Below are 111139 nucleotides of genomic sequence, written 5' to 3'. Positions count from 1 at the left end.
CTGTCACAACACAACTCACTATCAAATGGCAAATTGGCTTTTACGCAACAGGTGACTCACTCAAAGATACATTTTCAATGTATCTACAAGATAACGGAAATCAGTGATTTTTAAAAATTTATAGTCTACCGCAAAAAAATAAAGAAGTCGTCTATCAAGTGAAAGCGAACCTTCCAAAAATTGAATAGTTGACAAAAGCTTGGTGGAGAACGCAAATACCAGATTTAAAAAAGCCAAACAGAAAAGAGCCCGGCGGAATACCGGGCTCTGCTATAAAAAAGGTAATTTTGTTTATCCATCCAATGATTTTGGAATCAATCCATTTTTTGTACTTCGTTTAAAGCATGGATATTTTCGCTGCTTATTTTTGCTGAAGTTTATCCGATAGCATCTTCATATAAAAACCACCTACAACACTACGTGCCTTAAAATTCTCACGTATCCCTGTATTCGCGTCGTAAAAATCATTTAGTGGAACACGAGATTCTGTTTGGATCGCATGGTTGTAAACCGGATGCACCAAAGCTTCGAATTCATCCCGTGTTGGTGCAAATGTAGCAGTCCACAAAATCCAGTCGTTTTTGGTATATGCTTTTCGGCTATCCAATGGAATTCCAAATCTACTTTGCTTGGTGAGGTAATACTTGATCTCCGTGTTATAGACTTTCTGTGGAAACAGATTTAGTCCCAGCACCTTGTCCCAAATCAGATTATATTTTTGGCTCCAGGTATTTTTATCGTCAAATGTCAGCGCGTAATGGTCTCCGGCATCTGCCATTTCCATCCATTTTGGCACCATCTCCTCTGCAATGGCACGATATTTCTTCGCCGTCTCAGTTTCGCCGATTGCTTCAGCCATTTGCGCATAACAGGCGATTCCCACAATAGCCTTTACCGATAAGTTTACGTTACGGGCGAGATGGCCTGCAAAATCATCTGTACATAATTGCGTTTTAGGGTCGAAACCATCTTTACAAGATAGTCTACCCAAGTGGTGAGCGTCTTCCAGTGCTTGCGTGCATAGCTTGCATCCCCTGTACTTTTGAAATCGCAGCGGTCAAAATAATCATATTTCCAGACTCTTCGACCGGCATTGGCTCACCATAAGTCTGTCCATTGGCCAATGGATATGTACCTAGATCATGTGCTGCCCAAGGGTGAGGATATTTGCCACTTTCACTAAAGTAAAAGATACCCGTCAACATGCCCTTCAACAATTCCGGATTATAGATCAGGTATAAAGGTGCCGATGGATAAGTGACATCGACCGTATTAATAAAACCACCACTGTTGTTCTCTTTGGACAACCAGAGCAATTCGTCCTGTGGACTTTTCACCAAGGTGTGCGCAGCAATACTCTGACGATAGGCCAGCGTTGTTAAATGGGCATATTCCTTTCCGCCAGATTTTAACGCATCTGTGTAAACCTGTTTATCAAAAGCAACACATCTGTCCATTACTGAGCGATATTCATTGGCTGCTAAGGTAAGCTGATTTTCAATCGTTTCCTGACCAGAATTATTCCACCAAGGCCGCAGATCTTTTTGAAATATTGGATAGCATAAATCTCATCATAACCAAGTTCAACAAAACGTTCAACTTCTTTATTGCCCACCGTCCCAAAAGGAATGATTGTATTCAAAGATAATGCTGTTCCCTTTGTACTTGTTGACTTTGTATTCCCTTTTCTAAAGTCATCCACAGCTGTTGCCATTGGACTTACAAACTGCTTCGACTGATCTTTTTGGGTGCGGCAACATAAAAATAGCCCCAGTCAATACGCATATCATCGGCTCCTTTTTGCAATATAGGTTGTTCGACTGTTCCTGTTTTCAAAATAGCTAATTTGTCAGTCTCATATTTTTTAGCAACGACCTCCTGTGATGGTTTATAAACCGCAATGTTGGATGCCGCACTTAAAAAGACTTTTACAGCATGTTGTTTTCCATCATTTGCTTTTACCTGATAAGTAATATAAGATACAGGACGAGCCAATAGATTAAGATCATCCATCAACAGCGGCGATGTAAATGTGAGCTTCAGATCGACTTTGCCTGCCTGGAAATTATATATGGTACGCGTGGCTGTTATCTCCACATCTTTCTGTACGGCAGTTTGTATTTTAGGTCCCCCTCTTTAAGCCTATCTACTAGTCCAAAGTCAAGAAAACGGCCTCCGGCAGTATTGCGCAGATGAATAGCGATCTGATTTTGACCCGCCTTTAGGTCCGACTTATTTATCGGCAAATACTGAAAGCTGTTTGTCCACCCCGCCTTTTCATAAACCTTTTTCCCATTTAAAAACACCACGACATTATCATCATGGTTTAATTTTAAGAAGAGTTCGTTGATGCCTTGCGGGTCGGTCACATTAAAGGCACGACGTACCCAGATATCATCCGATTTCCACAAAGTCTTGACATGTTTTTGATCGTCTCCCAGAGGAGCAGCACCTGATTTCCAGCCACTGGCTTTATAAGAAGAGGACTGCCAATCTCCTTCGGGTTTAGACTCGGTATATTGTACAGTAAAAGACTGATCTTCCGCAGTGGGAAGAATCGTTTTATAATTGGGTTCCTCCTTACCAAGAAAACGATAAATATTGCCGTCGACATTAATCAGTCCCAAGAGCGAATGATCTGCTTCGGTCCAATGTTTGGTGGTTGATGCATTCAACTGATCCGTCATTGACCAGATACTAAAGTTTGGATTGTGGGTAATCAATGGGTAAGCTGGAGCTTTTCTTTGTTGCGCCTGTGCATCAAAAAAGCTCGATATACAAGCTAACAAGCAACAAATACTCACTTTTCCGAGTTTGTTCATCTTAAAAATAGGTTTTTTAAAAGGTTTAATCATATATTTTGATAAAATTAGCGATCTAGCTGTTTTCAGGCATAAAAAGAATCATTAAAAATGCCTAAAGAAAAATATAAGCTTCACAACAAATAACGTTGGAATAACTGACATTCAGCAGCCTCTTCGTATCATTTTATATGCAATTTATATCATATTGCAGCAAGTCCCCACAGATTACCGGATAAAAAAGATAATCGAAAAAGATTAGAACATCCGATAACTGGGTTCAACAAAAAACATTATTATCTTTGGCTATCCGATCAAGATCAGATTGGTCAGGCTGATAGATTGGAATCAATTTTACCTTGGAGAATATGAGAAGATTTTACATTTTTTTCTTTACAATTATACTGTGTTTTTGTTCAACAATCGTTGGGCTTTATGCACAGGAGAACGATTCAATCAATAAAAAGAACTTGGTTTAAGCACCTTATTAAATGATATCCGACAACAACAGATCAACGATTCACTCGAACGTCAGAAACTACAGCATGAAATCGCCAGTCTCAAAAGTCAGAATAGTCCCAAGAAAGAAAATCTAAAACAGCAGCTCAATAATTTTGACGAAGAAAACAATCTGCGCAAGCAACAGTTAAAAATCAAAGTTGACTCGATCAAAAAAACACCAAGCGTTATGCTGTCGCACCATTTAATGACACCCTCTTTTATATCTATAACAAATTAGGTTCATCCCTAGCCAAAGATCGCGCCTACAATGTGGTCAGCAGAATTGAGAATCTCTATGAAGATGATTTTGTAAAAGTAGATTCCTTCAAAATTGAAAACAACGAAATCAGCGCCGATATTGTTTACAAAGATCTGATCATTACTTCCATCACAGAACTTGATGCCCTACTGGAAGGGAAAAGCAAAGAAGAGATTGCCACACAATACCTCAAGCTTATCCAACAGGCCATCAGTAAGGAAAGAGCGGACAATAGCATTACCAAAGTGCTGATCCGTACAGGACTTGTCCTCCTTATCCTTGTGGTCTTTTCGATTTTGGTGTATTTTATCAATAGACTAAAAAGATATGGCACGAATCGTCTATTGGCCGAACGTACAGAGCGGATCAAAGATGTTAAGATCAAAAATTACGTGTTCCTTACCTCCGTTCAGAAAACCCGTATTTTCATTAACACAATCAATATTGCGCGTTGGGGACTGATTGTATTGATCGCTTTCATCATGCTTCCCATTGTTTTCAGCGTCTTTCCGTTTACGCAAAGCTGGGCCTCCAATCTGATCGGACTTTTTACCAAACCCCTGAAAAAAGCGGTATTCGCCATTTGGGATTATATTCCAAATCTGATCACTGTTTTTGTCATTCTATTTGTCATGCGTTATGCGGTAAGGTTTGTAAAATATATTTTTAATGAGATTGATAAAGGTAAATTAGAGGTCAATGGCTTTCACCGGGAGTTTGCTATGCCTACATTTACCATTGTCCGGTTTCTATTACAGGCCTTTACATTGGTACTTGTATTCCCTTATCTTCCGGGCGCCAATTCAGACATCTTCAAAGGGATATCTGTTTTTATCGGAGTACTATTTTCTTTGGGATCATCCTCAGCTATTTCCAATATTATTGCGGGTCTTGTCATTACCTATATGCGCCCTTTCCGTATCGGTGACCGGATCACAATTGCGGATAAGACAGGTGTTGTCATTGAAAAATCACCCTTGGTAACCCGGCTAAGGACAATTAAAAATGAGGAAATCACCATTCCAAATTCATCCATCCTATCGGGCAATACGGTTAACTATTCTACTTTTTCAGAAGAAGGAATATGTTTTCAGGTTGAACTCACAGTGGGCTATGAAGAACCTTGGCAACGTATACACGAATTGCTCTTAAATATTCCCACACGTATAGCACGTGTCAATCAACTTCCGGCACCATTTGTATTACAAAAAAACTAGACGATTTTTATGTCCTCTACGAGCTGAATGTTTATATTTCCAAATCTGGGGAAATTGAGCTGGCCAAATCCGAGATTTATCAACATATTCTCAATGACTTCCTAGCAGCAGGTATTGAAATGAATGGCCCACATCTATTTGCAAAATTGGATCATGTACCACAATACCAGCCTAAAAACACAGATAAATAATATTAAGGTCTGTGATCTATTTCTGGATCACTTTTATTGGCATGTAGCATCATTTTGGCGAGATTTCCCAACTGTACCAGTGCAAAACGTAGTTCATCCGTCCAGGGTAGTCCCAAGCAGAGACGCATACAATTTTGAAATTGATTTTGCAGGGTGAACATTCTCCCGGAGCAATACTCATTTTCTTTTTTAATCCGTAGTTGTAAAGCTTTGTCGTGTCTATGTTTTTGGCAACTCGACCCAAAGTGCTAACCCTCCTTGGGGTCTACTGATCCGCGTCCCTTCCGGAAAAGATTCCGCGATCACATTGGCAAACCGTTGATAGTTTTCCTGCAATGTTTTCCGAAGATCATAGAGATGATGATCATATCTTCCGGTCATTAAGAAATTACCCACTGCCTCGTGAATTAATGTTGTGGACGACAAGGCATGGATTAATTTCAAGCGGAGAATCTGATCCTTGTATTTCCCCGCAGCGACCCAGCCCACCCGGTAACCGGGGCCAATGTTTTTGATACCGAGCCACACCATAACACATTGCCCTCTTCGTCAAAGGTTTTACAACATTTGGGTCGTTCACTCCCAAAATAGATATCGCCATAAGTATCATCCTCAATCAGTGGAACAGCGTGCTTAGCAAGTAACCTGACCACTTCCATTTTATTTTTATCGGGCATACAATAGCCTAATGGGGTATTGAAATTGGGCACAAGTAGACAAACATTGATCTCGGGCAGTAAGCGTTCAAGCGAACGGATATCAATCCCCGACATTGGATCGCAGGTCAATTCGATAACCTTTAATCCCAAACTCAGAACCAATTGCAAAATACCGGGGTAGCAGGGACTCTCCAATGCAATGGTATCTCCCGGCTTGGTCAATGCCATCAGACAGAGCGACAAAGCATGCATACAACCATTCGTTGTGATGACATCATCCGCTGTCAATCGACCATCCCAGCCCAGGAACGGGCCGCTACCATCCTACGCAATTTCAGATTCCCCTGTAAAGGTTCATATTCAGCGCCGCCGGCATCTAATTCCCGGGTGGCAAGTACGATTTCCTTTTTTAATTTAGCCAAAGGCAGTAAATCTCCTGAGGGAACACCGATGGAAAACAAGGTTAGGTCTTTACGACCCATATTCGCGTAGACGCTACTGATCAGCTCATTGGGCTCAACACTATCCGCTATAAGCTGTATTTGACCTGTTTCCGGAAGTTGTAACTTATGTTGATTCAATGCGTTAACAAAATATCCCGACTGCGGTATCGAATAAATTAGTGATTGCGCCTCCAACGCGAGGAATACCCGCTTAGCTGTATTCATACTGATACCATGTTCTTTACTCAACACGCGCACCGATGGTAACCGTTCATTGGGTCTGAGAACACCATTTTTTATTTTACTCGCTATATTTTGAGCCAAAACACTGTATAGAAAGTCTTTTCCCATCTTGTAAATATAACTGTATCCATCAATTAAACAAAAACTGTAACTGTACTCAATCTTGACTATTCGCGAGATTTGTATCAAAATTTAGATAATCTAACAATGAGCATCAATACAGAAACAACGGAATCATCAAATGGCTGGCTAAACGGTTTACTTGGCGTCATTATATTTAGTGGATCATTGCCTGCAACACGGATAGCAGTCCTAGATTTAGATCCATTCTTTGTGACCGTAGCCCGCGCTACTATCGCAGGTATACTCGCCCTTATCGTATTATTGATCAACAAGGAAAAATTCCTCAAAAACACAGTTTTTATCCCTTGGTATTGTGGCGTTGGGCGTAGTTATTGGTTTTCCCTTATTGAGTGCCTTGGCCCTACGTTATGTGACTTCCGCGCATTCCATTGTCTTTGTAGGTATACTTCCCGTATCAACTGCAGTTTTTGGTATCATTCGTGGTGGCGAGCGTCCCCGTCCGGTGTTCTGGATATTTTCGATATTAGGCAGTCTTTTGGTTGTCGGGTACGCCCTCAAGCAAGGTATATCTTCCGCTCCTGCTGGTGATATACTCATGCTATTATCTGTTATTCTTTGTGGACTGGGCTACGCCGAAGGGGGCAAGCTTTCAAAGACATTGGGAGGCTGGCAAGTAATTTCCTGGGCACTGGTATTTTCATTACCAATAGCTCTGCCCTTGACTTATATTTTTCTTCCAACCACTGTAGCCCATGTAAGCATCGGAGCCTGGATAAGTCTTGTTTACGTTTCCCTCTTTAGCATGTTTATCGGTTTTATCTTTTGGTATAAAGGATTAGCCCAAGGTGGAATCGCCTCTATTGGACAGCTACAGCTCCTTCAACCCTTCTTTGGTCTAATCTTAGCTGCTAGCCTACTTCACGAAGAAGTGAATATCGGGATGTTATTCGTTACCATTGGTGTCATACTCTGCGTGGGTGGCGCTAAAAAATTTGCCAAATAAAAAGACATGAAGCGCAACAGACCTTGTCAGCTGACAATTATAAAACCAACACATACATCAGTTCAGCTGCGACAGTACCATCAGGCCATTCAACCTCACGGGAATGCGTATAGGTAAAATTAAAGGCTTGATTTGCTGCCTTTGACGATTCATTCCCCGCGCGATGCGATACGGTGATCTGTGCACATCCTTTTTCGCGGGCCCATGCAATACGTGCCTGATAAAATAATTTTGACAGTCCTTTTCCGCGATGAGGTTCGCGAACAAAAGAAGCAATCAGAATAGCATTTGAGGCATCATCACGGTCCACGACCACGCCCGTTAATCCAATGATATCCTCTTGATCATATAGTCCAAACATCGCACAATTTTGATTCTCAAGTAGTGCCACCCAATCCCGCTGGCTGTAAGCCCCTCTCGTTGATAATTACTTCCAAATACCCCGGGATCTGTATGTAACGCTTCTAGCCTAACCTTCTTGTAATCTTCCCATTGTGCTGGAGCCAAGCGCTGCAATACGTAATTTTCTTTCTTCATTTCTTCTTTTACTATCACCAAAGGTAAATATAACCAACAATCTCGATTAAACCCACGAAAATTGTCACTGGACTATCCGCTTTATTGAATTTGGACCATTTATTCCCATCACTTTAGCTCTATTTTTGATATGATCAAAAAAATACCCATTGTATGTACGTACCCAAACATTTTCAATTTGAAGAATATACGGAACAGATCACATTTATGAAACAATATAGTTTTGCAACGATTGTATCCATAAAAGACAATATCCCTATAGCAACACAACTTCCCTTTCAGATCAAGGAACATGCAGATAAGCTCTTTTAAGTTCGCATTTTGCTGTTGCAAATGAGCAAGCCAACTATATCGTAGAAAACACTTCATTGGTTATTTTTTCAGAACCACATGCCTACATATCCCCTATGCATTATGACAAAGAGGAAAGCGTCCCAACCTGGGACTATATCGCTGTACATGCCTACGGAACAGCACGGATTATAAATAATGAGGACGAAAAAACAGAAGTGCTTGAACAGATGATCAAGACATGACAGTGCTTATTTAAACCAATGGCGAGGACTTTCGGATCGTTTTAAAAGGGCATGATGCGCGGCATCGTCGCCTTCGAATTGGAAGTTACGGATCTACGGGGACAAAAAAGATCAGTCAGAACAAAACAGCTATCGAAAGGGAACGTATTGCGACATATTTAGAAAAAGGAGGCAATCCGATCGAAAAGAGCATCGCTAAATCTATCAGAAACTTACAGTCTTAATTTATTACACACGGTCACATGGACAAAAATTCAATAAATATAAAAATCCTCAAAGTGAAAATGACTAATATTGATCTATTGCAAAGTATAAGTCAGCAGACCTTCATCGAGGCATTTTCCGAAACCAATACAGCAGAAAATATGAGGAAATACATGGCGAAAAAATTCTCGAATGAAACATTATTGGCTGAATTGAGCAATCGAGGGTCGGAGTTTTATTTTGCACAACTCGGTAATAGGGTCATTGGCTACCTCAAAATAAACAGTGAACAGGCGCAAACAGAACTACAAGATGAGCATGCACTGGAAATAGAACGTATCTATGTATTACAAGAATTTCATAGAAAAAAGTAGGGCAGCTTCTTTATGAAAAAGCATTGGATATCGCAAAATTAAAAACGTAGACTTTATCTGGTTGGGTGTATGGGAGAAAAATCCCCGTGCGATTAGTTTCTATAACAAAAATGGTTTTGTCGCTTTTGATAAACATATTTTTAGATTAGGAGACGATGAGCAAACTGATATTTTGATAAAAAAAAGTGTCATTAACAATTAATTTCAAACTATGAATGCGACTATCAGTGACAATATAAAAACGATACTCCAGCGTATCGAAAAGGCTTGCCAGCGTAACGGCCGGGATCCGCAAGAAGTAACATTATTGCTCGCAACAAAAACTGTAACATCGGATCGTATTAAAATTGCGTTAAAAACCGGACAGACTTTGATTGCCGAAAACAAAGTGCAGGAACTAAAGGAGAAATACGAAGACCTGAAGGAAATTCCACATCGCAATCATTTTATTGGACACTTACAGACCAATAAAATCAAAGAAATCCTGAAATATAATGTCTCCTGTGTGCACTCTGTAGACCGCTTCGATTTAGCTCAAAAGCTCCATCAGCGACTCACAGCCGAAAATAAAACCATTGATATACTCATCCAGGTCAATACATCTTACGAAGAAAGTAAATATGGTGCTGACCCAGATCAGGTCATTGACCTCGTCAGGCAGATCGCCCCTCTGAACAGCTTACACATAAAAGGATTGATGACGATCGGCCTCCTGAGTGCCGAAGCTGATCAAGTCCGTAAGTGTTTCCAGTTGCTCAAACAGATTCAACAACAAATCATTATGCTCGATATTCCGAATGTATCGATGCAAGAATTATCCATGGGAATGAGTGGGGATCTGGAAATAGCGATTGCCGAAGGCGCAACTATTGTACGCGTAGGTACAGCGATATTCGGACAGCGAAATACCCCGATAGTTATTATTGGAACGAGAATTTGATTTAAAAATAGCGCTTATGAAAGTACATTTTATACAGCATGAAGATTTTGAAGCTCCGGGAGCCTATTTGCAATGGGCATTAGCACGACACCATAAAACGAGTTTCTCCAAGGTATATCAATATGAAGCGCTACCACAAGACGGCACGATGATAGACTTTTTAGTTATTATGGGTGGTCCTCAAAGTCCGGATTCGTCTCAACAGGAATATCCCTATTATGATGCACGGGCTGAAATCGCATTAATCAGGCAATGTATACATGCTGGAAAAGCCGTTGTTGGGGTCTGTCTAGGATCACAATTGATCGGTGAAGCCCTAGGGGCAACATACGAACCGAGTCCGGAGAAAGAAATAGGTGTCTTTGGTATCCAACTTACCCAAGACGGTTTGGCAGATCCGAAAGTTGGGCATTTTGGCGAATTTCTACCTGTCGGTCACTGGCATAATGATATGCCGGGACTCAGTCTAGCCAGTCAAGTTCTTGCGGTCAGTGCAGGTTGTCCACGACAGATCGTAAGGTACACCGACCTGGTTTATGGCTTTCAGTGCCATATGGAACTCAATGCGGAAGTTGTCGAATTGCTGATTCAGGCAGAGACAGATCTTTTACACAAAAGCAAACTACATAAATTTGTGCAGACTCCAGATCAAATCCGCAGTTACGACTACACCGAGATGAACAATAAGCTATTTCAGTTTCTCGATCAGCTGGAAATTGCCTATCAACATACAAAAACAATTTTTAGAACGGATCGAAGCAATCCAAATCCGGTTCCTCAGCCATAGATAGCAATCCAACATTACAGTGCATGTACAACGGATTTGAAAATGACCGACGGCAAATCATCTGTAGTAGATTTAGCAGATTTTAGGAACGAGGTATGAAACCATCATGATTTATTCAAACCGAGAGAACCGAACGATTGAGCTCACGAATACCTTAAAGTACTAATTTAATGAGTAAACGAGTTCATGAATACCATATAAAACATACGCTCGATGAATAAATCTGATAGCTTCATCACAACAAAAAAATTTATATAGACGAAAAAAACTGTAGATTTAGTTATCAAACAAAACGTCGATGGATTTTACACTTAAGCATTTTTTAGATCAGCCACGCTATTAATCTTCGGTCTACTGTTATTTTCATGTTCGGTCAAAAAGAACGATGAAAATCTCATTTGGTATGAAAACCAAGTGATAGAACAGGCTGTGCCCGAACAGGATTCAGTTTACAGAATACAGGTTGGTATGATGGCTTCTTCTTTTTGGTTGGATAACAAAGGCAACGAGCGGAAAGATCAGTTATCTCTTTTACAAGAGAGTCTGAAGCAACGGAATCCCCTTACTATAGGCGTTGAAAAAGGAACCAATAAAATCATTCGTGTTACTAAATAGCAATAAACGATTAGCACTCCGTAACGCTAACACGAATGATTTCAACAGTCTTTAATATAAAAACCCGTCTGATCCCAGTTTAAATTATAAATTTTGTCCTCCCTATCAAAAGGGAATCAGGCTATTTTTTCCATTAAGTAAATCTGAGGTGTCTCTTGCAGCTTCTCCTCAACCATTCGCCCAAATGCGAGGATATAAGGTTGCTGGTTATGTGCATCTAGTCCGGCTTGGCTTTCCCAGATTTCATAAAATATAAACTGATTCTCATCTTCAGCCCGCTGATGCAGATCATACTGTATACAAGCAGCTTCCTTTCGGCTCTCTTCGACCATATGCTGCAATGTATGCATAACCTCGTTTCGAAATCCTGGATTTGCTTTTAAAATAGCTGTTATATAGATCTTCATGATAACTGAGTTTCAAAATAAAACACCTCTTCCAAATATGCCTTATATTCCTTTTCGTAATTATCCACACGCTCCTGCGTTGCACCTTTCTCCATATCATGGAAATGAAAACTTCCAATACTTTCCAGTCCTGCAAACTGATTCATCTTATGAAAGCCAAACAGAACACCTTCATCAACAGAATGTTGGTCAAAAACTCACCTTCCATCGTAAATGCCGTATCCGGCGCATTCCAACTTGAGGTTACAAAATACTTTTTCCCATGCATCAATCCACCGGTACCGTAATTGATTGCCGGATTCTTACGTGAACGACCATCACTCCGATAGATGCCATTATTGTGTCCAGCTGTAAACACTTCATCTATATAAAGCTTGAGGCGATTAGGCACCTGAAACCACCATACAGGGAAGTGATAAACAATGATATCCGCCCATTTAAAATTTTCAGCTTCGACCATCGCGTCAAATTCATCATTTACATTGGTCACACGGATTTCAAATCCATTTTTAACTAAGGTTTGCGCTGTCCAATTTGTAATTGTGGTATTAAAAGAACCACCTGAGTGTGCGAACTCCTGTCCGCCATTGATAATAAATATATTCATCTCTATTATTTTTATTATTGATAATACAAATTTCTATCATTTTTATAGATCATACAAATAATTTAAATTGTACATTTGTATCATTAAAATAATAGATATGAAATGGAACTTAGAATGGCTTCGTACTTTTAAGGCGATTTATGAGACCGGCACACTGTCAGCAGCCGCACAGGAATTGTTTATTTCGCAACCTGGCGTGAGTCTACATCTTAACTCTTTGGAAGCCTTTACGGGGCACAAACTATTCGATCGGTCAGCACGTCGGATGGTACCGACAGAGAAAGGAAAAATTTTATATAATTACATTATTGATCCGCTTAAAAAGCTAGAAATAGGTGAGCAACATTTTCACAATCGAGCTCTCGATGAACGTATTACCATTAGCATCGGTATGTGTTTTGAAACCTTTCAATACACACTTGAGGAACATATTGCCCAACTTCCCTTCAACCTCATTATTAAATTCGGCGAGTATCCACAGATGCAACAGGATCTGGACAATGGCCTACTCGATTTAATTATTACACCGCAAAAAGGCAATCAGCAGAATTTAGTCTATCAGCCCTTTTCAAAAGAGCGTATCGTGCTGATCGCAGGTTGCCAAACAGATACAACCGAGTTGGAAGCTTTATTGCAGGACAATAAGATTAAGGAAGCTTCGCAGCTCTTAAAAAACAGCTCTGGTACAGCACCGCAGCGGATATGGATCACCTCAGGAATTTCTGGTCAACACATTTTGGCGAACATCCTGATTTCAGCCCCAATTACATTGTACCCAATATCAGTTCCATTATACGTTGTCTCAGCAATAACAAAGGCTTTTCTATTGTTCCTGATTTTTTGTGCAGAAGCTATTGCTTCCGGCAAAATAAAACTGGTCTGGGAAGGTCAATCTCCAGTCGAAAATACACTTTATTTTGGTACACGCAAGAAAACAATGTACCAAGAGGAAATCAGCAAATTGGAAACATTGCTGCAGGAAAATGGTAGATTTCCTTATTGATTCAGCATCTTACTTAAGAATTCGGGGTCACGCCAATATAGGCGGCCACTTGCTTTTGCGGAAGACAGGCTATCAAGCTAGGATAACGTATGCAAAATCGTTCATAACGCTCCTTTGCAGTCAAACGGAGATTTTCCATGGCACGGCTCTGGTAATATACCAAGGCGTTTTCCGCCAACACCCTGAAATAAATATTCAATTTTGGGATCTCCCTATACAATCTATTGAGATCCGTTTTTGCGATCATGGCAATTTCAGAATCAAATACAGCATCAACGGCAAGATACCCCGGCTTACCCGTGACTAGGCTATACATATCCCCTATCCACCAACCTTCGGGTGCAAACTGCTGAATATATTGATACCCATTTTCATCCACACAATAACTGCGCAGACAACCCGAAACGACAAATAGTGCATAACGGCTCACATCCCCTTCCAACAATAAAAACTGTTTTTTCTTGACCTTTTTATTTTGACAAAGGAAAAGAAAAGGTCCATTTCCTCCTTAGTAAGATCAATCTGTTTCAGGATGTTTTCCGTTAATATATGTTGGTCCATGCGACAATACTCATTGATATTTAACAAATATAGTTTATCCCTAACCCCGAACCAAAGTTTCTATCAATTGTTTATTGTCTGCAGAAAGTCAGCGACAGCGACCTTCTGCAAATTTAAATTCAGTTAAATATTGACCGATGGTCGTCCTGATGCTATGGTATGCGCTTCCTTCATCGCTTCGGAATAGGTCGGATGGGCGTAAGAAATCCTGGCCATACTATCCGCCGTAATTTCATATTCCAGCCCTACGACTGCCTGCGCAATAAGATCTGCAGCCCTTGCTCCCAGCACATGCACACCCAACAGTTCACCATAGACCGGATCCGCCAAAACTTTCACAAAGCCCTGCGTGTCCATTCCCGCACGTGCACGGGCATTGGCAGAAAATGGAAAGCTCCCAACAGTATATTTCATTCCCTTCGCCTTGAGTTCCTCTTCGCTGAAACCGACAGATGCGACTTCAGGCCAGGTATAAACAACAGCGGGTATTCGATCATAATGTATATGCGGTTTTTGACCATTGATCTGTTCGACAACAAATAGTGCTTCCTCCTCCGCTTTATGGGCCAACATCGCCCCACCGATCACATCTCCGATAGCATAAATATTAGAGGCAGCGGTCTGCAACTGATTATTGACCACAATTGTTCCCCTGGCATCCAACTGAACATCCGTATTTTCCAGCCCCAATCCTTCGGTATAAGCTTTGCGACCTACAGCCACCAACACATAGTCAGCCGTTAATTCCTGCTCCTGCCCAGAACGATCTTTGAACGAGACCTGCGCGCTATCACCCAAATTTTCTGCTTTATAGACAGCCTTTTGAAGCAGTATGCGAATACCTTCCTTTGACAGGATTTTTTGAGCCCATCCCCAAGTTCATGATCCATATTTGCAAGAAGATGATCCGCATATTCGATGATCGTAACTTCAACGCCCAATCGATTGAATATCGAGGCCATTTCCACGCCAATCACACCACCACCAATTATAACCATGTTTTTGGCTGCGCCTTTAGGGATAAAGCCTCCGTTGACGTGATAATTCTTTCCTTATCAATCACTACCCCAGGAATAGTAGCCGGTTTCGACCCTGTGGCGATAATGATCTTATTGCCCTGAATAAGTTCGGTCACATTGTCTTTCTTTACAATGCTTAATGTCGAATTATCCACAAAGGAGGCTGTACCCTGAATCACCGTTATCTTATTTTTACGCATAAGAAAATTAAGCCCCTGTGTATTCTGTAGTACCACCTGATCCTTACGCGCATACAGCCGTCTAAAGTCTACAGACAAGCCATCCGTCGTAATTCCATGTGCCTCAAAATGATGTACAGCATCATGATAATGATGGGTGCTGTCCAAAATAGCCTTTGTCGGAATACAACCAACATTGGTACATGTTCCACCTAATGTATTGTATTTTTCGACCAATACCGTTTTATACCCCAATTGGGCAGCACGAATAGCCGCAACATATCCGCCGGGCCCAGAGCCAATAATGACCAGATCATATTGTTCCATATCTCAAATTATTTTTGTACCTAATTCCTATTTATCACGCTAACACCTGCCTTTTGAGCTACCTATATTTGTTATTAATTAATAATACCACTTGGTATATAAATAATCAAAAAAAAAGCCTACAAACGCCCAATTAAAACAATTAAAAATTTAAAAACGAATAACATGATGCAAATATATAAAATAAAATACCATTAAGTATATTTTATTATTAACCAAAAAAGAAAAGCATGACCACTATATAAGCGAATTGGCGGCTCCGATACCTCTCCATAGTCAATTGGAATTTATGGCAAAAAATGCCGCTGATATTTTATAACTTCACAAGGAATAAGCAATAAAAACATCATTTGTCGATGAAAGAACATCAATATAAAGCGACTGTTGAATGGACAGGCAATTTAGGAAGTGGTACAGATCATTATAAAAACTATGAACGAAGCCACCAGATCAGCATAAAGGACAAAGTGATTATCCAGGGCTCTTCTGATCCTGCATTTCGTGGAGATCCCAACAAGCACAATCCCGAAGATCTTTTACTTGCGTCCTTATCCTCCTGCCACATGCTATGGTATCTTCATTTCTGTTCGGTCAACAATATTATCGTGGAATCTTATATTGACCATGCCACAGGAACAATGATGGAGGAAGAAAGTGGCAAGGGCTTTTTAAAGAGGTCATACTTAGCCCCTCAATCCGTGTACAGCGACCTGAAATGATCGCCAAAGCAATAGCGCTCCACAAAAAGCCAATGAATATTGTTTTATTGCAAATTCAGTGAATTTTCCAGTCCTCCATCAGCCCCATGTAAGTGCTGAAGGATGATTTTACCTGTTCCCTAAGCGTTCCTGTAATTCTCTTCTGAAAGTAATCCCAACGGGGAGACTCATATTATTGATCTGCACCATACCATGTTCATATTTGCTGACCTTGTTGATGGAGGCAATATACGATTTATGGATGCGGACAAATTTGGACGCAGGTACCTGGGTTAAGATCTGTTGGGTGGTACTGGCAGTCAGGTAAGTCTGCGCCGGTGTCACGATTTTTACGTAATTACCAAAACTTTGGATAAAATCGATCTGAGAAAGCTTCACCTCAATCAATCGACCATCCATACGGATACTTATTGTTTTTGGCTCCTCCTCCTGTGGTATTGTACTCTGGTTAAAAGATAGAAAGCGCTGTACAGCTTTAATAAAACGGGGAAAAGATATTGGTTTCAACAAATAGTCCACCACCCCATAGTCGTAGCTTTCCAATGCGTACTCCGAATAGGCTGTTGTCAAAATCGTTTTGGGTGGATTGTCCAACATTTTCAAGAATTCCATTCCGGTAATTTCGGGCATATCGATATCCAGAAAGATCAGATCAACCCGGTTATTGCGCAGATATTCCAGTGCTTCAAAGGCATTATAGCATTGAGCGACCAATTCCAGATCAGCGCTTCTTTCAATATAATTTACCAATACATAATGTGCAGCTGGTTCATCGTCAACCACAATACAGCGATTTTTCTCCATGGCTAAAGATTTATAACTAAAGACACCTCAAACTCCTCTTTACTTGCATTTGTATTTAACTGATAGCGATTGGGATAGAGCAATTTTAATCGCGCTATCGTATTTTCCAAACCTATTTTTGCCGAAAATACATTCCGTTTTTTCACGGGAACTGAATTTCGTACATGCAAATATAAGTTCCCTTTTTCAATCCTGATCGAAATTGCTACGTAACAATCTTCTATACTACAGGTACCATGTTTAAAGGCATTCTCTACAAATGTGATCAATAGCATTGGTGCGATTTGGTACTTAACACCTTCTTCACGCTGATAATCAAAGTCAATCTTGGTTCGATAGCCCAACCGTTCACGTTCCAATTCGATATAACTCGAAATAAAATCAATCTCATCATCCATTGAAACAAATTCCTTGTCGCTACTTTCCATCTGATAACGCAGCAGTTGTGACACTTTAATAATCAATTCAGAGGTACGTTCCGGAAATTTAAGGCTGATGCCATAAATGGTATTTAAGGTATTGAACAAAAAATGGGGTTCAGCTGTTTTTTCAAATTAGACAATTGTGTCTGATTGGAGAGTAATTCCCGTCGCGTTTTCAATCGTTGAAAACGATAGAATTCAATAAATTGGATACTTCCCAAAATACAGATCAACGAGCCCAATAATACACCGACCTGATAATGGAATGTTTTCTGTGCGAGACTTTTATACAAAAAACAGTTTTTATAAATAAAGTTTTCCGTTATTTCTTTTAGCACTAAAGCAAACACCAGCAATATTGCGATCGACGATAGCGCATACAATGTGGCTTTATTCTTTTTAAGTAGAAGAGGCAGCAGAAAAAAACGGTTCACCTGCGCATGGATATATAAGATCAAAAAATAGATCACCCCATCAAGAAGCCTTTCCAGCTCAAAATCAGAATCCAGTCATTCAGCGTAAAGAGGATAAACGAGAAAACCAGTAACATGGTTTCCTGTATGATCTTATTTTCCAGAACCTTTCTCATACTCCCTTATTTTGTTAAAAATCTGTTACAAAGTAAAAGTATTAAGTTTACAACCACCGAAAAATAAATGACGAATTACATTGGTCACTTTTAAACGCCATAGATCATTTTAAACGGACTATACAACAAGGTCCAGCCTTATCTTCGTTTCCATAAAATGATATATAACCTATGCTGAAATTGAATTTAGTGTTGTCATTGGCTGTATCACTTGCGACCTCAACCTCATTTGCACAAAAGCTTACCATCCGTGATGCCGTAGACCAGGGTCTTGCAAATTATGGAATTATTAAGGCAAAGGCGTATTATGTCCAGTCAGCACTACAGACCAACGAACAGGTAAAACGCGACTTCTGGCCTAATTTGACCGTTGTAGCGCAACAAGATTATGGAACTATCAATGGACAGAATGGCCCATTGTATGGATTTGGTGGACTCGGTGTTGCTTCTTCGGGTGCGGCGCTTCCGGAGCAAAATTGGAATTCCGCTTTTGGAGCGCTTTATCTTGCCAACATCAATTGGGATATCTACACCTTTGGCCGCAGAAAAGAGCGCATCGAATTGAGTAAAGCGGACAGCAAACGATTGGAAATTGATCTTCAACAAGAACAATTCCAACATAAGATCAAGATTGCCGCAGCCTATCTGAATCTTCTGGCGAGCCAGCGTCTTCAAAAAATCAACAGAAAAACCTTGACCGCGCTCTGGTATTCTTTAACATTGCGGCTACCAAAGCCAAGAACGGGATTTTACCCGGTGTCGATTCAACCTTGGCCTCGGCAGAAGTATCCCGTGCGAAGATCAGTTTGAATCAGGCCGGAGAGAATGTGAAGGAGCAAAACAACAAATTAACGGTACTGATGGGGATCAACGCAACAGATCTTCAGATTGACACTGCGCTGGTAACAAAAACACCCACCCAGCTACTGACCACCGACCCGACGTTGGTGGACAACAACCCTGTGCTTCAATATTACAAAAGCCGGATTGAAGTTGGTGAACAACAACTGCGACTGTCAAACAAGGAATACCTGCCCACCTTATCGGCCTTCGGTGTTTTCCAGGCAAGAGGTTCTGGCTTCAAAAGCGATTACACGACAGACCTCCATGCCTTTACAAGAAACTACTGGGATGGTATCCGCCCCAACCGACAAAACTATCTTTTGGGCTTGGGAATCAATTGGAATATAACCACGATCGCCCGAATCAACAAAAAAATCAGCGCACAACGGTATACCAACGATGCTTTACGGGAGGAATATCAAACCACCGCAGCACAATTTGTTGCACAGCTGGATGCCGCCGACGTTAAGATCAGATTAGCACAACAGAGCGATATCGAAGCCCCTCGACAGGTATCAGCGGCCCAACAGGCCTACAATCAAAAGATGGCTATGTACAAAAACGGTCTGGCAACACTTGTGGATGTCACCCAAACCTATATACACTTAATCGAGCCGAAACAGATCGCGAAATCGTCCATATCAACCTGTGGCAATCACTTTTGCTGAAAGCAGCAGCAGCGGGGATTTCGATATTTTCAACAAAGAACTATAAATAACACCGCATGAATTTAATACGTTTTGCCTTACGTAAGCCGATCTCCATCCTTGTGTTGGTCATGGGCCTTATTGTATTTGGAATAGGCGCAGTACGCACGATCAAGGTTGACATTTTACCCAAAATGAACCTTCCTGTTATTTATATTGCGCACCCCTTTGGAGGTTATTCTCCAGATCAGATGGAGTCTTATTTTGCTAAAAACTACGTCAATATCCTGCTTTTTGCCAACGGAGTCAAATCCATTGAGACCAAAAATATCCAGGGGCTGACCTTAATGAAAATCTCCTACTACGAAGACACCAACATGGCTCAGGCTGCAGCCGAATTGAGTGCATTGGCCAATCGTATCCAGGCCTCCTTTCCCCGGGATCACAACCACCCTTTATTATCCGGTTTGACGCGTCTTCACTTCCAGTAGGGCAGCTGGTACTCAGCAGTGATAAACGCTCCAACAACGAACTACAGGATCTAGCCAACGTCTATGTACGAGCTTCTTTTACCTCCATACCGGGATTACTTTCCCCGCCACCATTTGGAGGTAGTCCGCGTACAATCGAAGTCAATGTTGATCCCGATCTGATGCGCAGTCACAACATGACCCCTGATCAGGTCGTCGAGGCTTTAAAACTCAACAATCAGACTGCGCCTGCCGGAAATGTCCGTATAAAAGATAAAAACTACATTACACCCACCAACAACACCATTCGTAATGTGAAGGATTTTGAGAAAATCCCACTCTTTAAAGGTGGTGTACAAAATCTCTATCTGGGTGATATTGCTACGGTGAAAGATGGTGCCGATGTCACGGCAGGTTATGCACTCGTCAATGGCAAACGATCAGTCTACGTCAGCATTGCCAAAGCCGGTGATGCCTCCACTTGGGAGGTCGTACAAAATCTGAAGGCCGCACTTCCAAAAATACAGAACACCCTGCCCGAGGATGTCAAATTATCCTATGAGTTTGACCAATCCGTCTATGTCATCAACTCCGTCAAAAGTTTGATTACCGAAGGCGCTATTGGAGCAATACTCACCGGCCTGATGGTCTTATTATTTTTGGGCGACCGTAGAGCAGCTTTAATTGTTATCCTAACAATCCCAATCTCTGTAATTTCGGGCGTACTCTTCCTGAAACTATTTGGACAGACGATCAATCTCATGTCACTGAGTGGATTGGCACTGGCAATCGGCATCCTCGTTGACGAGAGTACGGTTACGATAGAGAATATACACCAGCATCTGGATATGGGCAAACCCAAAGCACTGGCAATCTGGGATGCCTGTAAGGAAATTGCCCTGCCAAAGCTGTTGATTTTATTGTGTATCCTTGCTGTATTTGCGCCAGCATTTACAATGACAGGTATTCCGGGATCCCTATTCTTACCCTTAGCCCTGTCCATTGGATTCTCCATGATCATCTCCTTCCTGCTTTCACAGACTTTTGTACCGGTCATGGCCAACTGGCTTATGAAAGATCATCACAAGACCGGTCCACATAAAATAAATCCAAAAGGACTGAATGCAGATGAAGTAAAATTTGCCGAAACGGGTCTATCCGTCGAATCCGAACAAGATACCCTGAATCAAAAGAAACTTCTTGTCGAACGGGAAGATTTTAACAACGATGGAAAGATCAGCCTGTTTGAACGCTTCAGAAATCGGTTTATGAAAATGATCGACAGACTGTTCAAACAGAAGAAAATTATCACCGTCGTCTACCTAGTTGGTGCCATAAGCTTGGTACTCGTTTTACTCAATACGATTGGACAGGACGTATTTCCAAAGGTCAATTCAAGTCAATTTCAGATGCGTCTGCGTGCGGTTGAAGGAACCCGTATCGAACGTACCGAAGAGAAAGCCAAACGCGCGTTGGCCGACTTGAAAAACTTGTTGGAAAAGAACATATAGGCATCTCCTCTGTATACATTGGCCAGCACCCTGGACAGTTCTCTGTATCGCCGATCTACCTATTTATGGCCGGGCCTCATGAGGCAGTTTTTCAAATCGCACTTAAAGATTACGAGCACGATATGGACAGCTTCCGCGATGAATACAGAAAGCGACTCAAGGCCGCTCTTCCAGATGTTCAAGTTTCCTTTGAACCCATCGAACTCACCGATAAAGTCCTGAGCCAAGGTTCACCAACACCGATCGAGGTACGAATTGCTGGCAAGAACAAAAAGAATAATGAGAAATATGCAGGTAAATTAATCGAAGAACTGAAAGCTATTCCCTATTTCAGGGATGTACAGCTGGCACAATCCATCAAATACCCGTCCTATGACATCAATATTGACCGGGTGCGTGCCGCTCAGCTAGGTATTGACCTTGCAGAAGTAACCCGATCACTGATCGCGGCAACATCGTCCTCTCGTTATACGGAGAAAAACACCTGGATTGATGAAAAAGCGGGACTATCCTACAATGTCCAAGTACAGGTTCCCATTGATAAAATGAAAGACGAGAAAGAGATTGGAGAAATACCATTGTTAAAAAATTCGTCAAGGCCAATACTGAGCGACATTGCAACCATTACGCCATCTTATACTTATGGCGAGAATGACAACTTAGGTGCTATGCCCTACATTTCCGTCACGGCCAATATCGACCATACGGATCTGAAAACAGCCTCCAATGATGTACAACGTAGTATTAAAGCTTTGGGCGAACTTCCACGCGGTCTTTCGGTGGAGCAAATCGGATTGGGAAAAGTATTAAATGAAACCATGGACAGCCTACAGGCAGGTCTGGCTGTAGCAATCATTGTGATATTTCTGATGCTTTCGGCCAACTTTCAGTCGTTCAAAGTATCCATGGTTGTTCTCACCACCGTGCCAGCAGTTGTCCTTGGATCCTTACTGATGCTCTTAATGACCGGTTCAACACTCAACATGCAATCCTATATGGGTATTATTATGTCTGTGGGTGTATCCATCGCCAATGCCGTGCTATTGATCACCAATGCAGAGCATATCCGCAAGCACAATCAAAATGCATTGGCAGCAGCACGGGAAGCAGCCTCACTGCGTCTACGTCCTATTATTATGACCAGTTTGGCCATGATTGTCGGGATGTTACCGATGGCTATCGGTCATGGTGAAGGCGGTGAACAGGTATCCCCATTGGGACGTGCCGTTATCGGAGGCTTACTCTTCTCCACCTTTGCAGTACTGGTGATTTTACCTTTAATATTTGCTTGGGCACAAGAGAAAAGTAGCACCCAATCGATCTCCTTAGATCCCGAAGACGAAGAAAGTAAACATTATATCGCAGCATTAAAACCTTTATCATGAAACACAATCTCCTAAAAATATTATCCGCAGTAGGCCTACTCGCCTACTTAACCGGATGTCAGTCCGCTGCCGAGGAAAACAGTACAAAAGTAGCAGCAGTAACGGCAAGTCCAGCAATGGAAACATTTGCGCCGTCCAAACAGAAACTAACTAACAAAATGCAGATACCGGGCGAGATCAGTGGATTTCAGCAGGTGGAAATTTATGCCAAAGTGAGCAGCTACGTACGGGCATTAAAAGTTGATATTGGCAGTCGGGTTCAGGCCGGACAGCTGTTAGCTGTACTTGAGGCCCCAGAATTGAGTTCACAATTGTCAGCTGCAAAATCAAGGTTAAAGTCGCAGGAAGCGATTTACATGGCCACCAAAAGTACCTACGATAGACTGTTCGAAACCAGTAAAGTCGAAGGTACTGTAGCCCGACTGGATCTTGAGGTCGCCGAAGCGAAAAGAATGCTGATTTTGCCCAATTTCAGGCGGCAAAATCAGCCTATGCGGAGGTACAGAATCTATTGAACTACCTCGAAATACGTGCACCATTTGATGGTGTTATCGCGACACGTAATGTCAATCAGGGTGCCTATGTCGGACCAGCGGGCAGAGGTTCGGAGATGCCCATCATGACCATCCAGCAACAGAGCAAGCTCCGTTTGGCTGTTGCCGTACCCGAACAATATGCCGGCTTCCTGGCAGCAGATCAACCGCTGCAGTTTACCGTAAAGTCCTTACCGGGCCAACAGTTTTCAGGTAAGATCGCACGCAAGTCAGGGGCGCTGGATAGCAGATTCAGATCTGAACGAGTTGAAATCGACATTACCAATACCAACAACAAACTCCTCCCGGGTATGGTCGCTGAGGTCGAGTTGCCCCTGACTTCTCAGGATAGCACCTTTGTTGTTCCCAAAGCCGCAGTTTTTACCTCAGGTGAAGGAAGTTTTGTCATCGCCGTTGTGGACAACAAAACAAGTCGTGTTCCGGTACAAAAAGGACGTAGCATTGACGGACAGGTAGAAATCTTTGGCAACCTTAATCCGACCATGCGGCTCGTGAGTAAAGCCGATGAAGAAATCGCGGATGGCACCACCGTTAAATAAAAACAAGAAAGCTGTCCTAAGAATAAAAACGTAGCCCATGCGCATTGATCGTTGAAAAGAGATGCTCGGGAATACGAATAGATTAAAAGCCAATAGGCTGTCCAAAATATCGGACAGCCTATTGGCTTTTATTATTTTCACACGACTATATGCCCATAAATTTAAAGGCGTTGGCAGATTTAAATAGTCCATTTGAGATGCCATTAATTGCTACACCCTGTTTTAAATCCAGTTTCATTGCAGGGGCGCCCTTTTTCAAATCAAATTTAGTAAGATCCACCCATAAAGTTCCCGGAGTCAACACATTCTCAAAATAATAAACTTTATTCTTTTGATCTGCGACTGACCGCCATCGGGTAGAGGAAATATTAGGTTCAGTTTCCGAGCTGATACCAAATGGAACAGAGCAATTACGAATGACACTAAATACACTCGCGACAGCAGTTCGTGTATCCTCCGTTTGTGGGATGGCATTGATATAATACGAAGCACGCACAAAACGATCTGCAGCCCGATTGGTACCCGGAAGCATAATTGTCCCCGGGATTCCCTGCCAGTATCTGTTTAAAGCCAGCTGTTCCTCAAATACGGGTGAATTTGTCATCACCGTATATGCTGCATTATGGTGAATAACCAATTTTCCGTTGATGTATTCAAAGATGGCATTGTCACCCGTTGCATCCGAAAGGGATAGATGTATTGTTGTAAACTTTTCGGTTCCCGGAATATAGTCACTCACAATTACAAAGGGCTCGTCCTGCAAAACCTTCACCGCCTCAGCTACCGTCGCAAAATTGTCAAGTACATATTGTGCCCATGCCGAGATTGCTACCCCTTTTTGTTCCGGCGGGATCAAATTTAGGATAAGTAGACTCGACCAGCCAAAGGACATTGGCGACCAGTCCCTTTTCATTCAGTCCATCCACGGTCGCAATATCCCATGCGCTAGCAATCACACTACCGTATTGTGATGTCCAGGTCAGCGATTGCGGCCCCACTTCACCACTTCTTTGCATACCCCGCGGAAATACCCAAATGTTAGCAGCAATGTCATCCTTCCAGTCCATGCTACGCGCTGTAATAACCGTTTGACCGGGTCCTTTGTAAACCACCCTGGTGCAGGCATTCGTCTCTCCATGCAGGAGGACTACAATTAAGATAATTGAAAAAGATACTTCATAAAATAGCTGTTTGACATATTAACAAATACTTAATGATTTTGTTTAGACAAAACTATTAAACAAAAAAACACCATTAAAAGCAACTTCCCCAGACAGTTTAACATCTCATCCGCTGAAAGATCCTGTTTTCTAGTCTCAGATCATTTTTTTGTAGTCTGTTTTTTTAGTTTTTAACCTTATTTTTGCTATTTTCAAAATATGTCGCTACAACGACAGTGAATCATTTGACTAAAAATCAATAGCTAAAGGACATGTTGAAGATCATTACATCAGGGATGAAACTTGGACTTATCTTATTTTTGATCCAAAGTATATTGATTTGTATCGATGGGCTGCGTGACAAAAAGACCAAAGCGGCTATCGGTATTGTTCTCGGTAATAAAATCAACCCCGACGGTAGCCCCTCGGAGAGACTACAGGAACGATTAAATAAAAGTATCCAGCTATACAGGGCAGACCGGATTCAGATGATCCTTGTCAGCGGAGGCTTTGGAAAGGAAGGTTTTGGGAAGGCGACAAAATGAAAGACTATCTGGTGCTGAACCATATTCCATCGCAGAAAATTATTGTGGACAACTATGGTAATGATACCGAAAAAACAGTGGTCAACAGCATCCGTATCATGGACAGTCTACACTATAAAAGTGCCATTTCCATCTCCCAATATTTCCATCAGACACGAACAAAAGCGCTCTTTCGAAAAAAAGGGATTTGTCAATATCGAAAGTGCAAGTCCTATCTATTTTGAATGGCGTGATGGCTATTCCATCTTCCGGGAGTTTGTTGCCTACTACAAAGAGGCCTTATAACGCTTATAAAAAGGAGCTGTGTAAATCCATTTATTGTACCTTATATTTGAGCGCATCTCCCCGCTGATAACCATCCACGAGTCATTCAATCAAAAAGAAGTTTGTTTTATCGTCAAAGCAAATTATATTTACGACACACTAAACCAATCAAATGAAAGAGAAATTTATTGACAGAAAAGACCAACAGGCAAATAAAATATTTGAAAGACGAACATTAGCAAACGACTATCGGACCATTCTCCCACTGTTAAAACCCGGTTTAGCCATCCTCGATGTAGGCTGTGGCACAGGAACACTGACAAATGAAGCCGCATCACTAATCGCGGACGGCACAGTGATCGGTTTGGACAACACCCAATCTTTTATTGATATAGGGAATCAACAGTACGGTGACAGCGCCAATCTTAGTCTGGTCTGTGATAATATTTTCAGTTATGAGCCACCACATCAGTTTGATCTGATTATGACGGCAAGAACAGTGCAATGGCTAAGTGATATTCCTGCGGCCTTACAACGGTTCAAATCCTGGTTGAAACCCGGAGGACAGCTTTCGATCCTGGATTATAACCATACCGCAATTGAATGGAACCCAGCACCACCGTCCAGTATGTTGGAGTTTTATCATACATTTCTGAAATGGCGTGCCGATGCAGGTATGAACAACCGTGTCGCAGATGAAATCGCCACTTTACTCCAACAACAGGGATTTACAGCCATTGAGACGATCAACGCCGATCTGACCTATACCAGGGGCGACGATCATTTTCAGACCAATCTTGGAATCTGGATCAAAGTTGCCCAGTCGCAACAAATGGTAATAGAAGGATATATTACAGATGAACTGCGTTTAAAAGCCATTGAAGATTACAGCAACTGGATCGAAACAGAAGCCCTATCAATGACACTCAAAATGAACGACGTAAGAGCTAAAATTTAATAAATTCAATATGATCCCTATACACACAGCATTCTTTTCTATTTTCCTGTTACTCTCCGCGTTTGACCTGTTTGCACAATCGAAAGATACGACAATCAGTGTTGGTCAGCATAGTTTACATTTTAATATTATAGCTGGAAAAGGAATTCCTATCATTTTTGAATCAGGAGGCGGAAACGATGCTTCTGTATGGCAGAAACTATTGGCTCCACTATCAGCTAGATTAGGTGCACCATTAATCACCTACGATCGGGCGGGTTTCGGAAAAAGTGGCATAGATACCGCAAATGTCAATCTATCGACTGAAGTCGCTGATCTAAAAGGGCGCTGAATAAATTGGGTTATAACGAACAATATTTCTTTGTTGCACATTCCTTTGGTGGTAATTATACGCTGAAATTTGCCCATGAAAACAAGGGGCAGGTACTAGGTGCGGTGATGATAGATATTGTCTCGCCTTATTTTATGACAATGGAGCGTGGAAAATCATTAAAGATAGAATATGCCGACCGACTTCAAGAGATCAAAAAGAGAGCTTAGGATTCTATCATTTGACGATGAATTATGAGAATTCAACAGCTATTTTGCATGAAGTAGCGCCACATGCGACCATTCCAATGACAATTATCGGCTCAGGCATTACCGCTTTTGAAGAACCCGATAGAAGTAAATGTGTTGCCGCATTAAAAAAGTTTGCAGACGAAAAGGACAACAGAAAGTATGTCCTGGAGCCGAACGCACAACATCACATCTTTTACGATAATCCGGCTTTAGTGATCGAAGAAATCCAGTCATTATACAAAAAAACAACCTCAACAGAATAATTTGATCTGTTTGGAAATAAATTTATTTGTAGCTTAGTATTATTGTCAATGTCCAATCAATACAATATTTTATGAACAATCAAGCGCAGAATGTTATCGATTCACCCAGCAACAATACCGTTTTCATGGTATGGAATTTTCAGGAAAATAAAGAGCTGAAACCGGTCTTTGAACGGATCTGTGCCCTGGTCGTCAATCTGAATAATTCGGCTCAGGTACGTTCGACTGGTATAAAAGCGAGTATTGTCATGGGGATCAGTTATCATGCCTGGAAAAAATTGGCACTACAGGAGCCATTACCTAAAGAATTGGTTCCTTTTGAGCCCATCGTAGGTCAAAAACATGTCGCTGTTGCTACCCCGGGTGATCTCCATTTTCATATTCGCGCTGAAGAGCAAAGCTATTGTATTGACATGGCAGCCGAAATTTCCGATGTACTGGCAGCAGTTGCTGACTGCAAGGAAGAAATCCACGGCTTTCGTTATTGGGATGGAAGAAGCATTCTAGGTTTTGTCGACGGCACCGAAAACCCGACAGGTGAAGACCGTGCTTTCTTTGGTATTATTGGAGATGAAGATCAAGCCTATCAAGGTGGCAGCTATCTTTTTGTTCAAAAATACATTCACGACATGAACAGCTGGCGGGCCTTACCGGTATCCGAACAGGAAAAAGTTATTGGGCGAAGTAAAACCAATGATATTGAAATGTCGGATGACGTAAAACCGGCCAATTCGCATTCGGCCTTAGCCAATGTAGGCGATGATCTCAAAATCGTTAGGGACAATATGCCTTTTGGTAATATCGCCAATAATCAAATGGGCACCTATTTTATTGCTTATGCCAGTAGATTTAGCACCGTGATACAAATGCTAAAACGAATGTTTATAGGTGAACCAGATGGTAATTATGACCGTATTCTGGACTTTAGTGCAGCTCAGAGTGGCACATTATATTTCTGCCCTTCTATTGATATGCTGAAAGATTTTGCCGGATAGAGCAATCTTTAGGGCTTAAAGACAATCATTACCACTCAATATATTACGACTATGCAAATCGACGTTATCCAAGTAAACGATAGAAATATCGCTGAAGTAAAAGACACTGCTATCCTCATCAACAATCTCGATGATGGTTTACAGATCATGGTAGACTGTGGCGCACAGGAAGCATACAAAGCAATCTTATACCAAGAAAATATTTCGGCTGATTTTTTTGAACTTAAAACGAAGTTGGCGGGGAAATTCTTCAAAAATATACGCAGTACGATTTTGACGTTGCTATTGTTGGTGACTTTTCCATCTATAATAGCAAAAGTCTGAATGATTTTATCTACGAAAGTAATAAAGGCCGTAAGATCAACTTTGTTGCTACGCGAGATGAAGCCATTACTAGACTATCAAAGGGTTAACGGTACAGCTCGATCCATTCAAGGCGGCCTGTCAACCTCCTTTCATAAAAAAATAAGCGGCTAATAAAATAACCGCTTATTTTTTATTCCTGCTGCAACCAATCCTCGTAGGACATTACCCCCAGTTCTGGCCTCCCCTCGCCTTCCAATAGGGCAATAAATTCCAATTGATTTCCATCTGGATCGTTAAAATAAATTGCCAATGCCGGCATCCAGGCAAATACCATTGGTTTTTCTACACCATCTTTCAAAAAATTGTAAGGCTGCAAATCCCTTTCTTTGAGATAGTCTACTGCGTAATTCAAGATATCTTCTTTACTGGCTCTAAAAGCAAAATGCCGCGGTTGAAAATTTGCTTCCTCCTGCCAGAGTCCCAGCATATATTCCTTACCTGTACCGACCCACAAAAAGACGATAGGTCGATTGGGATCACGATGTGCAATCCGCAAACCAAGCACCTTCGTATAAAAATTGACAGACTCCTCCAGATTACGTACCTGGATATGCGTTTCATATAATCCTGTTATCTTCATTGTTTCAATAGTTAAATGTGATCCGGTTTCCATACATCATTCCAAACTTTTGTTGGCATGAACCGATGTATTTATTCCTCTATGACAATTTAAGTTAAATTCCGATCTCCCAATTGGCAAAATCAGAAATAAGACAGAAAAATGATTATTTGAAGTCCAACTTTTGATTTAATAGAAAAACAACCTTATCTTGTGTAGAAGACACATTAGCCATGTACAACACATTAGAATTAAAAAAATACACAGCCGAAGATTTCGCTCTTTTTAGAGAACTTACCAAAGACGATGAAATCATGAAATATATTTCAGGCAAGGGATTGACAGCTGAGCAGGCCGAGAAAAAATTCGCTTCAATTCTCGAAATCAATACAGATCCATTATTGGGCTATTTTATGGTGATAGATTCCGATAGCCAATTATTTTTGGCGACTGCAAATTGGTCAACTATAGAAAAGATCCAACCGTCTTTGAGATCGGTTATTTGCTTAAAAGGGAGTTTTGGCGTAAAGGTCTCGGCACCAAAATCTGTGAATCTCTGCTGGCCATGGCCAAAAGCATCGACGCCAATAAGGATGTGATCGGCATCATTGATCCAGATAATGCGGCCTCCAGACAATTACTGACAAAGTTTGGTTTTCAAAGCTACTTTGTTGGTATAGAAGATGAGGTTGCTACAGAAAAGCTTATTTTAAAACGCACATAACCTATTTTATCCAACCGAAAGAATAAGGTCAATTGCACATGACAATCCCCCTATGAAGTTTAGTATCAAGATCAATCCAAATACACACGACAGCCTACAAGACACTTTATCTTTCTTTGGTGTAGATTGCAATCGCCCTTACTACATCTCATCCGGCAATCCCCTTTTCGAATACCCCAGAAATTCCTTCCGTATTGATTTTTACGCCATTTGCATTTGCACGGCCGGAACGATTACAGTAGAAATTGATAATCAAGAATATACACTAGCACAGCATAGCTTACTTGTTTCAGCACCTTCCACCGTCATCAAATTTACAGCGGTCAGCAAGGATTTCAGAATGAAACTACTTTTCTTTGACAAGTTGTTTCTACTTAAAAACATTGCCAACCCATTTTTTATAGAAAAACTGGGACTATTCAACAATGCAACATTCGCAATTATACCCGAGGCAGAAAAACTCGCCGGAAAATTATTAAGGCTCCTCGAATATTTAAGCGAGGTAACCCTCAGGGCGACACGTTTTACCCCGACATTATTCGCACCATTATATTTAACCTGCTGCTAGAAATAGCCGATGTGCTCGCCGTGGAGGACCAACATGCAGTTGAAACAATTCAGGAGGCCAATAGCCTCTACTTTAAGTTTACGGACCTGGTACAGCAACACTGCAGCCAATCCAAAGATGTGAAATATTACGCCGATCGGTTATTTATTTCAAACAAATACCTGATTAGTATTGTTAAGAAGGCATCTGGAAAGACGCCACATGAAATCATAGACGAAAATTTGCTCAAAGAAGCGTATGCCCTACTCGGAAATCCTGAGAAGACCATTTCCGACATCGCCTACGCCATAGGCTTCAATTCGATCTCTGCATTTGGACGTTTTTTCAAAAAGTACTCCATGTTATCGCCTTCTGAATATCGAAAAGACAAAATATGTAAAAAAGGAAATTCGGTAGAACAATAGCGAATTTGAGGGCATAAATGATCTAAGGAGTATGGCTAACTTTACTCAAGAATTAAAAACAATAAGAATCATGAAAGAAATCACCTCAAAATTCGACAAAGTATTAAATGCATCTGCTGAATATGGAAATGTAAATCATGAACCGGATTCAAGCACAGAACAACAACGTAACACGCCTAAAAAGGCAATGCCTTTTTCAGATCAGATAGGAAATTACCAACGCAATAAAGGTATACCGAACAAATCCTACAAAGACAGCAAAATCTATATTGTCGGTAGCGGGATTGCGGGGATGTCTGCAGCATACTATTTCATCCGTGATGGACATGTCCCTGCGGAAAATATCACCTTCCTGGAGCAGTTACATATCGAAGGCGGATCCCTGGATGGTGCCGGCAATGCCAAGGATGGTTATGTCATCCGTGGTGGACGTGAAATGGACATGACTTATGAAAATCTATGGGATATGTTTCAGGATATTCCAGCATTGGAAATGCCAGCTCCCTACAGTGTACTTGACGAATATAGATTGATCAACGACAACGATTCCAACTATTCAAAAGCAAGACTTATCCATAATCTTGGTGAAATCAAAGATTTTAGCAAATTTGGGTTGGCCAAAAAGATCAACTTGCAATTATCAAACTCCTGCTAAAAAAAAGAAGAATTGGATGACCTGACAATTGAAGATTATTTCAGCGAATCTTTCCTGAGCAGTAATTTCTGGACCTTTTGGCGGACCATGTTTGCTTTTGAAAACTGGCATAGCTTATTGGAATTGAAACTGTACATGCATCGCTTCCTTCATGCAATTGATGGATTAAACGACCTTTCTTCCCTTGTATTTCCTAAATACAATCAATACGATACCTTTGTCACCCCATTACGCAAGGTGTTACAAGATAAAGGTGTTAAGATCCAGTTTAATGTACTGGTCAAAGATCTTGACATACAAAACAACACCGAAGGAAAAACCGTTGCGGGTATCATTACCGAACAAGATGGTCAGGAAGTACGTATCCCACTAGGTCCAAATGACTTTGTCATTGTCACGACCGGTTCAATGACAGAAGACACCTTCTATGGTGATAATACCAAAGCACCGATCATCGGTATAGACAACAGTACCAGTGGACAGAGTGCCGGCTGGAAACTCTGGAAAAATTTGGCTGCTAAATCAGCTATTTTTGGTAAACCCGAAAAATTCTGCAGCAACATTGAAAAGTCAGCCTGGGAATCTGCTACCCTGACCTGTAAACCCTCGGCTTTGATTGAAAAATTAAAGGGCTATTCGGTCAATGATCCCTATTCAGGAAAAACAGTCACCGGCGGTATTATTACAATTACAGACTCCAACTGGTTGATGAGCTTTACCTGTAACAGACAGCCACACTTCCTGGCCAGCCCGACGATGTCCTTGTACTTTGGGTTTATGCCCTATTTATGGACAAACAAGGAAATTATATTAAAAAGACTATGCCTGAATGTACCGGAGATGAAATTTTGGCCGAACTATGTCATCATCTGGGAATCATTGATCAATTGGATGATGTCATCAAAAATACCATCGTTCGCACGACATTTATGCCCTATATCACATCGATGTTTATGCCTCGTGCTAAAGGCGATCGCCCAAGAGTCGTTCCAAATGGCTGTAAAAATCTAGGTCTCGTTGGACAGTTCGTCGAAACCAACAACGATGTCGTATTTACCATGGAAAGCTCAGTCAGAACTGCACGTATAGCTGTGTACGAGCTCTTGAATCTCAACAAGCAAGTGCCTGATATCAATCCTTTACAATATGATATCCGTCATTTGTTGAAAGCCGCACGGACACTCAATGATGATAAGCCGTTCATCGGCGAAGGACTATTGCGTAAAATCCTGAAAGGATCTTATTTTGAACATATTCTTCCCGGAGGAGATGAAGAAAATGAAGATCATGAATCATTTTTGGCCGAGCAGTTCGGTAAATTCAGAGATTGGTTAAAAGGAATTAAGGGTTAATTCTAATCCACACGCCAAATCGCCTATGTCTTTAGAAAAGACATAGGCGATTTTATTCTCAATCCGCAGACACGCTAATTCGCATAGACTGCATTTAGCCAGCCAAAAACAGATTTGTTTTGGGCACTTGGTCCCATGGGCTTAGGCAGTTTAAGGACAGCAAGCAGCGCGTCAAATGCATCCGCAATCAATAGATCATCACGATTGCTAAATAAAGTGATAACAAGGTCTTTCTGTTGATCTAAATAAACAATATTATGGAAGCCCGTTGATTCTCCCGAATGGAAGAACAGCCTATTTCCCTCCAAAGGATAGATAAACCAGCCTAAATTGTAGGAAACACCATCTTTTACCGGAAGGCGCTCTGTTTCCAGAAAATCCTGTATAACAGCTTCGGGAAAACGCTTATGAAGCAAATAATTGGCCCATTGATGGTACTCCAAAGCCGATAGATAAACTCCGCCATCACCTTGAGTCGCACTGGTCACACTCTGATCAGCAAACACAAAGGTATCCCCTTAGGATGATAACCGAAAGCCCGATTGGGGATATTTGAATCAACAGTATAGACGATTCCATCGCGGATACCATTCGGCAGAAACAAATGCTTTTTACGAATGCTGCAAAAGGCTCCTTTGCCACCTTTTCCACAATCAAAGCCAACAGGCAATAGCCCGTATTACTGTACCTGAATTGACTCCCCGATGGAAAATAAACAGCATCAGTCTGCCGGATATAATCCAGCACATCCTTATCCGAAACCTGTGCTGTTCGATCACTTGGTATCAATGCCTCATAATCCATTATTCCCGAACGGTGTTGGAGTAATTGAGCGACGGTAATACCCTGCAAAGCCAAGGGCAAATCGTCAAAAAAGAGTCCCAATTGATCCGTTGGTTTTAGCTTGCCCTGAGCAAATAAACTGCAAATAGCTTGCGCTGTCACCTGCTTACTGACGGAGGCCATCCGAAAATGGGTCTTTTCTGTGATCTTTTGTTTCGTTTTCAGATCCGCTATTCCGACTGCATAGTGGTAACGGATCTGTCCATGCTGACTAATCGCAACAGCTATCCCAGGTTCATCTCCCTTAGGATAATAGCTGGAAAGCGTTTTATCTAATAAAGATTTCTCCATATTTTGTCCCGTCGCATAGCTGGTTACACACATAAAAAAATAAAACGAGTTTTAGGTACATGATACTATAGTGCTGCATTGCTTTTATTTTTGTGTATTAATACAATTTAAGATCTGTATAGGTGGTACCAATAGGTATTATTCTATCAGCTATCCAGATCTGGGCTCGATCAAACTTTGTCATTTTGCCTTTTGCAACAATAAACGCCCTGTGGCAACGCACAAAATCAGACTTTGGCAGCAATTCGCTGAGCTCACTGATGGTGATCCTTGAGCTAATCAGTTTATCCGACAGATGTATTTGCGTATAGTTACCGGAAGCTTCGATATAGTGTATATCTTCAAATTCGATCTTTACATGTTCATAGCCATCTTTTACAAAAAAATAGCCCTTGTTGGTCTCAGCCTTTGCAGATCTCAGATGGTACAATTCATGTGCTTTGTTGCAGGCCTTTAGAAATCGAGCCATGGAAAAAGGCTTTAACAGATAATCAATTGCGTCAAGTTCAAAGCTCTGCAAAGCATGTTCGGAATAAGCGGTTGTAAAAATAATCATGGGAACCGTACTCAGGCTTTTCAGAAACTCGATACCTGAAATATCAGGCATCTTAATATCCAGAAAAATCAGATCAACATGTTGCCGCTGTAAATAACTGATTGCCATAAATGCATCTGTGAATGTTTCTCTCAATTCAATAAAGGGAACCTTTGACGTGTGATGGCTAATGACCTCCAAGGCCAACGGCTCATCATCTATCGCTATGGCTATCATACAAATTATTGGTTTAAAATCTTGTCAAGCTGCTCGTAAAGCTGCTGTCCATGACTCGATCGAAGCGCTTTTTCAACGACCAATTTTCCTGTTTTATCAAATATAAAATATTGTGGGTAATATTCCGCTTCGTCCTTGGCATTTCGTAGCAGCTCCTTCCAAAAGGGATCTATCTGTTCCCTATTTTTACCTAGTCAATATGTAAGGTCAAGTGGACAAAAAAATTCCTGTGCATTTTCACGAATGATCAGCTCATGCCTGTCCTTATACAACAGCAATAGGCGTTTCCGTACATTGTCAAACCCCACACCACTTTTTAACTTTTCAGGATCATTGTCATTTTTGAGATTGATACTGTTACTGACATCAAAGAATAGCACATTGCCCCTGACCTGTAAGGAAATTTTGATATACGAGGGTTTCTGTAAACTAATACCATGTTTGAACGCATTCTCAACAAAAGGAATAAGCAACATCGGGGTAATTTGGTAATTTTCAAACTGCTCTTCAATCAACGTTTCGATCTTAATATCGGCAGATTGTGAGGTCCGAAGAGTTTGCAAGGCGATATAATTATTCAGGTATTCGACCTCTCGGATCAGCGAAATCTTATCCTGTGTATTCTCATGAAGCATAAACCGCATCATGTCCCCAGCCGCTGGATGCCCTCCCCTGTTCTTTCGGCTTTTTCCTGCAAAGCGGTACCATACAATGTATTTAATGCATTAAACAAGAAATGTGGATTGATCTGTGACTTTAAGAAGTTGAGATTAGCATCCGATTTACCCAGTTCGGTACGTAGTGAGGTCAACTCAGAATTTTGTAAAACACGTTTTCTATACAAAAACCATGAAAGTGGAATACTGACCAATAACTGTGTAGGTAGATGAAACAACGCTACGATAAAAATTACTTCGGAAGTCCGGTTAAAGAAGAACAACGCCAAAATACATAAGGGTAACATGAGGACCAAACTAATGACAAAGATGTGCCAAAAATAGCTACTAAATTTCTTTTGTTGCCTGTACAGTTCAGGCAATAGGTAATAAAGCGAATAAATCACAATACCGACCGCAGAGAGCACCACCATGGTCCAGAGGATTGCAAACTGAAAATTTGATCTGGATGTAATCCATAAAAATAATCCTACAAACCAAAATCCTATCCCGAAAGCCAGATCCATCTTCATCTGTCTTTGGACAGCTGTATTTCCGTCCATATTTTTGAGCAGATAAGCAATAAAATACTTGCCACAGGTATAAACCGAAATAAGGATAACCATTAATGCCGTCTTATTAAATGCATCAAAAAATAGACGATTATATCCCTGTTGAATTGTCTTATAGGCCAACAACTCATAGGTATGACTGTATGTCTTAGCAATACCTAGAACTAGGCTAACGACAGCTATCAGCAGAACGATCAGGAGTAATTTAATGCTTCGCGTTTCCTATCAATAAGTGCGGGGATCAGTATAAAATTCAGCGCCAAAAAACTTAGATAGACCGCTAAAATATAAAGGAACTTGGGCACAAAAAGTTAAAGAAATAGGAATAGCTTATGCCTACGGTATTGAATTGTTCATGGATACCACCATCATTCCTTTGATTGGTGTCTGATACAAGGTTATAGCTGAATATAATAAAAAGCAGCGTTGCTAACCAGAATTCTACTTTTCGAAAATCTTTTAGTTTCATAATGTAATCAATTATTCATTTGTGTTTGCATTTAATGGTATTCATGAATGCTTCACATTTTGTTGTTAAATGGTCAAATGGAATATCCAGTTTTTCTTCGCATTGTTTTTGCCTTTTCAACATGGATATTTCATCTACGATTGGTTTTGATGATACAATACTAATAGAAATGAAAAGTTAAATAGAAAAAATGTGACGAATGCCCTAAAAAATGGGATGGGTAATTATTCTAGGAATTTCTTAAGTTCCCGATTGAGGCTTCTGACCGAAATACCGAGATAGGCAGCCATATCCTCTTTCTTGATCGCAATATCCTGCTGGGATTGGATTTCCAATAAACGATGTAAACTATGTTCCAGACTGTATAACTGCTGGTAAGATGCCCGGCTCGAGGTATGCACAATACGTTGTGCCATCACATCCAGCAACATATTGCTCCATGTGATATCTCTTTCCAATAGCTCCCTAAAATACGTTTTGGAAAATGCATAGACCGTCACATCGGTCATGGCCTGTATACTACACAGACTGGGAATATGACGAATGCTTTCGATCTCCCCAACGATTTCCCCGACCGAAAGAAATTCAACGATATACTCCTTGTCATTGGCCTCGGTAAAATAACACTTGGCTATCCCTTCACTGATAACCATAACCTTGGTGGATGCTGTTCCCTGATCATATAAGTTTTGCCCCTTGGTATACTTTCTGACCACAATATCTTCCTGACGCTGCTGCTGAGCGTAAAGTGTTATCGTACGATCCAAAAATGATTGATTTGTTCTTAACATAATGATCCGGGACAAATGTCCTTTTAATAATGATTTCCTTTTGAGAAATTAGCTTCATAAAATTACAAAAGTAGATTTAAAAACAGCATGATTTATTCAAGACGACTCTTCGATGTGAGTGGGTTAGATGAACTCTTGAATACTATGCCGCCGAAGGCAGCGTGAACCGAGCGCAGCGAGCTCACGAATACCTTAAAATACCAACTTAATGAGTAAACGAGCTCATGAAGACCATTGAAAATAAATGATGAACAACTAATGATACAAATGAAAAATAAGATAACAACCATCGCTTTTGATGCCGACGATACCCTCTGGGCCAATGAATCCTATTTTCAGGAAGCAGAAAGACAATTTTGCCTGCTTTTAGAAAACTACCTTCCACAACATACCGTCTCGCAGGAGCTCTTCGCTACCGAGATGAAGAATCTGCACTTATACGGCTATGGGATCAAAGGCTTTATGTTGTGTATGATTGAGACCGCCAATCGAATCTCGGAAAACAGGCTGCCCGTTGAGATCATTAATCAAATTATAGCGATCGGACATGAACTCTTGCAGAAGCCCATTGAATTGCTTCCCGGTGTGACTGAAACGCTGACCCAGCTAAAGGGCAATTACAGACTGGTCGTTGCAACCAAGGGTGATCTCTTGGATCAGGAACGGAAGTTAAAAAATTCGGGACTGGAAGACTATTTTCACCATATCGAAATCATGAGCGATAAAAGAGAAAAAGACTATCGTAAGTTACTCAAGCATCTGGATTGCGCACCTGATCGCTTTATGATGCTGGGCAATTCACTCAAATCCGATATCCTTCCGGTACTCGAGCTCGGCGGGTTTGGTGTTCATATTCCCTATCATGTGACCTGGACACATGAACAGCATGAGGTTAATTTAGAACACGAACGCTTTATTGCCATTCAACGAGTCGATGAGATCCTGACACATCTGGGCTAAAGGCATTTGAACAGCGTAAGCTAGCACATTGTCTACAAAACACTAGCTTATGCTGTTTGACGCTTAATAGGTCATCTGCTCGTCCATTTCATATTTCATACCCGGATAACCGAGTATACGTCGCATCAATGCCATCTGACCGCAGAGATAATCCTGCCGTCCAATGCACATCCCTATAAAATTGAGTTTGTTCTCCTCGACAAAAGGAACGTTCATATCAATTTTGAAAATCTCCGCCAATTGCGCATCGTCTACTTCCAACAGACGATAGACTTTTGGGAAATGGCATAGAAACTATCTTTCAATTCTTTTAAACTTGGGTAGTTAAATTGTTCATCCAATGTTTTACCCATAAAAATAAGTCGTGGTAGGGATCTTCCTCCTGAAGGCCCAAAATGTATGCAATCCCATAACGTACATTGACAAAATTACCGGCCATCCACACCATGTGGTTGGTCTGCCCGTTGATACGTTGACGTGCGTGCTCCTCCGTGATACCATCCAAAACATTGATAAAACTTTGACTGTGCATCCGATACGCAGGAATAATGACTTCTAATTTTGCTGATTTTGGTTTATCCATTGCTCATTGATCTATAGGTGCCAGGCACCTGGTTATTCATCAAAGTTAGCTGATTTAGCGCATGCTACTCTTGTCGTATGGCAAGAATATAAAAAGTTATGGCTTTCTGCTGTCATTGCATATCAGGGCGAATTTGTGTAGGTTTGAAGGACAAATTCTAAATTTCTTCAAATTTCAACGCTTATCTTAGCATCATGAAGATACTGATCATCGAAGACGAGGAAGAACTGGCCAAAGGTATAGCAACATACCTCTGTGAGCAACAGTATTTATGTGAGTTTGCCAACTCCCTGCATGATGCTTTGGATAAAATCCAGTTGTTTCAGTACGATTGCATCCTACTCGATATCGGTCTGCCCGATGGTAATGGTTTGCGTTTATTAGAAGAACTGAAGAAAGATAACAAGCAGGATGGTGTCATTATTATCTCGGCAAAAATGCCGTAGATGATAAGATTGCCGGACTTCAACTTGGCGCAGACGATTATCTTACCAAGCCATTTCACCTTTCGGAGCTTGCTGCACGAATTTACTCCTTAATGCGCCGGAAACAATTTAACAATTCAAACGTTGTCAGCGTCAACGAAATTCAGATTGATCTGTTAGCGAAAACAGTACTTGCAAACAATAATCCTGTGATCCTGACCAAGAAAGAATTTGATCTGCTGATGTTTTTTATTGGAAACAAAAACCGGGTTATCTCTAAAAGTACATTGGCCGAACACCTGTCAGGAGATATTGCCGATATGCTAGATAATCACGATTTTGTTTATGCCCATGTCAAAAACCTCAAAAAAAAGTTGCAGGATGCCGGAGCCTATCCGTATATAAAAACGGTATATGGTACAGGATATAAATGGGAACATCAAAGCGATATCAGCACATGAAGCCACTACTCAAGAAAATAACCAATCCCTTCCTACTCTATGTGTTGATTGTACTTGGCGTTAGCGTCCCAGTTTATTATGTTGTTATTGATGGTATCTGGAAAAGCGAGCTTGACGAACACAATAAAATTATTGTTGAAAAGACGGCCTTCGAGCTCAACGGCCTACAGCTTTCTGACGACAAATTACAACACAGCATAGCGATATGGAATAGCATACAGCCAAGTACAGATATCCGCAAACTAGGGACAAACGATTCAGGCAAAGACAGTATTTACACCATAGAAAAACAAAAATCGTATGTTGCGCATGAAAATATAGATCGTTTTCGATGCCTCTCGACAGTGGTTCAAATCAATGGCAGCCCCTATCGCTTTACTGTCGAAACCAATATTGAAGAGTCCATAGAGACGATTGCCGCTATCGCTGCCACTACACTCTTTTTCTTTATTATGCTTGTTTTGGGGATACTGATCCTTTCAAGAAGGATATCAACAAAAGTCTGGGCACCTTTCCGGGATACTGTCGAAAAATTAAAATCATTTAATCTCAACAGTCAACATCAAATTACCTTTCAACAGACCGATACCATTGAATTTCATGAGCTGAATCAATCTTTGGAAAAACTGCTCAAAAAAATGTAGCCGTCTACCGTTCACAAAAAGAATTTACGGAAAACGCCTCCCATGAACTGCAGACCCCCTGGCTATCCTCAAAAATAAACTTGATATCCTACTCCAATCACCCAACCTAAGTACAGAACAATACTTACAAATTGAAGATATGCACAGGGCACTCAGCCGGAGTACACGTATTAATCGAAACCTCCTATTGCTGGCAAAAATTGACAACAGTCAATTTGACCATTCAGAGACATTGCGGCTGGACAGCTTGTTATTACAGTCCATTTCGACCATGCAGGAGCATTTTGAACAAAAACAGCTTACCGTTGAAGAAAATATCCAACCAGATGTGCTGTTTACAGGCAACAGCAGTCTGACCGAAATTCTGATCAATAATTTATTGTTGAATGCCATTCGTTATAGTGCATCAAACAATATGATCGCCATCCAACTGACCGAAACCTATTTAGAAATCGACAATCCGGGAGAAGTCGCCCTCGACCCCAACACCCTATTCAAACGCTTTTCCAAGCTTTCAAAAAATAATCTGGGCAGCGGACTGGGACTAGCAATTGTGCTGGAAATCGCGCGATATCAGGGATGGACAGTCCAATATCGTTTTGAAAACAAAAACACATTTTTTCGGTCCAATTCTAAAAATTCCAAATATATTCTAAATCTTCGCAGCTTTACTTCGTACTATTTAAGAAGAAAGCTATGAAATCCACTACGCGCACAAGACCGCATCTTTGTTCATTTCTCTTCATGTTACTGTGTTTGGCGGGGTCCATGCCGACGACAGCACAGGTAAGCACAGCCACAATTTCGGGCATCGTCAAAAGTCAAACGACCAACAGTCCTCTGCCTTATGTCAATCTTGTCCTCAAACATACTACAGACAGCAGCTTCGTGACCGGAACAGTGAGTGATGATGCTGGACGATACAAACTTAGCAGTGTCGCCAGTGGCCATTATACACTGGAAGTTTCCTATACAGGATTCAAAACCGTCAAACAGTCCATTTTTGTTGGGACACTGTCTCCTTTCCTCGAACTGCCCACAATCGTTTTATCAGAGAGCGCTACCCAATTGCAAACCGTCGAGGTAAATGCAACGCGGAGTGGAATTAGCCAGCAATTGGACAAAAAAACCTATACTGTCGCTGACAACATCAGTCAAAGCGGTGGCTCAGCATTGCAACAGATGCAAGCGCTACCGGGAGTCACTGTTCAGGACGGCAAAGTGCTGTTACGGGGAAATGAAAAAGTAGCGATTTTGATTGACGGTAGGCAGACAGCCATGACTGGCTTTGGCAGTCAGACCGGACTCGACAATTTACCCTCCTCAGCGATCGAAAAAATTGAAATTATCAATAATCCCTCAGCAAAATACGACGCCAATGGGAATGCCGGAATTATCAATATCATTTTGAAGAAAAACAAACAGCTGGGATTCAATGGCAAGGTCGGTTTTACCACCGGACTGGGATCCCTCTGGGAGAGAAAGGAAAACCTGCCGACTATCCGGCCCCAATATACCCTGACCCCAAAATCAACCCCACTCTTTCCCTGAATTATCGAAAAGATAAAGTCAACATCTTTGTCCAGGCAGACAACCTCTATACACATACATTAAACAAAAATGAATACGTAACACGTACCTACGATGATGGCACCCTGATCAAATCGCAGTTGAAACGCAACAGAAACACCAATTTTCTGACCACAAAAGCTGGAGTAGACTGGAATATGGATGCTCAAAACAGCTTAACCATCTCAGGCATGTATGGGAGTGAAAAAATTATAGATCGTGGTGATCAACCATTCTTTAATGGCGATTTATCCCAGCGCAACCGCCTTTGGCAGTTTTTGGAAGACGAGCTAAAGACGACAGCAATGGCGACAGCCTCTTTTCAGCATAAATTTAAAGAAGCGGACATCTGCTCAATGCAGGTTTCAACTATACATTCCATCGCGAAGACGAAAAGTATTTCTACGATAATTATCTCCCGAATAGTACAGGGAAAGATGCGTTCAAACTACTGTCTGATGAACAAGTATATGATTTCAACCTCGATTACATCAAACCTCTTAAATATGGACGGATAGAGACCGGAATCAAGCTACGTGACAGAAAAATACCCACCAATATGCAGTTTATTCCCGGCACAAATTCCGTATTGATAGCAATGCAGGTGGTTGGGCCACTTATAAAGAGTTGATTCCTGCCTGGTACGGAAACTACATCTATGAAAATGAGAAATGGGAAGCTGAATTAGGTATACGACTGGAATATGTACGTATCCAATATGATGTCAATCCCAACCATCCCACCTACAAAAGTGACGGATACAATTACACACAGCCCTTTCCAAATGTACGCTTAGCATATAAACTGGATGACAACAATAAACTGTCCATCTTCTATAACCGTCGGGTAGACAGACCCAATGAGGTCGATATCCGTATATTCCCAAAGTATGATGATGCCGAAATTATCAAGGTCGGAAATCCAGCCTTACGGCCCCAGTTTACCAATTCCATCGAACTCGGATACAAACGCAACTGGACGAAAGGCTACCTCTACACAGCACTTTTCCACCGCTTTGCCGACGGAACAATCAGTAGAATCTCCACAACGAGTCCTGGTAGCAATTGGATTTATGCCGTATTCCAAAATGCCGGTCGTAGCTACAATACGGGTATGGAAGCAATCTGGAACCAAAAGGTCAGTGATAGCTATTCTTTTAATATCAATGGTAATCTCTACCGTAATCAGATCAATGCCTTTTCAGTTGAAAATCGATATCCCCAACCCAGTCTATTTTCAGCAGAGAGACAGACCCTGATTTCCGGTAACTTAAAATGGAACAATACCTTTCACCTCAAATCAGGTTGGGATGCTCAATTTACAGCGATCTACCTTGCTCCGGACCTGATCCCACAAGGCAAATTGTTTGCACGGTTTTCCATCGATGCCGGAGTCAAAAAAGTATACAGCACAACAAAGGAGAAATATTCCTGAATGCCACAGACCTTCTCAATACGATGGTCAACAAACGTGAAATCCAGGGAATGGGCTTCCGCTATACCAGTGCCGACTATTATGAAACTCAGGTGATCCGCATCGGTTACAATTACAAATTTTAAGATTGATTAAAAACACTTTACATATGATCAAACCTGTCTTATTGTTGCTTGTGACAGCACTCTTCCCATTTAGCAGTGCTATCACGCAGATATTACAACAGCCCAAAACGGTAATTACCGAAGAACAGGGAAGTACCTTGGCATTAGTCAAAGATCCCCTTCGCTTAAATACGGTCACCGATCTTAATCAGCCGTCCCAGCGCTGGAAAAATGATTCAAACGCGAATTTATGGCCGATACAGGGCGATACGATCACCCATATGTTCAAAAATGCATCAAAGATGTCTACGAATTCGCCCTATAAACTCCGGTATACCAATTTTATTGTACCAACGGTGTTCATCGGGTTTGGTGTAGCCAGTTTAAGCAGCGATGCCCTTAAAAAGCTAAATTCGTCCACCAAAGACGAAATTGCCGAACATCGATTAAGCCACATGAAATTGGATAATTATAGTCAATATGTTCCGGCACTTATGGTTTACGGGCTCAATGCATTTGGTGTGAAAGGTAAACACAATTTTAGAGACAGAACAGTGATTTACCTCACCTCACAATTGATTTCCGGAGCGATGGTGATTCCGCTGAAACACCTGGTAAAAGAAGTTCGTCCAGACAGTTCCGATGCCCTATCTTTTCCCTCGGGACATACGGCGACGGCATTTTCTTCCGCCCAATTTATGTATCACGAATACCGGGACAGTAACTTTTGGCTAAGTATTTCGGGGTATCCCTTTGCTATATTCACAGGTATTTACCGTACGATCAACAACCGTCACTGGGTAGGCGACGTCGTTGCTGGAGCTGGCTTCGGCATATTATCGACCGAACTCGCCTATTGGCTCCATCCCAAAATCAATCAGCTGCTGTTCAAAGATAAACCGAATACCTCATCCATGGTCATGCCCTTCTATCAGAACCGGCAATTTGGGTTAAGCTATGCACGGCAGTTTTAAAGAATTCCACCCGAGGCAACAAAAGAATAGTCTTCAAATAACGAAACCAAGGTAAATTTGATAACTTTGTCCTGTACCGTCCATACGCTTTGGTCGAAGTCAATATTGAGGTTGAAGTATTAACGAATAATCTTTCGCTGTTGTATGAAGATTCTTTTAGTCGAAGATGATGTCCGTGTCGCGGGACTAATAAAACGCGGGCTGGATGAAAACGAATTTCAGACCGACATTGCCTATGATGGTATTTCAGGAAAGAAAATGGCCCTGCAGCACGATTTCGACCTGATTATTACCGATATCGTATTACCCAAGATGGACGGGCTTGATCTCTGTAAGGAAATCCGCCATATCAAACCCGACCTGCCCATCATCATGCTTACCGCACTCGGTACCACAGATGACAAAATAGAAGGTTTTGATGCTGGGGCGGACGATTATCTGGTCAAACCTTTCGAAATGCGGGAGCTATTGGCGCGGATACGGGTGCTGCTCAAACGCTATCAGAAACAGGACAGCACTACAGGAACCATCCTGCGCTATGCGGATCTGGAAATGAATCTGCATACCAAAAATGTCAGACGCAACAATATCGATATCAGTCTGACACCCAAAGAATTCAAACTACTCCACTACCTGCTGCTGCACCCGAACGTGTATTGTCAAGAATGGAGATTGCCGAAAAAGTCTGGGAAACCCATTTCGATACCGGCACGAATTTTATTGATGTCTATATCAATTACCTCCGAAAAAAAAGTAGACAAGGATTTTGATAAAAATATATCCACACCAAATCTGGGATGGGCTTTATTTTAAAACAGGACTAATGCAGATCAGAACGCGAATCACCATACTTTTTACAGTCGTCACAGCGACCATCCTGATGGTATTTGCCTGCACGGTTTATTATTCGGCCGTAGAGAATCGGGAGAATGAATTTTATGCCCTCCTCAAAAAAGAAGCCTACACCAAAGCAAATCTGTTTTTAAATGCACAGGTAGACAGAAAAACACTGCAAGATATCTACCACAACAACCGAAAAATTCTCAACGAGGTTGAAGTAGCCATCTATGACACCCGTTTTAAGCTATTGTACCATGATGCCGTAGACATTGATTTTGTCAAGGAGACGCCGGCTATGTTGCGGGATGTTGTCAAAAAAAGGAAATTGGCTTTTATCAGGACAAATGGCAGGTGATCGGCATTACCTATGCATACAACAATGCGAATTTCATCATCACTGCTGCCGCTTATGATCAGTATGGTTACAATAAACTTCAAAATCTGTTATCGACCATCATTATTGTTTTTATTTTTGCGGTCTTTTTAAGCTATGCCGCCGGAATATTTTTCTCAAAAAAGTATTCCGTCCGATTCAGGCCATGACGCAAAAAGTCAAAAACATATCGGCCAATAGCTTGGATGCAAGACTTCAGAGCACAGGTAATAAAGATGAACTATCCGAACTGGCAAACACCTTTAACGATATGCTGAACCGTCTTGAAAACTCCTTTGATGGCCAAAAGCACTTTGTCTCCAATATTTCCCACGAACTGCGCACACCTTTGGCAGCAATGATTACCGAACTCGAAATTTCCACGAATAAAGACCGAAGCACCGCTGAATACAAGGTTATCATTGACAACACGCTAAACGACGCCCAGAAACTAAAAAAACTGTTTAATAGTCTACTGGATTTTGCCAAGGCGAGTTACGATAGTTCAGAGATTTCCTTCAAAGCACTACGTGTCGATGAAATCCTGCTTGACGCCTGCCAGCAGGTTTTGCAGGCCAATCCCGATTATAAACTCGACATTTTCATTGATCCCGCTCTGGAAGACGAGCAGATGATTTCGACTGTCGGCAATGGATACCTCCTCCAGGTCGCTTTTGTAAATTTAATTGAAAACGCCTGTAAGTTTTCCGATAACCAAAAATGTTCCATAGCGATTAAATCCAGTGGAACGTCTATACAACTAGAATTTAAAGATGACGGCATAGGCATCGAGCCTCAGGATCTTGAACGCATATTTACCCCTTTCTATCGCGGCAACAACAAAGCCTACAGTGAAGGGAATGGCATCGGTCTCTCACTGACCAAAAAGATTATTCTACTGCATCAAGGCGAAATTCTTGTCCGCTCAACGAAAGGCATCGGTAGTGTATTCCAGATCAATCTACCCCATCCATCAGCACTCTAATAAAATTCTAATATTTTTCTAAAGCCTCTCTAACTGCCTTCCAGCAGAGGCATAGATAGCTTTGCACCATAATTTTTAGAAACAGAAACGCCGGTCATCAACCGCCCATTCGTTGAACAGTTCTTGAATGAGTAGAAGATGGCTTTTAGAAACTAAAAACAATGGTTAACCGCGCTATCAAAATTCCTATCCATCCCCTTAGATTCATGGGCTGGATCGCTGCCCTCACGATCATGCAAGCATGCACTCAACGCTCCGCTGTATCTTCGGACGAATCCTCGGCCCTGCATTTCGCAGGTGACACCCTGACGATCAACGCACATGCGCCACTGCTGTCCAAGATCAAGTGTACCGCCGTCGTCCAGCAACCGCATCAGTTGACATTCAGCACCGCCGCTATGGTCAAAATCATCCCCAATAGTTATGTTGAAATCCCCATGCCCTTTGCGGGGCGGGTTGTCAGATCCTACGTGAGCCTGGGGCAGAAAGTAGCGGTCAATACAGCCTTATTTTCAATCAGTTCTTCGGATTATTTCGATGCACAACGAACATACCTTGAGGCCAAACAAACCTATGCCCTGGCAGCAAATGTTTTAAAACGTCAAAAGATCTGCTTAGCCACGGTGTCGGTACACAAAAAGAACTTGAAGAAGCGGAAACCAATTTTGCCATTAGCAACACGACGCTCAATAATGCGACAGCAGCTTTAAAAATATATGACAACAACCCGGCGCAGGTCGTGCTTGGTCAGCCCCTGCTCGTCCGTTCACCCATCCATGGTGAAATCCTCAGCAATACCATTGTCCTTGGCCAATACAATAAAGAAGACGCTCCAGCTTTACTCCGGATTGCCGAACTGTCGAAAGTATGGGTTTCGGCCTATATCAAAGAAAAGACCTCGGTGCCATAGATCAGATCCGCAGTGTCGAAGTGCGCATTGACAACCAGCCCACAAAAAGACTGCAAGGAAAGATTGTCCATATCAATCAGTTTGTCGACGAAGCAAATCGCAATATCGAAGTGCTAGTTGAATGCGACAATAAAGATCGGCTGCTCAAACCCGGTATGTATGTCAATACGCAATTTGAACAGCTAGCTGCTGCCAGTATATTTATTCCTGCGAAAGCTGTACTCCAATTTAATGATAAAAGCTTTGTCTGGGTACAGCTAGCACCGCACACATTTATGAGGCGATATGTACAGACCGGTGTCACCGAAAATGAGCAGATTCAGATTATACAGGGTCTGTCCAACGGTGAACAGATCATCGGTGAGGGCGCATTTTATCTACTAGCAAGCAACTAAATCTTTATCCAAAAATCGTATTACAATGAAACAACTTGTTAGCCAGATCATCGCCAAGAGATGGGTTATTGCAGCTGCTTTTCTCCTTATTGCATTTTTCGGTTATTACGCTTGGAAACAGCTTTCGGTTGAGGCTTATCCCGATATCGCAGACGTGTCCTCACAAATCGTCACTCAGGTGCCGGGCCTGGCCGCCGAGGAAATGGAGCAACAGATAACAATTCCCATTGAACAGACCATCAACGGATTACCCGGAATGGAAGTCATGCGTAGCAAAACCACCTTTGGACTATCCATGGTCACCATCGTGTTTAAAGACGGTGTTGACGACTACTGGGCCAGGGCCCGTATACAGGAACGCCTGGCAGATCTCAGTCTCCCCTACGGGGCAGTACCCGGATTAGATCCACTTACCTCGCCGACAGGAGAAATCTTTCGTTATATTCTCGAAAGCAATACCCAGGATCTACGGAAATTGACCGAACTCCAAAACTTTGTCATTATCCCTAAAATCAAACAGGTGGCGGGAGTAGCCGATGTAACCAATTTTGGGGCATCACGACGCAGTTTCAGGTCGAACTGGACCCTAAAAACTTGATCAATATGAAGTTTCTCTAGGCGAAGTAACCGCAAAGATCGAAGCCAACAATGCCAATGCAGGAGGAAGCATGATGAACCGTGGCGACCAATCCTATGTGATCCGAGGTATCGGCCTTGTCAAATCGCTGGACGACCTCGGCAATATCGTTGTCAAATCGGTCAATGGAAACCGTATCTACATCCGGGATCTTGGACAGGTAAAGCTTGGCAACCTCGCGCGTAAAGGCGCTTTGGGCTACAGTGACAAACGTGGAGTAGACTATTCAGATAATATTGAAGGCATTGTATTGCTATTAAAGCATGAGAATCCCTCCAAGGTATTGGCCGGTGTAAATGCGGCGGTCGAGGAACTTAACAGTAAAATCCTTCCGAAAGATGTCAAAATACACGTGGTCCTGGATCGCACGAGCCTGGTCGACAACACCCTGCATACCGTATCCAAAACACTGCTCGAAGGTATGGTACTCGTCATTCTTATACTGATCCTTTTTCTGGGGAGCTGGCGTGGTGCTCTATTGGTTGCCATCACCATTCCACTCTCGTTGTTGATCGCCTTTATATTGATGCATTTTACAGATATACCTGCTAATCTATTATCGCTAGGGGCGATAGATTTCGGAATTATCGTGGATGGTGCCATTGTTATGCTCGAAACCATTCTGAAAAAAAGGGAAGAAAAACCCGATGCTCCATTGGTCGAGCAGACCTTAACAACGAAAATTGCTGAAGTGGCCAAACCAATTTTCTTTGCCACCATCATTATTATCACAGCCTATCTTCCTCTTTTCGCTTTCGAACGGGTAGAAAAGAAACTGTTTACACCGATGGCCTATACCGTTGGTTATGCGCTATTGGGGGCTCTAGCGGTATCCTTGCTGTTGATTCCCGGACTGGCTTACCTCATCTACCGCAAACCACAAAAAGTTTATCACAATAGATGGCTGGAAAAATTAACGGCGCTTTACCATCAGCGGATCAAAAAAATAATGCTGCGTCCCAGACGAGTGTTTGTTCCCCTCGGCCTTGTTCTTTTAGCGACAGGACTACTGACAGCATCCGTGGGTAAAGATTTTTTGCCTACACTTGACGAAGGTTCGATCTGGTTACAGGTCTCCCTCCCTCCGGGTATTACCGTAGAGAAATCCAAAGAAATGAGCGACAGTCTGCGTGCGCGTACCTTGAAGTACGAAGAGATCTCCTATGTCATGGTACAAGCCGGACGCAATGATGATGGTACCGACGCCTGGACCCCTTCACACTTCGAAGTCAGTGTGGGTTTGAAGCCATACAAAACATGGAAATGGGGAAAACCAAAGCAGATCTCGTCAATGAACTGGCCGCAGAATATGCCCAAATGCCGGGCTATAATGTAGCTTTCTCACAACCGATGATCGATGGTGTCATGGACAAAATCGCGGGAGCACATAGCGAACTCGTGGTCAAACTTTTTGGGGATGATCTGAAAGAAACCCGGCGTGTTGCCGAAGACCTCATGACCACACTTAAAGGAGTGGAAGGCGCTGTTGACCTGGCCATTGACCAGGAGCCACCACTCCCACAGTTGCAGATCATCGTTGACCGGGACAAAATTGCACAATATGGATTGAATATTTCGGATGTCACCGACCTGATTCAAATTGCAGTTGGCGGCAAAGCTGTATCTCAGGTCTATCAGGGGATTAAAGTATACGATATCACCTGTCAGTATGCTGAGAACGAGCGAAACTCGCCGGAAAAGATCGGCAATCTGATGTTGTATCCCGATAATGGCACACGTATCCCCTTGTCGCAAGTCGCCACGGTCAAACTCAATACCGGAGAAAGTACCATTTCACGCGAACGCAATAGCCGCCAGCTGACCGTCAGATTGAATGTACGGGGCAAGATTTAGGTACTTTCCTGACCAAAGCCCAGCAGGCAATCGACCAGAAGCTGAAATACGATCCACAGAAAATCAGACTGCAATGGGGTGGTCAATTTGAAAATCAGCATCGCGCCTACAGCCGACTGGCGGTCATCGTCCCCTGACACTGGCGATTATATTTATCCTGCTGTATAGCACCTTCGGTTCTTTTGGACAGGCCGGCTTACTTATCGGTATTGTACCGCTGGCACTCTTTGGTGGAATGCTTGCGCTCAATATACGGGGTATGACCCTAAATGTATCTTCGGCAGTGGGTTTTATCGCTCTTTTGGTGTTGCCATACAAAATGGTGTATTGATGCTTTCCCAGTTCAATGTGCTACGAAAAAATGGAATGGCCTTAGAAAAAGCTGTCATTGAAGGCGCTTTCAGTCGATTCCGCCCTGTACTGATGACCGCGACGGTGGCTATACTTGGCCTACTTCCAGCATCATTGGCGACAGGTATCGGATCAGATGTTCAACGGCCTCTGGCCACCGTGATCGTCTATGGTTTACTCTTTTCTACCCTGCTGACACTGTTTATGCTTCCACCCTTGTATTATCTGATGGAAAGAAGAAGGAAACACAGCAGTGGGTCCGGACCATCAACCGATCACATACAAGCGGAGACAAATTCCTAAAATCAAAACCACATTCTGTTTAAAGCAATACAGCTGCTTTAAACAGAATGATCAAGATAAAATTTCGATGAAAACACAGATCAGACTTCTTCTTTCCTTTATGCTGCTCATTGGAAATGCTGCTGCACAAACAATAGACTCAACTTTTACTCATAAAAATTTGGACTACAGCAGCTTTATTGCCCAGGTTGGAAAGAACAACCTCGGTTACGCCGCTGAAAAGTTCAACCTTTCAATCGCCGAGGCGAATATCATCAGTGCCGGTATCTTCCCCGATCCCGAATTCACCGTAGGGCTCTTTGACAATAGCGAAAGAAGCAAACAACTCGGGCGAGGTTATACCGCCGGATTGAGCTGGACGGTAGAATTGGGGGCAAAACGGCAGACACGTCGCCAGGTTGCAAAGGATGAGGCCGAAACCACCCGTCTCCTATTCGAAGACTATTTCCGAAATCTACGTGCCGATGCCACCCTTGCTTTTTATCAGTAAGGTGCAACCAGCAATTGGCAGCAACCTATCGCAGTTCCTATCAACAACTCGCTCAGCTCGCCAGCTCAGACAGTATACGTTATCAACTAGGCGCTATTCCACAAATTGACTACCGCCAGTCAAAATTGGAAGCCGCCCATATGCGCAATACGCTTTCGGCAGCCGAAGCCACAGCCAATTCCTCCCTAGCGGGATTATCACTGCTTATGGGGGATAAGAGCCCCATTCTTTGGCTACCACAAGGATCTGATGTTTCTTTTGATCGCAACTTTTCATTAAGTACATTGCTATCAACCGCAGTACGAGAGCGTGCTGATCTTAAGGCTGCGCTACAAAACAAACAGCTCTCCCATAGTCTGCTCCAGCTGGCAAAGGCAAACCGTGTGTTAGATCTCGGTATTTCCATCGGCTTTACCTACAATGGTGAGGCCAGAAATGAAACCGCACCGACACCACAGTTTAATGCCATCAATGCCGGCCTAGCCATACCACTAAAATTTTCCAATTTTAATAAAGGCGAGCTGAAATCTGCTCAGTTCAAAATTGAGCAAGACGAATTGATCTATCAAGATGCAGCATTACGCATCCAGACTGAGGTGAATCAAGCTTATATGCAATATAAAGCCACTCAAAAACAGGTACTGCAATTTAATAATACAATGCTGCTCGAAGCAAAAGCAATCCTGGAAGGAAAGATCTACAGTTACAATCGGGGCGAAACCGCCCTGCTGGAAGTGATCAACGCACAACGCTCCTACAATGACACCCAACTTGCTTACAATGAAGCGCGCTACAATTATGCGGTCGCATTGGTGGAATTACAACGTGCCGCAGCCATTTGGGATATTGATCAATTGTGACACCGTTATACCGGTGAAATCTGATTCTTTTTAAGCTTCTTATACATGCTTTTCAAGGAAGGGGAAATCAGTATCAGCAGCAAGATGCTGATACTGATTATGGACATCAATTCATAGTAGTCCATGCCATACCGGACGAAAGACTGTATATTAACCCGCTCGCTGATGAGCTTCAATCCCGCGGCATGCTCCTTGTACTGCAATCCATGTTGCAGTACCCTGTGAGATTCCCGCTGAATATAGTCTTCAAATATCAGATTGCCTGATTGCAGCTGATCTCGAAAAACCTCCCGGTGCTGGGCATGTTCAAATAATTTAAAGAAATTCTGCAGACCGATACTACTGGTATAGCCCAGGTAACGGACGGCCAAACAAGCTGCCGCCGCTGAAGCTCCCAGATGAGGGCGTACACTGGCAATCACAAATAAGATTGTTGGCACCATGATCAGACCGACACCCAGCCCATGCAATACCAACGGCAACCAGAAGTGATCTTCATTGCCCTCACTTTCAAATGAAAAAACATATATTGATGAAAGGTCAGCAGGCAACAGTAGCCAACAATCCAGATCCATTTCACTGTGCACCGTTTTAATAACCAGTAGAAGGATAACATAACACCACATACAATCCCGAGGATATTAAACCATTGAATATAGGACAGGTGAATGGGATCCAGGCGGATGACCTGTAGAAAATACTGATTGGAAATCGCCAGCGAAAACCGTTCGATATACATCATATACAGGACCAAGATTCCGAACAGGAACTTTCTATTTCCAAAGATGGACAGCTCAATATAAACACGTTTGATTGCTTTCTGCCTCATGATAAACAGCCCCAACAATAAAATTCCACCGAGCAATACGATCAGCATAGAACTGTCCGAAAACCAATAAAGTTCCTGCCCATAGACCATCAAATAACCGAAGCTTATCACAGTCAAGCTGTAAAGGACAAAACTGGCCCAGTCCAGGGAAAATAAAGGGTACGGTCGATTATGCCGGATGGGTTTCATTGTGACGATGATCAGTAGTAGCCCTGGTACAAAAGATAAGGCAGCATACAGGTAAAGTTCATCAAAGTTAAATGAATCTATAAATTCCGCTGTCACAAACGTATTGAAAGGCGAGCTACAGAGCAGCATACCAAAAATATGGCATAACTTCCCTCCTTGGCCCTTTCCGTTTTCAGTCGGGAAAATATCATGGATATGGAGAGATTGACAGCCGATGCGAACAGCATGCCCTGAAAAAGCGTAAGCCATATATCCAACTGATCTCGTTAATGCGATACATCAGGTAACAAATGAGCAGCTGTAAGAGATTGAAAATGATGTAGTACTGTTTGACCGGGAAATACTGAAAAAAGCGACGTTCCAGGACATAGAATCCGACAAATCCCGCATAGAAAAGAATAATGAGGAATTGAACATCACTGGGCTGTGCACCGTAGAACCCCGCGGTGACATTGACATTGGCACCGGGCAGAAAAAACAAGACCATGCTTGGCATCAATCCGCTGAATAAAATCAGCTTAATCAGCCATTCAGGTACCCAGTCTTTGAAGATCTCTTTCACTGTTATTGATTTTTTGAGACCGAAACATTGACATTCATTCCTGAGAGTAATTTTGCAGTTCCCTTATCCCTATCCAGTTCGATACGAACTGGAACCCGCTGTACGATCTTCACAAAATTACCAGTCGCATTGTCCGGTGGAAGCAATGAAAAAGAAGATCCTGTTGCTGGCGAAATAGAAATTATCTTTCCATAGAATGTTTCATCCGGGTAGGCATCCGCAACAACCTCTACACGCCCACCAAGGTTGAGATAACGCAATTGCGTTTCCTTAAAGTTGGCTGTCACCCAAGTTGGTGTCTCTGCATTGACAATAAATCCCAACACCTCGCCCGGATTTACCATCTGTCCTTTTTCAATGCTACGTTTCCCTACCCGACCATCATAGGGAGCCCGGATTACGGTATATCCTACATCAAGATGCTTTCGGTTTGCTGCAGCTGACAACCGTGCTTTCTCCGCATTGATCACCCCTTTTTTACATCAACATCATTCACCCGATCCCGCGATGCCTCCAACTTATGCTGTAATGCGGCAAGTTCACTTTTGTACACCTCCAGTGTGGCTTTTATATCTTCCAGTTGCTGCGCCGTAGCAGATTTTTCATCAAACAGAAACTTATAGCGATCGTATTCCAGTTGCTGCTTCGTCATCCGCGCTTCGGCAGCAGCAATGGATTTTTCCAACGATTCATGTTCGGCCTGCAATATTTCCTTTTGGCTGCCCAGCACACTGATTTCCGCATTTTCTTTGTTTATCGAAGCCGAAGCTTGCTCAGCTTCATATTTGTATTCCCGATTGTCGATCAGTAGTAAGGTATCGCCGCGCTTGACCGATTGATGATCTTTAAAGTGAACCGAAACAATGTAACCACCCACACGGGAAATAATGGGATTAATATACTGGGTCACTTGTGCATCATTGGTATAGGTATACCGGATGCGCAGCCAGAGTATCCTTCCGCCCCATAATAAAAGTGCCAACAAAGCAATCCCAGCCAACCAATTGGTGATTCTGGTCAATTGTACATCGGTCATTGACCGGCCTGATTTAGGTTTCATTAGATAGTACCCTTCAAAAATTCAATAAAATAATAATGTTTCTGTATCGCGATCCGGGCGGATTCCAGATCAAAATTTGTCTTGAGGCATTGCATATCTGCATCCAATAGATCCGTAATCAGCGCCGAAGACTTGAAATACCTATTTTTTATAATACGGGCATTTTCTTTGGCCAGCGTTAGATTTTTTTGGCAGACAGCCTGTTGTTCCAGTGCTAGATTATAATCCAGATAAGCCTGCAACAGTTCATTTTCCACCACTTCCTCCTCATGATGGTGTTTGACCTCCTCTCGCTTTAGTGCGACTTGAGCTCCCGGACAATATTTTTATTGAGGTACAATGCGGATATTGGGATGTTCAATTTAAGTCCTACTATATTTAAATTGTACCAGCTCCCATTATATGGATATAGAAATACCTGTGGATTCGCAAAAGTAAATGTATTGGTCAGGCCTAGTGCGGGTAGGTAGTTTGACTTCGCCTGTTTGATACTTAGTTTTTTCAACGCAACTTCCTGTTCGGATTTCAGCAGTACAAAAGCTTGTTGTTTGGCAACAGCAACGATTTCCGCATAGTTCAGCGGATGACTTTCCATCGTGGCACACATCGGGATAATTTCTTGTCGTATATCGGCGATCAGCTGCAATTTTTGGTTGATGATCTTGATATCATTAGCGATCTGTATCAAAAGCAGTTCACGCTTGGACAATTCGAGGGAAATCCTTAAGACATCACTATGCAGCACAACACCGGCTGTATAACGGTGTTCGATCTCTTTCAATTGTGTCCGCTGATCGTTGATATCCTGCTCGATCAGTAATTTGTTGCGATAGGCTAAATCTAGATCCAGAAACAAGTTACAGATCTCCAGCTTGATCTGTGCCGTGGAACTTTTCCAATCAATGTTGGCCAGTTCCATTTCGAGCTTTTTGATTCGATTTTCATAAGATCCCGATGGCCGTTGTAGAGGTTCAGGTAGAAATCGAGTCCGGTATCATACAGGTAATGAATAACATCATGTTGTGATGGTTTGGCAAATATACCTTGATCGTAGACCGGCATATTGCTCGCATAACTGGCAGAAGCCCTGACACCGATTTTCGGCAGCAATTCCATCCGTTGCTGCCGCAGGGCTATTCCTTTTTCCTGTAATTGCAAATGCGACTGTTCGATATACTTACTGTTTTGCAACGACTTACTGATCAGATCAGCGAGTGAGGTGCGTAGCGAGTCCTGGGCCTGCGTTTCTAAAACCGAGCATACAAGTACCACGATGGTGCCCATTGCTTTTGCCCAATACGGCGAAAAAAAGTTCAATGTCTTTCTGTTATTTTTTTGCGTTGCAAACTTAGACACTAATTGGAAAATGAATTTCTTCACAAACGCCAATATGTTATGTAAAAAAGACATTTTTGATCAATTTCAAATAAAAGATCGAAATCTGCCAAAAATAGAGGCAAGAAAGAAAACAATAAGATCGCTTTGCTTATTATACCTATATACTATTCACAGTAGCTATCGCGCTTATATCTTTTACATGCCAAATTGATTATGATTGATTATGAAAAAAGCTATCTTATTACTTCCATTACTTCTGATACAAATGAGCCAGGCACAAGAATTTCCATCCGCAGTGGATTCTGATCCCAGCAAACTGGGATGGATGACGGGATTTCCGCCACCACAGGATCGAATTATTTCAGCATTGGACGGTACATTTTTTAAGTTTCCGGCATTGCGTTACAGTGTTTGCCATATGCGTGAATTCTTTCCGTCGAAAGTCGTCCCTTCCGACCCCATCAACCGTTATTCTTTTTCCACTGCTGAGGATTCCGCCATTGATGCTTTGAGTTTTCAACCTCTTGGAGATGAAAAGTCTATCAGTTGGGCGGAATCTCTTTAAAAAATTATACTGATGGTATCCTTATTCTTCATAAAGGGCGTATTATCTACGAAAAATATTTTGGTGCATTGACCCAGAATGGCAGGCATGCTGCTATGTCCGTCAGCAAAACATTAACCGGCACGCTAGCTGCTCAACTGATTGCTGAAGGCGTTTTGGATGAAAACAAATACTGCCGGGATTACATTCCCGAACTTGCACATTCCGCCTTTGGCGATGCAACAATACGTCAGGTACTGGACATGACAACAGGCCTGGAGTTCAGTGAGGACTATGCTGACCCCAAAGCAGAAATATGGGCCTTCTCCAGAGCAGGAGATCCCTTCCACTTCCAACGAAGTCCTGATGAACCGGCAAACTACTTTGATTACTTAAAGACGGTTAAGAAAAAGGTCAACATGGTGACGCATTCGGCTATAAAACAGTCAATACAGACGTTATGGGCTGGATAATTTCTCGGGTATTAAACAAGCCCTTGTCACAAGTCCTTTCCGAAAAATTTGGCAGCCCTTGGGAACCAATTTTGATGCCTACTATCTGATTGATGGTGCTGGAATATGCTTTGCGGGCGGAGGACTCACGACCAACCTCCGCGACATGGCCATGTTTGGTGAGATGGTGCGCAATAAGGGTTATTTTAACGGAAAACAGATCCTCGCGAAGGAAGTAATTGAATCCATCCGCTCTGGCGGAAGCCAGGCTGCTTTCGCAAAAGCCGGTTATACCAATCTAAAGCAGTGGAGTTATAAAAACATGTGGTGGGTAAGCCATAATGCCGATGGAGCCTTCTGTGCACGTGGCGTCCATGGACAGACCGTCTATATCGATCCCAAAGCAGAAATGGTTATCGTCCGATTTGCCTCTCATCCCCTGGCATCTAATTCAGCCAACGATGGATACTCCCTACCCGCTTATCAGGCGGTGGCCGACTACCTATTAAAAAAATGAAACCACTAATAATCAATACATTATAGTTAATCAACTTATTTTTCAGTTTTAAAACTGAAAAATAAGTTGATTAACTGAAAAATAAGTTATAGCTTTATAACTATGGAAGAATTAACAAAAAAGAAGAAGAAGTTATGCATGCTGTATGGAAATTAAAGCAGGCTTTTGTCAAAGATATTATTGAATATATGGATCCGACACAAACAACGCCTTATAATACCATATCATCCATTGTACGGATTTTAGAGAAAAAAAGGGTATGTGGGTTTCAATTCCTATGGAAAGACTTACCAATATTATCCGCTGATCTCCAAGATGCAATACCGAAAGTTTTTCTTTTCGCGTGTCATGAACAAGTATTTTGATGATTCTGTCGAAAATCTGGTATCATTCATTGTCAAGGAACAAAAAATCAGCGAAACAGACATCGAGAAAATCAAGGAAATTATCAATAAAAGTAAAGAAGATGAATAACCTATTTTCCTATAGCATAGAGGCCAATATCAGTTTACTTATTTTAGTCTCGCTCTTTGTCCTGGCTTTTCGGCAGCTTTCATTTTTTCGTTGGAACCGGCTTTTGCTTATTGCGTTGGTGAGCTTTTGTGCGCTGGTTCCTCTTCTTAAATTTAAGACCGATTATGTCAAATTAATCGATTCCAAAACAAATTCAAATCAGGAAATACAGTCGCAAGAGCAGTTGGGTTATTCCAATGTCCCTTTTTGATCGAACCCGAAGAACAGCTCAATCTATGGGACCGAATGGAGTTTAAAAAAATACTCGCCTATGCTTACTTATTGATCGCCATCTTCTTTCTGACACGATTAGTTTATCGCAGCTTAAAGCTCGTATGCTGTTTAAAGAAGATGGATTTTCAGGAGCATCAGGGAATTAAAGTAATCCCGCCGTTTAATCGCTTCAATAATTGTTCGATCTTTCATTATATCGTTATGGATAAAAGCGCACTTGAAAGTCCCGAAGGCAAGCTCATCTTTGCCCACGAGGCACAGCATATTTTAAAAGGACATGCCTGGGACAAATTATACATCGAGCTGATGTGCTGCATCTTCTGGATAAACCCCGCCATTTATTGGGTTCGGAAAGAACTGCATCGCCTACATGAATTTCAGGTCGATATAGCGGTGGCTGAATACTATGGAAAGACCAATTATGCGAGCTTCCTGCTGAATATGACACAACAAAATCAACAATTAGATTATATGCAAAGTAGAATTTTAAAAAACCAAAATGAACTGGTAGAACGCATCGACAGGTTGATGCGAAATCTATCACCACGCACGAAAGGTTATCAGTATCTGCTGTTTGTTCCTTGTATATTCGTGTTAATTGTCTCTTTTTCTTTTATTGATCCTCCGAAAGAAAAGATCTCCACTACTAGCGCTGTCAAAAATAGCGCAAAGACCATTGTTCTGGATCCGGGACATGGTGGCAAAGATAGTGGTGCCACCAACAGCAGGGGCCTCAAAGAGAAAGATCTCACTTTACAGGCTTGTAAGATGATTCAAAATGAACTTGAAAAAGAAGGTTTTCAGGTTGTATTGACCCATTCGAAAGACGAATTTATGATGCTTAAAGACCGTGCGGCCTTTACTGGTGACGCATTAATTTCAATTCATTTTGACATTGATCCTTCAAACGCCAAGCAGCCAATCGGCCTACGGTATCCAAAAGCTGTTGAACTACCCAAGATACAGGATCAAAGCCGAGAACTTGCGTTCCGTCTCACACAAAATTTAAAAATCAAGGATTAAGCACGCAGAAACCGGTTGAAAGCCATAATCATGCGATCTTACGGGGAGCAAAAATACCAGCGCTCATTGTTAGCTTAGGGAATATGAATACCTTTTCCAACACATTGGATCCACAATTTATCAGCGCTTTTACCCAAGCCCTAAAAAGGTCTCTGTCGGAATAGTTTTCCGTAAAATTATCAGATCAATTCTTTTTACAAAGAAGCCAAACAATAGAAGATTCCCTATAGGGAATCTTCTATTGCGTTCCAGAGTTCAATGCGCTTTTGAAGCGCCTCTTTACTGACTATTTTCATTTCTTCCCACTTCTCATCATCCTCTTTGGCCAGATCGCTGATCATCTGCATTGCCAAAGGGCCATGCTCATCACCGTCCAAATCAATATGACGTTGGAAATAGTAGATAAAATTATCTAAGCTCGATTCAGGAAGTTGGTTTTCAGCTCCTGCAAAATGGAGGTAAACATACCCGGGATAAGATCCTCACGACCAAATGTGAAAGCGGCAGCAATTTTATGTACCTCCCCTCTTCGATCAATTCGAAAGTAAAATTCAGAAAATCTTTGATCCTTTTATCCAAGGTTGTCAATGCAATGGCATCAAAAATACTTTTGGATTTCTTGGCGTTCACGATAAACTTGTTAACCAGGTGCAGGTCTGCCCCATTTCACTCATTGCGTCCAGATACATTTCAAAATGGCTCAAACGGCGACCATCAATATATTCGTCGGATTCTTCCGCTAATACAATTTCGTTAATCAGATAGCGTGTCGAAGGATGCTCACTTGCAAACCAAGGCAAAGTTGTACAGGTCAATTTAATCTGCAAAGCTTTTAATAAAGACATAAAATCCCATACAGCGTACACATGCCCTTCGGTAAAAGAACGTAGATTCTTGATCGTTTTGATTTTAGGATACAAGGAGTGTTGCAATAATACCTCGCGTTCGGCAGCAATGTATTCGTTAATTTCCGCAATTCTATTCATGCCGCAAAAGTATTGTCTTATCTCTGTTTTTTAAAGTATTTTCGACGAGATTACAGTAACATGATAAATTATCGGGCAAGCTATCCACTTCATAACCAAACCACAGCCAAAAACCCAAACTCACTTTTGCCGGCCTTAGTCTTCTTATCCACACCCAATTACCAAAAAAACAAAAATATTTTTAATATTAAAAATAATCTACTATATTTGTAGAGTATTCAGAATTGCATGATGCAATACCAACCGAGTGTAGACACCGCGGTGGTAAATTAATACGGGTTTCGACCAAAATAAACGTTATACAACGGTTATTTTCCCCAACAAGATCTGGATACAGTTTATGGTTTAATCCTTTAAATTTTTAAATTGTATGGCTACAACAACAAATCTTTACCAACACTTACTGGAAAAATTCAGCTACTATTCCACAGACGAACTAATACAGCTCAATAACGATACAATCTTGGGACAGGGTTGGGGCTCGGCCAAAGCGACCTTTCGGACAGCGCTGCTCAGTACTTTCTCCAAAAGAGGACTGGATCTATCCAACATCATTTCCAAGGAAGACGGTTTTACCTCAGTGAAGCATGTCCCTGTACGTTTGGAACACAATGTATTGATTCCATTGCAATCTTAAGACAGCAGTCATAGCACTTTCAGCGTAAAAGCACCGACTACCGTCTTGTCTTTTCTGTTTTTCATATTTACATGTAATTGTGAATAACACATGTTTATGCAATGAGATTTTTAAGACAAAAGGATCCCCGGCCTGCAAAAATTGCAGACTAGGGATCCTTTTATTTTTTTTTGTATGATAGGCGACCCAGTTATGATCTATACATACCTGAAGTTGTTGTGATTTGGGTGAATAAATCTGATAATTCAGTATTTTACCATCTTTCCATTCCATGTCTATGGTATGATTTCCTTTGATGCGCATTCCCCTGACCTGACCTTCTTTTTCCAGGCTTCAGGGATTGCTGGCAGGAGATACACACTGTCCTTATGCGACTGCACCAGCATCTCAGCGATACCAGCTGCTCCACCAAAATTACCATCAATCTGGAAAGGTGGCCCGGCAGTTAACAAATTTGCATAAACACCGCCCCCAGCGCCATAATTGATATGTGTATCGACACGTGGTGTCATCAGCTGCCGAAATAATTTATAGGCACGCTCGCCTTCATGCAATCTGGTCCAAAACAGTAGTTTATGGGCAATGGCCCAGCTCGGCCCATCATCTCCTCGTACATTCAGACTCTTTTTAGCGGCTAGCTGCCAGTCTGGATGTTCGTCATAACGGATCAGATAGCCTGGATACAAACCATACAAATGCGAGATATGCCGATGCTGCGGATCAACTTCTTCATAATCTTCGATCCATTCCATGATACGGCCATCTTTGGCTAGCTGCACTGCCGGTGCTAAGCGTTTCAATTGCGCTGAAACATTCGTTAAAAAAGGATCCGATTGTTTGCCTAATAATGCTGCCGCATGGATGACATTTTCAAATAATTCGCGTACGATCTGATTATCTATCGTTGGTCCCATCGTGACGTTTGCCTGGTGGCCATTAGGAAGCTTAAAGGAATTTTCGGGAGATACCGATGGCGAAGTCAACAACCAACCTTTACCGGGGTATTCAGTCAGGGCGCTGGCGTAAAACTGTGCCGCGCCATAGAGTATTGGGTATATCCGTCGCAGATAGTCCATATCTTCGCTATAAAGGTAATGTTCCCACAGATTATTGCACAGCCAGCCCGAGCCTGCATTGGCAATGCCCCAAGAAGCGGATTCCCCGGCTCGGTATAGCCCCACACGTTGGTGATCACATGAGCCACCCAGCCCGGTGCGTTATAGTACGCTTTCGCGGTCTTTGCTCCTGGCGCCATAAGGCCTTCCACAAGACTCACCAACGGTTCATTGAGTTCACCCAAATTGGCCGCTCCCAGGTGCCAATGGTTCATTTGCACATTGATATCCAGGTGATAATCCCCATTCCAGGGTGTCTGAATCTGATTTGCCCATAGCCCTTGTAAATTCGGTGGCAGCAGACCTAAACGCGTACTGCTAATACTAAGGTAGCGACCATACTGATAAAATAAGGCTGCCAGCCCCGGATCCTGATCCGGTTCTTTACCGAAAGCCAGCAAACGTTGGTCGGTCGGTAAATTATCTTTCGAGCGGCCAAGACTGAGCGACAAACGGTTGAACTTTGTTGAATAGTTTTGTAGATGTTCGGCATATAGCTTGGCATAGGATTTTTTAAAGCCTTTGTTAAAGTTTCGGTTGTTGTACGCTCAAAATCCTTGCCTTTAAAATCGGTATCTGTCGCCACATAAATCAGTACTTCGTCAGCCTGTTGAATGACAATAGATTGCCCTTGTACAAGCTGTTTTCCACCTTTAACTTGCGCCCGGACACGTGTTTTAAACTGCATACCTTTACCGTCCACACCATTATCCAATTGTCCCATCAAAATGAGCTCGCCATCTTTGGTCGTAGCAGTCGCCCTTTCGGGACGGTCGATCTTGATTGCTAGGTTTATCTGCCCTTTTTGCTACTCTGTAGACGAATAATACCCACATCGTCTGCAAAGCTTGTCCAATATTCCCGGTTATATTTTACGCCTTTGAGCTCATAGCTCGTTTTTACCAGAGCCTTTTCAATATCCAGCTCGCGGCGATAGTTTTGTACCGCAGCAAGAGCTGTTTTTCCATCAAATGCAAGCGTCAAATTGCCAAGAACTTGATAACAGCCCCATTGCTTACCACCCGATCCCGGGCCTTTGCAGATGAAATGTTGGTCAATCAATCCCTGAGCGAGGTCATTTTTCCCGTTTTTGATCAGGTTTCGAATGCTATCCAAGTACCTACTGGCTTCATAATTATTGGCATCCTGAGGGCTTCCCGACCATAGTGTAATATCGTTGAGTACAATATGTTCATTTATTAAGCCACCGTCGGGCATCATACCGATCTTTCCGTTACCTAGGGGCAAGGTCTCCTCCCATTGCTTTGCCGGCTGCTGATACCAGAGTTTGCTCCCCTGCTCCTGCCCAAATAACTTGCCCGAAAAAAAAGAAAACCATTAGCGTGTAAAGTAACTTACCTTTCCGAAGGTTTATTTTTGATGATCTATTCATGTCCCCTTAGTTTTTTGTCCAGTCATCTGTCCGAAAAGGAGATCCGGCGATCCCAGCATCATTATACAAAGTCAGGTCCGGGTTATCGGCCCAGCCGTAACGCACTGCCACCGGCGACAGCACTTCTTTGGCAGATACGATCAGCTTATTTCCCACCTGTTTGACCTCAGCGGGGTAAAAGACCTGATCTGCGCCAGCAATGGTAAAACTACCTTTCAGTTTATCCGCATCTTTCAACACCAGTTTTTTGCCCATGGGGTTAAAGCTGAGCTGCATCTCTGTTCCCTTTGTGATCCAATGTTCGAGAACAGGCCCCGAATAAGGGATCTTCTTTCCATAAAGCTGCGCTGTTGCAATCCAGCCTAGCCTTCTACCGACATCCTGTTTATTTTTTGGATGAATATCCACTACATCACCGATATCAGCAATAACAGCCATACCTGTGTAAGGCAGTTTGAGCGTTTGCCGCTGCGCCTCTCGTAATCTCGCCCAGGAAGAAGATTGCGGTGCCGACTTCTTCTCCTTATAATTTGCCAATTGCACAAAATAAAAAGGCATCTTTTCGTTGTTCCACTGTTGGCGCCAGCCCTGAATCAGCGCTGGCAACAGTTGCTCGTAAGGTGCATCTTTTGAATCAGCATTACTTTCTCCCTGATACCAAATAGCTCCTTTTATTTTAAGATCCACAAAAGGTTTAACCATAGCATTGTAGAGTACAGTCGGTCTATTGGGGCCCTCCATCGCGTTAGGCTTTGCGGGCAGCTTAGTCAGATCATAACCTACTTTGCATTTCCAGTCTCCAACGAGAGAAATCTGCTCCCCATTCGGTCCTTCCAGTCGTGGCTGTTCTGTACCGCCATATATTCCTCCGTCTCCAGCGCCATCAAATACCCGAACGGCAATATGCAACAGGCCACCATTGTTTGCCGCTGCAGGCACAGTATATTTCCGAATCTGGTTGTAACCGACAGTTTCGCCCACCTTTGTGCCATTGACATAGGTGATATCATTATCGTCTATCGCTCCCAAAATCAACTTGAGGGGTTTACCCTGCCAATGTGCCGGCAGCGCAACGTCTTTGCCAAAATAAACGACACCGTCCATACCCGGAAACAGGTTTTGGTCAAAAAAGCTGGGAATTGTAATCGTAGACCAGGTACTTTTATCCAATTGTGGCGCAAACCACTCGCCCTGCGTTGCTGTCTTCACCTGATCCTGCTGTTCGGCGACGCGATTCCATTCTGCCAAATCCTTCGCATAGACTTCCTGTGCATCTGGGCGTTGGATTTTTCGATGGCCGCCGTATAGATTGAAAACGGTGTAAGTGCCTCTCGGCTCATCCAGGCTTCAATAATTGTTCCGCCCCAGGAAGAATGGATCAAACCGATGGGGATTCCTGTTTTCTCGTAGATCTCACGTGCAAAAAAAGGCCGTCGCCGAAAACTCTGGAATACTTTGTGGCGTTACAGGATTCCATCCACCAGACTCAACCTTAACTGCTGTACTAGGTTGATTGGCCGTTGCTTTTGGAATCTGCAAAATGCGAATATTGGGGAAGTTGGCTGCTTTGATTTCCTGCCCGAAGTTATTGATCTTACCCCAACCCGCCAGGGGCATTTCCATATTTGATTGCCCCGAACAGAACCAGACTTCACCGATCAAAATATTATTTAGGATCAATTGATCCCCATCATTGATTGTAATTTGGTAGGGTCCACCGTATTTCGGTGTCTCCAAGAAGACTTGCCATCTCCCCTGTTGATCGACTTCTACCTGATAGTTTTTGTTATTCCAGCTGCTGTTTACGCTAAGTTCCTTGCCTACTGCGGTACTGGTTCCCCAGATCTTGACCTTTTCTTTCTGCTGCAGTACCATATTATCGCCAATAAAGGCAGGCAGCTGTACTTTGGCCTGTAGGGTAGAAAATCCACTGGCAACGCTGAGTAGCAGGGCCAGAAGAGTCCTCTTATACTGTTTAGGTTTTATCATGATTTTTGAGTTTATTGCTCAATTGGGTTTATAAATTTGGCGCATCCGAAGTCCAGACTGTTGGAATCGGAGCTTCGGATGTGCCACAGTTATTTTTTTAAAGTGCCGAGATCTTCAGCAAAACGCTGGTACGGTTGCTATTCAGATCAGGATTCACGCCGACTTTCATCAGGTAATCGCCCGAATAGGTTTGTCCCTGGCCTAAGCTCGACTTGGTTCCCGGATACAAGTTGATCTCCTCCACCCGGTATTGTTTTTGGGCATCTAGTCCTTTTAAACGCACTGGATCCGTTGAACCTATGCCATAACGGTTATTGACCAGATAGTTGAAGATGACAGCTTCTGTTTTTTTGCTATTCACATAACTCAGGGCGGCAAAGTCACCTTCACGCGGATCGGCCAAACGATACTGATCCCCATGCCAGATTGTTGCTTTAAGCGCCTCGTAATTCTTTACCGCCTGCTGGGAGAATAACAGATCCTGCTCATTCAGGTGACTCACCACAATATCAAAACCCAGTTTGCCCATCATGGCTACATCCGTACGGAATTTGAGGGACTGTTTTCCCCAGTCTGTCACATGGTTTGAGGTACTAATTGCCGGAAAAAAGTACGAATATTCGTACTGCATAAAAATACGTTCCAGGGGATCTGTATTATCCGAAGGCCAGAATTCGGTAAAGTACCGAAGCGCTGCATAGTCCACGCGGCCACCGCCACCCGAACATAACATCATCGGCACCTTTGGATACTTCGCACGAATACGTTCCAACACCTTATAAAGGCCTTCGACATACGAAATATAAAAGGCGCCCTGATCTTTCAGAAATGCGGAATGCGCATTGTATATCACCGCATTACAGTCCCATTTGATGTATGCCAATGCCGGATTTTTGGTAAACAGATCGTCCAAGATATGAAAAACAAAATCCTGCACCTTGGGATTTGTCAGATCCAGGATTAGCTGATTGCGGAAGTAATGTTCTTCCCGCTGCGGCTGTTTAACGACCCAATCCGGATGTTGCTCGTAGAGTTCGGATTTGGGGCTGACCATTTCGGGTTCTACCCAGATACCAAATTTAACACCTTGTTTAGTCGCTTCTTCCACAAGCGTCGCAATACCATTGGGCAATTTTGTGCGGTTAGGTTGCCAATCTCCCAAGCTCGAGTGATCACTATTACGCGGATATTTATTTCCAAACCAGCCATCATCCAATAAAAAAGGTCTACTCCTAGTTTCTTGGTATCCTGAAGCAGTCCTTTCAATTTTTGCTCATTAAAATCAAAGTAGGTCGCCTCCCAATTATTAAGTAAAGTCAGGCGTTCGCCATTTCCATCCAACAACTGATATTTACGAGCCCAGTTGTGCAAGTTCCGGGAAGCCTCTCCTTTTCCCTTCGTCGATAAGGTATAAATCAATTTGGGCGTTGTAAACTCTTGGTTGCTGGCCAGTTTCACATTGGAAGCATAATTATTTATTCCGGCGATAATACGTAAGTTATTGAGGTAGTCGACTTCAAAATCCACCTTAAAATTTCCGCTATACCCAAGGCTTGCCATCAGGACGGTTCCTTCATCTTCGGATGCCGCCTTGCCCAATGACACCATAAAGGAAGGCGGTTGGAATAAGTTTGCGCGTGTTCCGAGTTTACTGTCCAACACTTTGATGCCGTGCGTCAATGGGGTCTCCTCCACCTGCATTTCTTTTGCCCAGTCGCCATGATACTGCCGCAACCAATACGCTTTTGAGCGCAGGGTCAGGTTGGCCGAAGCAAACTTTTCGAGGGTAACAACTTTTTTTTCTTTATTCTGGATAGTTGCCCACTGCTCAATGATATTTTCATTCGAAAATGATTTGTAGTGTAACACGACGTAAATATCATATACTGGATCTTTCAGCGTGATATCAAGCTGTTTAACATTGGCATCCAGGTCTTTCACCGCATGCTTTTCATAGCGCAAGTCCAGGGAGCGATTACCATCGGCATGGACAAGACTAATGGCAGGTTCCAGTAGATTTTTTGAACCTGAAGGGTATAAGCCGCATTGGATAGGCCACTATAGTCTGTCAATTGTCTATAACCGCTTGCAATGGTCGCATACTCTTTTGAATCACTCAATTTTTCACCGTAATAGAGCATTTTCAGTGTTTTCGTGGAATCGTACTCCAATACAAGTGCATTTGATCTGGTTTCAATGGGAATCTGTTTGGACTGCGCCTGCACATCCAGATGGACAAGCCCTTGAGTCATCAAGAGCCCGAGTACAACATGTTTAAAATGATGGGTTGGCATATATAAATAGATTTAGGATTTGTTAACGAACTTGACTATTTTGTTTGCTTTCAGTTGAATCTTGTAAAGGTATTTGCCATTGACTTGCTCTTGCAATGCAAGACCTTCTAATCTGGAAGGACTTAATACCTGAATTGTTTGATCCTTCGGCGAAGAAAGGACGAGCTGCGTAATACTTCTGTTATTCCATTCCATCTTATCTAGCTGTACATTGCCCCGGGCTTTGAGTCCTTTGACTGTCCCGGCAGACCAACGATCGGGCAAGGCAGGAAGTAATTCCAGAACATCAGTTTGCGATTGTAGCAACATTTCACTCAGGGCAGCCACATAACCGAGGTTGCCATCAATCTGAAAGGGTGGATGCGCACAGAGCAAGTTGGCATACACTCCGCCTCCATTGTTATAATCGATGCCCTCTCCGCCGACGAGGTTAATGAAATTCGTTAAAATCTTATAGGCATGATTTCCATCCTGTAATCTCGCCCAGAAGGCAACCTTCCAGGCCATGGACCAACCGGTAGATTCGTCGCCACGTGCGGTCAGGGTGACTCGTGCAGCCTTGGCAAGTTCCGGTGTTTTCAAAACCGAGAATTGATTGCCGGGATATAGGCCAAACAAATGCGATACATGGCGATGTTTGTCCTGTGGATCATCACGATCGGTTTCCCATTCCTGCAACTGCCCCCATTGACCAATCTTGGGTTTGAGCAATGCATCGCGAAGTGCCGTAATATGTTTACGATAGTCAGCGTCAATATTTAAAACTGTGCTTGCCTGGATGTAGTTGTTAAAGAGATCGTAAATAATCTGATGGTCATAGCTCACGGCATCCTCCGTGGGGCCATGTTCTGGCGACCAACCCTGTGGTGCCACCACAGTTCCGTCCGGTCTTCGTACCAGACGATCATCCCAAAATTCACTTACTTCTTTTAAAATTGGATATGCAAACTCGCGTAGATACTTCCCATCCTTATTAAAGGCATAATGTTCCCACAGGGCCTGCGCATACCAAGCACTTCCAGGGGAGTTCCAAAGAAAACTCTCGCCACCGAAGATATTATTTTCGGTCTTTACGGTCCAGCCCCGTACGCCCGGAAATTCCTTTTGTGTATTTACTTTCTTTACCTCGCGCATGCTATTGATATAATCGAGGTAAGGCCAGGCCGATTCACTCAGATTGGCCACTTCGGCAGGCCAATAGTTCATCTGCACATTGATATTGGAATGGTAGTCCGAGCGCCATGGCGGATTGTTGCTGTTGTTCCAGAGTCCCTGTAAATTTGCTGGCAGGCCACCTTTTCGGGAGGAGCTGATTAAAAGATAGCGTCCATACTGGTAGAGCAAGGCTTCTAGCGCCGGGATCGGCTGTTTTTTATACGCTTCCAACAACATTTTTGTTGTCTGTTTGCCATCCAACTGACTATGGTCAAGATCCAGATCCACCCGGTTGAACAGTGCCGTATAATCTGCGACGTGCCTTGCCAATAGTTTATCTACGTCATATTTTCTCGCTTGGTTCAGATAACGTTCATTGGCGTGTACTGGATTTTCAGCCGACTTCCATTTTGTTGCCCGCGTATTGGCATAATCTGTTGCCGCACTCAGCAGCAGAACGATTCTATCAGCAGATTTTACCGTAAGGACAGCCTGTCCTTTTTCATCTTTTGTTTCGGAAAGTGAACCACCGACCACCTGTACCTTCACCTGGGCAGCATACTGCATGCCATTGGCTAGCTTACCCTGAAATCGCAAATGGCCATCTTCCACTTGTACGGTCTGCCCATGTGTATCCTGAAGAGCAATTACGGCATTCAGTTTCCCTTTTCTACTGTTTGTATAGTCAAATACCATGACCTGATCCGGCTGACTGGCAAAATACCGTCGATTGATCTGCTGTCCATCCTGCTGATAGGCGGTTTCATGCAGCCCCTTATCCAAATTCAATTTCCGGCTATAAGCTGTAAAAGACTTGTTAACATCGGAATCAAAGCGAACAAAAAGATCACCGAAAGCCTGATAAGCGCCCGTTTCCTGTTCATCACCAGTCCATAGGCTATTTTCATTAAATTGAATATGTTCTTGATTTACTCCAGCAAAGATCATGGCGCCAATTCGTCCATTTCCGATGGGGTAAGCTTCGGTCATCCAGTCCGTAGCGGGCTTATTATCCCAGAGGTAATAGCGTTGTGCATAGGTTGTGGCTGAGCAAAGGGTCAAGCATGTAAAGATGAGGTATTTAATTTTTCTGTGCATTAACATAGCGACTTATACAATTTATTGAGCGATGCCCAATGGTGAAAAAACAAAATAGATGACAATCATCAATAGAATGAGAAAGGTGCCGACCCCGTACCTCCCCTTCCAATAACTACCTTTGTCCTGACCTGAAAACTCAAATTGATAGACCGATAGGTAGTTTGGCTGGCTCAATTTACTTCCACTCCAGATGACCAGCGCAACAGCGATAAATAGTAATGCGAATAGGTGCAGATAGTGTAGTTCTGTCTTCCATACAAACACCAGCAGAAAATAACTAAACATATACAGGAACAAGCCAATTTGTGCCATCCTTGGTGTCACACGGCGGGAGAGAATCCCCAAGATCATAATGGTGAAGATCGGCATATTGAACAGCCCCGATACCGTTTGTAAGTACGTATAAAAACCATCGTGAGCAAAGAGAATAAAAGGTGCAATAAACATGGCCGAGATAGAGATGATCAATTCAAACAGTTTCCCTTTTCTGACCAGTTCTTTTTCATTAAGGTCTCTTTTCTTATATTCCAAATAAGGCTTGTAGATATTAAAAATAAATAAGCTACCACAGCTCTGAAGGCCGGCAGTATAGGTAGTCATTGCAGCACCAAAGACCAATGCCAAGGAAAAGCCAATCAGCACATCCGGAAAGATCAGTACAATAAGTTTTGGAAAAACGGAAGCTGTAGGCTGTACATGCGGTAATAAGTGTACCGCCAGGAGACCAGGCAAATTGATCAATAGTGGCATCAGGAGTTTTCCACCGGCAGCCAAAGTCATTCCCTTCTGTGCTTCTTTTAAATTTTTAGCGCTTAATGCCTGTTGCGCAATATAAGGTTCCATTCCCCAGTAATAGAAATTGATCAGCAACATCCCTGTAAACAAGGTGGAGAAAGGCACTGCATCCTGTTTTGATCCCACCGCATTGAGGTGATCTCTTTTATCGTGAAACAGTTGCAATACACCAGCCCAGATATCACCATTACCCAGCTGCCAAAACGCGAAAATCGGAATGAGCACAGCAAGTATAAACAAACAGAGCCCGAGTCCCATGTCGGACAAAGAAATCAGCTTCAATCCCCCAATATGCTGTATAAACTACCGATGATACCCAATGCCCAAACCAATAGCCAGATACTCTGCCAATAACTGATATGCAGCAGTCCTGGCACATCAAACATTGTGGTCAGACTTAGCGCGCCACCGTATAATACCGGCGGCAATAAGTTAACAATATACCCGATCAAGATCAGAATAGAGACCAATATTTTGGTTTTGGAGTCAAACCGCAATGCTAAAAAGTCCGGTACTGTACGAAAGCCATGTTTGAAATAGATGGGCAGCAAAAATTCCGAAACCAAGAGCATGGCGACCACAGAGCTTACCCCCAACCGATCACCGAAAGATTATTGATATAAACCGATTCATTTTCACCTATAAACTGATTGGCGCTCAGGTTGGTCAATAGCAAAGCCGAACCGACCATCCAAAAACTGTTGCTCTTTCCGGCAAGAAAGAAACCGTTTAATGTATTGGAATAATTGGTCTTAAACTTCCATAAGGATCCCAAAGCAACCAGACCAGTAAAAAGACAAAAACTAAAAACTATCATCGTAAAACCTTTCCTATTTTATACGGAGTTGCGGTCTACCAATGTTGTTGGTACAACTTCCCTGATCAATGTTCTTTCCAGCACAAACCTGGCCGCCTCCGATCCGATCCGAGCAAAACTTGTCGAAAAGGTGGTAATACCGCCACTAATAATCTCTTTGATGACATCATCATTATGAGAAAGAATACCTAGATCCTGCCCCAAAGTCCAATCTTTTTGCAAAACTTCTTTCAGCATTTGGTACAGCTCTGGATTATGAATGGTAAAATAGAGCTTTCCTTTTTTAGGTCGCCTACATGATATTGCTTTTCGATCCGACCTTTTACTTTATACTCTTTTAGAAAGCGTAAGAAAGCATCTTTGATTTCATTGGGTTCGGCTGTATTTTCCCGAAAATAGAAGATCACTTCTTTATATTTTTGATCTTTGGGTAAAGTTCTTGAAATACAGCATAGGTTGCCTCCTCAAATTCCTGTGACACATAGGAATAGTCTTCGCCAAGGTCCACCAAGCGATCAATAATCAATAATTTGGAAGCCGGGATGGAACGTAGCAGCAATTCAGATTCTTTATTTTCAATTGGAGCGACAATATATACGGTATATCGTCCCTGGATACGATTGAAAATATCTTCAAAAGTCTCCATGTTGTTGTGATGGAAAAAGAGATCCACTGTTACCTCCTCCGGAAGATTGGCCCGCAATTCATTCACCAATGTATCTTGAAAGGTATCGTACGCATATAACAGTACCGCAACTTTTTGTTTCATCTGCGTATTGTTGCTCACCACAAAATATCCCTTTCTGTTTTTGATTCCACGACACCATGGGCAATCAGATCCCGATAAGCCTTGGCAAATGTTTCGCGTGCATAGCCTAGGTATTGGATCAAGTTATTGACAGAAGGTAAGCTGGAATGTACCTCCAGCTCATTAGCGTCAATGGCGTCCAATACCCCTTGTACAATACATTCATGTTTTGACAGAGTATTCAATGCTTCCAAGCGTTTGATCCGATCGATCAATACTTTAAAATGTTCTTCTTTGCTTATCTTCATACGTTGTGATTAAAGCAGGGCAATTTTAAATAATTTTGCTCCTGCTTGCTCAAAGGCAATGGATTTTTCAGCGCTAAGCTCTTGATTTGTTTTATCAAACAAGTCCACCGCCTTATATTTTTTGTTTGGCGTTAGGCCAATCTGTTTAAAATCTATGTTTATTGCTGCCGGGGTGGTATTGTAATTAAATACCGCCACATACAGATCTGTTCCTATCTTTTTGTAATAATAGGTATTTGCAGCTTTTCCTTCTACAAATCCTGCCGGACGGAAGCTCTTACCATCAGCTATAATCTTTAAAATTTCGGGATCCTGCAGATATTGATTCATCTTAGGTTGCCAGTTTTCCTTTTTCGACAAGTCATCGCCAAGGATAATGGTCCCCGTTACAACGCCTGAAAGCAATCTTGCTTTATTGACTTCAGGACTTTCATCGTGAAAGACCAGGTGGTCTGCATCAATAAAATCATAGAGATGGGTCTGCCACCAACCGTAGCTGACACTGTTTAAGGTATACTGTGTTTGGTCGATCGTCTTCCAGGCATCGCAGGCAATTCTGCGCATATGTGCAAATTGTGCTGTCGCCAAGGAAGGAGAAATCGCTGCATAGATCAACATCTTACCCTGCAAAACATCGACCAAATGCTTCATTCCTACAGCGTATGCCTGCATACCCGTCTGAATTTTATTATCATAGAAACCCGTGGATTCGATTGCGGCATGAGAAAGAAAGTCGATCTTGATCATTCTAAACCCACAGTCGACCAATTTCCCCAAGATCACATCCATGCGGGCCTGTGTACCAGGATGTGTTGGATCCAAAGCCCGCCCCCGTCTAAATTATGGTAGCCTTTTTGTGTTTTGGTCCAAAGTTGGCCAAAGGTAAATTGGCTTCCCTCTGCCTTGCGGTCCGGTCCACTTCCATGGCCCCAGTCCGTAAAAGGAGCCCAATAAACACCGGGTTTAAGACCCAAAGAATCACAATAGCGAACAAACTGCTTCAATTGTGTATAGTCGCCCGACATTCCGCCTGGTGTCATATTATCCCAAAAGGAGTCCAGATCAATAAAAGCTTCGCCACCTGCATTACGGAAATAAGGTATATCCTTCGCAAAATATTCGGCTGTGGCCGTGGCATTCTGAAAATTGATTTTATCTTGTATCACACCCCAGCTATTCCAACCCACAGGGGTCGCACCTTGCCATTTTTTTACATAGGGCGGTGACAACTTACGGTGGATTTTAGCATAGTTTTCCAATCCCATACGCCAGTCATTTACATAAGACACCGCATATTTCGGCGAACGGATCACATTGCCGCTCACAAAACCATGGCCCATTGAATCCCGTGTAATAGCCACATCGGTAAATCCCGCTTTGGCAGCAATCAAGTTATACTGTCCATTGTCGCCTTTGATATCAATCCCCGATTTCCAGACCGATTGATCCAACGAACCGATCAATACGCCATGGCTACGCTCTCTGTCGTAAACCACAGCAACTTCTGCACTCACTTTATTGTTCGAAGAAATCGCCTTATTTTCATAGGAGATAAAGGTATCATTGTCAAAAGGAACAGCGACCTGATAAAGTGATTTCCCAAGCGATGATATGGTCGCATTGGACCATATCGGAACCAATTCATTACTTGACAGGTTTTTTCCTTTGACTTCCAGTTCAAGGATAACCATATCACTGTTGTCATAGAAATAAAAATGCTGTAACAACGTTATTCCAGTAGTAGTCTTGGAAGAAACGGTATAACGTGTACCCTTTCCCAAATTATCCTGAATTACCGTCTCAGTCACTTTACGGCCATCCTTCAGTTTGTCTGTACTAATTTTTTGTCCATTGGCAAGTGTTAGATAAGCACTGGCATCTTTTAAATAAGTGACTTGATCTTTGCTTAGCGAATATGTTCCGGTCTGCTTGTTGTAGGCCAAGGTTATCCCCCTTTTTTACCTTAAAGGACTGGGCCGTTAACATTACCGTACTGAGCATAAAACATAGCGCGAAAATAGCTATCTTCATTCTGTTTGATATTATTGTAAATTGATCTGAAACGCGTTAATCTTCATGTAATGGTCCGGTTGAAAATTGACCAGCATCCCCATATTTAAGGTGACTTTTTCCTTGATTTCAAAATAGACCCCATCGGATTTTACGTCTGCATGGGCCATTGCCTGTTGAATTTGCTCAAGATCTGGAATTCCACTATTTGCTTTGCTTACGACCAGTTTTGCTGGCGGTTGATCATAATTTGTCCAGGATAAGTTACAAAAAAACGATATTTACCAGGAAATAAGGTTACTTTTTGCTCAATTTTACCATTTACGATCGCTGGAGCGCCCCATCCGGCTTCAATGTTAACCACACCCCATCATCCGAACCAAAGCCACCATAACCATTGTGGTTTTTCATGCTCGTATTGGTTATCCAATGATCCAGATTTCCCCAACGGTTGCCATCGAAAGCCGTCGCTGTAAACGGAGTTTTGTAATTCTTCAGACACCAAATACTGATGTCGCCTTTTTTATCGGTAGTTTGTTGCGCTGCACCATAAAGGTATCAATCGCATTGCTATCAGGCCGAAATACAGTCTGGTAAGCAATCTCCTGATTCGGCAGATAGTCCAAGAGATTAATTTTCTCATTCAGCTCTTTCGTCCGCACCACGGTATCCGTAGTTGTATTGTTTTGATTCTTATAAGTCATGCGAACGGCATAGAATCCCACACTCGGTGTCACATCCTGTAAGGCAAGTTGAAATTGTTGATCAGCCATAAAATTCTGATCCAATATTGTCCGCTGGAAAAGTCCTTCACGATAACGATCGCCATAAACATTTCCAACAAGAAAGGTCGGCACCGAAAATCTTCCTTGGCTATCTACTGTACGGATTTCGAAATTCATGGGCCCTTCCGGTAGATTTTCAATCACATAATGTACGGTATCGATAGCATCAGTCAATTTTACCGGAAACTTCATGGAATCCTGTCTACTGTTCCAATACACGCGCAGCTCGGAAACTCCGGCGTTCACCCGAAAGATGCCATCTACTTGTACACGATATTTTCCCGAACGTATTTTGATGGAATCCAGCTTCGCAGGATATACTATTTCCTGTCCATCGGTGAATTTGGTAAATTCATCCATCTTAGAACATGCGCCGAATAAACAAACGCCGAACAAGGCCAGTATGCATAGATATGTTCTCATCTTCATTTTCTTTTTAATAGTTAATAAACACCCCATACTTGTACTTGGGCAATCTGGATAAAGTAACTACCACGCCAGTTGCGCAGATTGCGGATCCGTAGATATTTGTATTTTGGTGCATCTTCGGGCATATCAAAAGACCAACCTGCGATGCCATATACTTCATCTGCGTTGGTATTTGTTCCAGCTGGAGTACCCGAAGGTTTTCGCACGGTACAGGTTGCCAGTTTAGACCAAGATTCCCAGGAGCCATCCAGATTTGGAATGTTACTTCCCCAGACTTCAAATTCACGCATGTTACCCTTATCGTAAAAACCATTTTCCCGACGTGGGAAAATCACGACACGGCTTAATTTTGCTTCCTTACCGATAGAAAAAGTCAGGGATTGCGGAGCACCGGCACTTTCAACTGTATATAAGGCTGGCCATCGGGAGGGATTCATGTTGCCGTCCCACATCATTTCCGAAGTCGTCCCGTACATATACTGCGCATCCCCGGTAAGTGTAATGCTGCAAACTGCTGTCTCGGAAAAAGATTTTCTTCCAGAGGTGTCAGCGAGGTATACAACGTATCCGATTTATTTAACCATCGGTCACGCACATAAAAGGCAAATTTCATTTCACGGGATTTCAGTCCGCGGATATTATATAAGATCAGGGAATCCTGGCTATAATAGTTGTCCAAAGGCAAATATTCCCCATTATTCAGGAGTCAACCATAGGGACAATAACGACATCACCTTTTTCCTGATTGATTGAACTTATCCGGACGCCGCCAAATGTCGGCGCAATTTTCATTTGCCCGAATACGAGATCAAAAATCGGTGTTTTAGGTTCTACTGTAACGTCCACAGCATCTGAAGCCACTTCGGCCTTATTGACGGCGTAAAGCTTTACAATATGTTTTTGTGTATCCGGAAAACCGTCGATTAAGATCTCATTTTTATAGGTTGATGATTTTACAATCCGTGTCTGTCCATTGGCCATGACATATTCGGCCTTTACATACAATACATTTTGACTGGACGGTAAACTGTAATGTATCGTTGCCTGTCCGTAGCCGTTGGTAACAGAAGTATTTTGCACAATACCTGGTTTCGTTTGGTCATCTTCAAGCAGCGTCCATCCCTTTTCCTCTTTACAACCAGCCAATAGATAAAAAAGACCGATCAGGACATAGCAATAGTTTAAATATTTTAGATTTTTCATAATTTTTCTATTTAATAAGGGATTACCAACCTGGGTTTTGTACTAAGTTGGGATTGACCAAAAGGTTGTTTTCCTTATCGGCCAGAAGTAATCTCTCGGTGCCACAAAACGTTGTTGAAAAAGGTCTGCTCTTTATAGAAAAGTTCGGGATGATCTTTATCCTGGTTTCTATCCCAGCCGGTAATGTTTTTATTCAGTTCCTGTGCCGCCAGCTTCCAGCGTTTCAGATCCCAAAAACGTGATCCCTCAAAGCTCATTTCAATATTCCGTTCACGTTGGATAATGCTGCGCAAGCCTTGCTTGCTTGTCGGTTTAGCAGGATTTAACGCATACTTTGACCAGGATTCTTGGATACCCTCCAACCCAGCCCTTTTCCGAATTTTATCGAGGTATAAAAAGACATCGGCTGTTGGTCCCTCGCTTTCGTTCAAGGCTTCGGCATACATCAAGTACAGATCCGCCAGGCGCATCATCGGCCAAGGATATTCTTCAATGTGTGAACTATTGCCATCTTTGAAAGCAAATTTCCAATTCACTAATTTTTTGGGATAGTATGTCGTCACAGGAATAGAGAGTCCGCTACCAAATAATCCCAGGCGCAACTGTGTGGTCCAGGTATTTTCATCACTACGGCTTGGACTATTTTCCATAAACCAGATCCCCGTCAAAACCAACATTGGCGTAAAACCTATTTTCGCGATCAAAATGTACACGTGCAGTCTGATAATTCTGAATATTATTGAACCGCTCTGCATAGTTACCCGAACGAAGCTGATTCTTATTACTAAAATCCAGGGTTTTATCTTCGTCCATTGGCACGCCATTTCGGGTATAGAATTGGTCAACAATCTTTAAGGAAGGTGCTAAGGTACCATGTACACTGTTATTACCTGCATTATTGGGATCAATATGTGCCATGGATGAATACTGCATCTGCCAGGCCCGTGAAGTCGGATTTGCCCAGATAATTTCCTTGTTCCATTTTTCAGTCACAGCATTGCGAACGCTCATTTGAATCATTGTCGTATCGGAGAGCGGAAATACAGTACCAGGAAATTGGTATAGACCCATTCCCAGGTTCTCGCATGCGGTAATCGCTTCCTTTGCAGCACGGGCGGCCTTCTGCCATTTTTCCAACTGAAAGCTCTGATTGAAGAACAGTGTCCCATCGACATTTTTAAAGGTCGCATAATCCGTATTACCGTTGAACAACGGACTCGCGGCATATAATAATACTTTTGCTTTAATCCCTAAGGCAATAGGCTTTGGTAATACGGCCCAAATCCGTAACCGGAGACTGGACCGTATTGGGTAGTTTAGGAATTGCCTCGTCAAGAACCTTGACTATATAATCGACAACCTCATCAATAGGCTGGCGTTTAACTTTTGCATCCTCGATAGAAGTATTTACAGATAAGTTGACATCCATTGTAGGAATAGGTCCGTAATGCCGCATCAACATAAAGTGATAGTATGCTTTTAAGAACATCACCTCTCCTTCCCAAGTGGTACGCTCGTCCTGTGTCATATCACGTACTTTTTCGGGATTACGAATATTTTCCAGAAAAATATTACAATCGCGAATGGCATTATACATATAACCATCCCAATAGTTCACGTAAGGATTGGTGACATTCTGATTTCCACGGGCAATATTCCAGTTTGTTCCATCAATACTGAGGGTTGGGTAGTCCAGCCAGAATTCATCCCCTGCAAGGTAAGCTGGATTTCTGGTCGGATCACCATCCGGCGGCAGGTATGAATAACAGGTAGCCAAGTACTTTATTGCTTCGCTACGCATCGTAAATGCATTATCTATTGTCGCCACATTATCCGGCACGACATCCAAATAGTTGCAGGATTGAAAAAACAATAAACCTGACGCAACCAGTAATTTAATTAATCTTAGATTTTTCATGATAAACTGCCTTTTAAAATCCTACGTTAATACCTACGTTATACACAGCCTGCACAGGATAGCCTAATCCTTCACCACCCATTTCAGGATCCCACATCTTAAATTTGCTCCATACGGCAAGGTTGAGTGCATTGACATAAAAACGGACATTGGACATCTTAAACTTGTTGAGAAACTGATTTGGGAGATTGTAGCCCAATTCAACAGATTTCAATCGTAAGAATGCGCCATTACGCATCCACCAGGTTGAAAACTGATTATTATTGTTGTTAAAACCATCCGTCAAGCGTGGCCACAGGGCCCTAACGTCCTGGTTATCTTCGGACCAATAGCTGTTTGCCACTTCCTGCAACAAACCGTTTTGATAAGGTCCGTTGATCGCAAAAGGTGTAATATTTCCCGGATCAATAAAGAATGATGAACGGGCAGATCCCTGTAGGAATGCACTGACATCAAAGCCTTTGAAACCCACAGAAAAACCCATACCATAAATAATTTGGGGATCTGTCGGATAACCGATCGGCACTTTGTCTAAATCCGTGATTTTACCATCGCCATTGATATCCCTGTATTTGATATCACCACCCATGGTTTTAAAGGCGCCACCAAAATTCTGTAGCGGCGAGTTTTCCGCTTCGATATCATCGACAAACAGACGTTCAGCAATCAGACCATACGATTGTTTGATCGGATGTCCCAGCCGAGAGAGGTAGGATAAATTTGCCGGATAGTCAGGCTCTTCGTTAACCAGTAATTTGTTGGTTGCATAGGTCATATTCGCCCGCAACTGAGTCCACCAGGTATTTTGAAAGGACTTATTGTAATCCAGGGCCAAGTCAAATCCTCGGCTCTGCGCCTTTCCGATATTAGCCTGGATATCAGACTGAAAACCAGTTGTAGAAGGAATATTTGAACGCACCATTAGGATATTGCTGCGGGTAGAGTTGTAATAATCAAACACCACACCCAAGCCATTTTTTAGATTCAGGTCAAATCCAGCATCGAAGGTTTTTGCCCGTTCCCAGGTAATATCACGATTTTCATACCGCGATATGGAATAACCAGGCCGTGTGTAATCCCAGTTATTTCCCAAGAGAAACCTCGGCCACCGTTATTCGGATTCACTTGCGATAGATAGAAGAAACGATCACGATCTTCGCCAATCTGATCGTTACCCACCAGACCATAGGTTGCCCTCAATTTTAAGCGGGAAACGACAGGGGTCATAAATTCAAACATTTTTTCCTCATTTAGGTTCCACCCTACACCAAAAGAGGGGAAGAAACCAAAACGATGATCTTTAGAGAAACGTTCGGAACCGTTGTAGCCAAAGTTAAACTCAAAAAGGTAGCGGTTTTTGAACGCATAGGTTGCGCGACCTGAAACCCCGAGGTTGCGAGCAGGCAAAGAAGCCTGCAAGTCGCCACCATTAGCGGTCTGATAATTACGGATAATACCGATCAACATCCCTGTGATATCATGGTCCTCAGCGATGGTGCGGTTGTAATTGACAGCAAACTCACCGTACGTCGTGGTATTTAGGATTTTATTTCCCTGGTTGTAATCCAGGTATTCCGTACCCTCATTTTCGTTGAGCAGACTTAAAACCGTATTGCTGGTACCTGGGATTCGGACCAGATTGTAATAAAATGGCTTAAAGCTCCGCGTGACAGAAAAATAAGAATAGCGTTGTGTATAGGCCATTAAGCGAGCGGATAGACCTTTGGTAATAAAATCGAAATTCTGTTTCAGTTCCAATTGCACATTGACTGTGGAGCTATTATATTCCTGAAAACCATTGACCATATTGGCGTAGGGATTGTTATATAGCGTTTTGGTGGTTGGGATAAAGTTATTTCCGAAAAGCGGATGCGTCGCAAATGGAGAATAGGAAGATGGATAAATTGCCGGAAACATTACCGGGTTGGACCAAATTGCTTCACGAAATACGCGCTGTCCACCATTGATCAGATTTCCCCATTTATCATAGCCCCTATTGGTCCTGTATAGTCATCAAATTGGGCCGAAGTACGGATAATTCCAATAGTCGTTGGGGTAACATTTAAGGTAATATTAGAACGTAAGGAGTAGTTTTTCAGGTTGATATTATTATCAAAGCTATTACTATTTTCGGATCGCAGAATTCCCTTATCGTTATTAAAGGTACCTGCGACATAATATTGAGCAAGGTTTCCCCACCGGTGACATTGAAGTTAAAGCGCTGGTTGTTGGTATAGTCCTTTATCAGTTGGTCGATCCAGTTATTATTGGGATAGAGCAACGGATCGTCCCCGTTCAGTATGATCAATTTTGTTTTGGCTATAAGGCAGGGTTCCTTTTGGATCCCTGGTCAATACCGCTTCATTAGCCATCTTCATATAGGTAATGTTATCGGCGAATTTAAAATTACGCGTGTTGGTTGAGATGGAGTTCTCAAAACGTGCATTGAATTTTGCCTTACCGACAATACCGCTTTTGGTATTGACCAAAACAACCCCATTTGCACCTCTAGCACCATATAACGAAGAGGCTGCTGCATCTTTCAATACGGAAAAACCAGCGATATCATCAGGCTGTAAGCGGGCAAGTGCCGTGGTATTGGATTCCATTCCGTCGATCAAAATCAAAGGGTCCTTTTTCCCTGCGCCAAAAGAACCGACGCCGCGAATAAAGAAGGAAGCGTTGTCATTACCTGGTTCCCCACTTCGCTGGTAAGCAATTAGTCCAGCTACCCGACCCGCCAGCATGGAGGTCAGATTGATGTTGGTCCCTTAATTTCTTTCGGGTTGATCGAGGTAATGGAGGCCACCATGCTCGTTTTTTTTTCTGCGTACCGTAGGCTACGACAGTCACTTCATCCAGATTGGAACTTGATGAGGATAAGTAAATGGTCATACGGTTGGTACTCGTGACCTGAACAGTTTTGCGGTCGAATCCGACCGAAGTCAGGACAAGATGATCGTTGATGTGTGCATCTTTAATCAGAAATTGTCCCTGTGCATCCGTTGATACAACTGCATTCTTTCCCATAAAGGCAATTGTAACATTGGAAATTGGTAAATGTCCGACGCTATCCAATACAACTCCTCTCAATTCAAACGATTGGTTCTGTGCGTGCGCAAAACCAGCCATTAGCATAAAAAGGAAGACAAGACTACATCGCTGCCATTTACAGATTCGGTAATACATGTGGTAGATCATAAATTGGTCTTCTTATAGATTGGTTATTATACAGTAGTATGGCGAGTATTAATCTATACTATTCTATACTACTATACAATAGTAAAAACATTTTCCGACATCCGCAAATATTTTTTAATAATAGCTTCTGTTTGTACGATATACGGCACCAGAGGGCAACTCCAAAAGGTGGGATTTGTTATATAAATAAAGCGGTATATACCGTAAAGAGTGAGGTTATATACCGCTAGGGAATCTATTTAGAAAATTTTACACAAAAAAAAAGGTAGGCCTAGCCTACCCTTTTGTCAATGAGTGGTGATATTTTAAGGTATGATTGAGCGAATGTGCAGTCTGTCGGGCATCGTCCTGATAAGACGACAGATCCCCACAATTTCGAATGTCTGCCACATCCACTTTCTTTCTTACTTTGCTGATGACCTGATTTAGTTCGGATTTCCAGTTGCCCGGATCACCAAAATCGTCCATCCAATTTTTATTGATAAACCTTTTGTAGTTCAAAAGCAAAATATACAATTCCTCACCACTACCGGCGCGATTGATTGACGTGCGCCAGTTCTCTAATTTGTCTTTAAAACTCATAACCAGCAATATACAAAAAAATATTGCTTATCCAAATACTTGCCCTTATCGCGTCTCAGACCTAACACAAATATGACCGTACTTCCATAAAACCGTCCGCTTTGATGTCACATTATCTGTCAACTCTTAATTAGTCCTTTTGGGATATGTCATATATATCGGAATAAAAATTATCATGTATACTCAATTCAGGATTTATTCATGAATCGGTATAACAGGAACCAACCTACCCCCTCGTATGCATTTTCTTTACTTTTTGTTTACCGTTTTGATCCTATTTCTTTGCTATTATACCAAAGAAATAGCAAAGCAGAGGCAAGCCAGGCCCCTAGAAAGAACGAAGAAACGGCCTAGAATAAGTAATAAATAACCAAAGAATCACCAATAAATAAGCAAAGAAATAGCAATAAATAAGCAGAGAATAAGCAAAGAAAAGAGGCAATCTTTTTAGAAGGGCTAGTTTTTCCGTTTTTAGCAACGGTACAACTTTGATAAAAGGTCAATGATTCACAAAAAGAGAATCGGTATAAAATTAACAGAAAATAAAATCACCATTAAACCTTAAACAACTTTCTTTTGTCTTATCAATAAATAACAAAAATACGATTATTTTCTTTTAAGTTTACACAGAAGATTTATTTTATGATCAAGGCTACTTTAAAAATTCTCGCGCTAACACTGTCTATAACAGCTGTCACTATTCCCAATGTAAGCTTGGGCTATCCAATCGTTAAGGATCAGCCAAACCACTTCTTTTTACTCCCACAGGAACTGGGGGTGGCTATATCAAAATCGGCAATCAGATCCTCTATAGAGGCCAAGAGGTGAAGGATGCCAATGCTTCTACTTTCAAATATCTCAAGGATGGTTATGCTAAAGATGCTTGGAAAGTTTATTTTCGTGGCAACATAATCAAGGATGCGTCGGCTTCTTCATTTCAAGTATTAACAGGTGGCTATACTAAAGATGCCTGGAAAGTATACTTCCGAGGGGAACCCATGCCATATGCCTCGGCTTCATCGTTTCAGATATTAGGTGATCATTACAGCAAAGATTCATGGAAAGTCTTTTACAGCGGTCAGGTAATCTCCAATGCATCAGCTTCTTCTTTCAAATTGTTAGGCAATGGCTATTCCAAGGATTCATGGAAAGTATATTTTCGAGGTGAGTTATTGCAAGAGGCGTCGGCTTCCTCGTTTCAGATACTAGGTGATCATTATACCAAAGATTCCTGGAAAGTCTTTTACAGAGGACAAGTAATCAAAGATGCATCAGCCAGTACCTTCACACTCGTAGGAGATGGTTATTACAGGGATTCCTGGAAAGTCTTTTACAGCGGACAGGTAATCCCCAATGCATCAGCCTCCACTTTCAAGGTCTTAGGGATGGGTATTCCAGAGATTCATGGAAGGCATTTTATTTCGAAAGAAATAGCGGAAGCAAATGCTTCCAGTTTTGAAAATTTGGGGCAAGGTTATGCTAAAGACCGATGGAACAGCTACTACAAAGGTCAGAAGAATGGCCAACAAGGCGGGGCCGCAGTAAAGATACTTGGTGGCGGTTATGCCAAGGATAACTGGGAAGTGTTTTATAAAAGTGAAAAACTGCAGGAGCGACAGCCTCTTCATTTGAATATATTACTGATGGTTATGCCAAAGACCGCTGGGAAGTTTATTATCAGGGGATCAAAATAACCGATGCCACTGCCAGTTCCTTTACCGTTCTTGGTGGCGGTTATGCTAAAGATCGCTGGGAAGTTTTCTACCGTGGTCAGAAAGTGGAAGACGCGACAGCTTCTTCATTTGAGTACCTTGAAAAAGGCTATGCCAAAGATAGGTGGAACCAATACTACCGCGGTGAAAAAGTAAAGTAATCCGGAGCCAACAGACTCCTAAAAAACACCCTCATTTCTTTCTATTTAAAAAGAAATGAGGGCAAACCGGGTCCTTCCGACACGAACCCTTACGGATTGATGACCAAGCTATTTCCCAGTCCCGTCATAAATCCCGGACCGATATTTTGTGCTTTCAGTAAATCCCGATGCTGGGCGTCCAATTTTGGAGCACCAGCATCTGCTGTTGCAGCAAAAGGATAATTACCGACAAAAGCACCCAACACCGGACTGGTACTGGTCGGCTCATAGATTCCATCAGCTGTCAACGTATATTTTGGATTTTGACGTGTAAAACCAGCTGGAAGCTGTTGGCTCGTCGGCACATCAAATACAATATTTCCCTGGTAGGTAAAATTAATGGGTTGATCTGTAAAGGTCAGCATGGTTGAACTTGCAGCTTGCGACACCACATTATTGGCGATATGTCCATCTGTTGGAGGCAAGGTGCGACTGTTCCCCCTTTTCCCGAACCGATATCGAATGATTGCTTACATTTAATCATGGTGTTGGCCACCACCTTCACACGTTTTACTTGATAGTAACCACTTAACGGCGAATTAGGTACACCATCCATGACAGCCACCGGTGCTTTTTGTCCTGTTCCCGCCATATTTTGGAAGTAATTGTTGTAGACAACATGATCCTCCCCGATGATCCGGATACCACCAGCTGCACTATTGCCGTTACCGACAAAATAGTTCCCATAAACAGCAGAACCATTTCCATGTCTCAAACATAGCGTCCCTTCGCTCTCGTGGAAGAAGTTATTGCGAATGGTATCGCTCCCCATCTTGTTCGAGATAATTTCAGTTTCACCGTTGCAACGTTGAAAAATATTATCTTCAATCGTCGTGAATGCACTGGTCATAGACCAGTCACTTGTTCCGATACGGATGGTTTCACCGCCGTTATTCGGTAGCTCTGCCCGTTCCCCAAAGAAATTATGATCGATCCGGTGTTTCATCGTTTTATTTGTTCCCCAGACCACCATCGTAGGCCCCTGATGTAATTTCCCCTTAAGGTAACAATGATCAATACGATGATTCGATCCATTAATGGATACCCACCTATAGTCAGTCGTTGCTGCGGGCGGATTATAATCCACAATAGCCGTATTTGTCAACCGGCAATTTGATGAAGAAGAGGTAAAATCGACCACATTTTTTCCGGAGGTATATCCATTTTGGAAGACAAGACCATTAACCACGAGCCATTTACCCGTGATGCTGATGGAGGAAGTACCTTTCATGATCACTGCTCCGGGCTGTTCAGCGAGTAACACAATAGGCTGCTGGCTTGTTCCCTGCGCACTAAATGTCAATTCCTGATTTGTCCATTGCCCCGATTTCATAATCACCGTGTCGCCCGGCTGTAGACTTAAGGCCTGCAAATCGGCTGCCGATTGAATAGTATGGCATTGCACACAGGCGATACCATTTAGTTGCAATTTTACCGCAGCTGGTTTTTCACAGCTACTCCCCATCACTAATAACAGTGAGAGTGAAGCAAATACCGTTTTTTTGTGGTCATATTTAAGTTTATTTAAGGTGTTTAATTTATTGTAAGGAAATAAAAGGATAGACGGTGGTGTTTCCCTTTACTCCGTAAACATGTACCACACCATTCGTAACACCATATCCCCCGATCTATTGGTTGTTTTATTATTAATCTGAATCGGAGCCAAATCGTTGTTGTTCACCAGTTTCAAATACATGGCTCCTCCCTGATCAAAACCTTTCCCCTCATTCAAGTAGCCCAGCAGCGATCCTTTACTGGCGACAGTATTTGCCGGCAATAAGGTTTTTACCTTCACATTGGTGATGCTCAGATCAGCGAAGTTATATTTGCCCTGCAAGATGAGGTAAAGGAAATAATTCCGGACATCTTCTCTGCTATAATTTTCCCATTTCGTCGCAGGTTTGGTCAGTGGTTTTCCAGTACCATCCACTCCTGTTACGATAGGAAACTCAAAAAGAGTCCACCCGTTACCTTTTTGCCTTCGCATCCCAGATCTTAATGGCATCATTGTGCAAAAAAATAAATGTTCGATCTGCCTTTTCCAGTTCGTTAAGATCAATACCCGCGTATTCCAAACCAATGCGCATCCACTTGAAGGCAGTATCTGTTGGATTTTCGGGGTTCCATAGGAACGATTTTCTAAAAACTTCTTCGCGCTAATGCCAATATTAGGGTCCAACGTTTTATGTTCGTAATCGTAATTTTCTTGCAATTCCATATCAAAAGGAACAGCCAGTTGTCAGTAAAGTCAGGAGTATCACTCCAACTTGTATCCACTTGATGTCAAAATTTCTTTTCATGATTTCCTTTTCTAAATTCCCGCATTAATCTGTATACCCCGGATTTTGAACCAACAAACTATTGGAGTTCAAAACATTTCTACTCAGCGGCCAGTAAGCTCTATTTTTAGGATCTAAGAATCCCGGCATTTCCAAGTTTCCGGCATCCTCTTGTCTACGTTTCAGAATAGGGTCCATTACAACCTTAACACGATTCGTTCGTACCAGGTCGAACCATCTTTTGCCTTCTCCGAAAAGCTCTAGCTGCCGCTCGTTTAGGATTGCGGTTTCCAGGGCATAGGGGCTTGCCAATTCAGGTGCACTCAGATCATACAATGGAAGTTGAGCACGTTTCCGTACAAAATTCAAATATTTAATGGCTCTTTCTCTGTCGCCCCTTGCGTTCAAGGCTTCAGCATAAAGTAGATAAATGTCACTCAGACGGTACATGGTCAGATAGACCGGAAGCAATTGATTTGTTGCGGGCCAGGGATCCGCTTTGGTTGGGTTTGCTTCTGTCGGATACCACTTAATAAATCGATCCCGTTTATTGCTTGGCATACCGAAATAAACATCCAACGTCTGTTTTGGTCGAATATCCGGACTTGGTGTACTCGTAGTTTGCGGCAAAAACCAGCTGGTCCAGATCCCTTCATCCACAATCACCTGTTTGTTATTTGATGTCCAGGAAGTTTGCATGCAGGCACAGCCATTTTTCAGATAATCCCAGTGGATACTCCAGATCGTCTCTTTGCTGGAAGATGGATTTGTAAAGATAGTTTTCCAGGTCGCTGCATCCTGTAGATTGGTTTCATTTAAACCAGCATAACTGACATTGGTCGGCGACTTTGCTACGAATAATTTTTCAATCCACTTTATCGCATTTTCATGATCTCCCTGCCACATATACACGTCGGCCATAATCGCACATATTCCAGCCTCACCAATAGTCCATAACGGGCTTCTGGCATCTTTGGTAATCAACGAATAGGCTTTTTCCAGATCTGGAATAATTATATCTTTTATGAGTTTCTCCTTCGGTTCGCGTGCCCTTCCAGCAGGTTGTTGCACATCTTCGTAGGGCTCCAACCAGATCGGTGCGTCACCCCAGACACGAACAATATAAAAGTAAGACATGGCGCGAAGCGCATAACTCTGTGCTAAATAATCGTTTTGCATTGCCATTGTTATCCGACTATCCAATTGAGCCGCCTGCGGAATATATTTGATGTTATTATTCGCTCTCCCAATTGTTGTATACAGGCCGCTCCAATCTGAAAAATCATTAGAAGGAGTAATACTGTTCAACACAATTTCATCGACATAGTCCTTTGTATAGCTAATAAAGCGATCGAAATTATCTGACCGATATTCTCCCCAATAAAGATATTTCTCGGTATACTGTTCTTTCCCGACCATTTCAAGCTGAAAAGCACTATACATGCCCGCCATTGCGGCCTGCACATCATACATATTTTTATAATGCTGACCCAATGTTCCATCTGCAAGTGGCTTTTCGTCAAGGAATTTTTTACAGCCACCCAAGGTGCCTAAAAAAATAAAGCTGCTAAAATTTTTATTTTGTACATAATTGAAATCTTCTAAAAATTAACATTTACACCGAAACCAAACTCTCTCCTTCTTGGATAACGGCCATCGTCCTCACCAGGTGTCAATGGATTCGTTGTGCTGAATTCAGGATCGTAGCCATTGTAGTTCGTCCAGGTCAATAGATTTGTTCCATAGATATAGGCTGTAAGACCCTTCATTTTCAATTTATTGACCAAATTTGGACTAAACGTATAGGCCAGACGTGCACTGGCGAGTCTGATAAACGAAGCATCTTCGATGTACAGACTGTTTTGGTTGGTCTTCATGTTTCCACGGTTATTTCTTTCAGGATAGTAAGGATACTTAGCCTCATCACCCGGTTTCCGCCATACATTGTATACCATATCCGGTGACCCCGCCCCGGTATTTGAAGGATAGTTCTGGCGTTGTAACAAAGCATTATACACTTCTCCACCGATTGCGCCATTGAAAAGCACATTTAAAGAAAAACGTTTGTAGGTAAATGTTTGCATAAAACCAAAGTAGAAATCAGGGTGGGATTTCCCAGAATCATGCGGTCATCGTCATTGATCAAGCTATCGCGTTTATTGTTGAGCCACTCGGCATCTCCCCCTTCAACTTACCGTCTGGGGCATACATATGATGCACCGTACCGTCATAATTTTGACCATCTGATGTATAGACAGGTTTACCGTCACGGTACAATGGCTTACCTTGGTCGTCAAGTACAAGTGTCAATTTATCCCAATTGTCGTTATAGGCATTGGACTCATCCCAAGCATACACACCGATATTACGCCATCCGTAAAATTACCGATGCGTCCGCCTTCTTCGAGGTACCATTTATTCCCCGGAAAGAAAGGAATACCGTCGGCCAGTTTCACGACCTTGCCCCGTTCGAAGGAGATATTTCCATTGATTTCCCAGCTAAAATTTGATTGAACGATTGGTCGGGCACTAACAACAAACTCCATTCCGCGGGTCCGGATTGATCCCACATTCACCTGAAGTTTTGTGTATCCTGTTTCTTTTGGTAATTCCCTTGGATATAACAGATCGGTAGTTGTTTTCACATAGTAATCTGCGGTAAAGCCCAACTTTCCATTGAGAAATGTAAGATCCAAGCCCACATTATTCTGTGTAGTCATCTCCCATTTGATCAAATAATTACCTAATGTCGGAGTCATTGCAGCTCCCCCACTCCATTGTAGTTTCCGCCAAATGCTACCTTTGCATAAGATTCGTAATCCCCTATTTTATCATTTCCAAGCTGTCCAAAACTATATCTGAGTTTAGCATCCTGCAATGCCGGTTTAGCCCATTTCATAAAATTTTCGTCCGAAAAACGCCAAGCAGCGGATCCCGAGAAAAAATTCCCCATTTGTTACTCGGTCCAAATCTTGAGGAACCATCTCTTCTGTATGAAGCTTGCAGGAGGTAACGGCTTTTATAGTTGTAGCCAATTCTGCTGAATAAAGAGGCTGTAGCATTTGCAGTCGCGGATGTATAGGTCTTTGATGAGGTCAGATAATCTGGGAATGTGACCAGGACTTCTTCGTTTACACTGTTCAGATATTCGGAATGGAAACGATCGAAACGTCTACGATCGGCACTAAATCCCAACAGGGCATATACGTTATGGTCCTGCGCGAATGTTTTGTTATAATTGGCAAATGCCTGAAATTCCCAGGAGAAAGTCTTTGTAAATTCATTCGATCCACTGTTCTGATCTTTATTGGCCGATAGAAAACGAGGCGAAAAACCTGTATTTTGCAAGTTATCCAACCTTGCATTAAACAAAGTCGTCAGTTTCAGATCATTCCTCAACTGATAGTCCAATTGGTTATTGAATTGACCAGAATAGGTTTCGTCAATATTTTGCTCATACAATGCATTGGCGATGGGATTTCGTTTGGATCCAACATAACTCGTTAATGATCCGTCAGGATAATAGATTAATGAATATGCCGGCCTATCCATAACGACGCGTACCGTATTGGCAATAGGAATGGTGTTGCCTTTTGCCAGGCGAAGGAGATATTGTTTGAGTATCTCAGTTTCGATGAAGCTTGGTACTCCACATTGATCCGCGACTGTAAACGCTTTGCATAGCTATTCAGTATAATGGACTTATCATCCAAATAATTTAAACTGCTGTAATACCGAAGGTTTTTTTGGCCACCACCTATACTTAACTTGATCTCTTTCTTTTGTGCAAGATTGCCGAGAAGCAATTTTTGAAGATCATTATCAGCATTAAAGCTTGGATTTAGCGAGTCTATATTGCTATTTTGTCCTTGTATATTTCTAAACTCACGTACTTCAGCCGAATTACTCACAGGAATATAATGTGCCAGACGGCCAAAAAGATGGTTATAATTTACATTAATCAGAGGTTTTCCTTCCGCTCCACGTTTGGTTGTAATCAAAATAACACCATTCGCCGCCCGCGATCCATAGATTGAGGCAGATGCAGCATCTTTTAGCACTTCGATATTTTCGATATCCGTAGGGTTAATATTTGCACCGTCGGGATTGATAACACCATCGACCAGATACAAGGGTCCATTACCCCATTCAAAGTTGAGGTTCCCCGCACCTGTATGGAGCCTGTTGCCCCAGGAGCACCACCGCCATCGTTAACGATCAGTACACCGGCTGCTTGTCCCTGTAAGGCATCAAATAGATTAATGGGTTGTCTTTCCTGAATTTTTTTGCGTTAACAGAAGATATCGCCCCGGTTAGATCTCGTTTTTTTGCAACACCGCCATAGCCGGTGACTACGATCTCATCAAGGCATTGTCATTTTCAACCAGCTGTACGTCGATTTGTCGTTGAGCACCGACCGTACGCTCCTCGGCTTTCATCCCCACTTGACTAAAAACGAGTATACTTGCCGGAGCAGCCTCAATCTGATACTTGCCTGCAGCATCTGTACTTGTTCCTGGCTCTTTCCTTTTACCCGGACGCTCACCCCTGTAATGCGTCACCTTTGCTATTACTCACTTTGCCGGAAAGCCGAACATTTTGTTGGGCAAACAGCGGTAAGCCCATACTTCCCATTATTAAAAATAGGCAGAGTACAAAGCACCCCATTTTTGTGATACTTTTCATCATAAGTTAGATATTTATTAATTGGTTATTTATTATACTAAGGCATCCTGGCCATAAAGGCCACATTTCGTCTCAGCTTCCATATTGATCGAAGCTAATGACAGACTCATCTGTATTCCCTTATTTGGTTATTTGTTTATAATTCGTTATTACCCAAATATCGTTTACTTCCTCCTGTAAGATGGTGTAAATTCTGTTCTTTTTAGCAGTAAAAAATGGTCATTTAATCCCAAAAATCACCTTATTAAACCAGTAGGGATAAGCTATTTTGTTTTTTCTATTTTGTCATAAATTCAAATTGAACCCGCCCAAACGAATTGGGTTTTCCTGGTTGCGGCTTGACATTTCTCCACTCAAGCTTCCTTTTTCATCTTTTTTGACCAACACCCGACGCCAGACATAACTTCCTTTTTCGTAATCAAAGCTTACACCGTCATCATCATATAGCTGATAGCTCCCTTCCTTCTCCCCATAATGACGGATGGTCAAATCAACTTTCTCATTGGGGAGTGGCGTGTGTAGACGACTGCCCATCATGGGTATAATACCACCATCTTTGACATAGACCGGTATGCGATCCATATCCGGATTGGCAACGATCTCCGCTCCATTGCCCACATATTTTCCGGTATAGAAATCATACCAATTACCTTTTGGCAATAACACCTTTCGCGATGACTCACCAGCGAATAGTGGCGCAACCAGTATATATTCACCACACATATACTGATCCTTTATTTCCCTATTCACAGCTTCCAGGTAAGGATTTGTTTCCAGATCCTGATTGTCCGCCACAGCTTTGGCCTGTCCTTGGAAACCTTCTTCCAATACCATCGCCCTAAATGGAGGCGTGCCATCAAAATGATACTTCGCAAATTCCGAATATAAGTACGGCATCAGTTCCATCCTTAATTGTGCATAATATTTCACCTGATCAGCGACTTCGGGAAAAGACCAGGGCTTTGTCCCACTGGACCAGGCATTGATCATGGCCATTGGCGAAAAGACAACGGACTGAAAGCGACGTAGCCACTCCTGTCCTGTCTTCGATCCCCGTACTTCCGGCGTCCATAGTACACCGCAAAATCCACTATTGACCAGTGCCGTAATAAAATCTTGATGACTGTAATAATCATTGTAGATGACATAAGGCAAATTATTGGCTCCGGCATTGGATGCGCGCACCAATCCATACGTGCGTTTATTCTGGTTTCTATATAAACTATCGGTCAGTTTCTGCGCAAGTACACCATAGGTTTGCCGCATCTGGATACCACTGATCCCCGATGGAAATTTGGCCATATCGGGCCAAAGATAATAATCATAGCCGTCGACCTCATCCATTTTATAACCGCTGACGCCAATGTTGAGCTGGGCATCCATAAATTGTTTAGCGAGGATTTTTTTAGCTTCGGGATGGTTCAAATCAGGCACTGTCCCATTCCAGACGGTATGAGAACCTGTATAAGGTTCGATCGCCTTACTAATACCAGCTTCTGGCGAGATATAAGGATTTGTCCAAAGATTTAGACGGATTCCCTTCGTGGCCAATTTCTTAATCAAAACAGCTGGATCCGGAAAACGCCCTTTGTCCCATTCAAAGGTACATGGATAGGCACGCGACTGCCATCCGGGCTCAAGCCCAATGAAATCAAGTGGAAAACCATGTTCCTCAAACTGGGCGGCTTCATGAATTACCTCTTCGGCGGTATAGAGTTTCTGTACCCGCTGTGTAAATCCCAGTCCCCATCGTGGCGGCAATGTACCACCACCACAGAATAAATTATATCGTTTGATTGCGTCCAAGGGATTGATACCTGCAAAGACATAAATTTCCACACCTGCAGCTGGGATATAAATCTCTACCGCATCTGAATAAGGACGCGAGTTCCAGCTTTTATCGGTATTACGATCCTTGGGTTCTGCCGGTTCCTTAGCATCTTTACGAACACCCGTACCCACGTAGTAGGTCAGATACTGCGCAGAATTAACAAGTACACCATAACCCTTGGAGGACACATAAAAGGGACTGGAGCATGCGTCCGGCCATTATCTTTGCCACCATAGTGGTCGACATGCAGATTAAGGATCTTGCCACGTTGGTGAACAGTTTGAAAATTCAGGCCCAAACCATAGATCTGTTCATTTTTTGTCAATGGCATCCGCACATAGGTTTTCCCATCTATCAGTTCCGCATGAACTTCCATTTTCGGAAATGGAAAATCAGTTGATTGGAGCTGTTCAAGTATTGCAGCGCGCGGTTTACTATCGGCAGCACTCAGCAAGGTATATTTCTCGGGCTGACCAAAGGTACCTTTCCATACACCGGGATACTGTTCTTTCCATTGAATAGGTTGCGCTTTTGCCTGACTACAAAGCAGCAGCAAGAGGATAATCAGAATTTTCTGCATAATAAGTTATTTTTTCAACAAAGCATTTACACACCAGAGTATCGGTGCCTGCCCATGCATGTCACCTGTCTTTTGTTTTCGATCCAGGTAATATTGATAGTCATCTTTTCTATTCGTTCCTTCGCAAACATTGGAGATATCCCCTTGTTCGTTGATATAGTCAACGAGAGCTAACCAAGCTTTGCGTGCGATGGGTGTATATTCTTTGGCATCAAGCCAGCCGTTTCTCACGCCAGTAATAAGTGCGTAGGTAAACATGGCTGAACCCGAAGTCTCCACCCAGGATTCAGGTTTATCGATTAGTTGGCCCCACAGACCATCTTTACGTTGATACTTTTTGAGGCTGGCCATCATTTTTTTGTAAGAGGCTAATATCGCAGGTCTATTGGCGTTATCGATGGGTAAGGAAGAAAGCAGCTCACTCATCCCTGCGGCCATCCAGCCATTCCCCCTTCCCCAAAAGAAGGGTGCATCCGGGGCATGATAGAATAAACCGTTTTCCTTTTGAATGGTATCGAGATAGACCAGCATTTCATGGGCGGCCCGGTCGATGTATTTACGCTCTCTGGTCACCTGAAATGCCTTGGACTGCACCATGGTGATCATATACATATCGTCTATCCAATAACGTGTCTGCCAGGTGAGTCCCTTATCCAGAAGCTTTTGGTAGGCATTTTTCACGGTTTGGGGCGAATCAATGGGGATGCTCCATTGGGCATCGGCAAAGCGCATTCCCATTTCGCGAAAAGTCTTGTTTTGTGTCTGCTGATAAAGTTCCAGGGGAACGGTTCCGAATACCGCAAAATCCACATGCCAAGGCCGTGGGACTAAATGTTTCTCTGTATCAAAAAGAGGCATAAAGCGTTGGGTAAGTTGCTCAAGCAGTACCTTGTCGTTACTGATGTCGGCAAACTTTAGTGCCCCGTACCAGGTACATACTTCGGGATAGGTAATAGATCTTGGGGGTGCTGGTGGTTTAAAGCTGTTATGTGGACTTTCGACAAAACGCTGTGCGACCAAACGCCCAACGGTTATGGGATTAGCCTTTTCGGGCCAGGTTTTCAAATCTATGTTTTGTGCCTGACCATATAGAGCCAAGGACACAGCAATACCCGCGAGTATTGACCTCACAATAGTTATCATTAGCTGGGTTTATATTTAGTTATTAGACCAAATATCGCTAAGTAACTACTTTTTTGAGGGGTAATTTTCGACCATTTAGGTGGAAATATTGACTAGAAAGCTGCGACAGATTTAACTCCCCTTTTCAGGATATAGCGTTCGATACACTGTGCTAGCGGTTCCCGATGACTTCTACCAATCGGGAGCTGTCTATTATGTACCCAGATCATATTATTTTCAATACGATCAATTTTAGCTAGCGCAACGAGAAAAGACTGATGTATGCGAATAAATTCCTCTGCGGGCAGCTGCTCAGCAATGCTTTTTAATGTCAAATAGGCCATTATTTTCTTTTCAGGGAGATGGATGAAAACATAATTTCCGGCAGATTCTATAAAGAGTATATCCCCAAAATCTATCTTTTCGATCTTCTTTTCACAACGAACAAATAGAAATGAAGGTGCTGGTACTTCTGTCCGACCCGATTCCAGGTATTCTTTGGCTTTCAGCACTGCTTTCAAAAATCGTTTAAAGGCGATTGGCTTAAGTAAATAGTCAAGCACATCCAGTTCGTAGCCATCCAATGCATATTCGGGGTATGCCGTAGTCAATATAACGACAGGTCTGAGGTTGATTTCCGTAAATACTGAATTCCTGTTTTTGAGGCATTTCAATATCTAGGAATAGAATATCTGCTTTATTTTGTTGAAGCCATTGATCAAGTTGATTGGTGTTTTCAAATTCACCTACCAATTGTAGAAAATGAATATCCTCTATAAATTCACGCAATATTTTTCTTGCAATGGGTTCATCATCCGCGATAATACAACTCAATTTATTCATATCATAATATTTAATTTAACAGACCAGATTGCAGCATCATTTTCGATCTGTAATGTATGGGCGGCAGGATACAATAGTTGCAAACGTCGTCTGACATTTTCCAATCCAATACCACCAGTTTCCTGTACGCTGGGCCCATACGAGTTTTCACATTCAAATAAAAGCTTATTTTCTTTCTGCCGGAGTAAAATCTTGACAAAGCTTTCCTTTTCATTTGTATATCCACTAAACTTAAATGCATTCTCTACAAAAGGTAAGAATAATAAGGGTACAATCCGTTTTCCCTCATCCGTTACGTCGACTGTAAGTTCCACGGTTGACAGTTCATTTTTTCGCATCTGCTGAATTTCCATATAGCTTTTCAGGTAAGAAATTTCTTTTGCCAGATCGACAGTATCTGCATTAGCTTCATATAATCCATACCGCAATAGGTCTGCAAACTGCACCAATGCATCTCGGGCGGTACCATTATGTCTATCGATAAGTCCATAAACCGTATTCAGACCATTAAACAAAAAGTGGGGATTGATCTGTGATCGCAGGTAGTTCAGTTCGGAGTCCAGCTGTGCGATCTGAAAATTCTTCAATTGCTGGTCTTTTTCATAACGTGTTTGTGTAATAGAGATCATGCAGGAGACCACGACAAACCATAATGCATCCAAAAAGGAACTCCAGGCCAGTTGCTTATAGTCCGTAGTTGCAAAGTGAGGAAGTTTTTCGATAAGCTGATAATATTCTGTCAGCACAATGATCGTTACGTAAACGAGAATAGAAAAGAGCACGGCCGTGAGATAAGCAAATCCTCTTTTTGTCCGTTCAAACCAAGGAAACAATAAAAAGCCATTGACCAAAGTAATGGCGACCATTAGGCAAAAATGGACAAAAAGATGGGTACAAAGGGCACCCAGTCGTCATCCGCAGCATATAATTTCCTGTTGAGCAGCATAAAACCTATATGGATCAGAATAAACAGAAAATAGTAAGTGTATTTTTTGTTTATAAACCAGTTCAGATAGGCTTGAATACGCATGGTATATTACGGTGATCTTATGAGTAAGATGAAAATTTATTTTAATCTCTTATGAAAATAACAAAATAGCCAATAAGGCCGCTTGAAAATCCGTCCAAGCGGCTAAAAATGGCCTGCCTCTATTACACTTGCGAGTAAGACGTGGGTACCAGAAACGCGTTACTGATTTTCGATATTGTATTTGCATACTGGGCATCCGATATTAACCGTTTCCATTCGGGATCAGCTATAAAAGCTTTCCACCCTTTTTCATGCTCATCCATATTATCACAGGTGAGCAAATAAGTAATACGTGGCAACTTATCGCCTGCAATCACTTCCCCAAAAACACGGGTTTTAATTTCGCCCGTACAAAAATCGGGAATTCCCCATCATGGAACATTTTGACTTTTCTTTTGACAGCACCTTCGCTATAACCTTCATAGCTTCTTAATTCAAAGATCCGAGGCTTGCCTTCCGGTACAGTCATCGTAGGCCAGCCTTCGAAGGCCAACATCAGGGAAGAGGTAAATCGGTTATATACCTGTTTGCCAACAGGTAAATTAGTATAGACTTCACTATTTTTAATATAATCGGTATCTGCAAGTATTTTTGCGTTTACAGTGGTATAGCTTTCGAAGGACGTATAGGGAATCAGCAAGTAAAGTTTGGCCGGATCAGTTCTCTTCCATTCTTTAAAAACACCTACTGTTTTTATGCCATATTTATTGAGCGCAGGTATCAGTGCGGATTTAAAATATTGTTCCAATTGGTCGATATCTCCTCCAAAGCGTATTTCATATTCGCGCCATTCATACAATTCCTTTTTGTGGAATTCCCTTCCCCCGCCATCGCGGGGCCGACACCTACAGCCATACCGGCGGTCATTGCCAGTGAAGATTGGAGAAATTTTCTACGTTCCATATTTAATTTAAGTTTAATGGTTGACAGTCATCTAAGTTATATTCTAAAGTTAATTAATTTATTCTTTGTAATATATTTATTTTAAATGATTTACCTGTATTTATACTCCTAACATGGATTGCATTTTCTTTGCTTCTTAAAAATGTTCGTATTAATCTCTAGAGGGAACGAGGGTAAAGCGCTTTTTCAGTCTCAAAAATGGTTTTTCAAAAAAATGATAGGACAACATAGACAGCAGTACCGTGGCGATAAAAGCGATCACAAAGCCAAGCGTATTCCGCCATTCTTCTAGCCCCAGAGACTGGCTTAAAGTTGTCAGTTCTGTTGCAAATGTTTTATAGATCAGCCAATAAAAAGAGATATGAAATACATAGAGGCCATAGGAAATACGGCCAAGATAGATCATAGGTTTGGGTAAATAGCGTTCGGGCATCCCCAATAAACTGAGAAACAATAATACGCTACCAAGCAATATCAGCATCCAACCAATTACAGTTTGTGGCACATTCGAAAGATGGGGGCATCAGCATGTATTCCACAGGCAATAGAAGCCAGCAACCAACATCCCAGAGTCGCGACAATCAGCAGAAAACGTGTGACCAGCGACCATTGAGGCATCCAACCTTTGAAATATAACGACAGTAATATGCCAACGGCAAAAACTGAAACTGCACAAAACTATTGGTCCAGGCACTGTTAAACTCTTTGGTCGGGTGTAGCCCATAATAAATAAGAAAAATATAGGCCAGCGCGAGGAACAGATAGGCTGCCATTTTCAGACCACGACGACCACCATAGGCAGCCAACAAGGGAATCAAGATATAAAACTGTTCTTCTACAGATATACTCCATAGTGGATTGAGCGGATAAGCTGGCAACCATCCATGCGTATTGATGTATATATTGCCTGCAAATAGACTAAAAGAACACCAGGCCAGTGGCGGTAGCGCAAACGCAGGAAAAAAAAATGGGGTCAACAATACCCAACCAAAGAATACCACAAAATAAAGTGGCCAGATACGCAGTATACGTCGGATATAAAAAGCTTTTGGATGCACCCGACCAGTCTGCTCCTGCTCTCGGGTCAGTAATTCCGTAATCAAGAATGCGCTTAGTAAAAAAGACCGGAACACCGAAGTTACCTACCAAATTAATGTTATAGAGCCAGTATTGTTTAACAGGATCAAAGGGAGCAAGATCCATGCGGTGTACAAAAAAGACACAGAGGAAAGCAATAAAGCGTAATACATCTAATTCAGGGCGGTAATAACGTTGGACGGTCATCATTTTAAAAGGATTATTGATCAAATTAAAATACGTGATACCAGAAAGTTATAAAAATATTTTACATATAAAGTTCATTTAACGTGTCAAACGACAATTTCAACTTGATTTCTGTCTCCCTTGATAAAGCCCGCCTGCAAATGCTTCAAGCTGATTTTCTTTCCAAAATTGGATACCCGACGGAAAGTTGAGGATATTGGCACTTGTATGCTGAAAACTATGATCTGACGTTCGAAAGACTTACAGATCCATGAGTACCCTTAGGCTCATAAACGCCATTAACGCAACGATCGTTGCCCCAATCAATGTCAGCAGGATCGGTTGTTTATAGACGCCCACAATAGCAGGTTTGTAGGCAGCTATCAACATCACGGTCAACGAGATCGGCAATATAAAACCATTCACTGCACCAGCGATAATCAATAGATGGACAGGCTTACCAACAAAAACAAATATTAGGGTGGAAATCAATATAAAAGCAATGATAATCCAATTTTCATTTTTTGCGATCCGTGCATTGAATGTTTTTATAAATGAAACGGAAGTATAAGCCGAACCGATAATGGAGGTAATCGAAGCTGCGAACATGACCAGCCCGAACAGGCGATAGCCAAAAGTGCCTGCCGCAAGCTGGAAAACTGAGGCTGTAGGATTACCATCGTCAATCAACAAACCCTGACTCAGCACACCCAAGGCAGCCAAAAATAGACAGACCCTAACTAGGGAAGCAACAGATATCCCCATGACGGCACTTCTATTAACGGTCGGTAAGGCATCAAATCCTTTTACCCCAGCATCAATCAAGCGGTGACCACCTGCAAAAGTAATATATCCGCCGACAGTGCCCCTACCAATGTTATGATCGAAACAAAGTCAATCTTTGACGGGGCAACTGTCCGAATTACAGCCTCACCCAGTGGCGGCGAAGATATCAATGTGATATAGATAAATGCTAAAATCATGATCGCCCCCATGAGCTGGGTAAAGCGATCCATGGCTTTGCCTATCTGTTTGTTTAGGAAAACAGCGATAGCAATAAATGCCGAGATACAGGCTCCGGTCATGACATTTACACCAAAGAGGGCTTCCAACCCCAGTCCCGCTCCAGCGACATTGCCAATATTGAATGCCAAACCGCCGAGGATAATCAGTAGCGAGATAAAACCACCCAATCCGGGCAACAGTTTGTTCGCGATATCCTGTGCCCTCATTTCGGATACCGCGATCACACGCCAGATATTTAACTGAACCCCGATATCAATTAGGATGGATACCAGAATCACGAATCCAAAGCTCGCGCCCAGCGATTTTGTGAAAACCGTCGTTTGTGTCAGGAAGCCCGGACCGATAGCCGATGTCGCCATCAACAATGCCGCACCAATAAGTGCTGAAGTATTTCTTTGTTTCATCGGATCAGTATATCGTGGTTTTTTAACGTTTGGTTGATTGTCTTGGCAAATTGTACTGCTTCTGGGCTATCACCATGCAGGCAGATGGTATCGGCTTGATGTCCACCACATTACCTTGCAGGAAGTCACTTTTCCTGTTCTGATCATTCGCAGCACCTGTTCCGCGGCCTGCTCAGGATCATGAATAAGCGCATTTTTATCCGACCTTGCTGTCAATGTGCCATCCTGTTGGTAAGTGCGGTCGGCAAAGACCTCACTATATACCTTCAAGCCTTTATTCCGACCGGCGTTAATGAGTTCGCTGCCCGAAAGACCATATAGGATGAGGTTTGGATCGATCGCGTAGATCGCTGCTGCGACGGCATCGGCCAATTCAGGTTTGCGCGCCGCCATATTATAGAGGGCGCCATGCGGCTTCACATGTCGTAATGCTGTCTGTTGCACCTTGGCACATGCTGCAAGTGCACCAATCTGATAGACGACCAGTTCGTAAACTTCCCGAGCTGTAGTCTGAACCTCCCGTCTTCCAAAACCTACCAGATCCTGAAAACCGGGATGGGCGCCTATTTTGACATTATATTTCAGGGCCAGCTGAATGGTTTTCATCATAGTCGAAGGATCTCCGGCATGAAAACCACAGGCAATATTGACAGCGGAAATATAAGGCAGGATAGCCTCATCATTACCCATTGTCCAAGCGCCAAAACTCTCGCCCATATCGCAATTTAAATCTATAGTCAGTTGCTTATTCATATTTCAATGCGATTGCACTTTTCAGTTTAATTAATTGTTGATGCCGCTGTTTCAATAAATTTTGGGCCTCATCCAGGTCGACCCGTTCAAAACGGATAATATCCGATGGGTTCTTTTGCGCCAGGAGCGGAAGGTCTACAGTAGCAACCTGGCCAATGACGGATAACCGCCTGTGGTCGGATGGTCAGCCATTAAAATAATTGCGTTGCCATCCGGTGGCACCTGTATACTGCCAAAGGTGACCGCCGTTGATAAAAGTTCCCTTTGTTCTTTGAGCTGTAGCGGTCTGGATTGTAAGCGGTATCCCATCCGATCCGAGTTTTTGCTAATGGTAAACACATCCGCAAAGAAGCTTTTCAGTGAGTTGCTTTCAAACTCATCCCGCTGTGGGCCGTCCATCACCCGGATGACTCCAGTAGAAAGGTCTGGATACAGCGCAGGGTCAATGCTCCAGGAGAATTGGGTTTCTCCACTATCATAGGGATGGTTGAAAGCAATCCGGTCCTGTTCTTTGAGTGACCGACCTTGCCAGCCACCTATTTCTCCCTTGCTATAAGTTGATCTGCTGCCAAGTACTTCGGGGATATCAAGTCCACCCCGAAAACAGATATAAGACCGGTTGCCCGAATTTGGTCTCCCGAAAGAAAGCAGTGAACCAGCCTCAATCAAGACAGGTTTCCACATTGGTAAGGGCAGACCATCAACCTTGGGCGACAGGTCTGCCCCTGTCACAGCGATAAGCTGTGCCTGTTCGAAATAAATGGTAGGACCAATAATAGTACATTCTATTGCGGCTTCGTTGTCTTCATTTCCCAGTATACTGTTGCCCAGCAGTAAAGCATAGCTATCCATCGCCCCACTAACGGCCATACCGTAGCGCTGTAGACCATAGCGTCCCAAGTCCTGTATCATAGTCAACATGCCCGCCCTGATGATCTTAATGCCCATAGGATGCTGCTTTTAGTTGAACAAACTCATCATAAGTGATTGGCACAAAACACACAAGATCCCCCACTTCAAGCAAGGAGGGTTTTTCACGTTTGAGGTCAAACAGCTGCAATGGCGTATGCCCAATGATCTGCCAACCTCCAGGGGTCGCGATCGGGTATACTCCTGTCTGTTGTCCCGCAATCCCCACCGCTCCAGCCTCAATCTTCAAGCGGGGTACTTCTTTTCTTGCTGTTGCGATCCTGCTGTCCATACCGCCCAAATAGGGAAATCCAGGAACAAAACCGATCATATATACCCGGTATTCCGGAGCACTGTGAATATGGATAACTTCTTCTTCCGTCAACCCATTGTATTGGGCTACATAAGCGAGGTCATCCCCATTGTAAAAGACGGGGATTTCCTTTTTACAGCCTGATATTTCGGATCATCAGATATATCTTGTACGATTGTTTGTAACGCAGCTAATAGTCCCTGATAGGTAATCGTCAGCGGATCATAGTATATCGTGATTGTTGTATAGGCCGGAACATACTCAATAACGCCTGGCTGCGACCAGTTTTCGATACAGGCCACGACCTTACGAACCTGTGTATTGACAGCTTCGGAAAGCGAATCACCAAAAAAGGACGATCGCCTGATCTCCCATGGGATAATGCCGGATGGAATTTGGCAAGGCTATACCTAAAGACTGCTCGTGGAACTTCCCATAATTTGTATGTTATAATCTATACAAAGATTATAAATACCAAACGATAATCAAACAACAGAATTTAAAAATCAGTTCACGAAAAACGCAAGATTTGCCTCAATCCCAGACTAGTTTTAGGCAGATATTATTCAACATTAACACGATTGCTTCCGATTAACAATCCCTATTTGCGTAATATATTTCAGAGAAAGCCGACCTTTTTCCGACAATCGGGTTGGTCGGTGACGTAAAATCTGTATTTAGGTCGTACTTAAAAAGCGCTGGAAATGTGCAAAAAAACAGCTTTGGAATAGAATCTTATGTCAGGAAATGATGAGGGAGATAGATGACTTATATATAACTGGATTGTTTGCGAAAAAGTCTATTGAATAAAGCAAGCGCCCGCAATCGCTCAGTATATTTTGCAAAACACGAAGACAATTACGGACATTTACACTTCCTCTAATCACTCTTTTTGCCTGGGAGGGTAGAGAAAGTAAATCATTGTCCATGATAACCTGGACAAATCTATATATTAATAAGTCTCGAACAAATTTATAGCTATCAATCGGGAACTGAAAGAAAAATAAGTTTCGAATTTCAATGATAAAGTTGTTATTTTCTATTGAACACAAGCTAATTACCTATACAAAACAGGTTGTTACGGACTGTTTTCTCCATATAGCAATCTTCCGTGTTACATGAGCAAAACCAACGCTCCTCTTGTCTAAAGCAGCACCGTATAGCTATTGCTATTCAAACATATGAAGCAAAAGAATCTACTGCATTATTTTATAGGATCGAAAGATATCGGCAGTACACTGATCTTTTGCAGTTGATTTGGTCAGTACAAATTCAAACGTAGGTTCTAACCCAGTAATATACATTGTTTCTCCATCCTGATTTTTGAAAGAACTTTCTTGCTGTGTGAGTCCGGCAAGTATACTAAGCTTGTACCAACCATTTTCCAGCTCAACTTGAGGTTTTCCAAACTTATGTTGGTGTTTGATCCGCTCTTTCACTTTCTCTGCGGTAAAATCTTTTAGTATCCACCAGGTGAATAACATGATCTTACCGTTCGCTACGTTCAAGATGTATCCGTCTTCCCGGATCTGAAGATCATTCCCCTCTTTCAATAGTTCGGGTGCTTCATCATCAGTTAGAAAGATAATGGTATAGGATAAATTTTCAACCTGTGACAAAGGAATCATGATCCCCGCTTCGACAACCCAGTCGCCTGTTTCTTTTGTTGTAAATTCGGTCGCAAGATCATTGGGTAAACCGTTTTTCACTTGGTAATCGTGCAGCAATTCAATATCTCCAAGTAGAAAATAAGATAATGTATCGTTTAAGACTTCCGTAAATTTTGCTTTCATAACTAAGTTTTTTTGAGCACATAATTTATCGAACAAAAATGGGACACTTTGTTTCACTAATATATACAAAAAAATCCCTGTCTTGCGACAGGGATAAAAACATCATAGTAGTCTAAAACACTAAAATATATATCTTACACCAACCTGCATCTTCCATGTAGTAGATAAAGCACTTACATTTCGGAATGGAGTTTTTGATAAATATGGCCCAGTTTCTCCCGTTGAACTATCATTTGTCGCATGCATACGGAAAGTAGGAATACCATCAGCTGGTACAGCTCCTGCAGTACTCAAAAATTGTCTTGCTGGCGTTAGGGTACTTTGGATACCCCAACTTTTATTCAATAAATTACCAAAATTGATAACGTCTACGCTTAATTGTAATTTGTGCTTGCGTGAACCAATATTAGTGAATAAATCTTGAAGAACACGTACATCAAAACGATTTAACCAAGGCATAGAAAAAGCATTACGAGGGAGGTATTTTCCGCGATACGATTCTAGCCCATTTTCTTTAATGTAAGCTTCAAGACCAGCTCGTTGTTCTTGTTCTGTAAAAGTTTTGGTATGTTCGACTTTATTATTATCCACATATTTCACTGAATACTCTTGAAATTTCAATGAAGATATCTCTTTTGGCAAATAGATAAGATCAGCATTCTGTCCATCATTATTAATGTCGTTTCCATAAGTATAAGAGAATCTGCCTTGAGAAGAACCATTATAATAAATACCTACAGTAGTCGATAAATGATTAGCATATTCAAAACGATAGCTCAAATTTGCTACCAAGCGGTGTGGAACAGCAAATGCTGACTGATATAAGTATTGATCATTCGGTCCGTGGATATTAGCAGAGCCACCCCATGCTGAGCTAGCATTTGACCCAGTATTACCCGTTACTTCTTTGGAATCAGAATAGGTGTAAAATAAACTTCCACTAAAACCTCTGTAATTTGGAACGGACACACCTAACGTCGCACTCATAGAGTGTCCTTTTACATTAGTATTAGTCAATACGACTGCATTATTAGCTCCTATTGCAGAGTTATAGGCTTGCACACCTTTAGGGTAAAATACTCTATTGTCTCCATAATCACCTACTTCACCCGATGAACCATAATTTAAGAATGTGTTTGGTGTTACTCGATTTGCTCCAAATTGGAATACAGCATTTATATCTTTAGTGTATAAGAAATCTCCTGTCAAAACTAACGGAGTATTAGGAATTTGATAATCCGCGCCGAAGCTGGTACGCCATATCATTGGCATTTTGAAATCTCTGTCGACTAAAGCGAATGAACTAGGAGCTCCATCTTTAGGCGTTTTGATAAATACATTTTCAGCTCCTTTAGGAACATTATTTAAGTGATAATAAGGATCTGTATTAAATGTAACATTTCCGATCCATCCTTGGACATCGTTGTAAGATCCAGGTTCAACAACATTTTGCAATACCCCTGCATTGGTAGGCATATTAGTTAACCATACAAATGGAACACGTCCTGAGAAAATCCTGTTCCGCCTCGTAAAACTAAAGAGCGATCTTTAAACACGTCATAATTAAAACCTAAACGTGGAGATACTAATAATTTCGATTTAGGCCATAAACCAGAATCATAATTTTTAGGCATACCATTCACATCTAATAAACGTAATGCATCGATTGATGGATTAGCGGTCAACTTATTCATGTAGATAGGTAATTCTGCACGCAAGCCATAAGTCAAGGTCAAGTTATCCGATACCGACCAACGGTCTTGCGCATATACAGATGCAAGCCCAAAATTTACACGGGAATAAGTATCCTGCCCCTCATATGGATATGTAAGACCAAACATAATTGGCGCTTTTTCATTAGGGCCACCTGTGGAAAGAAAATCCTCAACTGAATTATAACGGTAGTATGATGTACCCATTCGGGTATAACTATTACCATAATTTTGAATTTCGAAAGCAGCACCAAATGTAAAATTATGTTTATCAGCTTGTAAATTTAAGTTATTGATAAACGAATAATTATTATTAACAACATCATTATTGTAAGAGAATAACTCTGTACCAAAACTCATATAGTTGTTATAGAAACCTGGCTGCTTACCTGCATTAGCAGGATTATCCAAAAATTGCTGATGACTTCCATCACCAATATCCACAAATGGGAATAATTGATCGCTTGGGGTACTTCTCGTATCCTGAATCCTAGTATATGTTGCTAAAAATTGGTTACTTAATCTTGAAGTAAAATTACTATTCAATTCCGCTGTGATTGATCTTACCACATTCTTAAATGCATAATTACCATTTTCAAAAGTGATGGAATTTTGACCTACACGAGCATATGAATCAAAATCTGCTCTAGGTCTTGGTCCCGAGTTTGCATTTGCAACCTGCATGGAATTCCCAACTACTTGATTGTAACGTAATGCAAACTTATGAACCTCATTAATATTCCAGTCTAATCTTGCTAAGAATTTTGTACTACCTTCCTTTGCTTCGTTCGCATATCCTTCATACCGACCGGGATCGTAGCCCCATTGATTAATTAAATGATTACGTACAGCATCCAAATCCGAACGTTTTGTTCTAGCAATATTATTAGCGGGATCAGCTACTCCGTCTTCAGAAGCTTTCCATAAATTTGCTCCAGAAGCATTCCCCCTGTCGCCTCCTCACGTTCAGCATTAACAAAAAGGAATAATTTATCTTTAATTATTGGCCCACCTAAGCTAAAACCAAAATTCTTCTTTGCAGCATCAACTTTATCTAATGTTATATCATCAATCTTTCTTCCTTGTAAGCTTTGGTTTTGAAGAAAATAGTATGCTGTACCAGTTATTTTGTTCGTTCCGCTTTTGGTAACAGCATTAATACCTGCTCCTGTAAAACCAGATTGTGTAACGTCGAAAGGAGCTATATTGACCGAAATAGCTTCGATCGCATCTAATGAAATGGGCTGAGAGTTTCCACCTGGAATAGGCCCACCACTTAAACCAAATCCATTATTAAAGTTAGCCCCATCGATTTGTAAGTTATTATATCTTGCGTCTCTTCCTGCAAATGAATTACCATTAGCCTGAGGTGTCAAACGCATAAACTCTGTTATACTACGCTCTACTTGAGGCAATTCCTGCAATTGCTTTTGGCCAATACTCGTCGATGCTCCCGTCTTTTGAGTTCGTCTCACCTGACCTGTTACGGTTACTTCTTGTAAAGTAGTTGCATTTTCTCCAAACACAGGATTTAAAACAAATGGCTGCCCCAATTGAAGATAAATGTCATCGTAAGTCACTGGCTGTTGACCAACATATGTAACTTCAATTTTGTAAGGACCGCCAACACGCATGTTTGCCAAGTTAAACCTCCCTGCGGCATTAGCAGAACCGGAATAAACTGTTCCTGAAGGTACGTGAATAGCTTTAATTGTTGCGCCCTGTGTAGTACTTCCACTCGTTTGCGTTACTATACCAGTCATACTACTTGTAGTAACCTGAGCTTGTACAGCACCATAACTAGCCATAACAAGTGCAAAAAAGAGTAAAGATCTTTTCATATAATGTGATTTGTTAAAAATGTTAAGCAAAATTACTAAGAGATTTCAAATAACAAAGGACTTAATATAAACTTAACACACTACAGCACATACACTTCATACTATACAGGAAGAAATTCTTATCTTCCTATATAATTTTTAAAGAAAAAAACGTTATAACACCTTTTAAACCACCATTTCCAAAGAACCAAGTCTATATAAAATAGTTTTCCACAGTCAATCGCTCCGATTTATTTGTAACAACATTCTTCCATTCCCAACTTGAGCTTTTTTAAAAAAATTCATTAACTTTCTTTCAACCGAGAATTTTATTAATCAACTCGTTTTTTTGTAGCAATTGCGCTACTGTGCCTTGTATTTATTTAAAAACTATAAACTATTGTCCGTTCGAACTGGTTTCTTTAAAAATCTGTTTTTAAAAACGGAGAACTTTTTAGAAATTCGCACACCTTTATAATTCACTTTTTTCATGGAAGTCGGTATTCAAAATTCTTCTTTTCAGGAACCCGCAGACATTAAGTTGTCTCCAGCAGGGCTTTCTTTCTTAGCTTCAGCAGCTAAATGGGCTATTTTTTTGGCTATTCTCTGTTTTATACTTATTGGGTTATCGGCCATAACCATGATTAGCCTGATGTTCGGGGCAAGTGCTCTATCTCTAGATCAAGGTGAATATATCCGCCAGCACAATATCAACCTTTGGTATACTTTACCTGCTGATGATGGCTTTCTCCTGCCTCCCGATCTATTTCCTCTATAATTTTGGATCCAAAGCAAAAAAAGCTATCGAAAACCGCGATAGCATCCAACTTGAGCTCTGTCTCGAAGCTTTAAAGAAACATTATAAATTCATCGGGATCATAGCCATCATCACCATCGGATTTAATTTCCTGGGACTTGTCGTAGGCATTATATTAGGTATCTCCGACGCAATCGCTGGCGTGTAGCGTAATATACAACTGAAACAAAAAAGGAGCAAATGCTCCCTTTTATTATAGTTAAATTACGTTTTTACTTTTTGTAATACCGCATTGCATTCGGAATCTGCTTCTCAATATCGGCAATACGTCTCGCATCGCTTGGGTGAGTGCTCAAGAACTCTGGTTGTCCTTTTTGACTGCCCGCTGCCATGCGCTTCCAAAATCCAATAGCTTCATTCGGATCGTAACCGGCCAATGCCATGATAATTAATCCTGCCTGATCTGCAGAAGATTCATCACTGCGTGAGAACTTTAACTGAGCCAAGCTTCCCCCAAACCATACAGATTGTTAAAAATTCCAAGGAACTGCTTCCAGTCATTCCTGCTGCTGAGCCCAGAATCTGACCGCCCATTTGTAAAGCCATTTGGTTGGACGCCTGTGCTACGGAGTGCTCTTCAATAGCGTGGGCAATTTCGTGTCCCATTACTGTCGCCATACCAGCCTCGGTACGCGTTACTTGAAGTATCCCTGTATACACAGCCACTTTTCCACCAGGCATACACCAGGCATTTACATCATCACTTTTCACCAGGTTAAATTCCCAATTGAAATTATATTTATTGGCGATGCCTTTGCTCTGCAAGTATTGATTGACAGCTGTTGCCAAACGGTTACCCACACGTTTTACCATTGCCGCATCAGCCGTACCGGTAATAACTTTTGTATTATTTTTGACAAGAAATCTTTGTAAGCCAGTGCAGCCTGTTGGTTGACCTGGTCAGCACTGACCAGTTTCAAATATTTTTTCCAGTAACAGCTGAAGTAGCACAACCTGACAACCCCGATGCCAGTGCCACACAGGCCATTACGATAGCCGAATATTTAAACATGCTTTTCATATGTATCTTATTATTCATCTGTGTTTGTTTCAATTGCATTCATGAGCTCATAGGCCCAGTCTCGTTTTTAATGTTGTATGGAATGTTCGGGCTAGATTTGGCAGGTTCTCTGTTTTTTCCAGCGCAGCTATTTCATAATAATCTCTTAAATACTTTTTTAGGATGCAATTATTGTGCCTATTCTTTTGCCTTGTTTTTTTCTTGAATAGATAAATCTTGGATTCATGTCCTTTAGCAGGCGCTCAATATTCTTTTGATGGGTAATTAATAGCAGGGTACAGATGGCGATGCCATAAAGCAAAACCGAAGGAATGGTAGTCTTAAAAATAAATGCCAAGCTAAATGGAAAAGCAAAACCGGCCGAAATTGAACTTAGGGACACGTAATGTGTCGTCAATAGGATAATGATAAATACGGATACACAAACTAAAGCTGCCGGTGTATGTATCGCCAAAATCATCCCACACAATGTCGCTACCCCTTTCCTCCCCCCCG

155 protein-coding genes, 16 pseudogenes and 1 riboswitch (1 of these 172 cut by a window edge) are annotated in these 111139 nt (G+C 42.2%); of the genes and pseudogenes, 61 read left to right on the top strand and 110 right to left on the bottom strand.

From position 1 onward, the window contains the following. Positions 1-361: 361 nt before the first annotated feature. The 5 genes from KUH03_RS30180 to KUH03_RS30160 are packed head-to-tail and all read right to left on the bottom strand — an operon-like array spanning position 362 to position 2822. On the bottom strand, positions 362-991 hold the full coding sequence (locus tag KUH03_RS30180; protein WP_257088064.1) for a DUF1793 domain-containing protein: 630 nt from the start codon (positions 989-991) through the stop codon (positions 362-364). Further along, the gene (locus KUH03_RS30175; RefSeq protein ID WP_257088063.1) at positions 984-1457 is read right to left on the bottom strand and encodes a glutaminase domain-containing protein; all 474 of its coding nucleotides are present in this window, start codon (positions 1455-1457) and stop codon (positions 984-986) included. Before KUH03_RS30175 ends, KUH03_RS30180 begins: the two co-directional genes overlap by 8 nt. A gap of 23 nt (positions 1458-1480) precedes the next feature. Then, on the bottom strand, positions 1481-1714 hold the full coding sequence (locus tag KUH03_RS30170; protein ID WP_257088062.1) for a DUF5127 domain-containing protein: 234 nt from the start codon (positions 1712-1714) through the stop codon (positions 1481-1483). A 5-nt stretch (positions 1715-1719) separates the two neighbouring features. Next, the gene (locus tag KUH03_RS30165) at positions 1720-2097 is read right to left on the bottom strand and encodes a DUF5127 domain-containing protein (protein ID WP_257088061.1); all 378 of its coding nucleotides are present in this window, start codon (positions 2095-2097) and stop codon (positions 1720-1722) included. Further along, positions 2088-2822 carry a DUF4964 domain-containing protein gene (locus KUH03_RS30160; RefSeq protein ID WP_257088060.1) on the bottom strand — a complete coding sequence of 245 codons (735 nt, stop codon included), beginning with the start codon at positions 2820-2822 and terminating at the stop codon, positions 2088-2090. Before KUH03_RS30160 ends, KUH03_RS30165 begins: the two co-directional genes overlap by 10 nt. Before the next feature lie 750 nt (positions 2823-3572). On the opposite strand from KUH03_RS30160, the gene KUH03_RS30155 reads away from it, so the two are divergent. After that, positions 3573-4778, top strand: a complete 1206-nt coding sequence (locus tag KUH03_RS30155) for a mechanosensitive ion channel family protein (protein WP_257088059.1) — start codon at positions 3573-3575, stop codon at positions 4776-4778. A gap of 193 nt (positions 4779-4971) precedes the next feature. Here the strand turns inward: KUH03_RS30155 and KUH03_RS30150 are convergent, their stop codons facing one another. The 4 genes from KUH03_RS30150 to KUH03_RS30135 form a co-directional block, all read right to left on the bottom strand. Further along, positions 4972-5097 carry a hypothetical protein gene (locus KUH03_RS30150; protein WP_257088058.1) on the bottom strand — a complete coding sequence of 42 codons (126 nt, stop codon included), beginning with the start codon at positions 5095-5097 and terminating at the stop codon, positions 4972-4974. 91 nt (positions 5098-5188) lie between these two features. Continuing rightward, the gene (locus KUH03_RS30145) at positions 5189-5413 is read right to left on the bottom strand and encodes a hypothetical protein (RefSeq protein WP_257088057.1); all 225 of its coding nucleotides are present in this window, start codon (positions 5411-5413) and stop codon (positions 5189-5191) included. Then, complete coding sequence (locus tag KUH03_RS30140; protein WP_257088056.1) at positions 5410-5916, bottom strand: aminotransferase class I/II-fold pyridoxal phosphate-dependent enzyme; 507 nt, start codon at positions 5914-5916, stop codon at positions 5410-5412. The genes KUH03_RS30145 and KUH03_RS30140 overlap by 4 nt, the downstream gene beginning before the upstream one ends. After that, positions 5913-6422, bottom strand: coding sequence for a GntR family transcriptional regulator (locus KUH03_RS30135; protein WP_257088055.1), 510 nt, complete (start codon positions 6420-6422; stop codon positions 5913-5915). Before KUH03_RS30135 ends, KUH03_RS30140 begins: the two co-directional genes overlap by 4 nt. 99 nt (positions 6423-6521) lie before the next feature. Here KUH03_RS30135 and KUH03_RS30130 point away from each other — a divergent pair. Both KUH03_RS30130 and KUH03_RS30125 read left to right on the top strand, forming a co-directional pair. Further along, positions 6522-6689: pseudogene (locus KUH03_RS30130) on the top strand (hypothetical protein); the annotation flags it as partial. A gap of 61 nt (positions 6690-6750) precedes the next feature. Next, positions 6751-7401, top strand: coding sequence for a DMT family transporter (locus tag KUH03_RS30125; protein WP_257088054.1), 651 nt, complete (start codon positions 6751-6753; stop codon positions 7399-7401). A gap of 37 nt (positions 7402-7438) precedes the next feature. On the opposite strand, the gene KUH03_RS30120 is transcribed toward KUH03_RS30125, so the two are convergent. Beyond that, the gene (locus KUH03_RS30120; protein WP_257088053.1) at positions 7439-7762 is read right to left on the bottom strand and encodes a GNAT family N-acetyltransferase; all 324 of its coding nucleotides are present in this window, start codon (positions 7760-7762) and stop codon (positions 7439-7441) included. Further along, positions 7723-7938, bottom strand: a complete 216-nt coding sequence (locus KUH03_RS30115; RefSeq protein ID WP_257088052.1) for a hypothetical protein — start codon at positions 7936-7938, stop codon at positions 7723-7725. Before KUH03_RS30115 ends, KUH03_RS30120 begins: the two co-directional genes overlap by 40 nt. A 153-nt stretch (positions 7939-8091) precedes the next feature. Between KUH03_RS30115 and KUH03_RS30110 the strand changes: the two genes are divergently transcribed. The 6 genes from KUH03_RS30110 (at position 8092) to KUH03_RS30085 (ending at position 11394) form a co-directional block, all read left to right on the top strand. Continuing rightward, positions 8092-8250 (top strand): FMN-binding negative transcriptional regulator, encoded by a 159-nt coding sequence (locus KUH03_RS30110; protein WP_257088051.1) that lies wholly within the window; start codon positions 8092-8094, stop codon positions 8248-8250. 56 nt (positions 8251-8306) lie between these two features. Continuing rightward, positions 8307-8474 (top strand): FMN-binding negative transcriptional regulator, encoded by a 168-nt coding sequence (locus KUH03_RS30105; protein WP_257088050.1) that lies wholly within the window; start codon positions 8307-8309, stop codon positions 8472-8474. Positions 8475-8758: 284 nt separating this feature from the next. Continuing rightward, positions 8759-9052, top strand: a complete 294-nt coding sequence (locus tag KUH03_RS30100; RefSeq protein ID WP_257088049.1) for a GNAT family N-acetyltransferase — start codon at positions 8759-8761, stop codon at positions 9050-9052. A 211-nt stretch (positions 9053-9263) separates the two neighbouring features. Beyond that, positions 9264-9992 (top strand): YggS family pyridoxal phosphate-dependent enzyme, encoded by a 729-nt coding sequence (locus KUH03_RS30095; RefSeq protein WP_257088048.1) that lies wholly within the window; start codon positions 9264-9266, stop codon positions 9990-9992. A 16-nt stretch (positions 9993-10008) separates the two neighbouring features. Further along, on the top strand, positions 10009-10779 hold the full coding sequence (locus KUH03_RS30090) for a gamma-glutamyl-gamma-aminobutyrate hydrolase family protein (protein ID WP_257088047.1): 771 nt from the start codon (positions 10009-10011) through the stop codon (positions 10777-10779). A gap of 414 nt (positions 10780-11193) precedes the next feature. After that, positions 11194-11394: a hypothetical protein gene (locus KUH03_RS30085; protein ID WP_257088046.1), complete on the top strand. Its 201-nt coding sequence runs from the start codon at positions 11194-11196 to the stop codon at positions 11392-11394. Positions 11395-11510: 116 nt separating this feature from the next. Here KUH03_RS30085 and KUH03_RS30080 read toward each other — a convergent pair whose 3' ends face one another. The 3 genes from KUH03_RS30080 to KUH03_RS30070 are packed head-to-tail and all read right to left on the bottom strand — an operon-like array spanning position 11511 to position 12408. Next, on the bottom strand, positions 11511-11801 hold the full coding sequence (locus tag KUH03_RS30080) for a putative quinol monooxygenase (RefSeq protein WP_257088045.1): 291 nt from the start codon (positions 11799-11801) through the stop codon (positions 11511-11513). Then, entirely contained in the window at positions 11798-11947 is a 150-nt protein-coding gene (locus tag KUH03_RS30075) for a hypothetical protein (RefSeq protein ID WP_257088044.1), read from the bottom strand. Before KUH03_RS30075 ends, KUH03_RS30080 begins: the two co-directional genes overlap by 4 nt. Then, positions 11944-12408 (bottom strand): NAD(P)H-dependent oxidoreductase, encoded by a 465-nt coding sequence (locus KUH03_RS30070; RefSeq protein ID WP_257088043.1) that lies wholly within the window; start codon positions 12406-12408, stop codon positions 11944-11946. The genes KUH03_RS30075 and KUH03_RS30070 overlap by 4 nt, the downstream gene beginning before the upstream one ends. Positions 12409-12505: 97 nt before the next feature. Here KUH03_RS30070 and KUH03_RS30065 point away from each other — a divergent pair, with 97 nt between their 5' ends. Next, positions 12506-13411, top strand: coding sequence for a LysR family transcriptional regulator (locus tag KUH03_RS30065; RefSeq protein WP_257088042.1), 906 nt, complete (start codon positions 12506-12508; stop codon positions 13409-13411). Between the two features lie 13 nt (positions 13412-13424). Here KUH03_RS30065 and KUH03_RS30060 read toward each other — a convergent pair whose 3' ends face one another. Further along, the gene (locus KUH03_RS30060; RefSeq protein WP_257088041.1) at positions 13425-13856 is read right to left on the bottom strand and encodes a Crp/Fnr family transcriptional regulator; all 432 of its coding nucleotides are present in this window, start codon (positions 13854-13856) and stop codon (positions 13425-13427) included. Between the two features lie 239 nt (positions 13857-14095). Then, a pseudogene (gene lpdA, locus KUH03_RS49340) lies at positions 14096-15451 on the bottom strand (dihydrolipoyl dehydrogenase); the annotation flags it as partial. A 402-nt stretch (positions 15452-15853) separates the two neighbouring features. Between lpdA and KUH03_RS30050 the strand changes: the two are divergent. Continuing rightward, positions 15854-16216, top strand: a complete 363-nt coding sequence (locus tag KUH03_RS30050) for an OsmC family protein (RefSeq protein ID WP_257088040.1) — start codon at positions 15854-15856, stop codon at positions 16214-16216. A 108-nt stretch (positions 16217-16324) separates the two neighbouring features. Here the strand turns inward: KUH03_RS30050 and KUH03_RS30045 are convergent, their stop codons facing one another. From KUH03_RS30045 to KUH03_RS30030, 4 genes are read right to left on the bottom strand one after another with little or no spacing between them, the layout of a single operon-like run. Then, positions 16325-17020: a LytTR family DNA-binding domain-containing protein gene (locus KUH03_RS30045; protein ID WP_257088039.1), complete on the bottom strand. Its 696-nt coding sequence runs from the start codon at positions 17018-17020 to the stop codon at positions 16325-16327. 2 nt (positions 17021-17022) lie between these two features. After that, on the bottom strand, positions 17023-17547 hold the full coding sequence (locus tag KUH03_RS30040; RefSeq protein WP_257088038.1) for a sensor histidine kinase: 525 nt from the start codon (positions 17545-17547) through the stop codon (positions 17023-17025). Next, positions 17532-17900, bottom strand: coding sequence for a hypothetical protein (locus tag KUH03_RS30035; protein ID WP_257088037.1), 369 nt, complete (start codon positions 17898-17900; stop codon positions 17532-17534). The genes KUH03_RS30040 and KUH03_RS30035 overlap by 16 nt, the downstream gene beginning before the upstream one ends. Positions 17901-17908: 8 nt before the next feature. Then, positions 17909-18031 carry a hypothetical protein gene (locus tag KUH03_RS30030; protein WP_257088036.1) on the bottom strand — a complete coding sequence of 41 codons (123 nt, stop codon included), beginning with the start codon at positions 18029-18031 and terminating at the stop codon, positions 17909-17911. A 171-nt stretch (positions 18032-18202) separates the two neighbouring features. On the opposite strand from KUH03_RS30030, the gene KUH03_RS30025 reads away from it, so the two are divergent. The 6 genes and pseudogenes from KUH03_RS30025 to KUH03_RS30005 form a co-directional block, all read left to right on the top strand. Further along, the gene (locus tag KUH03_RS30025; RefSeq protein ID WP_257088035.1) at positions 18203-18841 is read left to right on the top strand and encodes a TolC family protein; all 639 of its coding nucleotides are present in this window, start codon (positions 18203-18205) and stop codon (positions 18839-18841) included. Then, the gene (locus tag KUH03_RS30020; protein ID WP_257088034.1) at positions 18802-19542 is read left to right on the top strand and encodes a TolC family protein; all 741 of its coding nucleotides are present in this window, start codon (positions 18802-18804) and stop codon (positions 19540-19542) included. The genes KUH03_RS30025 and KUH03_RS30020 overlap by 40 nt, the downstream gene beginning before the upstream one ends. Positions 19543-19598: 56 nt before the next feature. Beyond that, positions 19599-21502 (top strand): annotated as a pseudogene (locus KUH03_RS46990) (efflux RND transporter permease subunit). Between the two features lie 65 nt (positions 21503-21567). Next, positions 21568-22887 (top strand): efflux RND transporter permease subunit, encoded by a 1320-nt coding sequence (locus KUH03_RS46985; RefSeq protein ID WP_306429217.1) that lies wholly within the window; start codon positions 21568-21570, stop codon positions 22885-22887. Then, entirely contained in the window at positions 22884-23402 is a 519-nt protein-coding gene (locus tag KUH03_RS30010; RefSeq protein WP_306429216.1) for a biotin/lipoyl-binding protein, read from the top strand. The genes KUH03_RS46985 and KUH03_RS30010 overlap by 4 nt, the downstream gene beginning before the upstream one ends. Beyond that, positions 23387-23980, top strand: a pseudogene (locus KUH03_RS30005) (efflux RND transporter periplasmic adaptor subunit); the annotation flags it as partial. The gene KUH03_RS30010 and the pseudogene KUH03_RS30005, both read left to right, overlap by 16 nt. A 145-nt stretch (positions 23981-24125) precedes the next feature. On the opposite strand, the gene KUH03_RS30000 reads toward KUH03_RS30005, so the two are convergent. Both KUH03_RS30000 and KUH03_RS29995 read right to left on the bottom strand, forming a co-directional pair. After that, the gene (locus KUH03_RS30000) at positions 24126-24836 is read right to left on the bottom strand and encodes a linear amide C-N hydrolase (RefSeq protein WP_257088033.1); all 711 of its coding nucleotides are present in this window, start codon (positions 24834-24836) and stop codon (positions 24126-24128) included. Further along, positions 24778-25092 (bottom strand): linear amide C-N hydrolase, encoded by a 315-nt coding sequence (locus tag KUH03_RS29995; RefSeq protein ID WP_257088032.1) that lies wholly within the window; start codon positions 25090-25092, stop codon positions 24778-24780. Before KUH03_RS29995 ends, KUH03_RS30000 begins: the two co-directional genes overlap by 59 nt. A gap of 344 nt (positions 25093-25436) precedes the next feature. On the opposite strand from KUH03_RS29995, the gene KUH03_RS29990 reads away from it, so the two are divergent. From KUH03_RS29990 to KUH03_RS29955, 8 genes and pseudogenes are all read left to right on the top strand, one after another. Then, positions 25437-25685, top strand: coding sequence for a hypothetical protein (locus tag KUH03_RS29990; RefSeq protein WP_257088031.1), 249 nt, complete (start codon positions 25437-25439; stop codon positions 25683-25685). Beyond that, entirely contained in the window at positions 25682-25909 is a 228-nt protein-coding gene (locus tag KUH03_RS29985) for a YdcF family protein (RefSeq protein WP_257088030.1), read from the top strand. Before KUH03_RS29990 ends, KUH03_RS29985 begins: the two co-directional genes overlap by 4 nt. Positions 25910-26121: 212 nt before the next feature. After that, positions 26122-26907 carry a trans-aconitate 2-methyltransferase gene (locus KUH03_RS29980; RefSeq protein ID WP_257088029.1) on the top strand — a complete coding sequence of 262 codons (786 nt, stop codon included), beginning with the start codon at positions 26122-26124 and terminating at the stop codon, positions 26905-26907. A 10-nt stretch (positions 26908-26917) separates the two neighbouring features. After that, complete coding sequence (locus tag KUH03_RS29975) at positions 26918-27238, top strand: alpha/beta fold hydrolase (protein ID WP_257088028.1); 321 nt, start codon at positions 26918-26920, stop codon at positions 27236-27238. A 5-nt stretch (positions 27239-27243) separates the two neighbouring features. After that, complete coding sequence (locus KUH03_RS29970) at positions 27244-27447, top strand: hypothetical protein (RefSeq protein ID WP_257088027.1); 204 nt, start codon at positions 27244-27246, stop codon at positions 27445-27447. 17 nt (positions 27448-27464) lie between these two features. After that, complete coding sequence (locus tag KUH03_RS29965) at positions 27465-27731, top strand: hypothetical protein (protein ID WP_257088026.1); 267 nt, start codon at positions 27465-27467, stop codon at positions 27729-27731. Positions 27732-27802: 71 nt separating this feature from the next. Continuing rightward, a complete protein-coding gene (locus KUH03_RS29960; protein WP_257088025.1) occupies positions 27803-28726 on the top strand; it encodes a Dyp-type peroxidase in 924 nt (307 codons plus the stop codon). Positions 28727-28777: 51 nt separating this feature from the next. Next, a pseudogene (locus KUH03_RS29955) lies at positions 28778-29139 on the top strand (DUF4180 domain-containing protein). A gap of 83 nt (positions 29140-29222) precedes the next feature. On the opposite strand, the gene KUH03_RS29945 reads toward KUH03_RS29955, so the two are convergent. Then, the gene (locus KUH03_RS29945; protein ID WP_257088023.1) at positions 29223-29672 is read right to left on the bottom strand and encodes a VOC family protein; all 450 of its coding nucleotides are present in this window, start codon (positions 29670-29672) and stop codon (positions 29223-29225) included. 415 nt (positions 29673-30087) lie between these two features. Here KUH03_RS29945 and KUH03_RS29940 point away from each other — a divergent pair, with 415 nt between their 5' ends. The 4 genes and pseudogenes from KUH03_RS29940 to KUH03_RS29925 all read left to right on the top strand — a co-directional run bounded on the left by KUH03_RS29940 (position 30088) and on the right by KUH03_RS29925 (position 33354). Then, positions 30088-30375, top strand: coding sequence for a GNAT family N-acetyltransferase (locus tag KUH03_RS29940; RefSeq protein ID WP_306429826.1), 288 nt, complete (start codon positions 30088-30090; stop codon positions 30373-30375). A gap of 52 nt (positions 30376-30427) precedes the next feature. Beyond that, positions 30428-30943, top strand: coding sequence for an AraC family ligand binding domain-containing protein (locus tag KUH03_RS29935; RefSeq protein ID WP_257088022.1), 516 nt, complete (start codon positions 30428-30430; stop codon positions 30941-30943). Between the two features lie 11 nt (positions 30944-30954). Then, positions 30955-31347, top strand: a complete 393-nt coding sequence (locus KUH03_RS29930; protein WP_257088021.1) for an AraC family transcriptional regulator — start codon at positions 30955-30957, stop codon at positions 31345-31347. A gap of 31 nt (positions 31348-31378) precedes the next feature. Then, a pseudogene (locus KUH03_RS29925) lies at positions 31379-33354 on the top strand (oleate hydratase). A gap of 74 nt (positions 33355-33428) precedes the next feature. Here the strand turns inward: KUH03_RS29925 and KUH03_RS29915 are convergent. The 6 genes from KUH03_RS29915 to KUH03_RS29890 form a co-directional block, all read right to left on the bottom strand. Further along, complete coding sequence (locus KUH03_RS29915; protein WP_257088019.1) at positions 33429-33860, bottom strand: serine hydrolase; 432 nt, start codon at positions 33858-33860, stop codon at positions 33429-33431. Further along, on the bottom strand, positions 33850-34488 hold the full coding sequence (locus tag KUH03_RS29910; RefSeq protein WP_257088018.1) for a serine hydrolase: 639 nt from the start codon (positions 34486-34488) through the stop codon (positions 33850-33852). The genes KUH03_RS29915 and KUH03_RS29910 overlap by 11 nt, the downstream gene beginning before the upstream one ends. 97 nt (positions 34489-34585) lie before the next feature. Next, complete coding sequence (locus tag KUH03_RS29905; RefSeq protein WP_257088017.1) at positions 34586-35260, bottom strand: LytTR family DNA-binding domain-containing protein; 675 nt, start codon at positions 35258-35260, stop codon at positions 34586-34588. Positions 35261-35454: 194 nt separating this feature from the next. After that, positions 35455-35907, bottom strand: a complete 453-nt coding sequence (locus KUH03_RS29900; RefSeq protein WP_257088016.1) for a sensor histidine kinase — start codon at positions 35905-35907, stop codon at positions 35455-35457. Then, positions 35904-36614 (bottom strand): histidine kinase, encoded by a 711-nt coding sequence (locus KUH03_RS29895; RefSeq protein WP_257088015.1) that lies wholly within the window; start codon positions 36612-36614, stop codon positions 35904-35906. Before KUH03_RS29895 ends, KUH03_RS29900 begins: the two co-directional genes overlap by 4 nt. Before the next feature lie 567 nt (positions 36615-37181). Continuing rightward, the gene (locus KUH03_RS29890; protein WP_257088014.1) at positions 37182-37724 is read right to left on the bottom strand and encodes a Crp/Fnr family transcriptional regulator; all 543 of its coding nucleotides are present in this window, start codon (positions 37722-37724) and stop codon (positions 37182-37184) included. Positions 37725-38015: 291 nt separating this feature from the next. Here KUH03_RS29890 and KUH03_RS29885 point away from each other — a divergent pair, with 291 nt between their 5' ends. Further along, entirely contained in the window at positions 38016-38708 is a 693-nt protein-coding gene (locus KUH03_RS29885; protein WP_257088013.1) for an HAD family hydrolase, read from the top strand. Between the two features lie 63 nt (positions 38709-38771). On the opposite strand, the gene KUH03_RS29880 is transcribed toward KUH03_RS29885, so the two are convergent. Together KUH03_RS29880 and KUH03_RS29875 are read right to left on the bottom strand one after the other, a co-directional pair. After that, positions 38772-38969 (bottom strand): hypothetical protein, encoded by a 198-nt coding sequence (locus KUH03_RS29880; protein WP_257088012.1) that lies wholly within the window; start codon positions 38967-38969, stop codon positions 38772-38774. A 49-nt stretch (positions 38970-39018) separates the two neighbouring features. After that, positions 39019-39291 carry a hypothetical protein gene (locus KUH03_RS29875; RefSeq protein ID WP_257088011.1) on the bottom strand — a complete coding sequence of 91 codons (273 nt, stop codon included), beginning with the start codon at positions 39289-39291 and terminating at the stop codon, positions 39019-39021. Positions 39292-39485: 194 nt separating this feature from the next. Here KUH03_RS29875 and KUH03_RS29870 point away from each other — a divergent pair. The 16 genes and pseudogenes from KUH03_RS29870 (at position 39486) to KUH03_RS29785 (ending at position 50896) form a co-directional block, all read left to right on the top strand. Then, positions 39486-40177 (top strand): annotated as a pseudogene (locus KUH03_RS29870) (response regulator transcription factor). After that, positions 40174-40821, top strand: coding sequence for a hypothetical protein (locus KUH03_RS29865; RefSeq protein WP_257088010.1), 648 nt, complete (start codon positions 40174-40176; stop codon positions 40819-40821). Before KUH03_RS29870 ends, KUH03_RS29865 begins: the two are co-directional and overlap by 4 nt. A 139-nt stretch (positions 40822-40960) precedes the next feature. Next, positions 40961-41521 (top strand): HAMP domain-containing sensor histidine kinase, encoded by a 561-nt coding sequence (locus KUH03_RS29860; RefSeq protein ID WP_257088009.1) that lies wholly within the window; start codon positions 40961-40963, stop codon positions 41519-41521. Further along, entirely contained in the window at positions 41518-42372 is an 855-nt protein-coding gene (locus KUH03_RS29855) for a carboxypeptidase-like regulatory domain-containing protein (RefSeq protein WP_257088008.1), read from the top strand. Before KUH03_RS29860 ends, KUH03_RS29855 begins: the two co-directional genes overlap by 4 nt. A 367-nt stretch (positions 42373-42739) precedes the next feature. Next, positions 42740-43949, top strand: a pseudogene (locus tag KUH03_RS29845) (outer membrane beta-barrel family protein). 23 nt (positions 43950-43972) lie between these two features. Continuing rightward, on the top strand, positions 43973-44902 hold the full coding sequence (locus tag KUH03_RS29835; protein ID WP_257088007.1) for a phosphatase PAP2 family protein: 930 nt from the start codon (positions 43973-43975) through the stop codon (positions 44900-44902). 144 nt (positions 44903-45046) lie between these two features. Continuing rightward, positions 45047-45325: pseudogene (locus tag KUH03_RS29830) on the top strand (response regulator); the annotation flags it as partial. A gap of 242 nt (positions 45326-45567) precedes the next feature. Further along, positions 45568-45672 carry a winged helix-turn-helix domain-containing protein gene (locus KUH03_RS29825; RefSeq protein ID WP_257097434.1) on the top strand — a complete coding sequence of 35 codons (105 nt, stop codon included), beginning with the start codon at positions 45568-45570 and terminating at the stop codon, positions 45670-45672. A 53-nt stretch (positions 45673-45725) separates the two neighbouring features. Continuing rightward, on the top strand, positions 45726-46097 hold the full coding sequence (locus tag KUH03_RS29820; protein ID WP_257088006.1) for a hypothetical protein: 372 nt from the start codon (positions 45726-45728) through the stop codon (positions 46095-46097). After that, positions 46094-46285, top strand: a complete 192-nt coding sequence (locus KUH03_RS29815) for a hypothetical protein (RefSeq protein WP_257088005.1) — start codon at positions 46094-46096, stop codon at positions 46283-46285. The genes KUH03_RS29820 and KUH03_RS29815 overlap by 4 nt, the downstream gene beginning before the upstream one ends. Beyond that, positions 46282-47100 carry a HAMP domain-containing sensor histidine kinase gene (locus tag KUH03_RS29810; RefSeq protein WP_257088004.1) on the top strand — a complete coding sequence of 273 codons (819 nt, stop codon included), beginning with the start codon at positions 46282-46284 and terminating at the stop codon, positions 47098-47100. Before KUH03_RS29815 ends, KUH03_RS29810 begins: the two co-directional genes overlap by 4 nt. A 161-nt stretch (positions 47101-47261) precedes the next feature. Next, positions 47262-47810, top strand: a complete 549-nt coding sequence (locus tag KUH03_RS29805) for an efflux RND transporter periplasmic adaptor subunit (protein ID WP_257088003.1) — start codon at positions 47262-47264, stop codon at positions 47808-47810. A gap of 29 nt (positions 47811-47839) precedes the next feature. After that, entirely contained in the window at positions 47840-48010 is a 171-nt protein-coding gene (locus tag KUH03_RS29800) for an HlyD family efflux transporter periplasmic adaptor subunit (protein ID WP_257088002.1), read from the top strand. Continuing rightward, positions 47968-48405, top strand: a complete 438-nt coding sequence (locus KUH03_RS29795) for an efflux RND transporter periplasmic adaptor subunit (RefSeq protein WP_257088001.1) — start codon at positions 47968-47970, stop codon at positions 48403-48405. Before KUH03_RS29800 ends, KUH03_RS29795 begins: the two co-directional genes overlap by 43 nt. Before the next feature lie 25 nt (positions 48406-48430). Further along, entirely contained in the window at positions 48431-49003 is a 573-nt protein-coding gene (locus KUH03_RS29790; RefSeq protein WP_257088000.1) for an efflux RND transporter permease subunit, read from the top strand. 37 nt (positions 49004-49040) lie between these two features. Then, positions 49041-50896, top strand: a pseudogene (locus KUH03_RS29785) (efflux RND transporter permease subunit). Here the strand turns inward: KUH03_RS29785 and KUH03_RS29775 are convergent. Then, positions 50893-51036 (bottom strand): hypothetical protein, encoded by a 144-nt coding sequence (locus tag KUH03_RS29775; protein ID WP_257087998.1) that lies wholly within the window; start codon positions 51034-51036, stop codon positions 50893-50895. The pseudogene KUH03_RS29785 and the gene KUH03_RS29775 overlap by 4 nt on opposite strands. Here KUH03_RS29775 and KUH03_RS29765 point away from each other — a divergent pair. The 3 genes and pseudogenes from KUH03_RS29765 to KUH03_RS29755 all read left to right on the top strand — a co-directional run bounded on the left by KUH03_RS29765 (position 51030) and on the right by KUH03_RS29755 (position 52900). After that, positions 51030-51550: pseudogene (locus KUH03_RS29765) on the top strand (efflux RND transporter permease subunit). The gene KUH03_RS29775 and the pseudogene KUH03_RS29765 overlap by 7 nt on opposite strands. Before the next feature lie 67 nt (positions 51551-51617). Beyond that, complete coding sequence (locus tag KUH03_RS29760) at positions 51618-52040, top strand: TolC family protein (protein WP_257087997.1); 423 nt, start codon at positions 51618-51620, stop codon at positions 52038-52040. Between the two features lie 14 nt (positions 52041-52054). Further along, on the top strand, positions 52055-52900 hold the full coding sequence (locus KUH03_RS29755) for a TolC family protein (protein ID WP_257087996.1): 846 nt from the start codon (positions 52055-52057) through the stop codon (positions 52898-52900). 5 nt (positions 52901-52905) lie between these two features. On the opposite strand, the gene KUH03_RS29750 is transcribed toward KUH03_RS29755, so the two are convergent. The 8 genes from KUH03_RS29750 to KUH03_RS29715 are packed head-to-tail and all read right to left on the bottom strand — an operon-like array spanning position 52906 to position 56857. Continuing rightward, a complete protein-coding gene (locus KUH03_RS29750; protein WP_257087995.1) occupies positions 52906-53382 on the bottom strand; it encodes a hypothetical protein in 477 nt (158 codons plus the stop codon). Further along, positions 53346-54167, bottom strand: a complete 822-nt coding sequence (locus KUH03_RS29745) for a hypothetical protein (RefSeq protein ID WP_257087994.1) — start codon at positions 54165-54167, stop codon at positions 53346-53348. The genes KUH03_RS29750 and KUH03_RS29745 overlap by 37 nt, the downstream gene beginning before the upstream one ends. After that, positions 54106-54480: a hypothetical protein gene (locus KUH03_RS29740; RefSeq protein WP_257087993.1), complete on the bottom strand. Its 375-nt coding sequence runs from the start codon at positions 54478-54480 to the stop codon at positions 54106-54108. Before KUH03_RS29740 ends, KUH03_RS29745 begins: the two co-directional genes overlap by 62 nt. A gap of 2 nt (positions 54481-54482) precedes the next feature. After that, entirely contained in the window at positions 54483-54950 is a 468-nt protein-coding gene (locus tag KUH03_RS29735) for an HlyD family secretion protein (RefSeq protein ID WP_257087992.1), read from the bottom strand. After that, complete coding sequence (locus KUH03_RS29730) at positions 54947-55540, bottom strand: HlyD family secretion protein (protein WP_257087991.1); 594 nt, start codon at positions 55538-55540, stop codon at positions 54947-54949. Before KUH03_RS29730 ends, KUH03_RS29735 begins: the two co-directional genes overlap by 4 nt. Further along, a complete protein-coding gene (locus KUH03_RS29725) occupies positions 55540-55797 on the bottom strand; it encodes a TolC family protein (RefSeq protein ID WP_257087990.1) in 258 nt (85 codons plus the stop codon). The genes KUH03_RS29730 and KUH03_RS29725 overlap by 1 nt, the downstream gene beginning before the upstream one ends. A 38-nt stretch (positions 55798-55835) precedes the next feature. Then, positions 55836-56459, bottom strand: a complete 624-nt coding sequence (locus tag KUH03_RS29720; protein ID WP_257087989.1) for a TolC family protein — start codon at positions 56457-56459, stop codon at positions 55836-55838. After that, positions 56381-56857 (bottom strand): TolC family protein, encoded by a 477-nt coding sequence (locus KUH03_RS29715; protein WP_257087988.1) that lies wholly within the window; start codon positions 56855-56857, stop codon positions 56381-56383. Before KUH03_RS29715 ends, KUH03_RS29720 begins: the two co-directional genes overlap by 79 nt. 244 nt (positions 56858-57101) lie before the next feature. Here KUH03_RS29715 and KUH03_RS29710 point away from each other — a divergent pair, with 244 nt between their 5' ends. The 7 genes from KUH03_RS29710 (at position 57102) to KUH03_RS29685 (ending at position 60161) form a co-directional block, all read left to right on the top strand. After that, positions 57102-57443, top strand: coding sequence for a hypothetical protein (locus KUH03_RS29710; protein ID WP_257087987.1), 342 nt, complete (start codon positions 57102-57104; stop codon positions 57441-57443). Continuing rightward, entirely contained in the window at positions 57425-57895 is a 471-nt protein-coding gene (locus KUH03_RS29705) for a serine hydrolase domain-containing protein (protein ID WP_257087986.1), read from the top strand. The genes KUH03_RS29710 and KUH03_RS29705 overlap by 19 nt, the downstream gene beginning before the upstream one ends. 58 nt (positions 57896-57953) lie before the next feature. After that, the gene (locus KUH03_RS29700) at positions 57954-58391 is read left to right on the top strand and encodes a serine hydrolase (RefSeq protein WP_257087985.1); all 438 of its coding nucleotides are present in this window, start codon (positions 57954-57956) and stop codon (positions 58389-58391) included. Positions 58392-58525: 134 nt separating this feature from the next. Then, positions 58526-58756, top strand: a complete 231-nt coding sequence (locus KUH03_RS49335; RefSeq protein WP_373564510.1) for a BlaI/MecI/CopY family transcriptional regulator — start codon at positions 58526-58528, stop codon at positions 58754-58756. Continuing rightward, on the top strand, positions 58653-58865 hold the full coding sequence (locus KUH03_RS29695) for a BlaI/MecI/CopY family transcriptional regulator (protein ID WP_257087984.1): 213 nt from the start codon (positions 58653-58655) through the stop codon (positions 58863-58865). The genes KUH03_RS49335 and KUH03_RS29695 overlap by 104 nt, the downstream gene beginning before the upstream one ends. Beyond that, complete coding sequence (locus KUH03_RS29690; RefSeq protein WP_257087983.1) at positions 58858-59115, top strand: hypothetical protein; 258 nt, start codon at positions 58858-58860, stop codon at positions 59113-59115. Before KUH03_RS29695 ends, KUH03_RS29690 begins: the two co-directional genes overlap by 8 nt. Continuing rightward, a complete protein-coding gene (locus KUH03_RS29685) occupies positions 59112-60161 on the top strand; it encodes a M56/M15 family metallopeptidase (RefSeq protein ID WP_257087982.1) in 1050 nt (349 codons plus the stop codon). Before KUH03_RS29690 ends, KUH03_RS29685 begins: the two co-directional genes overlap by 4 nt. A 224-nt stretch (positions 60162-60385) precedes the next feature. Here KUH03_RS29685 and KUH03_RS29680 read toward each other — a convergent pair. Further along, positions 60386-61147: pseudogene (locus tag KUH03_RS29680) on the bottom strand (DUF3050 domain-containing protein). Positions 61148-61356: 209 nt separating this feature from the next. Next, positions 61357-61450: riboswitch (SAM-I-IV-variant riboswitch) on the top strand. A 67-nt stretch (positions 61451-61517) separates the two neighbouring features. Between KUH03_RS29680 and KUH03_RS29675 the strand changes: the two are divergent. Continuing rightward, positions 61518-61784, top strand: coding sequence for a 5-oxoprolinase (locus KUH03_RS29675; RefSeq protein WP_120259035.1), 267 nt, complete (start codon positions 61518-61520; stop codon positions 61782-61784). Here KUH03_RS29675 and KUH03_RS49330 read toward each other — a convergent pair. From KUH03_RS49330 to KUH03_RS29515, 33 genes and pseudogenes are all read right to left on the bottom strand, one after another. Continuing rightward, positions 61725-62057, bottom strand: coding sequence for a hypothetical protein (locus KUH03_RS49330; protein WP_373564853.1), 333 nt, complete (start codon positions 62055-62057; stop codon positions 61725-61727). The genes KUH03_RS29675 and KUH03_RS49330 overlap by 60 nt on opposite strands. Before the next feature lie 2 nt (positions 62058-62059). Further along, positions 62060-63351, bottom strand: a pseudogene (locus tag KUH03_RS49325) (hypothetical protein). 167 nt (positions 63352-63518) lie between these two features. Then, positions 63519-64147, bottom strand: a pseudogene (locus KUH03_RS29660) (glycoside hydrolase N-terminal domain-containing protein); the annotation flags it as partial. Positions 64148-64298: 151 nt separating this feature from the next. Beyond that, the gene (locus KUH03_RS29655; protein WP_257087979.1) at positions 64299-65540 is read right to left on the bottom strand and encodes a sialate O-acetylesterase; all 1242 of its coding nucleotides are present in this window, start codon (positions 65538-65540) and stop codon (positions 64299-64301) included. Beyond that, on the bottom strand, positions 65498-65674 hold the full coding sequence (locus tag KUH03_RS29650) for a hypothetical protein (RefSeq protein ID WP_257087978.1): 177 nt from the start codon (positions 65672-65674) through the stop codon (positions 65498-65500). Before KUH03_RS29650 ends, KUH03_RS29655 begins: the two co-directional genes overlap by 43 nt. 31 nt (positions 65675-65705) lie before the next feature. Continuing rightward, positions 65706-66281, bottom strand: coding sequence for a hypothetical protein (locus KUH03_RS29645; protein WP_257087977.1), 576 nt, complete (start codon positions 66279-66281; stop codon positions 65706-65708). A 97-nt stretch (positions 66282-66378) separates the two neighbouring features. After that, positions 66379-66642, bottom strand: coding sequence for a GH36 C-terminal domain-containing protein (locus KUH03_RS29640; RefSeq protein ID WP_257097426.1), 264 nt, complete (start codon positions 66640-66642; stop codon positions 66379-66381). A 120-nt stretch (positions 66643-66762) separates the two neighbouring features. Continuing rightward, positions 66763-68282 (bottom strand): annotated as a pseudogene (locus tag KUH03_RS29635) (alpha-galactosidase); the annotation flags it as partial. Further along, positions 68219-68575 carry a hypothetical protein gene (locus tag KUH03_RS29630; RefSeq protein ID WP_257087976.1) on the bottom strand — a complete coding sequence of 119 codons (357 nt, stop codon included), beginning with the start codon at positions 68573-68575 and terminating at the stop codon, positions 68219-68221. The pseudogene KUH03_RS29635 and the gene KUH03_RS29630, both read right to left, overlap by 64 nt. A 12-nt stretch (positions 68576-68587) precedes the next feature. Beyond that, positions 68588-70828: a glycoside hydrolase family 95 protein gene (locus KUH03_RS29625; RefSeq protein WP_257087975.1), complete on the bottom strand. Its 2241-nt coding sequence runs from the start codon at positions 70826-70828 to the stop codon at positions 68588-68590. A gap of 21 nt (positions 70829-70849) precedes the next feature. Continuing rightward, positions 70850-71908, bottom strand: a complete 1059-nt coding sequence (locus KUH03_RS29620; protein WP_257087974.1) for a hypothetical protein — start codon at positions 71906-71908, stop codon at positions 70850-70852. Then, positions 71905-72222 carry a hypothetical protein gene (locus KUH03_RS29615; RefSeq protein ID WP_257087973.1) on the bottom strand — a complete coding sequence of 106 codons (318 nt, stop codon included), beginning with the start codon at positions 72220-72222 and terminating at the stop codon, positions 71905-71907. The genes KUH03_RS29620 and KUH03_RS29615 overlap by 4 nt, the downstream gene beginning before the upstream one ends. Next, complete coding sequence (locus KUH03_RS29610) at positions 72213-72443, bottom strand: hypothetical protein (RefSeq protein WP_257087972.1); 231 nt, start codon at positions 72441-72443, stop codon at positions 72213-72215. Before KUH03_RS29610 ends, KUH03_RS29615 begins: the two co-directional genes overlap by 10 nt. Positions 72444-72461: 18 nt before the next feature. After that, on the bottom strand, positions 72462-72680 hold the full coding sequence (locus KUH03_RS29605; protein ID WP_257087971.1) for a substrate-binding domain-containing protein: 219 nt from the start codon (positions 72678-72680) through the stop codon (positions 72462-72464). Continuing rightward, entirely contained in the window at positions 72674-72850 is a 177-nt protein-coding gene (locus tag KUH03_RS29600) for a hypothetical protein (RefSeq protein WP_257087970.1), read from the bottom strand. The genes KUH03_RS29605 and KUH03_RS29600 overlap by 7 nt, the downstream gene beginning before the upstream one ends. Next, positions 72847-73230 (bottom strand): hypothetical protein, encoded by a 384-nt coding sequence (locus KUH03_RS29595; protein WP_257087969.1) that lies wholly within the window; start codon positions 73228-73230, stop codon positions 72847-72849. The genes KUH03_RS29600 and KUH03_RS29595 overlap by 4 nt, the downstream gene beginning before the upstream one ends. Further along, the gene (locus tag KUH03_RS29590; protein ID WP_257087968.1) at positions 73227-73499 is read right to left on the bottom strand and encodes a GntR family transcriptional regulator; all 273 of its coding nucleotides are present in this window, start codon (positions 73497-73499) and stop codon (positions 73227-73229) included. The genes KUH03_RS29595 and KUH03_RS29590 overlap by 4 nt, the downstream gene beginning before the upstream one ends. Before the next feature lie 9 nt (positions 73500-73508). Beyond that, positions 73509-74321: a hypothetical protein gene (locus KUH03_RS29585; protein ID WP_257087967.1), complete on the bottom strand. Its 813-nt coding sequence runs from the start codon at positions 74319-74321 to the stop codon at positions 73509-73511. Continuing rightward, positions 74279-75442, bottom strand: a complete 1164-nt coding sequence (locus tag KUH03_RS29580; protein ID WP_257087966.1) for a hypothetical protein — start codon at positions 75440-75442, stop codon at positions 74279-74281. Before KUH03_RS29580 ends, KUH03_RS29585 begins: the two co-directional genes overlap by 43 nt. A gap of 99 nt (positions 75443-75541) precedes the next feature. Then, positions 75542-75679 (bottom strand): hypothetical protein, encoded by a 138-nt coding sequence (locus KUH03_RS29575; RefSeq protein WP_257087965.1) that lies wholly within the window; start codon positions 75677-75679, stop codon positions 75542-75544. Positions 75680-75830: 151 nt separating this feature from the next. Continuing rightward, positions 75831-76007: a DUF5013 domain-containing protein gene (locus KUH03_RS49320; RefSeq protein WP_373564852.1), complete on the bottom strand. Its 177-nt coding sequence runs from the start codon at positions 76005-76007 to the stop codon at positions 75831-75833. Next, on the bottom strand, positions 76004-76654 hold the full coding sequence (locus KUH03_RS29570; protein WP_257087964.1) for a DUF4998 domain-containing protein: 651 nt from the start codon (positions 76652-76654) through the stop codon (positions 76004-76006). Before KUH03_RS29570 ends, KUH03_RS49320 begins: the two co-directional genes overlap by 4 nt. A gap of 83 nt (positions 76655-76737) precedes the next feature. Further along, the gene (locus KUH03_RS29565) at positions 76738-77199 is read right to left on the bottom strand and encodes a DUF5000 domain-containing lipoprotein (protein ID WP_257087963.1); all 462 of its coding nucleotides are present in this window, start codon (positions 77197-77199) and stop codon (positions 76738-76740) included. Beyond that, a complete protein-coding gene (locus KUH03_RS29560; RefSeq protein WP_373564509.1) occupies positions 77175-77402 on the bottom strand; it encodes a DUF5126 domain-containing protein in 228 nt (75 codons plus the stop codon). Before KUH03_RS29560 ends, KUH03_RS29565 begins: the two co-directional genes overlap by 25 nt. A gap of 20 nt (positions 77403-77422) precedes the next feature. Continuing rightward, complete coding sequence (locus tag KUH03_RS29555; protein WP_257087961.1) at positions 77423-77926, bottom strand: DUF4959 domain-containing protein; 504 nt, start codon at positions 77924-77926, stop codon at positions 77423-77425. A gap of 74 nt (positions 77927-78000) precedes the next feature. Beyond that, positions 78001-78576, bottom strand: coding sequence for a RagB/SusD family nutrient uptake outer membrane protein (locus tag KUH03_RS29550; protein ID WP_257087960.1), 576 nt, complete (start codon positions 78574-78576; stop codon positions 78001-78003). After that, entirely contained in the window at positions 78566-79138 is a 573-nt protein-coding gene (locus KUH03_RS29545; protein WP_257087959.1) for a RagB/SusD family nutrient uptake outer membrane protein, read from the bottom strand. Before KUH03_RS29545 ends, KUH03_RS29550 begins: the two co-directional genes overlap by 11 nt. A gap of 31 nt (positions 79139-79169) precedes the next feature. Next, on the bottom strand, positions 79170-79844 hold the full coding sequence (locus tag KUH03_RS29540) for a RagB/SusD family nutrient uptake outer membrane protein (RefSeq protein WP_257087958.1): 675 nt from the start codon (positions 79842-79844) through the stop codon (positions 79170-79172). Positions 79845-79857: 13 nt separating this feature from the next. Further along, positions 79858-80937 carry a TonB-dependent receptor domain-containing protein gene (locus KUH03_RS29535; RefSeq protein ID WP_257087957.1) on the bottom strand — a complete coding sequence of 360 codons (1080 nt, stop codon included), beginning with the start codon at positions 80935-80937 and terminating at the stop codon, positions 79858-79860. Continuing rightward, the gene (locus KUH03_RS29530) at positions 80829-81761 is read right to left on the bottom strand and encodes a hypothetical protein (RefSeq protein ID WP_257087956.1); all 933 of its coding nucleotides are present in this window, start codon (positions 81759-81761) and stop codon (positions 80829-80831) included. The genes KUH03_RS29535 and KUH03_RS29530 overlap by 109 nt, the downstream gene beginning before the upstream one ends. Before the next feature lie 347 nt (positions 81762-82108). Then, entirely contained in the window at positions 82109-82591 is a 483-nt protein-coding gene (locus tag KUH03_RS29525; protein ID WP_257087955.1) for a TonB-dependent receptor plug domain-containing protein, read from the bottom strand. Then, the gene (locus KUH03_RS29520; RefSeq protein ID WP_257087954.1) at positions 82533-83045 is read right to left on the bottom strand and encodes a carboxypeptidase-like regulatory domain-containing protein; all 513 of its coding nucleotides are present in this window, start codon (positions 83043-83045) and stop codon (positions 82533-82535) included. Before KUH03_RS29520 ends, KUH03_RS29525 begins: the two co-directional genes overlap by 59 nt. Before the next feature lie 276 nt (positions 83046-83321). Next, positions 83322-83627, bottom strand: coding sequence for a hypothetical protein (locus KUH03_RS29515; protein ID WP_120259046.1), 306 nt, complete (start codon positions 83625-83627; stop codon positions 83322-83324). A gap of 642 nt (positions 83628-84269) precedes the next feature. Between KUH03_RS29515 and KUH03_RS29510 the strand changes: the two genes are divergently transcribed. From KUH03_RS29510 to KUH03_RS49315, 3 genes are read left to right on the top strand one after another with little or no spacing between them, the layout of a single operon-like run. Further along, positions 84270-84455 (top strand): hypothetical protein, encoded by a 186-nt coding sequence (locus KUH03_RS29510; protein WP_257087953.1) that lies wholly within the window; start codon positions 84270-84272, stop codon positions 84453-84455. Then, a complete protein-coding gene (locus tag KUH03_RS29505; RefSeq protein ID WP_257087952.1) occupies positions 84452-85321 on the top strand; it encodes a DKNYY domain-containing protein in 870 nt (289 codons plus the stop codon). The genes KUH03_RS29510 and KUH03_RS29505 overlap by 4 nt, the downstream gene beginning before the upstream one ends. After that, entirely contained in the window at positions 85264-85500 is a 237-nt protein-coding gene (locus KUH03_RS49315; RefSeq protein WP_373564851.1) for a DKNYY domain-containing protein, read from the top strand. The genes KUH03_RS29505 and KUH03_RS49315 overlap by 58 nt, the downstream gene beginning before the upstream one ends. 89 nt (positions 85501-85589) lie before the next feature. On the opposite strand, the gene KUH03_RS29495 is transcribed toward KUH03_RS49315, so the two are convergent. From KUH03_RS29495 to KUH03_RS29340, 33 genes are all read right to left on the bottom strand, one after another. Beyond that, positions 85590-85931, bottom strand: coding sequence for a hypothetical protein (locus KUH03_RS29495; protein ID WP_257087950.1), 342 nt, complete (start codon positions 85929-85931; stop codon positions 85590-85592). Further along, on the bottom strand, positions 85898-87004 hold the full coding sequence (locus tag KUH03_RS29490; protein WP_257087949.1) for a polysaccharide lyase 6 family protein: 1107 nt from the start codon (positions 87002-87004) through the stop codon (positions 85898-85900). The genes KUH03_RS29495 and KUH03_RS29490 overlap by 34 nt, the downstream gene beginning before the upstream one ends. A 114-nt stretch (positions 87005-87118) precedes the next feature. Then, positions 87119-87757, bottom strand: a complete 639-nt coding sequence (locus KUH03_RS29485; RefSeq protein ID WP_257087948.1) for a hypothetical protein — start codon at positions 87755-87757, stop codon at positions 87119-87121. A 106-nt stretch (positions 87758-87863) separates the two neighbouring features. Then, positions 87864-89363, bottom strand: a complete 1500-nt coding sequence (locus tag KUH03_RS29480; protein WP_257087947.1) for a RagB/SusD family nutrient uptake outer membrane protein — start codon at positions 89361-89363, stop codon at positions 87864-87866. A gap of 56 nt (positions 89364-89419) precedes the next feature. Beyond that, complete coding sequence (locus tag KUH03_RS29475; protein WP_257087946.1) at positions 89420-89902, bottom strand: hypothetical protein; 483 nt, start codon at positions 89900-89902, stop codon at positions 89420-89422. 58 nt (positions 89903-89960) lie between these two features. Further along, on the bottom strand, positions 89961-90128 hold the full coding sequence (locus KUH03_RS29470) for a hypothetical protein (protein ID WP_257087945.1): 168 nt from the start codon (positions 90126-90128) through the stop codon (positions 89961-89963). Further along, a complete protein-coding gene (locus KUH03_RS29465) occupies positions 90125-90577 on the bottom strand; it encodes a TonB-dependent receptor domain-containing protein (protein ID WP_257087944.1) in 453 nt (150 codons plus the stop codon). The genes KUH03_RS29470 and KUH03_RS29465 overlap by 4 nt, the downstream gene beginning before the upstream one ends. After that, complete coding sequence (locus KUH03_RS29460; RefSeq protein ID WP_257087943.1) at positions 90574-90717, bottom strand: hypothetical protein; 144 nt, start codon at positions 90715-90717, stop codon at positions 90574-90576. Before KUH03_RS29460 ends, KUH03_RS29465 begins: the two co-directional genes overlap by 4 nt. After that, a complete protein-coding gene (locus KUH03_RS29455) occupies positions 90714-91370 on the bottom strand; it encodes a TonB-dependent receptor (RefSeq protein ID WP_257087942.1) in 657 nt (218 codons plus the stop codon). The genes KUH03_RS29460 and KUH03_RS29455 overlap by 4 nt, the downstream gene beginning before the upstream one ends. After that, entirely contained in the window at positions 91346-91951 is a 606-nt protein-coding gene (locus KUH03_RS29450) for a TonB-dependent receptor plug domain-containing protein (protein ID WP_257087941.1), read from the bottom strand. The genes KUH03_RS29455 and KUH03_RS29450 overlap by 25 nt, the downstream gene beginning before the upstream one ends. 219 nt (positions 91952-92170) lie before the next feature. Beyond that, on the bottom strand, positions 92171-92380 hold the full coding sequence (locus KUH03_RS29445; protein WP_257087940.1) for a carboxypeptidase-like regulatory domain-containing protein: 210 nt from the start codon (positions 92378-92380) through the stop codon (positions 92171-92173). 409 nt (positions 92381-92789) lie between these two features. After that, entirely contained in the window at positions 92790-94523 is a 1734-nt protein-coding gene (locus KUH03_RS29440; protein ID WP_257087939.1) for a TIM-barrel domain-containing protein, read from the bottom strand. After that, on the bottom strand, positions 94475-94915 hold the full coding sequence (locus KUH03_RS29435) for a hypothetical protein (protein ID WP_257087938.1): 441 nt from the start codon (positions 94913-94915) through the stop codon (positions 94475-94477). Before KUH03_RS29435 ends, KUH03_RS29440 begins: the two co-directional genes overlap by 49 nt. Before the next feature lie 6 nt (positions 94916-94921). Beyond that, positions 94922-96019, bottom strand: coding sequence for a glycoside hydrolase family 105 protein (locus tag KUH03_RS29430; protein ID WP_257087937.1), 1098 nt, complete (start codon positions 96017-96019; stop codon positions 94922-94924). 131 nt (positions 96020-96150) lie between these two features. Next, complete coding sequence (locus KUH03_RS29425) at positions 96151-96648, bottom strand: LytTR family DNA-binding domain-containing protein (RefSeq protein WP_257087936.1); 498 nt, start codon at positions 96646-96648, stop codon at positions 96151-96153. After that, a complete protein-coding gene (locus KUH03_RS29420) occupies positions 96593-96880 on the bottom strand; it encodes a LytTR family DNA-binding domain-containing protein (protein WP_257087935.1) in 288 nt (95 codons plus the stop codon). Before KUH03_RS29420 ends, KUH03_RS29425 begins: the two co-directional genes overlap by 56 nt. After that, complete coding sequence (locus tag KUH03_RS29415) at positions 96877-97746, bottom strand: sensor histidine kinase (RefSeq protein WP_257087934.1); 870 nt, start codon at positions 97744-97746, stop codon at positions 96877-96879. Before KUH03_RS29415 ends, KUH03_RS29420 begins: the two co-directional genes overlap by 4 nt. Positions 97747-98032: 286 nt before the next feature. Further along, the gene (locus KUH03_RS29410) at positions 98033-98227 is read right to left on the bottom strand and encodes an NIPSNAP family protein (RefSeq protein ID WP_257087933.1); all 195 of its coding nucleotides are present in this window, start codon (positions 98225-98227) and stop codon (positions 98033-98035) included. Continuing rightward, positions 98224-98658 (bottom strand): hypothetical protein, encoded by a 435-nt coding sequence (locus KUH03_RS29405; protein ID WP_257087932.1) that lies wholly within the window; start codon positions 98656-98658, stop codon positions 98224-98226. Before KUH03_RS29405 ends, KUH03_RS29410 begins: the two co-directional genes overlap by 4 nt. Further along, entirely contained in the window at positions 98631-98813 is a 183-nt protein-coding gene (locus KUH03_RS29400) for a twin-arginine translocation signal domain-containing protein (RefSeq protein WP_257087931.1), read from the bottom strand. Before KUH03_RS29400 ends, KUH03_RS29405 begins: the two co-directional genes overlap by 28 nt. A gap of 151 nt (positions 98814-98964) precedes the next feature. Continuing rightward, positions 98965-99294 (bottom strand): acyltransferase, encoded by a 330-nt coding sequence (locus tag KUH03_RS29395; RefSeq protein ID WP_257087930.1) that lies wholly within the window; start codon positions 99292-99294, stop codon positions 98965-98967. 100 nt (positions 99295-99394) lie between these two features. After that, entirely contained in the window at positions 99395-99946 is a 552-nt protein-coding gene (locus tag KUH03_RS29390) for an acyltransferase (RefSeq protein WP_257087929.1), read from the bottom strand. A gap of 391 nt (positions 99947-100337) precedes the next feature. Further along, a complete protein-coding gene (locus KUH03_RS29385) occupies positions 100338-100901 on the bottom strand; it encodes a divalent metal cation transporter (protein ID WP_257087928.1) in 564 nt (187 codons plus the stop codon). Continuing rightward, on the bottom strand, positions 100898-101506 hold the full coding sequence (locus KUH03_RS29380; RefSeq protein ID WP_257087927.1) for a divalent metal cation transporter: 609 nt from the start codon (positions 101504-101506) through the stop codon (positions 100898-100900). Before KUH03_RS29380 ends, KUH03_RS29385 begins: the two co-directional genes overlap by 4 nt. After that, positions 101503-101586 carry a hypothetical protein gene (locus KUH03_RS46980; RefSeq protein ID WP_306429824.1) on the bottom strand — a complete coding sequence of 28 codons (84 nt, stop codon included), beginning with the start codon at positions 101584-101586 and terminating at the stop codon, positions 101503-101505. Before KUH03_RS46980 ends, KUH03_RS29380 begins: the two co-directional genes overlap by 4 nt. Next, complete coding sequence (locus KUH03_RS29375) at positions 101576-102259, bottom strand: 5-oxoprolinase subunit PxpA (protein WP_306429215.1); 684 nt, start codon at positions 102257-102259, stop codon at positions 101576-101578. Before KUH03_RS29375 ends, KUH03_RS46980 begins: the two co-directional genes overlap by 11 nt. Before the next feature lie 135 nt (positions 102260-102394). Next, complete coding sequence (locus tag KUH03_RS29370) at positions 102395-103207, bottom strand: biotin-dependent carboxyltransferase family protein (RefSeq protein ID WP_257087926.1); 813 nt, start codon at positions 103205-103207, stop codon at positions 102395-102397. Next, a complete protein-coding gene (gene pxpB, locus KUH03_RS29365) occupies positions 103197-103607 on the bottom strand; it encodes a 5-oxoprolinase subunit PxpB (protein ID WP_306429823.1) in 411 nt (136 codons plus the stop codon). Before pxpB ends, KUH03_RS29370 begins: the two co-directional genes overlap by 11 nt. After that, a complete protein-coding gene (locus KUH03_RS29360; RefSeq protein WP_257097425.1) occupies positions 103568-103849 on the bottom strand; it encodes an allophanate hydrolase subunit 1 in 282 nt (93 codons plus the stop codon). The genes pxpB and KUH03_RS29360 overlap by 40 nt, the downstream gene beginning before the upstream one ends. Positions 103850-104677: 828 nt before the next feature. After that, positions 104678-105274: a hypothetical protein gene (locus KUH03_RS29355; protein WP_257087924.1), complete on the bottom strand. Its 597-nt coding sequence runs from the start codon at positions 105272-105274 to the stop codon at positions 104678-104680. 120 nt (positions 105275-105394) lie between these two features. Continuing rightward, the gene (locus tag KUH03_RS29350; RefSeq protein ID WP_257087923.1) at positions 105395-106750 is read right to left on the bottom strand and encodes a hypothetical protein; all 1356 of its coding nucleotides are present in this window, start codon (positions 106748-106750) and stop codon (positions 105395-105397) included. Positions 106751-106755: 5 nt separating this feature from the next. Beyond that, entirely contained in the window at positions 106756-107844 is a 1089-nt protein-coding gene (locus tag KUH03_RS29345; protein WP_257087922.1) for a TonB-dependent receptor domain-containing protein, read from the bottom strand. Between the two features lie 41 nt (positions 107845-107885). After that, the gene (locus KUH03_RS29340; protein WP_257087921.1) at positions 107886-108827 is read right to left on the bottom strand and encodes a carboxypeptidase-like regulatory domain-containing protein; all 942 of its coding nucleotides are present in this window, start codon (positions 108825-108827) and stop codon (positions 107886-107888) included. A gap of 665 nt (positions 108828-109492) precedes the next feature. Between KUH03_RS29340 and KUH03_RS29335 the strand changes: the two genes are divergently transcribed. Beyond that, positions 109493-109771 carry a hypothetical protein gene (locus KUH03_RS29335; protein WP_257087920.1) on the top strand — a complete coding sequence of 93 codons (279 nt, stop codon included), beginning with the start codon at positions 109493-109495 and terminating at the stop codon, positions 109769-109771. Positions 109772-109835: 64 nt separating this feature from the next. Here the strand turns inward: KUH03_RS29335 and KUH03_RS29330 are convergent, their stop codons facing one another. From KUH03_RS29330 to plsY, 3 genes and pseudogenes are all read right to left on the bottom strand, one after another. After that, positions 109836-110069 (bottom strand): M48 family metalloprotease, encoded by a 234-nt coding sequence (locus KUH03_RS29330; protein WP_257087919.1) that lies wholly within the window; start codon positions 110067-110069, stop codon positions 109836-109838. Further along, positions 110041-110436, bottom strand: a complete 396-nt coding sequence (locus KUH03_RS29325) for a M48 family metallopeptidase (RefSeq protein WP_257087918.1) — start codon at positions 110434-110436, stop codon at positions 110041-110043. Before KUH03_RS29325 ends, KUH03_RS29330 begins: the two co-directional genes overlap by 29 nt. A 365-nt stretch (positions 110437-110801) precedes the next feature. Next, positions 110802-111139: pseudogene (plsY, locus tag KUH03_RS29320) on the bottom strand (glycerol-3-phosphate 1-O-acyltransferase PlsY); it runs 333 nt beyond the window's last position.

Source organism: Sphingobacterium sp. E70, assembly GCF_019285695.1.
GTDB classification, from domain to species: Bacteria; Bacteroidota; Bacteroidia; order Sphingobacteriales; family Sphingobacteriaceae; genus Sphingobacterium; species Sphingobacterium detergens.
This window is presented reverse-complemented; position numbering and strand designations above follow the sequence as displayed.

Bases quoted from the DNA above. Each gene is read 5' to 3' on its own strand.
- KUH03_RS30175 (WP_257088063.1), bottom strand. From the start codon at position 1,457: ATGGACAGATGTGTTGCTTTTGATAAACAGGTTTACACAGATGCGTTA.
- KUH03_RS30170 (WP_257088062.1), bottom strand. From the start codon at position 1,714: ATGGCAACAGCTGTGGATGACTTTAGAAAAGGGAATACAAAGTCAACA.
- KUH03_RS30160 (WP_257088060.1), bottom strand. From the start codon at position 2,822: ATGAACAAACTCGGAAAAGTGAGTATTTGTTGCTTGTTAGCTTGTATA.
- KUH03_RS30150 (WP_257088058.1), bottom strand. From the start codon at position 5,097: ATGCGTCTCTGCTTGGGACTACCCTGGACGGATGAACTACGTTTTGCA.
- KUH03_RS30135 (WP_257088055.1), bottom strand. From the start codon at position 6,422: ATGGGAAAAGACTTTCTATACAGTGTTTTGGCTCAAAATATAGCGAGT.
- KUH03_RS30120 (WP_257088053.1), bottom strand. From the start codon at position 7,762: ATGTTTGGACTATATGATCAAGAGGATATCATTGGATTAACGGGCGTG.
- KUH03_RS30115 (WP_257088052.1), bottom strand. From the start codon at position 7,938: ATGAAGAAAGAAAATTACGTATTGCAGCGCTTGGCTCCAGCACAATGG.
- KUH03_RS30110 (WP_257088051.1), top strand. From the start codon at position 8,092: ATGTACGTACCCAAACATTTTCAATTTGAAGAATATACGGAACAGATC.
- KUH03_RS30100 (WP_257088049.1), top strand. From the start codon at position 8,759: ATGACTAATATTGATCTATTGCAAAGTATAAGTCAGCAGACCTTCATC.
- KUH03_RS30095 (WP_257088048.1), top strand. From the start codon at position 9,264: ATGAATGCGACTATCAGTGACAATATAAAAACGATACTCCAGCGTATC.
- KUH03_RS30090 (WP_257088047.1), top strand. From the start codon at position 10,009: ATGAAAGTACATTTTATACAGCATGAAGATTTTGAAGCTCCGGGAGCC.
- KUH03_RS30080 (WP_257088045.1), bottom strand. From the start codon at position 11,801: ATGAAGATCTATATAACAGCTATTTTAAAAGCAAATCCAGGATTTCGA.
- KUH03_RS30075 (WP_257088044.1), bottom strand. From the start codon at position 11,947: ATGAATCAGTTTGCAGGACTGGAAAGTATTGGAAGTTTTCATTTCCAT.
- KUH03_RS30070 (WP_257088043.1), bottom strand. From the start codon at position 12,408: ATGAATATATTTATTATCAATGGCGGACAGGAGTTCGCACACTCAGGT.
- KUH03_RS30065 (WP_257088042.1), top strand. From the start codon at position 12,506: ATGAAATGGAACTTAGAATGGCTTCGTACTTTTAAGGCGATTTATGAG.
- KUH03_RS30050 (WP_257088040.1), top strand. From the start codon at position 15,854: ATGAAAGAACATCAATATAAAGCGACTGTTGAATGGACAGGCAATTTA.
- KUH03_RS30045 (WP_257088039.1), bottom strand. From the start codon at position 17,020: ATGGAGAAAAATCGCTGTATTGTGGTTGACGATGAACCAGCTGCACAT.
- KUH03_RS30030 (WP_257088036.1), bottom strand. From the start codon at position 18,031: ATGAGAAAGGTTCTGGAAAATAAGATCATACAGGAAACCATGTTACTG.
- KUH03_RS30025 (WP_257088035.1), top strand. From the start codon at position 18,203: ATGCTGAAATTGAATTTAGTGTTGTCATTGGCTGTATCACTTGCGACC.
- KUH03_RS46985 (WP_306429217.1), top strand. From the start codon at position 21,568: ATGGCCGGGCCTCATGAGGCAGTTTTTCAAATCGCACTTAAAGATTAC.
- KUH03_RS30010 (WP_306429216.1), top strand. From the start codon at position 22,884: ATGAAACACAATCTCCTAAAAATATTATCCGCAGTAGGCCTACTCGCC.
- KUH03_RS29990 (WP_257088031.1), top strand. From the start codon at position 25,437: ATGAAACTTGGACTTATCTTATTTTTGATCCAAAGTATATTGATTTGT.
- KUH03_RS29985 (WP_257088030.1), top strand. From the start codon at position 25,682: ATGAAAGACTATCTGGTGCTGAACCATATTCCATCGCAGAAAATTATT.
- KUH03_RS29980 (WP_257088029.1), top strand. From the start codon at position 26,122: ATGAAAGAGAAATTTATTGACAGAAAAGACCAACAGGCAAATAAAATA.
- KUH03_RS29975 (WP_257088028.1), top strand. From the start codon at position 26,918: ATGATCCCTATACACACAGCATTCTTTTCTATTTTCCTGTTACTCTCC.
- KUH03_RS29965 (WP_257088026.1), top strand. From the start codon at position 27,465: ATGAATTATGAGAATTCAACAGCTATTTTGCATGAAGTAGCGCCACAT.
- KUH03_RS29960 (WP_257088025.1), top strand. From the start codon at position 27,803: ATGAACAATCAAGCGCAGAATGTTATCGATTCACCCAGCAACAATACC.
- KUH03_RS29945 (WP_257088023.1), bottom strand. From the start codon at position 29,672: ATGAAGATAACAGGATTATATGAAACGCATATCCAGGTACGTAATCTG.
- KUH03_RS29935 (WP_257088022.1), top strand. From the start codon at position 30,428: ATGAAGTTTAGTATCAAGATCAATCCAAATACACACGACAGCCTACAA.
- KUH03_RS29910 (WP_257088018.1), bottom strand. From the start codon at position 34,488: ATGGAGAAATCTTTATTAGATAAAACGCTTTCCAGCTATTATCCTAAG.
- KUH03_RS29905 (WP_257088017.1), bottom strand. From the start codon at position 35,260: ATGATAGCCATAGCGATAGATGATGAGCCGTTGGCCTTGGAGGTCATT.
- KUH03_RS29900 (WP_257088016.1), bottom strand. From the start codon at position 35,907: ATGATGCGGTTTATGCTTCATGAGAATACACAGGATAAGATTTCGCTG.
- KUH03_RS29885 (WP_257088013.1), top strand. From the start codon at position 38,016: ATGAAAAATAAGATAACAACCATCGCTTTTGATGCCGACGATACCCTC.
- KUH03_RS29875 (WP_257088011.1), bottom strand. From the start codon at position 39,291: ATGGATAAACCAAAATCAGCAAAATTAGAAGTCATTATTCCTGCGTAT.
- KUH03_RS29865 (WP_257088010.1), top strand. From the start codon at position 40,174: ATGAAGCCACTACTCAAGAAAATAACCAATCCCTTCCTACTCTATGTG.
- KUH03_RS29860 (WP_257088009.1), top strand. From the start codon at position 40,961: ATGCACAGGGCACTCAGCCGGAGTACACGTATTAATCGAAACCTCCTA.
- KUH03_RS29855 (WP_257088008.1), top strand. From the start codon at position 41,518: ATGAAATCCACTACGCGCACAAGACCGCATCTTTGTTCATTTCTCTTC.
- KUH03_RS29835 (WP_257088007.1), top strand. From the start codon at position 43,973: ATGATCAAACCTGTCTTATTGTTGCTTGTGACAGCACTCTTCCCATTT.
- KUH03_RS29825 (WP_257097434.1), top strand. From the start codon at position 45,568: ATGGAGATTGCCGAAAAAGTCTGGGAAACCCATTTCGATACCGGCACG.
- KUH03_RS29820 (WP_257088006.1), top strand. From the start codon at position 45,726: ATGCAGATCAGAACGCGAATCACCATACTTTTTACAGTCGTCACAGCG.
- KUH03_RS29810 (WP_257088004.1), top strand. From the start codon at position 46,282: ATGACGCAAAAAGTCAAAAACATATCGGCCAATAGCTTGGATGCAAGA.
- KUH03_RS29805 (WP_257088003.1), top strand. From the start codon at position 47,262: ATGGTTAACCGCGCTATCAAAATTCCTATCCATCCCCTTAGATTCATG.
- KUH03_RS29795 (WP_257088001.1), top strand. From the start codon at position 47,968: ATGGGTTTCGGCCTATATCAAAGAAAAGACCTCGGTGCCATAGATCAG.
- KUH03_RS29790 (WP_257088000.1), top strand. From the start codon at position 48,431: ATGAAACAACTTGTTAGCCAGATCATCGCCAAGAGATGGGTTATTGCA.
- KUH03_RS29760 (WP_257087997.1), top strand. From the start codon at position 51,618: ATGAAAACACAGATCAGACTTCTTCTTTCCTTTATGCTGCTCATTGGA.
- KUH03_RS29745 (WP_257087994.1), bottom strand. From the start codon at position 54,167: ATGGCTTACGCTTTTTCAGGGCATGCTGTTCGCATCGGCTGTCAATCT.
- KUH03_RS29730 (WP_257087991.1), bottom strand. From the start codon at position 55,540: ATGAAACCTAAATCAGGCCGGTCAATGACCGATGTACAATTGACCAGA.
- KUH03_RS29720 (WP_257087989.1), bottom strand. From the start codon at position 56,459: ATGGAACTGGCCAACATTGATTGGAAAAGTTCCACGGCACAGATCAAG.
- KUH03_RS29710 (WP_257087987.1), top strand. From the start codon at position 57,102: ATGAAAAAAGCTATCTTATTACTTCCATTACTTCTGATACAAATGAGC.
- KUH03_RS49335 (WP_373564510.1), top strand. From the start codon at position 58,526: ATGCATGCTGTATGGAAATTAAAGCAGGCTTTTGTCAAAGATATTATT.
- KUH03_RS29690 (WP_257087983.1), top strand. From the start codon at position 58,858: ATGAATAACCTATTTTCCTATAGCATAGAGGCCAATATCAGTTTACTT.
- KUH03_RS29675 (WP_120259035.1), top strand. From the start codon at position 61,518: ATGGCTACAACAACAAATCTTTACCAACACTTACTGGAAAAATTCAGC.
- KUH03_RS49330 (WP_373564853.1), bottom strand. From the start codon at position 62,057: ATGGAATGGAAAGATGGTAAAATACTGAATTATCAGATTTATTCACCC.
- KUH03_RS29645 (WP_257087977.1), bottom strand. From the start codon at position 66,281: ATGATAAAACCTAAACAGTATAAGAGGACTCTTCTGGCCCTGCTACTC.
- KUH03_RS29630 (WP_257087976.1), bottom strand. From the start codon at position 68,575: ATGCCAACCCATCATTTTAAACATGTTGTACTCGGGCTCTTGATGACT.
- KUH03_RS29625 (WP_257087975.1), bottom strand. From the start codon at position 70,828: ATGCACAGAAAAATTAAATACCTCATCTTTACATGCTTGACCCTTTGC.
- KUH03_RS29610 (WP_257087972.1), bottom strand. From the start codon at position 72,443: ATGATAGTTTTTAGTTTTTGTCTTTTTACTGGTCTGGTTGCTTTGGGA.
- KUH03_RS29605 (WP_257087971.1), bottom strand. From the start codon at position 72,680: ATGCTGAAAGAAGTTTTGCAAAAAGATTGGACTTTGGGGCAGGATCTA.
- KUH03_RS29590 (WP_257087968.1), bottom strand. From the start codon at position 73,499: ATGAAGATAAGCAAAGAAGAACATTTTAAAGTATTGATCGATCGGATC.
- KUH03_RS29575 (WP_257087965.1), bottom strand. From the start codon at position 75,679: ATGGCCCATGCAGACGTAAAATCCGATGGGGTCTATTTTGAAATCAAG.
- KUH03_RS29570 (WP_257087964.1), bottom strand. From the start codon at position 76,654: ATGGATGAATTTACCAAATTCACCGATGGACAGGAAATAGTATATCCT.
- KUH03_RS29565 (WP_257087963.1), bottom strand. From the start codon at position 77,199: ATGTACGGGACGACTTCGGAAATGATGTGGGACGGCAACATGAATCCC.
- KUH03_RS29555 (WP_257087961.1), bottom strand. From the start codon at position 77,926: ATGAAAAATCTAAAATATTTAAACTATTGCTATGTCCTGATCGGTCTT.
- KUH03_RS29550 (WP_257087960.1), bottom strand. From the start codon at position 78,576: ATGGAAAATAGTCCAAGCCGTAGTGATGAAAATACCTGGACCACACAG.
- KUH03_RS29540 (WP_257087958.1), bottom strand. From the start codon at position 79,844: ATGAAAAATCTAAGATTAATTAAATTACTGGTTGCGTCAGGTTTATTG.
- KUH03_RS29530 (WP_257087956.1), bottom strand. From the start codon at position 81,761: ATGTTTCCGGCAATTTATCCATCTTCCTATTCTCCATTTGCGACGCAT.
- KUH03_RS29525 (WP_257087955.1), bottom strand. From the start codon at position 82,591: ATGCTGGCGGGTCGGGTAGCTGGACTAATTGCTTACCAGCGAAGTGGG.
- KUH03_RS29520 (WP_257087954.1), bottom strand. From the start codon at position 83,045: ATGATCTACCACATGTATTACCGAATCTGTAAATGGCAGCGATGTAGT.
- KUH03_RS29515 (WP_120259046.1), bottom strand. From the start codon at position 83,627: ATGAGTTTTAAAGACAAATTAGAGAACTGGCGCACGTCAATCAATCGC.
- KUH03_RS29510 (WP_257087953.1), top strand. From the start codon at position 84,270: ATGATCAAGGCTACTTTAAAAATTCTCGCGCTAACACTGTCTATAACA.
- KUH03_RS29490 (WP_257087949.1), bottom strand. From the start codon at position 87,004: ATGGGGAGTAGCTGTGAAAAACCAGCTGCGGTAAAATTGCAACTAAAT.
- KUH03_RS29485 (WP_257087948.1), bottom strand. From the start codon at position 87,757: ATGGAATTGCAAGAAAATTACGATTACGAACATAAAACGTTGGACCCT.
- KUH03_RS29475 (WP_257087946.1), bottom strand. From the start codon at position 89,902: ATGCAAACATTTACCTACAAACGTTTTTCTTTAAATGTGCTTTTCAAT.
- KUH03_RS29465 (WP_257087944.1), bottom strand. From the start codon at position 90,577: ATGACTCCGACATTAGGTAATTATTTGATCAAATGGGAGATGACTACA.
- KUH03_RS29460 (WP_257087943.1), bottom strand. From the start codon at position 90,717: ATGAAATGGGCTAAACCGGCATTGCAGGATGCTAAACTCAGATATAGT.
- KUH03_RS29455 (WP_257087942.1), bottom strand. From the start codon at position 91,370: ATGGATAGGCCGGCATATTCATTAATCTATTATCCTGACGGATCATTA.
- KUH03_RS29435 (WP_257087938.1), bottom strand. From the start codon at position 94,915: ATGCAGAAAATTCTGATTATCCTCTTGCTGCTGCTTTGTAGTCAGGCA.
- KUH03_RS29420 (WP_257087935.1), bottom strand. From the start codon at position 96,880: ATGAATAAATTGAGTTGTATTATCGCGGATGATGAACCCATTGCAAGA.
- KUH03_RS29415 (WP_257087934.1), bottom strand. From the start codon at position 97,746: ATGGTCGCCATTACTTTGGTCAATGGCTTTTTATTGTTTCCTTGGTTT.
- KUH03_RS29400 (WP_257087931.1), bottom strand. From the start codon at position 98,813: ATGGAACGTAGAAAATTTCTCCAATCTTCACTGGCAATGACCGCCGGT.
- KUH03_RS29395 (WP_257087930.1), bottom strand. From the start codon at position 99,294: ATGCTGATATTGCTTGGTAGCGTATTATTGTTTCTCAGTTTATTGGGG.
- KUH03_RS29380 (WP_257087927.1), bottom strand. From the start codon at position 101,506: ATGAAACAAAGAAATACTTCAGCACTTATTGGTGCGGCATTGTTGATG.
- KUH03_RS29375 (WP_306429215.1), bottom strand. From the start codon at position 102,259: ATGAATAAGCAACTGACTATAGATTTAAATTGCGATATGGGCGAGAGT.
- KUH03_RS29370 (WP_257087926.1), bottom strand. From the start codon at position 103,207: ATGGGCATTAAGATCATCAGGGCGGGCATGTTGACTATGATACAGGAC.
- KUH03_RS29355 (WP_257087924.1), bottom strand. From the start codon at position 105,274: ATGAAAGCAAAATTTACGGAAGTCTTAAACGATACATTATCTTATTTT.
- KUH03_RS29350 (WP_257087923.1), bottom strand. From the start codon at position 106,750: ATGCCTACCAATGCAGGGGTATTGCAAAATGTTGTTGAACCTGGATCT.
- KUH03_RS29340 (WP_257087921.1), bottom strand. From the start codon at position 108,827: ATGAAAAGATCTTTACTCTTTTTTGCACTTGTTATGGCTAGTTATGGT.
- KUH03_RS29325 (WP_257087918.1), bottom strand. From the start codon at position 110,436: ATGGTAAAACGTGTGGGTAACCGTTTGGCAACAGCTGTCAATCAATAC.